General features: G+C 56.9%; 117 protein-coding genes, 4 tRNA genes, 3 pseudogenes and 2 other annotated features (2 of these 126 only partly in view). Of the genes and pseudogenes, 54 read left to right on the top strand and 70 right to left on the bottom strand.

The genetic code is table 11. The annotated features are described in order from the left end of the window. The gene (locus tag AC4ANE_RS08635) for an IS3-like element IS51 family transposase (RefSeq protein WP_095178853.1) occupies positions 1-729 on the top strand (it extends 494 nt beyond the left edge of the window). Within the gene, positions 1-729 belong to an annotated coding region that runs on past the window's edge; the region does not span the whole gene. A 36-nt stretch (positions 730-765) separates the two neighbouring features. Here AC4ANE_RS08635 and AC4ANE_RS08630 read toward each other — a convergent pair. Together AC4ANE_RS08630 and AC4ANE_RS08625 are read right to left on the bottom strand one after the other, a co-directional pair. Further along, complete coding sequence (locus tag AC4ANE_RS08630; RefSeq protein WP_460408834.1) at positions 766-1,413, bottom strand: hypothetical protein; 648 nt, start codon at positions 1,411-1,413, stop codon at positions 766-768. Beyond that, on the bottom strand, positions 1,410-3,482 hold the full coding sequence (locus AC4ANE_RS08625) for a DEAD/DEAH box helicase family protein (protein ID WP_053486577.1): 2,073 nt from the start codon (positions 3,480-3,482) through the stop codon (positions 1,410-1,412). Before AC4ANE_RS08625 ends, AC4ANE_RS08630 begins: the two co-directional genes overlap by 4 nt. 897 nt (positions 3,483-4,379) lie before the next feature. On the opposite strand from AC4ANE_RS08625, the gene AC4ANE_RS08620 reads away from it, so the two are divergent. The 10 genes and pseudogenes from AC4ANE_RS08620 (at position 4,380) to AC4ANE_RS08575 (ending at position 14,436) form a co-directional block, all read left to right on the top strand. Further along, positions 4,380-4,565: a Com family DNA-binding transcriptional regulator gene (locus tag AC4ANE_RS08620; RefSeq protein WP_053486578.1), complete on the top strand. Its 186-nt coding sequence runs from the start codon at positions 4,380-4,382 to the stop codon at positions 4,563-4,565. 11 nt (positions 4,566-4,576) lie between these two features. Next, a pseudogene (locus tag AC4ANE_RS08615) lies at positions 4,577-5,871 on the top strand (glycoside hydrolase family 68 protein). Positions 5,872-6,090: 219 nt separating this feature from the next. Beyond that, a complete protein-coding gene (locus tag AC4ANE_RS08610; RefSeq protein WP_053486539.1) occupies positions 6,091-7,272 on the top strand; it encodes a glycoside hydrolase family 10-like protein in 1,182 nt (393 codons plus the stop codon). Positions 7,273-7,498: 226 nt separating this feature from the next. Beyond that, positions 7,499-8,209 carry a hypothetical protein gene (locus AC4ANE_RS08605; RefSeq protein WP_055003392.1) on the top strand — a complete coding sequence of 237 codons (711 nt, stop codon included), beginning with the start codon at positions 7,499-7,501 and terminating at the stop codon, positions 8,207-8,209. An 8-nt stretch (positions 8,210-8,217) separates the two neighbouring features. Further along, positions 8,218-8,964, top strand: coding sequence for a TIGR03759 family integrating conjugative element protein (locus AC4ANE_RS08600; protein ID WP_122347051.1), 747 nt, complete (start codon positions 8,218-8,220; stop codon positions 8,962-8,964). Further along, the gene (locus AC4ANE_RS08595) at positions 8,949-9,506 is read left to right on the top strand and encodes a lysozyme family protein (RefSeq protein WP_122347052.1); all 558 of its coding nucleotides are present in this window, start codon (positions 8,949-8,951) and stop codon (positions 9,504-9,506) included. Before AC4ANE_RS08600 ends, AC4ANE_RS08595 begins: the two co-directional genes overlap by 16 nt. Further along, positions 9,503-10,009 carry an integrating conjugative element protein gene (locus tag AC4ANE_RS08590; protein ID WP_460408833.1) on the top strand — a complete coding sequence of 169 codons (507 nt, stop codon included), beginning with the start codon at positions 9,503-9,505 and terminating at the stop codon, positions 10,007-10,009. The genes AC4ANE_RS08595 and AC4ANE_RS08590 overlap by 4 nt, the downstream gene beginning before the upstream one ends. An 11-nt stretch (positions 10,010-10,020) precedes the next feature. Beyond that, a complete protein-coding gene (gene traD, locus AC4ANE_RS08585) occupies positions 10,021-12,180 on the top strand; it encodes a type IV conjugative transfer system coupling protein TraD (protein ID WP_460408832.1) in 2,160 nt (719 codons plus the stop codon). Positions 12,181-12,219: 39 nt separating this feature from the next. Beyond that, a complete protein-coding gene (locus AC4ANE_RS08580) occupies positions 12,220-12,969 on the top strand; it encodes a TIGR03747 family integrating conjugative element membrane protein (RefSeq protein ID WP_003425101.1) in 750 nt (249 codons plus the stop codon). 9 nt (positions 12,970-12,978) lie between these two features. Beyond that, a complete protein-coding gene (locus tag AC4ANE_RS08575) occupies positions 12,979-14,436 on the top strand; it encodes a UvrD-helicase domain-containing protein (RefSeq protein ID WP_460408830.1) in 1,458 nt (485 codons plus the stop codon). Positions 14,437-14,459: 23 nt separating this feature from the next. Here AC4ANE_RS08575 and AC4ANE_RS08570 read toward each other — a convergent pair whose 3' ends face one another. Continuing rightward, the gene (locus AC4ANE_RS08570; RefSeq protein WP_003347763.1) at positions 14,460-14,888 is read right to left on the bottom strand and encodes a hypothetical protein; all 429 of its coding nucleotides are present in this window, start codon (positions 14,886-14,888) and stop codon (positions 14,460-14,462) included. A gap of 169 nt (positions 14,889-15,057) precedes the next feature. Between AC4ANE_RS08570 and AC4ANE_RS08565 the strand changes: the two genes are divergently transcribed. The 14 genes and pseudogenes from AC4ANE_RS08565 to AC4ANE_RS08500 all read left to right on the top strand — a co-directional run. Beyond that, positions 15,058-15,390, top strand: coding sequence for a DUF4177 domain-containing protein (locus AC4ANE_RS08565; RefSeq protein ID WP_191867818.1), 333 nt, complete (start codon positions 15,058-15,060; stop codon positions 15,388-15,390). A gap of 79 nt (positions 15,391-15,469) precedes the next feature. Next, entirely contained in the window at positions 15,470-15,835 is a 366-nt protein-coding gene (locus tag AC4ANE_RS08560) for an integrative conjugative element protein, RAQPRD family (RefSeq protein ID WP_191867819.1), read from the top strand. After that, positions 15,832-16,071 carry a TIGR03758 family integrating conjugative element protein gene (locus tag AC4ANE_RS08555; protein WP_044423286.1) on the top strand — a complete coding sequence of 80 codons (240 nt, stop codon included), beginning with the start codon at positions 15,832-15,834 and terminating at the stop codon, positions 16,069-16,071. The genes AC4ANE_RS08560 and AC4ANE_RS08555 overlap by 4 nt, the downstream gene beginning before the upstream one ends. 19 nt (positions 16,072-16,090) lie before the next feature. Further along, complete coding sequence (locus tag AC4ANE_RS08550; RefSeq protein WP_054997569.1) at positions 16,091-16,459, top strand: TIGR03745 family integrating conjugative element membrane protein; 369 nt, start codon at positions 16,091-16,093, stop codon at positions 16,457-16,459. Positions 16,460-16,474: 15 nt separating this feature from the next. Further along, positions 16,475-16,867, top strand: a complete 393-nt coding sequence (locus tag AC4ANE_RS08545) for a TIGR03750 family conjugal transfer protein (protein WP_460408828.1) — start codon at positions 16,475-16,477, stop codon at positions 16,865-16,867. Next, entirely contained in the window at positions 16,864-17,532 is a 669-nt protein-coding gene (locus AC4ANE_RS08540; RefSeq protein WP_054997567.1) for a PFL_4703 family integrating conjugative element protein, read from the top strand. Before AC4ANE_RS08545 ends, AC4ANE_RS08540 begins: the two co-directional genes overlap by 4 nt. Next, positions 17,529-18,452 (top strand): TIGR03749 family integrating conjugative element protein, encoded by a 924-nt coding sequence (locus AC4ANE_RS08535; protein ID WP_054997566.1) that lies wholly within the window; start codon positions 17,529-17,531, stop codon positions 18,450-18,452. The genes AC4ANE_RS08540 and AC4ANE_RS08535 overlap by 4 nt, the downstream gene beginning before the upstream one ends. Next, the gene (locus AC4ANE_RS08530; protein WP_122218188.1) at positions 18,442-19,938 is read left to right on the top strand and encodes a TIGR03752 family integrating conjugative element protein; all 1,497 of its coding nucleotides are present in this window, start codon (positions 18,442-18,444) and stop codon (positions 19,936-19,938) included. Before AC4ANE_RS08535 ends, AC4ANE_RS08530 begins: the two co-directional genes overlap by 11 nt. After that, positions 19,916-20,377: a TIGR03751 family conjugal transfer lipoprotein gene (locus AC4ANE_RS08525; protein WP_460408826.1), complete on the top strand. Its 462-nt coding sequence runs from the start codon at positions 19,916-19,918 to the stop codon at positions 20,375-20,377. The genes AC4ANE_RS08530 and AC4ANE_RS08525 overlap by 23 nt, the downstream gene beginning before the upstream one ends. Beyond that, positions 20,377-23,334 carry a conjugative transfer ATPase gene (locus tag AC4ANE_RS08520; RefSeq protein ID WP_460408825.1) on the top strand — a complete coding sequence of 986 codons (2,958 nt, stop codon included), beginning with the start codon at positions 20,377-20,379 and terminating at the stop codon, positions 23,332-23,334. Before AC4ANE_RS08525 ends, AC4ANE_RS08520 begins: the two co-directional genes overlap by 1 nt. Then, on the top strand, positions 23,331-23,630 hold the full coding sequence (locus tag AC4ANE_RS08515) for a hypothetical protein (protein WP_004662717.1): 300 nt from the start codon (positions 23,331-23,333) through the stop codon (positions 23,628-23,630). Before AC4ANE_RS08520 ends, AC4ANE_RS08515 begins: the two co-directional genes overlap by 4 nt. Further along, the gene (locus AC4ANE_RS08510; RefSeq protein ID WP_460408824.1) at positions 23,627-24,319 is read left to right on the top strand and encodes a DsbA family protein; all 693 of its coding nucleotides are present in this window, start codon (positions 23,627-23,629) and stop codon (positions 24,317-24,319) included. Before AC4ANE_RS08515 ends, AC4ANE_RS08510 begins: the two co-directional genes overlap by 4 nt. Before the next feature lie 713 nt (positions 24,320-25,032). Beyond that, a protein-coding gene (locus AC4ANE_RS08505) for an IS3-like element IS51 family transposase (protein ID WP_095178853.1) occupies positions 25,033-26,255 on the top strand; the annotation gives its coding sequence in 2 pieces (ribosomal slippage) (positions 25,033-25,318 and positions 25,318-26,255; 1,224 coding nt in all). After that, positions 25,311-25,427 (top strand) — a sequence feature (AL1L pseudoknot). It overlaps the preceding gene by 117 nt. Positions 26,256-26,288: 33 nt before the next feature. Then, positions 26,289-27,398, top strand: a pseudogene (locus tag AC4ANE_RS08500) (site-specific integrase); the annotation flags it as partial. Between the two features lie 332 nt (positions 27,399-27,730). Here the strand turns inward: AC4ANE_RS08500 and AC4ANE_RS08495 are convergent. From AC4ANE_RS08495 to AC4ANE_RS08415, 17 genes are all read right to left on the bottom strand, one after another. Beyond that, positions 27,731-27,807: transfer RNA gene (locus tag AC4ANE_RS08495), tRNA-Pro, on the bottom strand. Between the two features lie 95 nt (positions 27,808-27,902). After that, positions 27,903-27,978, bottom strand: a tRNA-Lys gene (locus AC4ANE_RS08490). Between the two features lie 63 nt (positions 27,979-28,041). Then, positions 28,042-28,731, bottom strand: coding sequence for a 7-cyano-7-deazaguanine synthase QueC (gene queC / locus AC4ANE_RS08485; protein WP_002554648.1), 690 nt, complete (start codon positions 28,729-28,731; stop codon positions 28,042-28,044). 1 nt (position 28,732) lies between these two features. Continuing rightward, positions 28,733-29,380 carry a 7-carboxy-7-deazaguanine synthase QueE gene (gene queE, locus AC4ANE_RS08480; protein WP_002554649.1) on the bottom strand — a complete coding sequence of 216 codons (648 nt, stop codon included), beginning with the start codon at positions 29,378-29,380 and terminating at the stop codon, positions 28,733-28,735. 171 nt (positions 29,381-29,551) lie between these two features. Next, positions 29,552-30,370: a tol-pal system protein YbgF gene (ybgF, locus tag AC4ANE_RS08475; RefSeq protein ID WP_002554650.1), complete on the bottom strand. Its 819-nt coding sequence runs from the start codon at positions 30,368-30,370 to the stop codon at positions 29,552-29,554. Between the two features lie 6 nt (positions 30,371-30,376). Then, on the bottom strand, positions 30,377-30,877 hold the full coding sequence (gene pal, locus AC4ANE_RS08470) for a peptidoglycan-associated lipoprotein Pal (protein ID WP_002554651.1): 501 nt from the start codon (positions 30,875-30,877) through the stop codon (positions 30,377-30,379). A gap of 52 nt (positions 30,878-30,929) precedes the next feature. Further along, positions 30,930-32,180, bottom strand: coding sequence for a Tol-Pal system beta propeller repeat protein TolB (tolB, locus tag AC4ANE_RS08465; protein ID WP_216597196.1), 1,251 nt, complete (start codon positions 32,178-32,180; stop codon positions 30,930-30,932). Positions 32,181-32,227: 47 nt separating this feature from the next. Beyond that, on the bottom strand, positions 32,228-33,268 hold the full coding sequence (gene tolA, locus AC4ANE_RS08460) for a cell envelope integrity protein TolA (RefSeq protein ID WP_460408823.1): 1,041 nt from the start codon (positions 33,266-33,268) through the stop codon (positions 32,228-32,230). Next, positions 33,268-33,732, bottom strand: a complete 465-nt coding sequence (gene tolR / locus AC4ANE_RS08455; RefSeq protein ID WP_002554654.1) for a protein TolR — start codon at positions 33,730-33,732, stop codon at positions 33,268-33,270. The genes tolA and tolR overlap by 1 nt, the downstream gene beginning before the upstream one ends. Before the next feature lie 14 nt (positions 33,733-33,746). After that, the gene (gene tolQ / locus AC4ANE_RS08450; RefSeq protein WP_002554655.1) at positions 33,747-34,442 is read right to left on the bottom strand and encodes a protein TolQ; all 696 of its coding nucleotides are present in this window, start codon (positions 34,440-34,442) and stop codon (positions 33,747-33,749) included. Then, a complete protein-coding gene (ybgC, locus tag AC4ANE_RS08445) occupies positions 34,432-34,899 on the bottom strand; it encodes a tol-pal system-associated acyl-CoA thioesterase (protein ID WP_005733346.1) in 468 nt (155 codons plus the stop codon). The genes tolQ and ybgC overlap by 11 nt, the downstream gene beginning before the upstream one ends. A gap of 133 nt (positions 34,900-35,032) precedes the next feature. Beyond that, the gene (gene ruvB, locus AC4ANE_RS08440; RefSeq protein WP_002554657.1) at positions 35,033-36,094 is read right to left on the bottom strand and encodes a Holliday junction branch migration DNA helicase RuvB; all 1,062 of its coding nucleotides are present in this window, start codon (positions 36,092-36,094) and stop codon (positions 35,033-35,035) included. Beyond that, on the bottom strand, positions 36,095-36,703 hold the full coding sequence (gene ruvA / locus AC4ANE_RS08435) for a Holliday junction branch migration protein RuvA (protein ID WP_002554658.1): 609 nt from the start codon (positions 36,701-36,703) through the stop codon (positions 36,095-36,097). Positions 36,704-36,790: 87 nt separating this feature from the next. Further along, positions 36,791-37,315: a crossover junction endodeoxyribonuclease RuvC gene (gene ruvC, locus AC4ANE_RS08430; protein ID WP_002554659.1), complete on the bottom strand. Its 525-nt coding sequence runs from the start codon at positions 37,313-37,315 to the stop codon at positions 36,791-36,793. A 130-nt stretch (positions 37,316-37,445) separates the two neighbouring features. After that, positions 37,446-38,192 carry a YebC/PmpR family DNA-binding transcriptional regulator gene (locus tag AC4ANE_RS08425; RefSeq protein ID WP_002554660.1) on the bottom strand — a complete coding sequence of 249 codons (747 nt, stop codon included), beginning with the start codon at positions 38,190-38,192 and terminating at the stop codon, positions 37,446-37,448. A gap of 116 nt (positions 38,193-38,308) precedes the next feature. Continuing rightward, complete coding sequence (gene aspS / locus AC4ANE_RS08420; protein ID WP_002554661.1) at positions 38,309-40,084, bottom strand: aspartate--tRNA ligase; 1,776 nt, start codon at positions 40,082-40,084, stop codon at positions 38,309-38,311. Between the two features lie 280 nt (positions 40,085-40,364). After that, positions 40,365-40,709: a ribbon-helix-helix domain-containing protein gene (locus AC4ANE_RS08415; protein ID WP_002554662.1), complete on the bottom strand. Its 345-nt coding sequence runs from the start codon at positions 40,707-40,709 to the stop codon at positions 40,365-40,367. 174 nt (positions 40,710-40,883) lie between these two features. Between AC4ANE_RS08415 and AC4ANE_RS08410 the strand changes: the two genes are divergently transcribed. Continuing rightward, positions 40,884-41,018: a hypothetical protein gene (locus AC4ANE_RS08410; protein WP_005733342.1), complete on the top strand. Its 135-nt coding sequence runs from the start codon at positions 40,884-40,886 to the stop codon at positions 41,016-41,018. 40 nt (positions 41,019-41,058) lie between these two features. Here the strand turns inward: AC4ANE_RS08410 and AC4ANE_RS08405 are convergent, their stop codons facing one another. Continuing rightward, positions 41,059-41,532 (bottom strand): Dps family protein, encoded by a 474-nt coding sequence (locus AC4ANE_RS08405; protein ID WP_002554663.1) that lies wholly within the window; start codon positions 41,530-41,532, stop codon positions 41,059-41,061. A 457-nt stretch (positions 41,533-41,989) separates the two neighbouring features. Between AC4ANE_RS08405 and AC4ANE_RS08400 the strand changes: the two genes are divergently transcribed. Beyond that, positions 41,990-42,598, top strand: coding sequence for a cold-shock protein (locus AC4ANE_RS08400; protein WP_002554664.1), 609 nt, complete (start codon positions 41,990-41,992; stop codon positions 42,596-42,598). Between the two features lie 65 nt (positions 42,599-42,663). Here the strand turns inward: AC4ANE_RS08400 and AC4ANE_RS08395 are convergent, their stop codons facing one another. Beyond that, positions 42,664-42,870, bottom strand: coding sequence for a SlyX family protein (locus AC4ANE_RS08395; protein ID WP_002554665.1), 207 nt, complete (start codon positions 42,868-42,870; stop codon positions 42,664-42,666). Then, positions 42,867-43,298 (bottom strand): HIT family protein, encoded by a 432-nt coding sequence (locus AC4ANE_RS08390; RefSeq protein WP_002554666.1) that lies wholly within the window; start codon positions 43,296-43,298, stop codon positions 42,867-42,869. Before AC4ANE_RS08390 ends, AC4ANE_RS08395 begins: the two co-directional genes overlap by 4 nt. 864 nt (positions 43,299-44,162) lie before the next feature. Between AC4ANE_RS08390 and AC4ANE_RS08385 the strand changes: the two genes are divergently transcribed. The 3 genes from AC4ANE_RS08385 (at position 44,163) to AC4ANE_RS08375 (ending at position 48,412) form a co-directional block, all read left to right on the top strand. Continuing rightward, positions 44,163-45,503, top strand: coding sequence for an OprD family porin (locus AC4ANE_RS08385; RefSeq protein ID WP_460408987.1), 1,341 nt, complete (start codon positions 44,163-44,165; stop codon positions 45,501-45,503). A gap of 171 nt (positions 45,504-45,674) precedes the next feature. Then, positions 45,675-47,390 carry a proline--tRNA ligase gene (locus AC4ANE_RS08380; RefSeq protein WP_002554668.1) on the top strand — a complete coding sequence of 572 codons (1,716 nt, stop codon included), beginning with the start codon at positions 45,675-45,677 and terminating at the stop codon, positions 47,388-47,390. Positions 47,391-47,455: 65 nt separating this feature from the next. Then, complete coding sequence (locus AC4ANE_RS08375) at positions 47,456-48,412, top strand: hypothetical protein (RefSeq protein WP_002554669.1); 957 nt, start codon at positions 47,456-47,458, stop codon at positions 48,410-48,412. Positions 48,413-48,452: 40 nt separating this feature from the next. Here the strand turns inward: AC4ANE_RS08375 and dinB are convergent, their stop codons facing one another. After that, the gene (dinB, locus tag AC4ANE_RS08370) at positions 48,453-49,514 is read right to left on the bottom strand and encodes a DNA polymerase IV (RefSeq protein ID WP_002554670.1); all 1,062 of its coding nucleotides are present in this window, start codon (positions 49,512-49,514) and stop codon (positions 48,453-48,455) included. A 260-nt stretch (positions 49,515-49,774) separates the two neighbouring features. Between dinB and AC4ANE_RS08365 the strand changes: the two genes are divergently transcribed. From AC4ANE_RS08365 to AC4ANE_RS08350, 4 genes and pseudogenes are all read left to right on the top strand, one after another. Next, a tRNA-Met gene (locus tag AC4ANE_RS08365) sits at positions 49,775-49,851 on the top strand. Between the two features lie 231 nt (positions 49,852-50,082). Further along, positions 50,083-50,159 (top strand) — tRNA-Met (locus tag AC4ANE_RS08360). 374 nt (positions 50,160-50,533) lie between these two features. After that, positions 50,534-53,151 (top strand): annotated as a pseudogene (gene mprF / locus AC4ANE_RS08355) (bifunctional lysylphosphatidylglycerol flippase/synthetase MprF). Further along, positions 53,151-54,485 carry a virulence factor family protein gene (locus tag AC4ANE_RS08350; protein WP_460408822.1) on the top strand — a complete coding sequence of 445 codons (1,335 nt, stop codon included), beginning with the start codon at positions 53,151-53,153 and terminating at the stop codon, positions 54,483-54,485. Before mprF ends, AC4ANE_RS08350 begins: the two are co-directional and overlap by 1 nt. A gap of 97 nt (positions 54,486-54,582) precedes the next feature. On the opposite strand, the gene AC4ANE_RS08345 is transcribed toward AC4ANE_RS08350, so the two are convergent. Next, positions 54,583-56,478 carry a potassium transporter Kup gene (locus AC4ANE_RS08345; RefSeq protein WP_005733333.1) on the bottom strand — a complete coding sequence of 632 codons (1,896 nt, stop codon included), beginning with the start codon at positions 56,476-56,478 and terminating at the stop codon, positions 54,583-54,585. 319 nt (positions 56,479-56,797) lie between these two features. Between AC4ANE_RS08345 and AC4ANE_RS08340 the strand changes: the two genes are divergently transcribed. The 3 genes from AC4ANE_RS08340 (at position 56,798) to AC4ANE_RS08330 (ending at position 59,104) form a co-directional block, all read left to right on the top strand. Then, complete coding sequence (locus AC4ANE_RS08340; protein WP_460408821.1) at positions 56,798-57,889, top strand: catalase family protein; 1,092 nt, start codon at positions 56,798-56,800, stop codon at positions 57,887-57,889. 613 nt (positions 57,890-58,502) lie between these two features. Next, positions 58,503-58,817 (top strand): hypothetical protein, encoded by a 315-nt coding sequence (locus AC4ANE_RS08335; RefSeq protein ID WP_460408819.1) that lies wholly within the window; start codon positions 58,503-58,505, stop codon positions 58,815-58,817. After that, a complete protein-coding gene (locus AC4ANE_RS08330; protein WP_460408817.1) occupies positions 58,817-59,104 on the top strand; it encodes a helix-turn-helix domain-containing protein in 288 nt (95 codons plus the stop codon). The genes AC4ANE_RS08335 and AC4ANE_RS08330 overlap by 1 nt, the downstream gene beginning before the upstream one ends. 38 nt (positions 59,105-59,142) lie before the next feature. On the opposite strand, the gene AC4ANE_RS08325 is transcribed toward AC4ANE_RS08330, so the two are convergent. Continuing rightward, complete coding sequence (locus AC4ANE_RS08325; RefSeq protein ID WP_460408816.1) at positions 59,143-59,817, bottom strand: hypothetical protein; 675 nt, start codon at positions 59,815-59,817, stop codon at positions 59,143-59,145. A 753-nt stretch (positions 59,818-60,570) separates the two neighbouring features. On the opposite strand from AC4ANE_RS08325, the gene AC4ANE_RS08320 reads away from it, so the two are divergent. Together AC4ANE_RS08320 and AC4ANE_RS08315 are read left to right on the top strand one after the other, a co-directional pair. After that, entirely contained in the window at positions 60,571-61,824 is a 1,254-nt protein-coding gene (locus AC4ANE_RS08320) for a hypothetical protein (protein ID WP_460408815.1), read from the top strand. Between the two features lie 182 nt (positions 61,825-62,006). Further along, a complete protein-coding gene (locus AC4ANE_RS08315) occupies positions 62,007-63,458 on the top strand; it encodes a toll/interleukin-1 receptor domain-containing protein (RefSeq protein WP_460408814.1) in 1,452 nt (483 codons plus the stop codon). A gap of 45 nt (positions 63,459-63,503) precedes the next feature. On the opposite strand, the gene AC4ANE_RS08310 is transcribed toward AC4ANE_RS08315, so the two are convergent. The 24 genes from AC4ANE_RS08310 to AC4ANE_RS08195 form a co-directional block, all read right to left on the bottom strand. After that, the gene (locus tag AC4ANE_RS08310) at positions 63,504-64,475 is read right to left on the bottom strand and encodes a phage baseplate assembly protein V (protein ID WP_460408813.1); all 972 of its coding nucleotides are present in this window, start codon (positions 64,473-64,475) and stop codon (positions 63,504-63,506) included. Then, the gene (locus AC4ANE_RS08305) at positions 64,448-65,158 is read right to left on the bottom strand and encodes a hypothetical protein (protein ID WP_460408812.1); all 711 of its coding nucleotides are present in this window, start codon (positions 65,156-65,158) and stop codon (positions 64,448-64,450) included. The genes AC4ANE_RS08310 and AC4ANE_RS08305 overlap by 28 nt, the downstream gene beginning before the upstream one ends. Next, complete coding sequence (locus AC4ANE_RS08300; RefSeq protein WP_055010898.1) at positions 65,155-65,685, bottom strand: baseplate complex protein; 531 nt, start codon at positions 65,683-65,685, stop codon at positions 65,155-65,157. Before AC4ANE_RS08300 ends, AC4ANE_RS08305 begins: the two co-directional genes overlap by 4 nt. Next, positions 65,682-66,614 carry a hypothetical protein gene (locus AC4ANE_RS08295; RefSeq protein WP_460408811.1) on the bottom strand — a complete coding sequence of 311 codons (933 nt, stop codon included), beginning with the start codon at positions 66,612-66,614 and terminating at the stop codon, positions 65,682-65,684. The genes AC4ANE_RS08300 and AC4ANE_RS08295 overlap by 4 nt, the downstream gene beginning before the upstream one ends. Then, the gene (locus tag AC4ANE_RS08290) at positions 66,604-67,104 is read right to left on the bottom strand and encodes a hypothetical protein (protein ID WP_460408810.1); all 501 of its coding nucleotides are present in this window, start codon (positions 67,102-67,104) and stop codon (positions 66,604-66,606) included. The genes AC4ANE_RS08295 and AC4ANE_RS08290 overlap by 11 nt, the downstream gene beginning before the upstream one ends. Next, entirely contained in the window at positions 67,101-69,443 is a 2,343-nt protein-coding gene (locus tag AC4ANE_RS08285) for a phage tail protein (protein WP_460408808.1), read from the bottom strand. Before AC4ANE_RS08285 ends, AC4ANE_RS08290 begins: the two co-directional genes overlap by 4 nt. A gap of 8 nt (positions 69,444-69,451) precedes the next feature. Continuing rightward, positions 69,452-69,976, bottom strand: a complete 525-nt coding sequence (locus AC4ANE_RS08280; RefSeq protein WP_011169814.1) for a phage tail protein — start codon at positions 69,974-69,976, stop codon at positions 69,452-69,454. Next, entirely contained in the window at positions 69,973-71,142 is a 1,170-nt protein-coding gene (locus AC4ANE_RS08275; protein WP_460408807.1) for a baseplate J/gp47 family protein, read from the bottom strand. Before AC4ANE_RS08275 ends, AC4ANE_RS08280 begins: the two co-directional genes overlap by 4 nt. Continuing rightward, positions 71,139-71,456: a DUF2590 family protein gene (locus AC4ANE_RS08270; protein ID WP_460408806.1), complete on the bottom strand. Its 318-nt coding sequence runs from the start codon at positions 71,454-71,456 to the stop codon at positions 71,139-71,141. The genes AC4ANE_RS08275 and AC4ANE_RS08270 overlap by 4 nt, the downstream gene beginning before the upstream one ends. Continuing rightward, positions 71,456-73,825 (bottom strand): phage tail tape measure protein, encoded by a 2,370-nt coding sequence (locus AC4ANE_RS08265; RefSeq protein ID WP_460408804.1) that lies wholly within the window; start codon positions 73,823-73,825, stop codon positions 71,456-71,458. The genes AC4ANE_RS08270 and AC4ANE_RS08265 overlap by 1 nt, the downstream gene beginning before the upstream one ends. 5 nt (positions 73,826-73,830) lie before the next feature. Continuing rightward, positions 73,831-73,974, bottom strand: coding sequence for a DUF6890 family protein (locus tag AC4ANE_RS08260; protein WP_003342293.1), 144 nt, complete (start codon positions 73,972-73,974; stop codon positions 73,831-73,833). Between the two features lie 20 nt (positions 73,975-73,994). Beyond that, a complete protein-coding gene (locus AC4ANE_RS08255) occupies positions 73,995-74,285 on the bottom strand; it encodes a putative phage tail assembly chaperone (protein WP_003342295.1) in 291 nt (96 codons plus the stop codon). 33 nt (positions 74,286-74,318) lie between these two features. Next, positions 74,319-74,798 carry a lysis system i-spanin subunit Rz gene (locus AC4ANE_RS08250; protein ID WP_460408803.1) on the bottom strand — a complete coding sequence of 160 codons (480 nt, stop codon included), beginning with the start codon at positions 74,796-74,798 and terminating at the stop codon, positions 74,319-74,321. Further along, on the bottom strand, positions 74,795-75,322 hold the full coding sequence (locus tag AC4ANE_RS08245; RefSeq protein ID WP_460408801.1) for a lysozyme: 528 nt from the start codon (positions 75,320-75,322) through the stop codon (positions 74,795-74,797). The genes AC4ANE_RS08250 and AC4ANE_RS08245 overlap by 4 nt, the downstream gene beginning before the upstream one ends. After that, a complete protein-coding gene (locus AC4ANE_RS08240) occupies positions 75,319-75,525 on the bottom strand; it encodes a hypothetical protein (RefSeq protein WP_003342302.1) in 207 nt (68 codons plus the stop codon). The genes AC4ANE_RS08245 and AC4ANE_RS08240 overlap by 4 nt, the downstream gene beginning before the upstream one ends. Further along, the gene (locus AC4ANE_RS08235) at positions 75,525-75,734 is read right to left on the bottom strand and encodes a TraR/DksA family transcriptional regulator (protein ID WP_004407224.1); all 210 of its coding nucleotides are present in this window, start codon (positions 75,732-75,734) and stop codon (positions 75,525-75,527) included. The genes AC4ANE_RS08240 and AC4ANE_RS08235 overlap by 1 nt, the downstream gene beginning before the upstream one ends. After that, positions 75,734-76,186: a phage protein gene (locus tag AC4ANE_RS08230; RefSeq protein WP_003342306.1), complete on the bottom strand. Its 453-nt coding sequence runs from the start codon at positions 76,184-76,186 to the stop codon at positions 75,734-75,736. The genes AC4ANE_RS08235 and AC4ANE_RS08230 overlap by 1 nt, the downstream gene beginning before the upstream one ends. Before the next feature lie 3 nt (positions 76,187-76,189). Next, positions 76,190-77,302, bottom strand: coding sequence for a DUF2586 domain-containing protein (locus AC4ANE_RS08225; protein ID WP_460408800.1), 1,113 nt, complete (start codon positions 77,300-77,302; stop codon positions 76,190-76,192). A gap of 14 nt (positions 77,303-77,316) precedes the next feature. Further along, the gene (locus tag AC4ANE_RS08220) at positions 77,317-77,985 is read right to left on the bottom strand and encodes a phage virion morphogenesis family protein (protein WP_011169820.1); all 669 of its coding nucleotides are present in this window, start codon (positions 77,983-77,985) and stop codon (positions 77,317-77,319) included. Then, on the bottom strand, positions 77,975-78,418 hold the full coding sequence (locus AC4ANE_RS08215) for a phage tail protein (RefSeq protein ID WP_004415364.1): 444 nt from the start codon (positions 78,416-78,418) through the stop codon (positions 77,975-77,977). Before AC4ANE_RS08215 ends, AC4ANE_RS08220 begins: the two co-directional genes overlap by 11 nt. Further along, a complete protein-coding gene (locus AC4ANE_RS08210; protein ID WP_460408799.1) occupies positions 78,415-78,876 on the bottom strand; it encodes a head completion/stabilization protein in 462 nt (153 codons plus the stop codon). Before AC4ANE_RS08210 ends, AC4ANE_RS08215 begins: the two co-directional genes overlap by 4 nt. Before the next feature lie 101 nt (positions 78,877-78,977). Beyond that, a complete protein-coding gene (gpM, locus tag AC4ANE_RS08205; protein ID WP_460408797.1) occupies positions 78,978-79,706 on the bottom strand; it encodes a phage terminase small subunit in 729 nt (242 codons plus the stop codon). After that, a complete protein-coding gene (locus AC4ANE_RS08200; RefSeq protein WP_460408796.1) occupies positions 79,703-80,725 on the bottom strand; it encodes a phage major capsid protein, P2 family in 1,023 nt (340 codons plus the stop codon). The genes gpM and AC4ANE_RS08200 overlap by 4 nt, the downstream gene beginning before the upstream one ends. Before the next feature lies 1 nt (position 80,726). Continuing rightward, a complete protein-coding gene (locus tag AC4ANE_RS08195; protein ID WP_003413628.1) occupies positions 80,727-81,659 on the bottom strand; it encodes a GPO family capsid scaffolding protein in 933 nt (310 codons plus the stop codon). Positions 81,660-81,820: 161 nt separating this feature from the next. Here AC4ANE_RS08195 and AC4ANE_RS08190 point away from each other — a divergent pair, with 161 nt between their 5' ends. The 3 genes from AC4ANE_RS08190 to AC4ANE_RS08180 all read left to right on the top strand — a co-directional run bounded on the left by AC4ANE_RS08190 (position 81,821) and on the right by AC4ANE_RS08180 (position 84,993). Next, on the top strand, positions 81,821-83,875 hold the full coding sequence (locus AC4ANE_RS08190) for a terminase large subunit domain-containing protein (protein WP_460408795.1): 2,055 nt from the start codon (positions 81,821-81,823) through the stop codon (positions 83,873-83,875). Beyond that, the gene (locus tag AC4ANE_RS08185) at positions 83,802-84,656 is read left to right on the top strand and encodes a phage portal protein (protein WP_460408986.1); all 855 of its coding nucleotides are present in this window, start codon (positions 83,802-83,804) and stop codon (positions 84,654-84,656) included. Before AC4ANE_RS08190 ends, AC4ANE_RS08185 begins: the two co-directional genes overlap by 74 nt. 76 nt (positions 84,657-84,732) lie before the next feature. After that, positions 84,733-84,993, top strand: a complete 261-nt coding sequence (locus AC4ANE_RS08180) for an ogr/Delta-like zinc finger family protein (RefSeq protein ID WP_080946548.1) — start codon at positions 84,733-84,735, stop codon at positions 84,991-84,993. Positions 84,994-85,663: 670 nt separating this feature from the next. On the opposite strand, the gene AC4ANE_RS08175 is transcribed toward AC4ANE_RS08180, so the two are convergent. From AC4ANE_RS08175 to AC4ANE_RS08165, 3 genes are all read right to left on the bottom strand, one after another. Beyond that, complete coding sequence (locus AC4ANE_RS08175; protein WP_052746237.1) at positions 85,664-86,377, bottom strand: hypothetical protein; 714 nt, start codon at positions 86,375-86,377, stop codon at positions 85,664-85,666. A gap of 197 nt (positions 86,378-86,574) precedes the next feature. Beyond that, positions 86,575-87,198, bottom strand: coding sequence for a DUF8585 domain-containing protein (locus tag AC4ANE_RS08170; protein ID WP_460408793.1), 624 nt, complete (start codon positions 87,196-87,198; stop codon positions 86,575-86,577). Continuing rightward, positions 87,195-87,425 carry a Cro/CI family transcriptional regulator gene (locus AC4ANE_RS08165; RefSeq protein ID WP_011104826.1) on the bottom strand — a complete coding sequence of 77 codons (231 nt, stop codon included), beginning with the start codon at positions 87,423-87,425 and terminating at the stop codon, positions 87,195-87,197. Before AC4ANE_RS08165 ends, AC4ANE_RS08170 begins: the two co-directional genes overlap by 4 nt. Before the next feature lie 186 nt (positions 87,426-87,611). Between AC4ANE_RS08165 and AC4ANE_RS08160 the strand changes: the two genes are divergently transcribed. Then, the gene (locus AC4ANE_RS08160; protein WP_226992647.1) at positions 87,612-88,280 is read left to right on the top strand and encodes an XRE family transcriptional regulator; all 669 of its coding nucleotides are present in this window, start codon (positions 87,612-87,614) and stop codon (positions 88,278-88,280) included. Positions 88,281-88,350: 70 nt separating this feature from the next. Here AC4ANE_RS08160 and AC4ANE_RS08155 read toward each other — a convergent pair whose 3' ends face one another. From AC4ANE_RS08155 to AC4ANE_RS08120, 8 genes are all read right to left on the bottom strand, one after another. Beyond that, positions 88,351-88,887, bottom strand: coding sequence for a hypothetical protein (locus AC4ANE_RS08155; RefSeq protein ID WP_460408792.1), 537 nt, complete (start codon positions 88,885-88,887; stop codon positions 88,351-88,353). A 2-nt stretch (positions 88,888-88,889) separates the two neighbouring features. Beyond that, complete coding sequence (locus AC4ANE_RS08150; protein WP_460408791.1) at positions 88,890-89,174, bottom strand: hypothetical protein; 285 nt, start codon at positions 89,172-89,174, stop codon at positions 88,890-88,892. 221 nt (positions 89,175-89,395) lie between these two features. Continuing rightward, complete coding sequence (locus AC4ANE_RS08145; protein ID WP_460408790.1) at positions 89,396-90,412, bottom strand: TolC family protein; 1,017 nt, start codon at positions 90,410-90,412, stop codon at positions 89,396-89,398. Beyond that, entirely contained in the window at positions 90,405-90,611 is a 207-nt protein-coding gene (locus AC4ANE_RS08140) for a hypothetical protein (protein ID WP_011104831.1), read from the bottom strand. Before AC4ANE_RS08140 ends, AC4ANE_RS08145 begins: the two co-directional genes overlap by 8 nt. Continuing rightward, a complete protein-coding gene (locus AC4ANE_RS08135) occupies positions 90,608-91,021 on the bottom strand; it encodes a hypothetical protein (RefSeq protein ID WP_460408789.1) in 414 nt (137 codons plus the stop codon). The genes AC4ANE_RS08140 and AC4ANE_RS08135 overlap by 4 nt, the downstream gene beginning before the upstream one ends. Before the next feature lie 135 nt (positions 91,022-91,156). Beyond that, a protein-coding gene (locus AC4ANE_RS08130) for an IS3-like element IS51 family transposase (protein WP_095178853.1) occupies positions 91,157-92,379 on the bottom strand; the annotation gives its coding sequence in 2 pieces (ribosomal slippage) (positions 91,157-92,094 and positions 92,094-92,379; 1,224 coding nt in all). Further along, positions 91,985-92,101, bottom strand: a sequence feature (AL1L pseudoknot). Its footprint overlaps the gene before it by 117 nt. A gap of 199 nt (positions 92,380-92,578) precedes the next feature. After that, a complete protein-coding gene (locus AC4ANE_RS08125; RefSeq protein ID WP_460408788.1) occupies positions 92,579-92,851 on the bottom strand; it encodes a DUF1654 domain-containing protein in 273 nt (90 codons plus the stop codon). Positions 92,852-92,915: 64 nt separating this feature from the next. Further along, on the bottom strand, positions 92,916-94,535 hold the full coding sequence (locus AC4ANE_RS08120) for a recombinase family protein (RefSeq protein ID WP_460408787.1): 1,620 nt from the start codon (positions 94,533-94,535) through the stop codon (positions 92,916-92,918). 34 nt (positions 94,536-94,569) lie between these two features. On the opposite strand from AC4ANE_RS08120, the gene rimO reads away from it, so the two are divergent. The 5 genes from rimO to tsaA all read left to right on the top strand — a co-directional run bounded on the left by rimO (position 94,570) and on the right by tsaA (position 98,495). Next, positions 94,570-95,901: a 30S ribosomal protein S12 methylthiotransferase RimO gene (gene rimO, locus AC4ANE_RS08115; RefSeq protein WP_005743457.1), complete on the top strand. Its 1,332-nt coding sequence runs from the start codon at positions 94,570-94,572 to the stop codon at positions 95,899-95,901. A gap of 102 nt (positions 95,902-96,003) precedes the next feature. Beyond that, positions 96,004-96,444, top strand: coding sequence for a GNAT family N-acetyltransferase (locus AC4ANE_RS08110; RefSeq protein ID WP_002554676.1), 441 nt, complete (start codon positions 96,004-96,006; stop codon positions 96,442-96,444). Positions 96,445-96,536: 92 nt separating this feature from the next. Further along, complete coding sequence (locus tag AC4ANE_RS08105; RefSeq protein WP_002554677.1) at positions 96,537-97,247, top strand: rRNA pseudouridine synthase; 711 nt, start codon at positions 96,537-96,539, stop codon at positions 97,245-97,247. 80 nt (positions 97,248-97,327) lie between these two features. Continuing rightward, positions 97,328-97,789: a YehS family protein gene (locus tag AC4ANE_RS08100; RefSeq protein ID WP_002554678.1), complete on the top strand. Its 462-nt coding sequence runs from the start codon at positions 97,328-97,330 to the stop codon at positions 97,787-97,789. A gap of 13 nt (positions 97,790-97,802) precedes the next feature. Beyond that, positions 97,803-98,495, top strand: coding sequence for a tRNA (N6-threonylcarbamoyladenosine(37)-N6)-methyltransferase TrmO (gene tsaA / locus AC4ANE_RS08095; RefSeq protein ID WP_002554679.1), 693 nt, complete (start codon positions 97,803-97,805; stop codon positions 98,493-98,495). Between the two features lie 79 nt (positions 98,496-98,574). Here the strand turns inward: tsaA and fpr are convergent, their stop codons facing one another. Continuing rightward, a complete protein-coding gene (gene fpr, locus AC4ANE_RS08090) occupies positions 98,575-99,354 on the bottom strand; it encodes a ferredoxin-NADP reductase (RefSeq protein WP_002554680.1) in 780 nt (259 codons plus the stop codon). Positions 99,355-99,477: 123 nt separating this feature from the next. On the opposite strand from fpr, the gene AC4ANE_RS08085 reads away from it, so the two are divergent. After that, positions 99,478-100,404 carry a LysR family transcriptional regulator gene (locus AC4ANE_RS08085; protein ID WP_002554681.1) on the top strand — a complete coding sequence of 309 codons (927 nt, stop codon included), beginning with the start codon at positions 99,478-99,480 and terminating at the stop codon, positions 100,402-100,404. A 7-nt stretch (positions 100,405-100,411) separates the two neighbouring features. Here the strand turns inward: AC4ANE_RS08085 and AC4ANE_RS08080 are convergent, their stop codons facing one another. The 3 genes from AC4ANE_RS08080 to AC4ANE_RS08070 all read right to left on the bottom strand — a co-directional run bounded on the left by AC4ANE_RS08080 (position 100,412) and on the right by AC4ANE_RS08070 (position 102,464). After that, entirely contained in the window at positions 100,412-100,777 is a 366-nt protein-coding gene (locus tag AC4ANE_RS08080; RefSeq protein ID WP_002554682.1) for a diacylglycerol kinase, read from the bottom strand. Between the two features lie 83 nt (positions 100,778-100,860). Then, positions 100,861-101,508, bottom strand: coding sequence for a response regulator transcription factor ErdR (gene erdR, locus AC4ANE_RS08075; protein WP_002554683.1), 648 nt, complete (start codon positions 101,506-101,508; stop codon positions 100,861-100,863). Between the two features lie 245 nt (positions 101,509-101,753). Beyond that, positions 101,754-102,464, bottom strand: coding sequence for a tRNA-uridine aminocarboxypropyltransferase (locus AC4ANE_RS08070; RefSeq protein WP_002554684.1), 711 nt, complete (start codon positions 102,462-102,464; stop codon positions 101,754-101,756). Positions 102,465-102,742: 278 nt separating this feature from the next. On the opposite strand from AC4ANE_RS08070, the gene AC4ANE_RS08065 reads away from it, so the two are divergent. Both AC4ANE_RS08065 and AC4ANE_RS08060 read left to right on the top strand, forming a co-directional pair. Next, complete coding sequence (locus tag AC4ANE_RS08065) at positions 102,743-103,159, top strand: quorum-sensing-regulated virulence factor family protein (RefSeq protein ID WP_002554685.1); 417 nt, start codon at positions 102,743-102,745, stop codon at positions 103,157-103,159. Positions 103,160-103,352: 193 nt separating this feature from the next. Beyond that, positions 103,353-104,474 (top strand): LOG family protein, encoded by a 1,122-nt coding sequence (locus tag AC4ANE_RS08060; RefSeq protein ID WP_002554686.1) that lies wholly within the window; start codon positions 103,353-103,355, stop codon positions 104,472-104,474. A 4-nt stretch (positions 104,475-104,478) separates the two neighbouring features. Here the strand turns inward: AC4ANE_RS08060 and recX are convergent, their stop codons facing one another. The 4 genes from recX to AC4ANE_RS08040 form a co-directional block, all read right to left on the bottom strand. Next, positions 104,479-104,946 (bottom strand): recombination regulator RecX, encoded by a 468-nt coding sequence (gene recX, locus AC4ANE_RS08055; RefSeq protein WP_002554687.1) that lies wholly within the window; start codon positions 104,944-104,946, stop codon positions 104,479-104,481. A 5-nt stretch (positions 104,947-104,951) separates the two neighbouring features. Continuing rightward, entirely contained in the window at positions 104,952-106,016 is a 1,065-nt protein-coding gene (gene recA, locus AC4ANE_RS08050; protein ID WP_002554688.1) for a recombinase RecA, read from the bottom strand. A gap of 93 nt (positions 106,017-106,109) precedes the next feature. Continuing rightward, a complete protein-coding gene (locus tag AC4ANE_RS08045) occupies positions 106,110-106,610 on the bottom strand; it encodes a CinA family protein (protein WP_002554689.1) in 501 nt (166 codons plus the stop codon). Between the two features lie 83 nt (positions 106,611-106,693). Further along, entirely contained in the window at positions 106,694-106,822 is a 129-nt protein-coding gene (locus tag AC4ANE_RS08040) for a hypothetical protein (RefSeq protein WP_255872123.1), read from the bottom strand. Positions 106,823-107,095: 273 nt separating this feature from the next. Here AC4ANE_RS08040 and mutS point away from each other — a divergent pair, with 273 nt between their 5' ends. Both mutS and fdxA read left to right on the top strand, forming a co-directional pair. Next, positions 107,096-109,663: a DNA mismatch repair protein MutS gene (mutS, locus tag AC4ANE_RS08035; protein ID WP_161938535.1), complete on the top strand. Its 2,568-nt coding sequence runs from the start codon at positions 107,096-107,098 to the stop codon at positions 109,661-109,663. Between the two features lie 249 nt (positions 109,664-109,912). Next, entirely contained in the window at positions 109,913-110,236 is a 324-nt protein-coding gene (fdxA, locus tag AC4ANE_RS08030; protein WP_002554692.1) for a ferredoxin FdxA, read from the top strand. 248 nt (positions 110,237-110,484) lie between these two features. Here fdxA and AC4ANE_RS08025 read toward each other — a convergent pair whose 3' ends face one another. Further along, the gene (locus AC4ANE_RS08025) at positions 110,485-110,796 is read right to left on the bottom strand and encodes a putative quinol monooxygenase (protein ID WP_002554693.1); all 312 of its coding nucleotides are present in this window, start codon (positions 110,794-110,796) and stop codon (positions 110,485-110,487) included. A gap of 80 nt (positions 110,797-110,876) precedes the next feature. On the opposite strand from AC4ANE_RS08025, the gene AC4ANE_RS08020 reads away from it, so the two are divergent. Next, positions 110,877-111,152, top strand: partial view of an IS256-like element ISPsy17 family transposase gene (locus AC4ANE_RS08020; RefSeq protein ID WP_460408785.1) — the 5' end (the start) only. The gene runs 984 nt beyond the window's last position; only the first 276 of its 1,260 coding nucleotides appear in the window; it begins with the start codon at positions 110,877-110,879; its stop codon lies off the right edge, out of view.

Here is a 111,152-nt window from a genome sequence, read left to right as displayed (position 1 = left end):
TGGGATGAGCACTTCCAGGTATATGGCGTGCGCAAGGTCTGGCGACAATTGCTGCGTGACGGACTGCAAGTCGCCCGCTGTACGGTGCAACGTCTGATGGGAGAGCTGGGCCTGCAAGGCGTGGTACGCGGCAAGCCCGTCAAGACGACGGTCAGCGACCAAGCCAGGCCGTGCCCGCAGGATCATGTCAACCGTCAGTTTGTGGCTGAGTGCCCGAACGCCCTATGGGTATCGGACTTTACCTACGTCAGTACCTGGCAGGGTTTTGTTTACGTGGCCTTCATCATTGATGTCTTTGCCCGATTCATCGTCGGTTGGAAGGTGTCCAGTTCAGCGCGTACCGATTTTGTACTCGATGCACTGGAGCAAGCCCTTTACGCCCGTCGCCCAGTCAAGCAGGGTGGACTCATTCACCACAGTGACCGTGGCGTGCAGTACGTGTCCATTCGCTATACCGAGCGTCTTGTCGAAGCCGGTATTGAGCCATCGGTCGGGAGTGTCGGTGACTCTTACGACAATGCTTTGGCTGAGACCATCAATGGTCTTTACAAGGCTGAAGTGATTCATCGACGCTCTTGGCCCACACGGGGGGCGGTGGAGCTGGAAACCCTGAAATGGGTGGACTGGTTCAATCACCGCCGCCTGCTGGAGCCAATCGGTCATATTCCACCGGTCGAAGCAGAAGCAATCTATTATCAGCAACTCACCGAGTCTGCCCAGGTGGCATGACTCAAACAAAAGGGTCTCCGAGAAACCCGGGGCGGTTCAGTTCATCGTTGCTTCGTTATCGAACAGACGCTTGACAAGGCTGTCACCAAGCTCCGCTCCACGCTTAGCCCGTGTGAGCATGAGATAGAGCAGCTCTCCTGTACGAGCAAAGAAGCGACGATCGTTGCTCATATTTCCTTTTGCATTGATTGCCAAGTCCTCATAGAGAGCATCGGGGCCGAAAGGAAAAACGAACTTCGAACTCCAGCGCTTGTTACTGCGAGATTCGAATGACGAGGAACGCAGCAATTCGATAGCCTTTGCGAAGTCATCAAAGCTAGTGAATGAGCGGCGCAGATAGGTCATGTCTTCATCACCGTTACCTGTGGCTCCCTGCCTAAAGCGCTCAAACCACTGCTTCCACTTCTCCTCATCAGACGCAGCGTTCTCCGCAATTGATTCGACGTATGGGTTGTTGAACAGCAACCCACGCAAACGGACTTGCCGCTGCGGCTTGAACATAACTGAGCCGCCCTGGTCCTGGTGAGGCCTGAGCGGCTGATCCAAGTTCGAGCCGAGTACGCCCAAGAACTCTAGAACAGTCAGGTGAGGAAGCTGCTCGTCATAAAGGCGATGCCCCCAAATGTTCTCGTCGACGCAAAAATCGACGCTTTTAATCTCAGGCCTCTTGATGATTCCACTCATTCCGAGATCCTCACCGTCACAGGGCGTGAAAAGCCGCGACCACCTGGCTCAATATCGATGAAGTTGAGCGTCAGCATGACGGTCTCACCACCTACTTCATCATCTCCTGCTAGGCTGGCTTTCTTGACGATCTCTGCTTTCCGCAAGAGCTTCGCCTTGAAAGCCAGCAGATCTTCGAGGCACTCATTGGAGAAGCTCGCGGGCAAAGCCCCCTCAGCCACACGTGAGAGAAACTCATGACGGATAGGGGTCAAGTCGAAAGCAACCGAATTGCCCGGGCCTGCAGCGAGCGAAACGTCGAGTCGAGGGCGGCCCGTATCCTCGACAAGCTTGATCGCCATACCTACGCCGCCCTGCCTGCGGGAGAATGTCTCGTGGTCACAAAGCACGCTGACTCGGCTTTGAGTAAAACCGCCCGCACTAGCGATGAAGATGCGATCTTCGTTTTCGAGAAGGAGACCTGTTAATACGCGGTTAAGGCCCTTAGCAAGGCGCCCGCGGACTACCTCGCTAACGGGCTTCTGCGCCTTGAGCGCTTCGATGATTTCCAAGTAGTCCCCAGCAAAGCAGAATGCGGTCATCGACCAATGCGGATAACCTATTTCCCCATCCGGAAGTGTGAAGAAGAGCCTGCGTCGCTGGTCTTCAAGCATCGCAAGGAACTCGGCCGCCTCTCCTTCCAAGCGTGCCCCCTCATACCCTTCCAAATAGGAATTTTGGGCAGCGCGGAAGGCAGTCGTGGCCCCATAGATCGGATCGATCGCGACCAAACGGTCGAAGTCGGCTTGCAGCCGCAAATCATCCTTCCCATAAACCAGCAACCCATCGGCAGCATTGGCGGACTCATCGCCCACGCCAAAGCTGGACATCGCCTTGAAGATGGGACGGTCAGAGGTCCTTCGCTTAAGGAGATTGGCTCCGAAGGCGTTGACATAGACACTAGCCGCCCCAAGATTGCCTCCTTCCTGGATCTTCGCGACATCGGCACAGGTCAGCAGGTTGTCCTTGGCCTGCTTGGCATCGGAGCAACCGAGGATCATATTTGAACAAAGTGCAAGTAAGTCGCGTATAGGTAGATGAAGCCCATTGTGCCTGGCGATTTCAACCAAATCGCCCAAGCGACGAGAGAGCTGTCCACCATCCGCCTCACCCAAAAGCCTGCGGCGATTCTCGTCTATGGGACAAACTTTACCGTCGGCCTGAAGTGCGCAGCGTTTGCAGTTGTCCCACTCGGGATGCCCCGCCACAGCAGTACCCACCTCATCTAACGTTTTGCGGCTAGTCGAGCGACTGAGATCGAACACAGTCAGGCGCTCGGGAGCTGGCCCGGACTGCAAGAAGCGTTCTTGAAGCGGCTTGCGAAGTGGGTGATCACGCTCTTGGCGGCGGCCTAAATCACGTAGACGATCAAGGATTTGGCCATGGTTTGCCGCAAGGATCACAACTTCAGAGTCATCGCCATCTAGCACCGATCGTTCCAGTCGAAGCAATGGCAGATCACTCTCCTCGCCATTTAGCTCGGAAAGATCCTTGATAAAGACAGCCATGCGTCCATCTGACATACGTAACTCTTTCACGTTGCCTTTGACGGCCCAAGCATTGGGATCCCCCCCAATTCGCTCCCACAGGGCACGGCAATGGTACGTCTTACCATCACCCGCGGTTCCAGCGATCAAGATAGACCCTGATGCCTTGGTTTCAATGTGCCGCACCATGTCCTCCAATAGAGGTGTTGAAAGGGTAATCGGCGTGACTCCCGCCTGCGCCAACGCCCTCGACACATACTCGTCGAACATCGCAAGATTGCTCGACGACGGCCCATAGCTACGCAGGAATTGAACCCAAGCGCTTGCCGGTGGAACGTCAACGTCAATACGGCGCACAGAGCCGCCACGACCTTTACCGGCCTGCAGCACCCCTTGTCCAATAAGTGCGTCGCGCGTCTGCCAATAAAACTCGTCTCTCAAATGTGGAAACTGAATCCTGAGTTGCTCTAGCAACGACTGGTTTCCAATACTGGAGCCATCGGAGGGAACGGCGGCCAGCAAGGCCTCACCCATCTCATTCATGCACCAAACCCCCTCTGGCACCAGTCTTGACGGGCACCATCAAAATCAATCAACGACTGTGAATAGTCTGTCGGGGATCAGAGGGGGGGTATACTGTAAGGCTGCGACAGCAGCACATATTGAAAACCATCCCTGCTGTACCGCGACCTTCCATTTACGATTTTCGTTACCTTATCTACTGACCGACCACGGGTAAAGACATGCTCGGTTTTTTTGGCAACCTACTCAGGCCTCGCGTGGCTATGTTTTATCTTCTTCTGAATGAGGAGGCGACTGGGCACTCTTCTGCGTCTAACGGAGCCTTCGGGCTCAGATTAATGGCAAACGGGCTTGCATTCATTAGGGACGCACGTACTTCAACAGACCAATGTCACGGGCATTGATCAGCAACTGATGCGCCGCCAAACCCGACAGGGTCCGTACGTAAAGCATTTGGACACCACACAGCACGCAACTCGAGAGATCACGGTTTAAGAGCTGTTTGCTCATCTGGGCAAAATGGAGTGTTGGCGCTTTGCCAGGTTTCTGCGTCGTCAGCCCCGGTAGACGAAAAACGCCGGTATCATGAATTGATGAGCAGCTTGATACTTAACGTACTTCAAATTCCGTTTTCTGAAGCGCCCCCAATGAAGCGCTGTCTCGTACCGTTTATCCGGATCAATTGCGCAACTGTGGTCGAACTCGTGTTGAACTCCGGCCAAACTCGACCTACCCCGAAACCGCCCCTTTCCAGCCTTTCCGGAGGGGGGTAAAAAGGTACCACGATATGCGATTTGCGCCTCAGGGCAGCCGCCGGATACGGGCTTTCCAACAGCGCCAACCGGTCAATTGCGATCCACCCCAAACCCCGCCTCGGCGGGGTTTTTCATTGGGCGAAGCACAAGGAGATCATTGCAAATGTTGAAAGACTATCGATGCGGGCAGTGCAAGAAGCTGCTGGCCCGCATCGGTTACTACACCGAACTCCAGATCAAGTGCTCCCGCTGCGGGACGTTGAATCATGTGAAGGCCGTGAGCCTTGAGTTATCGCCTTTGAGCGACAGAGGTACAGCTGCGTCGCTGCTGCCTCCCACAACTATTTAAAGGTATCAATTATGTACAATAGCAACTCTGCTGTAAGCCAGCTCCAGAATAGCCCTCTCGTAGATAACATCAAATACCCACCTACTGTCTGGTCTCGCGCCGATGCGCTGAAGGTCAATGAAAATGACCCGACCACAACGCAGCCACTGGTCAGTCCGGACTTTCCGGTCATGAGTGACACGGTATTCATCTGGGACACCATGCCGCTGCGCGAGCTGGATGGCACGGTGGTTTCGGTCAACGGCTGGTCGGTCATCCTGACCCTGACGGCTGACCGTCACCCCAATGATCCGCAATATCTCGATGCCAATGGCCGTTATGACATCAAGCGTGACTGGGAAGATCGTCATGGCCGCGCACGCATGTGCTACTGGTACTCGCGTACCGGTAAGGACTGGATCTTTGGTGGTCGTGTAATGGCCGAGGGGGTATCCCCCACCACTCGAGAGTGGGCGGGCACACCCATACTGTTGAATGACAAAGGCGATATTGATCTCTATTACACCTGCGTCACGCCCGGCGCAGCGATCGCCAAAGTACGTGGCCGTATTGTGACGTCCGATCAGGGCGTGGAGTTGAAAGACTTTACCCAGGTCAAAAAACTGTTCGAGGCCGACGGCACCTATTATCAAACCGAAGCGCAGAACTCGAGCTGGAACTTTCGCGACCCGAGTCCGTTCATTGATCCCAATGACGGCAAGTTGTACATGGTGTTTGAAGGCAATGTCGCCGGTGAACGCGGCTCGCACATAGTAGGGGCTGCCGAACTTGGCCCTGTGCCACCGGGTCACGAAGACGTGGGGGGTGCCAGATTCCAGGTGGGTTGTATCGGTCTGGCGGTCGCAAAGGATCTCAGTGGTGAAGAGTGGGAAATACTCCCACCGTTAGTAACAGCGGTTGGCGTTAACGATCAGACCGAACGTCCGCATTACGTGTTTCAAGACGGCAAGTATTACTTGTTCACCATCAGTCACAAGTTTACGTATGCCGAAGGTCTTACAGGGCCAGACGGTGTCTACGGTTTTGTCGGCGAACATTTGTTCGGTCCGTACCGGCCAATGAACTCTTCCGGCCTGGTGCTCGGCAATCCGCCCGAGCAGCCTTTCCAGACATATTCCCACTGCGTCATGCCGACGGTCTGGTGACTTCGTTCATCGACAGCGTGCCCACCGACGGCGAGGATTATCGTATCGGCGGGACCGAAGCGCCGACGGTGAGAATCCTCTTGAAAGGGGATCGCTCGTTCGTGCAGGAAGAATATGACTACGGTTATATTCCTGCGATGAAGGACGTGACGCTGAGCTGACACGTCGTTCCCATATAATGCCTAAAGAACGCCTGTGCGAGCAGGCGCTCTTCGTGCGTTCAGCCCAGCAGCTCGCTCATCGCGATAATCTGCTCGGCTATGGTTACATACCAGCGCCTTGGCAGGTGTAGCGCTCGTTCATGCATAGGCATTTCAAAATGCCCGTGCATGGACAGCATATTTCGCCCCCTCAGAACCATACTCAAAGGAGAAATCGCAATGGCGACTGCGAACAAAAATCTCAAGGCGACTTGGGTCGCAACCGTTACGAATCTTGACTGGCCGTCCGTCTCATCTCTGGCCATCACTGATGAGGCTGCACGTGTCAGTGCACAGAAAGAAGAGTTGACCGGCATCCTTGATGATATTGCTGCAATGAAAATGAATGCGGTTATATTCCAGGTTGTTCCCTGCGCAGATGCATTCTACGCATCAGACCTGCTTCCATGGTCGAAGTACCTGACGGGGACGCTGGGGAGAAATCCCGGCTTCGACCCACTGGCTTATGCTGTTGAGCAGGCGCACGCTCGTAATATCGAGCTGCACGCATGGGTGAACCCGTACCGCATATCAATGAACACCAGCGATGCCACAATAGAAGAGCTGAATAACTCATCCTCTGACTCGCCGGTCAGTGTGTTTAAACTGCATCCTGAATGGACAGGCACTTCAGCGAAGCGCTTTGTTCTCAATCCCGGTATGCCAGAAGCTCAGGCTTGGGTGAGTAATATTGTTGAAGAAATTGTCACCAAATACGATGTTGATGCCATTCAGTTCGATGATTATTTTTATTATGAATCCGCAGATTCCCTGCTGAGTGATGATGCTACCTACCAGACATACAATACGACCTTTACCACAAAGGCAGACTGGCGACGAAATAACACGTATTCGCTGGTTGATGCATGCCATAAAAAAATAGCCGCAGTTAACACGGATGTCTTGTTTGGTATCAGCCCGGCAGGCGTCTGGCGGAATAAATCTGACGACCCGCTGGGGTCTGATACGCAGGCAGGTGCACCTAATTACGATTTTGCGTATGCAGACACCCGGAAATGGGTAATTGACGGCATCATTGATTATATCGCCCCACAGGTCTACTGGCCGTTTGCCCGGGAGGTTGCCCGTTATGACATCATCACACGGTGGTGGGCGGATACCGTCAGGGGTACCGGCACAGCCTTATATGTTGGTATGGCTCTGTATAAAGTGGGAATGGCATCAGCAGCCGAGCCCGACTGGACTGTTGAGGGAGGCGTGCCTGAAATGACCCGTCAGCTTGACCTGAATGATTCTCTGGCTGAGGTGTCCGGGTGCATGTTTTTTCGACATATGTTTATGCGGGCCTCACAGACTCAGCAGGTGGTTGACTACCTGAAGCTTCGCTGGGCCGACGTTTAAGTAGACGCTGATTTATTCTAAAACCCGGCTGTTGCACCCTGACAAAACAAGGTCTCCAGAGCATCGCCAGGGCGAAAAATCGAGTAAATCAGCGGCTCCTTAGCTTGATAGCAATAAGCCTGGTTACACACTCACTACGTAAACCTTTTCAAATACGATAATGGTTTGCTGCTGCACAGATGGGCCACTTTTGCGAACGTACCTCACATCTTGAGTGAGGTCCTCCATGAAGCTGCCACTGCGCCCTTCTCTTTCCCGCGCCACCGTACTGCAAATCCTGGCCCTGATCGTCCTGATCGGCATGCTGGTCTACCAGCAGTGGCAGATTCTCCACCTGAAAACAGGTTTTGAATCAGCTGCAAACCTGGAAACCGTCAACGCCATCACCCAACGCATCAATGGCGTGGATGACCGGCTCGATGCCGCCAGCCAGTTGAAGTCCGTGACTATCGATGATTTCAGGGCCGGCCAGCAGGCTTTGTCCAACCGCATCAATGCCGTGCAAGCCCTCCTGAAGCAGGTGCAGGAGGCGGCGAAGGACGCTGCCCAGCAGGGTGCCTCGATGCAAGAAGTTGTGGTCATGGGCGCTCGGATCGAGGAGCTGCAGGTGAAACTCCATGACCTGCGTGCGGCTAAACCAGCATCTGTTCAAATCACGGCAGCCAAGCCAAAGACTCCCCCCCCCTCCCGCAAATCAACAGCACAAAGCAAAGTTCCGGAGGCTCCTCCACCGTTTTCGGTCGTGGGTGTGGAGTATCGCGGAGGCGAACGTTTCTTGTCAGTTGCCCCGCCTGGCAGCACTCAACTGAGTCAACTGAACCTGATACGCCCGGGCGACATGGTCGCGGGGAGCGACTGGCAGCTCAACAGCCTGGATGATTCGCGCGCCCTGTTCAGCATCAACGGCTCACCCCGCATTCTGCCCCTGCGCCCTTAGAGGTTTACATGACCGTTTACAACCTGCGAATGTTCACACTGACGGGAGTCATCCTGATCACAGCGGCTGGTATGGCCAATGCTGCAACAAACAGCTCTGCACAGTCCACCAGTAGAGAGCAACAGAGCGCCTTGCTGGACAGTCAGTCGCAATCGAGCGACGAGATCCTGGCACGAGACTGGAACCTCAGTCCTCAGGAATGGCAGCGCTATCAAACGCTGATGCAGAGTTCACGAGGTGTGTATTCCCCCGGGCTGGATCCGCTGACAGCATTGGGTATCGAAGCCCGCAATGATGAAGAGCGCCGGCGGTATGCAGAGCTCCAGGTCAAAGCCGAGGCGCAGCGCACGGCAAAAGAATTAGCGTATCAACGCGCCTATGACGATGCCTTCAAACGCGTCTACCCGAACCTGATGCCCATCGCCAGCTCTGCGCCCCAAGGGACGGCCGCGAGCCCAGCTAACCAGGGCAACGGCCGATTGGCAGTGTTTGTTAAGGACGAATGCCCGGAATGCTCGATACGAGTGAAGGCCCTTCAAGCTCAGAAGCAGCCGTTTGACGTGTACATGGTGGGTAGCCAGAACGACGACGAGCGAATTCGCAACTGGGCGATTGTCTCGGGGATCGACCCTGCGAATGTCAGAACCCGACAAATCACCCTCAACCATGACGGTGGACGTTGGCTTGGCCTGAGCTTGGGTGGCGAGTTACCGGCCGTTGTGCGAGAGGTGAACGGGCAATGGCTGCGTCAGTGACGTGGGCAGGCCTTGCCCTGCTGTGCTTCGCGTTGACAAGCGATGCAGCCGAGCTTCCGCCGCCGGCTTATCAGCTGGCTGCCCAAGCCGCGAGTATTCCGTCGGAAGTGCTCTATTCAGTGGCACTGCAGGAAAGCGGGGCGAAGTTGCGTGGTCAGCTTGTGCCGTGGCCTTGGACGCTGAACGTTGCCGGCGCTAGTTATCGTTTTGCAACACGTGCCGATGCCTGCACAGCACTTATCATCGCACTCGCGCAGGCAGGCCCCAAGCGGGTCGACGTCGGATTAGGTCAGGTCAACATGGGCTGGAACGGCCAGAGATTTAAATCAAGCAATCCGTGCGACGCGCTTAATCCCTACAAGAACCTTGATGTAGCTGCACAGATGCTCGCCGAACTGCGCGCGCTTGGCGGTGACTGGATCACCGTAGCAGGACGCTATCACCGGCCTGCCGGCGGCGCTCCAGCCGCCAATTACCGCAAGGCCTTTGCCAAACATCTCAGCCGGGTAACCGGCATCCAAATGCTGGTGACCAATCCATGACCCGATCAGTGATCCTCGGCGCAGCGCTCTGCCTGCCATTTATAATCTGCCAAGCTGCAGAGCTCACCGTGGTTGAAGACAAAGGTGGTGACTCAGCGTTGCCTTACTACCGATCTCTGAATCCCGAACCCTCCTCTTCTGGCCAAAATGACCTGAGCTCACAACTGGATCCTGTACCAGCCCAGGGATTACCGGTACGCACCACTCGAATGACTCCAGGAGCTGTTCAGGGCCGAATAATCAACGCGCCAGGCCTGCAGCCTTTGTTCCTGATCGGGGACGATGAAATATCACAACGATGGCTACAAGAGCGCGGGTCGGTGCTGAAGCAGATGCAGGCCGTAGGACTGGTGGTCAACGTGACCACACCAGAGCGACTTGCCGTAGTCAGGAGTTGGTTGCCCGACGCGCTCGTATCCCCCGCATCTGGTGATGAGCTTTCTCAGCGCCTCGGCCTGAACCACTATCCGGTGCTGATCACCCCAACCGCCATCGAGCAATAGGAGGTCGGGTTATGGCTCACGATTACGCCATTGAATCACTTCTCAGACCCGCCGTAGAGCTGTACACCGTGTACGTGTGCGCTGCAGGCGCATTCCTATGCGTGTTCGCGCCCTGGGCGTTTGCGCTGACGCCACTATTTGGCATCGTGACCTCTGCGGGCTTTCTGGCTCTAGGTTTAGTTCGGCTGAAGCAGGCATGGCAGGTGCTGCGCTATCGTCGAAACATCCGGCGACTGCCTCATTACACGATGACCAGTAAAGAAGTACCGGTCAGCAATCAACGTCTGTTCATCGGTCTTGGCTTTCGCTGGCAGCAGCGCCATACGCAGCGGCTGATGGACACTTACCTGCCGAAGTATGCCAGCTACGTTGAAGCCACCCCACTGTTCCGCGCAGCGCGTCGGTTTGAGGAAAGAGCGGAGTTCGCTCCATACCCTGTCCGACTTCTGGCCAGAGCCACATCATGGGACGTGCCCATCAACCCTGTGCGACCTCTGCCACCCGTCGGCGGCTTGCCAAGGCTGCACGGCATCGAGCCATACGAGGAGAACGTCTCTCTCCCGTTGGGTGAGCGAGTAGGCCATTCGATTGTTCTGGGCACCACCCGTGTCGGAAAAACGCGCCTGGCTGAATTGTTTATCACTCAGGACATCCGGCGGAAAAAGCACGGTCAGCACGAGGTCGTCATCGTCTTCGATCCGAAGGGCGATGCAGATTTGCTCAAGCGCATGTATCTCGAAGCCAAACGCGCCGGACGCCTGAACGAATTTTATGTGTTCCACCTGGGCTGGCCCGATCACTCGGCACGCTACAACGCCGTCGGGCGTTTTGGGCGGATTTCGGAGGTGGCCACCCGGATCGCGGGCCAGCTCTCAGGCGAAGGTAACTCGGCAGCATTCCGTGAATTCGCCTGGCGTTTCGTGAACATCATCGCCCGAGCTCTTGTCGCTTTGGGCCGTCGACCTGATTATCTGCAGATCCAGCAGCACGTGATCAACATCGAAGGGATCTTTCTGGAGTACGCAAAGAAATATTTTGATGAGTTTGATCCCAAGGCTTGGGAAATGATCGTCGCCATCGAAGGTAAGCTCAACGATAAAAACATACCTTTCAACATGAAGGGCCGCCCGTTTCGCGTGGTGGCCATCGATCAATACCTGTCTCAGACACGGGTGGCAGATCCGGTGATGGATGGACTGCGCAGTGCGGTCCGTTACGACAAGACTTATTTCGACAAGATCGTCGCTTCGCTGCTGCCGCTGCTTGAGAAGCTGACCACAGGCCGCATGGCGGAACTGATCTCGCCTGACTATCAGGACGTGAACGATCCTCGACCGATCTTCGACTGGATACAGGTGGTCCGCAAAAAGGCCGTGGTCTATATCGGCCTGGACGCCTTGTCAGACACGGAGGTCGCCGCTGCCGTCGGCAACTCGATGTTCTCCGATCTGGTCTCGGTCGCAGGCCATATCTACAAGTTCGGCGTCGACGACGGACTACCGGGCGGCGTGCCTGGCACCAAAGTCCCTATCAACCTCCACGCCGATGAGTTCAACGAGCTGATGGGTGAGGAATTCATTCCGATGATCAACAAGGGTGGCGGTGCCGGCATGCAGGTGACTGCCTACACCCAGACCATGAGCGATATCGAAGCGAAGATCGGCAACAAGGCCAAGGCCGGCCAGGTGATCGGTAACTTCAACAACGTGTTCATGCTGCGGGTCCGCGAAACGTCCACCGCCGAGCTGCTGACAAAACAGTTGCCTAAGGTTCAGGTTTTCACATCCACCCCAGCCAGCTCGGCGAATGACAGTGCAACGGGCAATACCGCGTTCACATCCTCCAGTCATGACCAGGTGCAGCAGGTCAGCGTGCCGATGATTGAGCCAGCGCATGTCGTCGGCCTGCCTAAAGGCCAATGCTTTGCGCTCATGGAAGGCGGCAATCTTTGGAAAATCAGAATGCCTTTGCCTGGACATGATCCTGATGAGGTGATGCCGGCAGATCTGCAGGCCTTGGCGGAAAGCATGCGTCAGACCTATCAGGTGGGCAAGGTCGACGACACCGGTTGGTGGTCAGCGTCTGGTTATCAGACGCTCAACGAGTCCCTGCCTGCAGATCTGCTCGACGACTTCAAAAAAATCGCTGTTGCACCTGAGGATGCGGCATGACTCTCGGCGGGTTGAGCGATCGGCAGGGGGGCATCTGATATGGCTGACGTTGCCGATCGCGCGAAACAGCAACAAGACCACGAACAGTCGTTCATAGGATCTCTCTTCACCCTGCCCTTCCGATTCGCGGCAGTGATGTTCCTCTCTCTGGGGGGAGCCATCATCGTCGAATGGATCTGCATGTACTTCTTCTGGCCGGAGGCCGGTTGGCAGCATGCTCGTGCAATGCTCGATCATGAACTCAGCTGGCTCTCCAAGGGGTTCCTGCAGAGTGTGGTTGTTCAAGAGCCGGGCCGAACGGCGACATGGCTGGTTCAAACCACATATGACTGGCTGGTGGTCAAGACTGGGCTTCAGGACTGGGTTCAACACACCTCTGATTATGCTGCGACAGGACAACGATCACGCGGTTTCGATATGCGCTACATGCTCGGCGTGGGAGTCAGCAAGTTTCAGGATTACGGCCTTGCGGCGCTCTACACGACACTGGTGTTTTGCGTGCGTCTGGTGATCCTGACCCTCGCAATCCCGTTATTTGTGATGACGGCGTTTGTTGGTTTTGTAGACGGACTGGTACGCAGAGACTTGCGGCGGTTCGGTGCCGGCCGCGAGTCCAGCTACCTGTATCACAAAGCTCGAGCAACGATGGTGCCGCTGGTGATCATCCCCTGGAGCCTCTACCTGGCTCTGCCATTCAGCGTGAGCCCATTGTTGGTGCTCCTGCCATGCGCGGCACTGCTCGGCCTGGCGGTCAGCATTACGGCGTCCAGCTTCAAAAAATACCTCTAGGTGCCCTCCATGCAATGGACAGAAGAACAACTGCCAGCTATTCACTCCTTCGCAAAGAAGCTACTGGTCCAGGCGTTTGCCGGTACCGGGAAGACAACGACACTCGTCGGTTACGCCACGCATAACTCGTCGGTCAAAATGCTGTACCTCTGCTACAACAAAGCCGTTGAGATCGCGGCAAAGAACCGTTTTCCACGCAATGTGACCTGCAAAACAGCTCACGGCCTCGCCTACGCTGTCTATGGCAGCCAGTACAAACACAAGCAGGCTGGCAATCTGCGTTTGACCGACATCGCGAGGACGATCAATACCCAGGATTGGGAGCTGGCCAAAGATATCGTTTCTACCCTCAATGCCTTCATGGCCAGCAAGGATCTGGAGCTGCTGGAAGACCACTTTGTGCGATTCCAGAGCAACCGCACGCTGACCTCGGTCCAGCAACAGTACATGAGCAAAGCGCTGAATCTGACCAGGGACGTTTGGGACAAGATGGTCGATATCAAGGACCGCTCAGTCTCCATGACGCACGACGGTTATCTGAAGCTCTACCAGATGAGCCAACCGGATCTGAGCCAGCGTTTCGGTGCGATTCTGCTCGACGAAGGGCAGGACGTGAACCCGGTCATCGCGAACCTGGTCCAGATCCAAAAAATCACGCAAGTCACCGTCGGTGATCGACATCAGCAGCTCTATCGGTTCAGAGGCGCTGTGGATGCTTTAAACAGCCCGGCGATGAAGGACGCCGAGAAACACTTCCTGACTCAGAGCTTCAGATTTGGACCGGCTGTTGCCTACGTGGCCAACGTCATCCTTTCCTTCAAGGGTGAAAAGATCCCCCTGCAAGGCCTGGGACAGCCGACGTTGGTGAAACGAGCCTTACCGGACGATCTCCCTCACCGCACCTACCTGCACCGCACGGTGAGTGGTGTCATCGAGAACGCGCTGCGCCTGGTCAACCAAGACCACCGCATGCAGTGGATCGGAGGGATCGACAGCTATTCCTTGCGCGATCTGGAGGACCTGTTCTATTTCAGCCGGCATATGAATCACCAGGTTCAGCAGCGCAAACTGCTGACCGACTATGCCGATTACGACCAGTATGTCGTGATCGCGAAGGCCACGCAGGATCCTGAGATGCTGCGGTCGATCAAAATCATCGAAAACTACCCCGACCTGCCCAAACGAATTGAGCAGCTGCGTGCTGCATCTGTCACGTCGGAGCTCGATGCAACCGTGACCCTTACCACTGCGCACAGAGCCAAAGGTCTGGAGTGGGACTTCGTTGGGCTTTATGACGACTTTTCTGCGGATCCGCTTTCCCCTGACATCGACGCCGGCAAACGCGACGATGAGCTGAACCTTCTGTACGTAGCTGTCACACGAGCCATGAAGATTCTGGCCGTCAACTCGCTGGTGATCGACATCATGCAGCGCTTCAAAGACATGAAGCAGCGCTCGAAACCTTGATGCGCTGCCCCATTTCCAACCAACTACTTCTTATGACGCAAGTCTTCTTCGGTCAGAGCTAAGAAGTCAGGTTCTACACCGCAATGAGCTACAACGCTTTCGAAGCTCGCGTGTGTCCAATCCGGTTTACCTTCAGCGAGGGTAACGATTGCCCACGAACCGTCTGGTGAGATGCCAAGACCGGGGGCATATCGTTCGATCCAAACAGAGCGCTCAAGAATTTTATCCATTGACGAAAGCGCCTTGGGAAGGGCTTTTTCAGAATCAAGACGCTTAACAACACCATACATGATGTCCTCAATGACGTTTGTAACGGACGTGCCGTTGTAGTCACGAAGTTGAGCTATCAGACAGACCAGGGATCCGTCATCCTTGATACGCACACGAACATAACATGCTCCCATAGAGTGAAAGCCTTTGTACTCAAAATTGCGATAGTCCAGCGTCTGCATTCCCTACTTTCCCCTTGAACATAACTGCGTAGACCGGCTCATGACCGGCGTAGTAAATATCTCACTACCTATACCATTTTCCAAATGGAATAGGTTTGTCGCTTAGCCCGGCGCTTAGAAACTGCAAAAATGACCTGGCCCTTCCCCATCTACTTGCAGTAGGTATCCGATGACACTCTATGAATACACCCAGGCCTTCGTCCCCCTTCCCTACAAAACCGTGACCAGCGGCGTGCTGATGTTCAAGTCGACGGACGACACTACCGAACCGGACATCCACAGATATTTGAGCAACCCTGAAACTCTGGCGACATTGAATCGCCACGGCAGAGAAGGATGGGAGCTGGTCAGCGTTCAGCAGATCAATCGTGGCCACGAGCGATTTGGTAATCAAAACGCCCAGGCGTGGGCGGTTGGGTATGCAATCAGTACCGGGTTCCTGTTCTTCTTTAAACGCAGCATTGTCACTCCGACCCGTTTGGATAAACCCTCTCAGACCTAAAAAGGGTTTCGTACTGATTCAAACCGAGCCCTTGGTCATGCTGTGGACATAGATTCCTACAGCTTCCAAGGCCCGCGACGTGAACTTCAATCCCCCCGCGCTCAGATCAACGTCTTCACGTGTGCAGATCTGCTTGACCGCAGTCATGCTGTGCACACCCCTGCTGTTTTCCGCGCATGCTGGAGCAGCCGGCACGGCTTCTGAACAAGCCAATGTGGAAGTGATGATTCGCCAGCTCAACGCGCTCGAGGCCGTCGCGCAGCGCAGTGTCGATCTTCCACAAGACCCGGCTCAACGCTATCACCTGGACTATCCCAGATTGGTCAGCGACATCGCGCGCATCCGCCAAGGTTTGCAGGACTACCTGTCGCCCTCCCGCGTACAGCCTCGTGACCCCGTAGAAATTTCCGGCCACTACAACGTCAGCGGTGATCACACGCCATGACGATGTCCTCCACCCAGATCAGCGCCTTCCAGGCGGCGGCGGGCTTTACGCCTGCCAGCAGCAACACGCTGTGGACCGGAATTGCAGTGGGGATCCTCCTGCTGTGGGGCGTCTGGGTGTTTTCAAGCATTTATCGTGGCTGGGCTACCCGAAACCTGGCAGCCCCGGCGGCGGCCGTTGCTGCTGCTCGCTGGGCGGTGCTGTTCATGATCATGACTTTCATGTTGTTGAGTTGATTTTTCACAGGAGATAAAGATGACGCTGCTTTCATTGTTCACCCAGGCACGTACCTTTTTGAAACATCGGCCTTATCCGGTCCTGCTGATGGCTGCCACCCCCGGTAGTAGTTCTGCAGCGCTACCGGGAGCCCAAGCCCCCACGCGCGGCACAGGAACCAGCTTCCTGCAGACGTTCCAAAACTATGCCTTCGATGGTTTCACGCTGCTCGGCTTATGCCTGTGCGCGTTCGGCATCATTCTGGTGGGCCGACATGCCCTGGGCGTCTATCACGAAATCCACATGGGCAAGGCCAAATGGGCCGATCTAGGCAGCACCGCTGTCGTCGGCGTCTGCTTGATTGGCGTCACGATCTACCTGGTCACCACCGCGTCTAACATCCTTTAAGTCATAGAGGCTTCCATGACTGAGCTTCAGCACGATCAGCATGAAGACGGCACCCTGCGTTTTCTGCCCAGTCGCTTGAACAGCCAGCCCGTGGTGATTGGCGGTCTTACGGCGGACGAGATGTGGGTCACCGTATTTGGGTGTAGCGGGGCAGGCTTTGTGATGGGGCTGCCGTTGGCCTTCGTGATCACTCCATCCATGCCCGTGGTCTGCGCACTCATCGGAGGAACATTGGGGCTGCTCATCGCAGCTCGGGTCTTGCGACGCCTCAAACGCGGCCGACCCGAAACCTGGTTCTACCGCACGTTGCAGCTGCGGCTCGCCACACTCGGCCCTACGTCATACAACAACGCCAATCTGGTCATCCGATCGGGCAACTGGACGTGCCGTCGGAGGGCGCAACAATGAGCCGTTATTTAAAGCTGGCCGACTCGCAGCGAGCACACATCACCAGTTTGAGGATGGCCATCGTCCTGCTGGCGCTCCTGGCCTTGGGGCTGGGTATCGGCTGGTATCGAGCACCGCAGAACATGACCATTCACGTTCCGCCCGACCTGCGTTCCGGCAGCACACGCCTTTGGTGGGACATCCCTCCTCAGTCGGTGTACGCCTTTGGCCTGTACATCTTTCAGCAAATGAACCGCTGGCCGGTCGACGGTGAACAGGATTATCAGACGAACATCACGCGCCTGGACGCCTACATCACACCGGCCTGCAAGCAATACCTGCAGAGCGATTTTGATCTGCGCAAGTCCAGTGGTGAGCTGCGCAAGCGTGTCCGCGGTGTCTACGAGATTCCCGGCCGAGGCTTTGGCGACTCGCCTGAACTGCGGACGGTGACCAACTCCATCGACGACTGGACGGTGACGCTCGACATCTCAGCCGACGAGTATTACGGCGGTCAGCTGGTCAAGCGTGCCCTCGCACGATACCCGCTTCACGTTGTACGCATGGACGTCGACCCTGAAACCAATCCCTTCGGTTTGGCCTGGGATTGCTACAGCGGCGCACCACAACGCATCGAGGGCAATGTTGAAGCTCCAGCAACCCCGTCGAGAGGAGTCTTCAAATGAGTGTTTTGCGTGTACTCACATGCTCGACATTACTGATGGTCTTGGCTGGCAACGCCCAAGTCGCCTCGGCGATGGAGATTCTCCGCTGGGAGCGTTTGCCACTGGCCATTCCACTGCGCATCAATCAGGAACGCATCGTCTTCGTCGATCAGAATGTCCGAGTCGGGCTTCCGAGGTCTTTGACAGACAAGCTGCGGGTGCAGAGTACGGGCGGCGCGATCTACCTGTTTGCCAAGGAAGCGATAGAGCCCACTCGACTTCAGCTGCAGAACGCCAAGACCGGTGAGATCATTCTGGTGGACATCGCTGCTACAGAAGCACCTACGGATCAACCGGCGCTGGAGCCGGTGAAGATTGTGGAAGGTGAAACATCATCCGCACGCTACGCCGGGGCTGCTACAGCACGCTCAGGCAAGCCCTCTACCGCATGCCCAGAGGAAACCAGTCGCTCGAAGGTTGAGGATGATGAACCAGAGGACGTGGTCAAGCGGGAAACGCCTGTCCCAGTGGTTCTGACACGCTATGCGGCGCAAGTGCTGTATGCGCCGCTTCGCACCGTCGAGCCTGTGGGCGGCATTGCCCAGGTGAAGATTGATCGCCGCCTGGATCTGACCACCCTGCTTCCCACCTTACCGGTCACCGCCTCCCCTCTGGGAGCATGGCGTCTGGACGACTTCTGGGTAACTGCTGTCAAACTGCAAAACCAGACGGCGCAGCGCGTCACGCTCGACCCTCGGGAACTGATGGGTGAGTTCGCGACCGCAGCATTTCAGCATCCGTATCTCGGACCTCTTGGTGATGCCAGTGACACTACGACCTTGTACCTGGTCACGCGGGGACACGGGCTGACACAAGCAACCGTGTTCTCCGCCGCCCCAGCAGATCCGCGTGCAACCCGGGGAGCCAAGCATGAAGAGTAACCCGCTGCTCAAGTACCTGGTGGTTCCGCTTCTCCTGCTCACGGTGTTCATCGGCATCAAGATGATGAGAGGTGGACCCGAACAGCAGGCTGACAACGCACCGGCCCCAAAACTCACAGCGGAACAGGCCAAGGCTCTGGGTGTGGAAGGCGACACGCCGAGCGACACGCTGCGCACGGTCGTGGCAGAAGGGCGCGAGCTCAAGCAGCAGATCACCGATGTGATGGCGCAGAACTCAGCCGTCAAGCAGGACAACGAGGCGCTCAAACAACGATTGGCGAACATCGATCAGACGGTAGAGCAGCGTCTGAAGAATGCCCAGGAGCAGTTCAAGCTCGACAGTCAGCAGCAACAGCAGAGCGTGCTGGATGGCTTGCGCAAACAGATGGATGAACTGACCCGATTGGGACAAAACAATAACTCCAACTCGGATTTACCAATTGGTCTGGGTGTTCAATCGGGGGATGGCCAGCAGTTCAAATCCGATGCAAATGGTTCGGATATCGTCTGGGTCAATCCGCAGGACGCGACTGCCGTGGACAGCAATGGCAAACCTATAGGTAACGGCAACAGCGTCGCCGCGAGCGGCTACAGTTTTCCTACGGCCTTCGGGGAGTCCGTAGACCGAGGCCAGAAGGCCCTGACGACAGGCGCACAGTCTGTTCGTGATGACATGGGTGGCCAGCAACAGGAGCGTAAGAAGGTACGTCGAGCCTACACCCTGCCTCAGAACTCGACGCTGATGGGATCAGTGGCCATGTCAGCATTGATTGGCCGGGTTCCCGTGGATGGGACGGTTAATGACCCCTACCCCTTCAAAGTGCTGATCGGCCCGGACAACCTGACGGCCAATGGCATCGATCTCCCAGACGTGGCCGGTGCCGTGGCCAGCGGTACAGCGTCCGGCGACTGGACCCTCTCATGCGTGCGGGGGCAGATCAAAAGCCTGACCTTCGTGTTCAACGATGGGACTGTCCGTACGTTACCCGCCCCAGTCCAGGACGGTAATCAGCAGAATAATAACCAGAACAATCAGAACAACTCTGGAGAGCAACAACCCATCCAGGGTGGTCTGGGCTGGATCAGTGATCCCTACGGCATTCCCTGTATCGCCGGCGAGCGACGCAGCAATGCGCAGCAGTACATCGGCTCACAAGCCCTCATTACCGCAGCAGGTGCTGGAGCAGCCTCGTTGATCAAGACCGAAGGCAGCACCTCCTCTTACGTCTCGAACGCTTCTGGGACGCTTGGTAGCACCGGTTTGTCTGGTAACGAGGCGATGGGCAAAATTCTCACTCAAGGCGTCACGGACGTGTCCAGCTGGGTCAACAAACTGTATGGCCAGGCGTTTGCGGCCATCTACGTCTTACCTGGTGCGCAGGTCTCACTGCACATCGATCAAGAGCTGGAAATTGACTACGAACTCAAAGGCCGCAAGGTCAAGTACGCCTCAGGAGCGAGCCATGCCACTGCCAACCTGGATTGATCTTTCAAGGCCACCCCGTAGCGGACGGCTCGGCCTGTCACTCATTGTCGCCTTGCTCACACTCGCAGGATGCCAGACCAGCAAGGAGGAAATGCTGCCGCATGGCGACAGCACCATGATGGATGTCTGGAACCAGGGCACCACGGGCTCGGGCGGCAGCGCCAGTGGTCGGCAACTGCTCGATGCTCGCGCAGAGCTGCGCCGCCCGATCGATGTGCGGGCCACTCAGCCGCTGCAGGACAGCGCCGCGTACACACGCACGGCTCAAAACGAGATCTACAGTCAGTTCAAGCGCCTGCCCAATCCGGACCTGGTCATGTACGTATTCCCTCACCTGGCGGGCTCAGATCCCGCGCCAGTACCGGGGTATACGACTGTTTTTCCGCTGTATCAACGCGTGCAATACGCGATGCCCGGTGAGCGGGTGGAGGATTATTGATGGGACTTTTGAAGCGTTTGACAAAGCGTCGGGATCGAGGCACTGACACCGTGGTTGATACTCCAGTCGAGACGATCGCCGATCAGCTACGAGAAGAGGCCATCTTCGCGCAGGCCAGAGAGCGTTATCTGGCTCGCCTGGCAGCTGAGGGCATACCAGAGCCTGGCGCGTGGCTAGATCCCAAGCGCAAACCTGCGACGGTCGACGATATCGCAGCCCTGTATGCCGTCAACCCGTCATTCGTCGACATGCTGCCCTGGACGGAGTACCTCCCTCAGGAGCAAGCGATGCTGCTCGAGGACGGCAAGTCACTGGCAGCATTCTATGAACTGACCCCCATCGGCACCGAAGGTCGGGACCCTGAGTGGTTACGCAAAGCGCGCGATGCTCTTGAAAATGCGCTGCAGGACAGTTTTGACGAACTGGATGAGTCGCCTTGGGTGGTGCAGTTCTACGCCAGGGATGAAACCAGTTGGGAAGATTATCTGGAGACGTTGCATGATTACGTCCAGCCTCGCGCTCAGGGTACGGCGTTTACAGAAATGTACCTGCAGCAATTCAAACATCACCTAGAGGCAATCTCCAAGCCGGGAGGTTTATTTGAAGACACCAAAGTGTCTCAACTGCCCTGGCGCGGCCAGCAACGCAGGGTTCGCATGGTCGTCTACCGGCGCTGCACCGGAGATGGACTGGTTCGTGGCCAGACGCCGTCGATGTACTTGAAAAACATTTGCGAGCGCCTGACGGGAGGACTGGCCAACGCGGGCATCAAAACCCGGCGCATGGATCGCCATGACATTCGTCACTGGCTGTTGCACTGGTTCAACCCGCATCCCGAACACTTGGGATCAAAGCGCCAGGACATTGATCGTTTCTTCGAAATCGTCAATAACCGCAAGGTCGAACCACCAGAAGAGGGCACGCTGCCGCTGGCCAGCGGCGATGATTTCTCTCAGTGCCTGTTTTACAGCGAACCGCAATCGGATGCCAAGAAAGGTCTCTGGTACTTCGACTCGCGCCCTCATCGGGTCATCGTCCTCGATCGCTTACGCGATGCGCCAAAGACCGGGCACCTGACGGGTGAAAACCGTAAAGGCGGGGACGCGCTGCATGCCTTGTTCGACAAGTTGCCCGAAGACACGGTACTCAACATCACGCTGGTGATCACTCCCCAGGATGTTCTGGAGGCCCACCTGGAAAAACTGGCACGTAAATCAGTCGGTGACAATCAAGCCTCCGCCCTGACCCGTGAAGCGGTCGACGAAGCCCGGAAACTGATCGGTCGAAAACACAAGCTGTACCGGGGCAACGTGGTTTTTTACTTGACCGGCAAGGATGAGCAACAACTGGAAAGTCGGAGCATGGAGCTTGCCAATGCCATGCTTAGCGCCGGTATGGAACCTGTCTATCCTCGTGATGAAGTCGCCCCTCTCAGCAGTTACCTGCGATGGCTGCCCGCCAGTTTCGATGTGAACAAGAAACATGCTTTGGACTGGTACACGCAGATGATGCTCGCCCAGCATGTCGCGAACCTTTCGCCGGTATGGGGGCGTGCCAGCGGCACGGGCAACCCCGGCATAACCCTGTTCAACAGGGGCGGTGCACCGCTGACGTTCGACCCATTCAACAAGCTTGATCGGCAGATGAATGCCCATCTGCTCCTGTTTGGCCCAACAGGTTCAGGTAAGTCAGCCACGGCCAACAATTTGCTGATGCAGTTAATCGCCATTTACAGGCCGCGCCTGTTCATCATTGAAGCCGGTAATAGTTTCGGCCTACTGGGAGATTTTGCCCAAAAGCTTGGGCTGACGGTCAACCGGCTCAAGTTGGCGCCAGGTTCGGGCGTGAGTCTGGCCCCCTTCACTGATGCCATTCGCCTGGTGTCAACACCTGACAAAGTCACGATCCTGGATGCCGATGACATTGAAGGATCCGATGAGCATCTGCAAACAATGCCTGAACAGGGCGAAGAGGAGCGTGATGTTTTGGGCGAAATGGAGATCGTGGCCAGGCTCATGATCACCGGCGGCGAAGAGAGAGAAGAGGCTCGACTCACTCGCGCAGACCGCAGCGCCATTAGGCACTGCATTCTGACGGCAGCCAGAACATGCTTTGACGCTGAACGAGCAGTCAAGACGGAGGATGTGCGTGATGCGCTGAGTGACGCTGGCAAGGACACCACCCTTCCGGAAAAGCGCCGAGAACGCATGTTTGAGATGGCTGAAGCCATGGACATGTTCTGCATGGGGGCTGACGGTGAGATGTTCAACCGGGAGGGTACGCCTTGGCCTGAGGCCGACATCACAATCCTGGACTTGGCCACCTACGCCCGCGAGGGGTATAACGCCCAACTGTCGGTCGCCTACATCTCGCTGATCAACACCGTGAACAACATTGCAGAACGGGACCAATTCAAGGGGCGTCCGATCGTCAACTTCACTGACGAGGGTCACATCATTACGAAAAACCCCCTTCTCTCGCCCTACGTCATCAAGATCACCAAGATGTGGCGAAAACTCGGTGCCTGGTTCTGGCTTGCCACTCAGAACATCGACGACCTTCCGTCAGCAGCAGCACCGATGCTTAACATGATCGAGTGGTGGATCTGCCTGAACATGCCACCGGATGAAGTGGAGAAAATCACCACGTTCCGTAAGCTGACGCCTGCGCAAAAGTCACTGATGCTGTCAGCCCGTAAAGAGAGCGGAAAGTATACTGAAGGGGTTGTGCTTTCCAAATCGATGGAGGTTTTGTTTCGAGCCGTGCCCCCAAGCCTGCTCCTGGCATTGGCCATGACTGAGCCGGAAGAAAAAAAACAGCGGTACGATCTAATGCAGTCGTTAGGGGTAGACGAGCTGGGAGCCGCAATGGCGATCGCACACGACCTCGACCGCATTCGCGGGATTGAACCGACAACCATTACATTCCCCGCTTCACCCTTGGAGAACCTGGCATGAGAGCCATGGATGCCCTGACTCAAAATCTGATCGACAGCCTGACTCAACTACTCAAAAACCCGCAGGAAGATGCTCTGCTGGCCTTGAAAATCTGCGCACCGGTACTGATTGAGCACTTGGAAGTCGTGAAACATGTGGCGGTTGATCGTCGAGAGATCCAGTCCCAACTGCACAAAGCGCTGGACCAGTGGCTTGAGCATCACCCACAGCCTGAAAGCGCGCAGAAGGCTCTTCTCACGTTGCTGAATCAGGAGTTGCTGGCCAAACAGTTCCTCGATAAAGAGGCCTCCGCATGAAGCGACCCACACGTCGCCAGATCCTGTACGGCATCGGTGCGGTCGCCTTGGCAATTCTGGCTTTTGAATGCCTGCCAGATGTCAGACAGGCCATGCAAATGCTCAACACCGCCGAAAGCGTCAGCAAGACAACCAAACAGACGAAGCATAATGGCGCGTGGGTTTACGGGAGCAGCAGTGCCAGATTCACCATCGTCGAGTATGCAGATCTGGAATGCCCGTACTGCAAGGATTATTTCCCACAGCTCAAAGCATGGGTTGATCAGCATCCAGACGTGAACCTGCAGTGGCACCACCTCCCTCTTCCAATGCACGAGCCGACCGCGAGCTATGAAGCTCGGTGGGCTGAGTGCGCAGGGATCGAGGGAGGCAATGACGTGTTCTGGCTCGCCGTCGAGCTCATTTATCAACGTACTCGGTCGAACGGTGCTGGAACTGCTGGCAATCCGCAGATCCCGGGGCTTGAGGATCGACAGCACTATATTGATAACTGCGCTTCGAGTAACCCGGCTGTCCGACAGACTGTTGTTAGCCAGGCGCACAAGGCCAGCCTGGACGGCATCACTGCCACACCGACGCTGGTCATCAAGGATAAAGTCTCTGGACGATCGATCAAGCTGCAGGGAGCACCTGACGGTAACGTGCTGCTTTCCGCAATCGACTGGCTGGCCAGCACGAAGGATTTATAAATGAACCCAGCCTTTGAACAAGCCTTGCAAGCGCGCTCGCCTCGGCTACAGATCCGTAGTTATGGCTCACTTGGATTTCATCGGATGGCTGGAGAAGCTGCCCACAGTGCGTGAAGGAAAAACGCTGCACATCACTGGCCCGAAAGGGCCTTTGGCAGTAGAAGGGGCACGGCTTTCGTGTCACCACGCTAAACCCGGAAATCTTTTGCTCGGTTCTGGCAGCACTTTTCGCTTACAGCATCTCCAAACATGTGATCGCCATAAGTTTGGGGTGCATCTATAGTCAGCCACGGGCGGAACCAGCGAGCTGAGAGGATAAGACCAGCAATGCTTCGACTCAGCAGTCGAGCCGGGTCGAGCTTGGCGCTAGCTATGTTGGCAGATCGCGGATGACCTGTTAATTACGACCGGTGCCGATCAGGTGATCGGCAGCGCAGGTCGTACAGACATCGAGAGGGTTCGAGGCTTCTGTGGTCGTCTTCCTTAACCTGCTGAACTTGGAAGTCAGCAGTGTTCCGGAACTTCGTGGGCATTAGTAAGTTTTCTTTATGATCAGTCCGTAAAGAGTAACAAAAAGCTCTTTAAAGAGGTTATATGTTGGCATGAGCATGTGCTTCATACTGTCAGTCCAAACCTTCACCGCAAGCATCAGAAAAACGCCACTGAACCGCCCCGGGTTTCTCGGAGACTCCAACCTTTGAGAGGATGGAGCGATGAAAAAACTACCGAAGTATTCCCCAGAGGTCCGTGAGCGGGCCATCAGGATGGTTTTCGAACACCTTCCTGAGTACGAGTCGCAGTGGGCCACCATCAGTGCCATTGCCCCCAAGATCGGCTGCACGCCCGAGACATTACGGCTGTGGGTTCGCCAATCTGAGCGCAACAGCGGCCAGCGTGATGGGCTGAGCACAGTCGAACGTGAGCGAGTCAAGCTCTTGGAGCGTGAGAACCGTCAGTTGCGTCAAGCTAACGAGATCTTGCGTAAGGCCTCAGCCTATTTTGCCCAGGCGGAGCTCGACCGCCCATTCAAACGATGAAGACGTTTATTGATGAAAACCGCCAGTCTTACGGGGTCGAGCCGATTTGCAAGGTGTTGCCAATCGCCCCGTCGACGTACTACCGGTACGCTGCTCAGCAGGCTGACCCCAGCCAGCAGTCAGCGCGTGCGCAGCGTGACCAGGAACTGGGTGAGCACATCCAGCGAGTCTGGGATGAGCACTTCCAGGTATATGGCGTGCGCAAGGTCTGGCGACAATTGCTGCGTGACGGACTGCAAGTCGCCCGCTGTACGGTGCAACGTCTGATGGGAGAGCTGGGCCTGCAAGGCGTGGTACGCGGCAAGCCCGTCAAGACGACGGTCAGCGACCAAGCCAGGCCGTGCCCGCAGGATCATGTCAACCGTCAGTTTGTGGCTGAGTGCCCGAACGCCCTATGGGTATCGGACTTTACCTACGTCAGTACCTGGCAGGGTTTTGTTTACGTGGCCTTCATCATTGATGTCTTTGCCCGATTCATCGTCGGTTGGAAGGTGTCCAGTTCAGCGCGTACCGATTTTGTACTCGATGCACTGGAGCAAGCCCTTTACGCCCGTCGCCCAGTCAAGCAGGGTGGACTCATTCACCACAGTGACCGTGGCGTGCAGTACGTGTCCATTCGCTATACCGAGCGTCTTGTCGAAGCCGGTATTGAGCCATCGGTCGGGAGTGTCGGTGACTCTTACGACAATGCTTTGGCTGAGACCATCAATGGTCTTTACAAGGCTGAAGTGATTCATCGACGCTCTTGGCCCACACGGGGGGCGGTGGAGCTGGAAACCCTGAAATGGGTGGACTGGTTCAATCACCGCCGCCTGCTGGAGCCAATCGGTCATATTCCACCGGTCGAAGCAGAAGCAATCTATTATCAGCAACTCACCGAGTCTGCCCAGGTGGCATGACTCAAACAAAAGGGTCTCCGAGAAACCCGGGGCGGTTCAGCTAGCGTCCGCGCTCGTAATTGGCTCAAGGTGTTGGCAGCAGAAGAGCGCGCCACTGGAAAACGGACAGAAATTACTCCGGCCTGGTTCTGGCTCACCGTGTTCGAAACCTTCTACTACACGGGGCTCAGGCTCAACGCGCTGCTGTGCCTGCGGTATGCGGATGTGTACCTGGGCGACCGGCTGATCAGAGTCAGAGGTGAAACAGAAAAAACTCACCGTGAGTTCCTGATTCCTATTCCGGATGGGCTCATGGCACAGCTGGAAACCATCATGAACGCTGCTAAAGCAGTGGGTTTTCAGCCAGAAGACCAACTGTTCAACGTAAACAGATTTTCTGGTCACTACCGTCGTCAAGAGATGAACTCTAATCAGGTGGAGGCCATGTACAAAAAGCTCACCGCGATGACCGGGGTACGCATGACTCCTCACCGGTTTCGTCACACGATCGCCAGCGAGCTGATGACGCTGCCAGAGCGCAATATCTATTTGACCAAGAAACTGCTGAACCACTCGAATATCGCAACGACGATGGATTACATAGAGCCTGACTACGAGATGATGCGAGCGGTGATGAATGAGCGAGGCACGCGACCGGCCAAGATCAGCTACCTGGCAAAAGCAGATGCGGTGCAGCGAGCTGAAAAACATTACTCTGTAGCTGCTCCAGTGAGGGACTTGAGTTCGGGCTCGTCGATACACGAAAGGACAGCATTTGCCGACAGAGCATCGGGGCACGTCTTGGGCAAAACGCCCGCCCAGACTGTGCAGTTAAAGCGCAAAAAACAAAGTGCCCCTTTGAATTCGCACTCGGGTAAGACAATACAGGTTGCACCAGATATCACGTCAGGAAGTCACGAGTACATACCGTCCCCCTTGAATGAAGGCGACCCTGCTGTTAGGCAACTACCGTTAGGCTGCTCCAGCCCGGAAGATCTGTTGAGAAGCTTGGGCGAACTCACCAAGTGGGTACAACACAACATTGCCGGCGGAGGAACTGGTACTGAACCAGTGATCGAGGACAGACCTGTCCCAAGCCAGGATGCTCGGCATCTACGCCCTGAAATGCTGGAAATGACCGGAAGGATAGGCAGGTCATGGTGATCCAGCTGCCATAGAGACAGTTGTAAAAATACTCAATCTGCCATTATCAGCAGATGCTTCGCACTGCAGATTATTTAGTTATGAGGCTTAATGACTGCTTCAGGCGGGCCTACGCCAGCACAGCACAGCACAGCAATTTTTTCCAAAAAAAAGCCCCGACCACAAGCTTTAGCTTGGAACGGGGCGCTCTAATTTGACATCACCGGATGCTGGCGCTATCTTTCGCTACAGACGGCTGCTTGCCTGGTTAAACGCACCAAGACGCTTGTCCGCTTTTTTGCAATGACCGACTACCTAAAAATCTAAAGATCGAACTCTGTAACAACAGTATTTGGTCGGGGTAAGGGGATTCGAACTCCTGACATCCTGCTCCCAAAGCAGGCGCGCTACCGGACTGCGCTATACCCCGGTAAATCAAGGCACCTCAACCAGCTGCCTGCGACCTGATACGAGTGGCATCAGATCTTTAAGATTCGGCTCCAAGGTGGACCTTGGAACCAAAAATGGTGGGTCGTGTGGGATTCGAACCTACGACCAATTGGTTAAAAGCCAACTGCTCTACCAACTGAGCTAACGACCCTCTGTTGTGTGGCGCGTATATTACTGATTTTTATCAGTAATTCAACACCTTTTTCAAAAAACTTTAAAAATAACGTGTCGGGTCTGCCATGCCGGCGGCTGTGAAGCCCTCGGCGCGTAGGCGACAGCTGTCGCATTTGCCACAGGCTCGGCCCTGGTCATCAGCCTGATAGCAGGAAACCGTCAGTGAGTAATCGACCCCCAAAGCAGCGCCTGCCTTGACGATGTCCGACTTGCTCAGGTTCTGCAGCGGCGCTCTGATTGTGAACCCCTGCCCTTCCACACCAGCCTTGGTCGCAAGGTTGGCCATGCGCTCGAACGACTCGACAAACTCGGGACGGCAGTCGGGATAGCCTGAATAGTCCACGGCATTGACGCCGATGAAGATATCCCGTGCACCCAGCACCTCTGCCCAGCCCAGCGCCAGCGATAGGAACACCGTGTTGCGTGCCGGTACGTAAGTTATCGGAATGCCTTCAGAGGGCGACTCCGGCACGGCGATGGAGCTATCGGTCAATGCCGAGCCGCCAATGCCGTTGAGGTTCAGGCCAATGACCTTGTGCTCGACTGCACCCAGATCGCGGGCAACGCGCGCTGCGGCATCCAGTTCGGCGCGATGACGCTGGCCGTAGTCGAAGCTCATGGTGTAGCAGGCGTAGCCTTCTGCGCGGGCCATGGCGACGACGGTTGCAGAATCCAGCCCACCGGACAGCAGGATCACGGCTCTTTTTTCGGTATTGGTCAATTCACTCATGTCAGCGCCCCGGCTCGTCATCCCAAAGAATTTTATGCAACTGCATCTGCAACCGTACCGGCAGATTGTCGGCAACGATCCAGTCCGCCAGATCACGACCTTTAAGCTCGTGGTGACTGGCAGAGAACAGGACTTCGCCCGCACGGCGTTCAAGACCGTACTGAATCAGCTTGGAGACGGCCCAGTCATAATCTTCGCGCGAGCAAATCACGAATTTTACCTGGTCATTTCTCGTCAGCAGCTCGATGTTCTCGTAACGGTTACGCGAGACTTCCTTTGACCCAGGGGTCTTGAGGTCCACAACGCGACTTACACGAGGATCGACTGCCGAGATATCCAGCGCGCCGCTGGTCTCCAGTGAGACCTCATAGCCAGCATCACAAAGACGCTTGAGCAACGGGATGGCATTGGGCTGAGCGAGCGGCTCACCGCCGGTCACACAGACATAGCGAGGACGATAGGCCGCCACTTGCCCAACGATGTCATCCAGCGTCTGGATGGTCCCACCGCTGAATGCGTAGGCACTGTCGCAATACTGACAGCGCAATGGGCAGCCGGTCAGGCGGACGAATACGGTAGGCAGGCCAGCCGTACGGGTTTCACCCTGCAACGAGTGAAAGATTTCGGTGATGCGTAATGTGTCTTGCATATCAGCCACGGGCGTAACAGCTAAACAGGCCGTCCGCCTCCGTCAGGCACTTCAAAGGACCCTGCAATCGCAGAATCCGGAAAAGCGTAGGGTGTACCGGAATTTCGGGTGCGAGATTCTAACGAAAAAAGCCGCGACTAGCGCGGCTTTCTTGATCAGCGGGTCAGAACATCAAAGACGCTGAAGATCTCGTTGCGCCAATTGTGCAGCTGAGGTGCCCGGATACTGGGCGACTACTTGCTGCAATATGCCTTTTACCTTGTCGGTGTGACCGAGACGACGCTCGACGTCAGCCAGCTTGTACAGCGAGTCAGGCACCTTGGCATGCTTCGGATACTGCTGACTGACCTTGGCGAACGCCTGACCGGCACCCTGAAGGTCACCTTTGGCCAGATTCACTTCACCCAGCCAGTATTGGGCGTTGCCCGCGTACGAGCTGTTCGGGTATTTGCGCAGGAAAGCGGTAAAGGCCTGACTGGCCTTGTCGAAATCTTTTGCCTTGATCAAATCGAAGGCCGCTTCGTAATAAAGCTTTTCCTTCGTCGGGTCAGGAGGCTCGGTGCCTGCTGCCGGTGCCTGCTGAGCCGCTGAGGCCGAAGGCGTCCCACTGGCGTCGATAGCGCCACCAGAAGGTTGAGAATTATTGGTAGCCGGAGCGGCTGCGCCACTGGCTATGCGTTGATCGAGTTCCTGATAACGCTCCAGAGCTTCCTGCTTCATGCGCTGGATATCATTCTGCTGGACCTCGACAACACCGCGCAAACGCGCGATTTCGTCCTGCATTTGCTGCAATTGCATGAACAGCTGACCTTGTGCCGAGGCAGGGGCAGTAACCCCTCCCCCGGCATAGGCGCCGGACGTGCCATAACCCGCTGGCGGATAACTGCTGCTGCCAGAGCCAGAATTGTTATCGACCACAGGTGCCGCACCCAACGCTGAAAGCGGAAGGGCGAGGGCCAAAACGGTTAGAGCACGTCGGCACGTTCGCATGTCAAATTACTTACGCAGTTCGACGCGACGGTTTTGAGCCCAGGACTGCTCGTCGTTGCCGGTAGCAACTGGACGCTCTTCGCCGTAGGAAACCAGTTCCAGCTGAGCTGGGGAAACACCTTGCAGAACCAGGTAGCGTTGAACGGCTTTCGCACGACGCTCGCCCAGTGCCATGTTGTACTCGCGAGTACCACGTTCGTCGGTGTTGCCTTCCAGAACAACGCGAGCGCCGTTAGCTTTCAGGTCTTTTGCGTGCACGTCCAGGGAGCGCATGGCTTCTGGCTTCAGGTCCGAACTGTCGTATTCGAAGTAGAAGGTAGTGATTGCGCGCAGAGCAGCTTCTTCGCTCAGGGAGCCGTCAACTGCACCAGTGTTGGCGCCGTAACCAGCGTTAGGGTCAACAGCACCGCCTGCACCGGCATTGTCGCCGCCTTTGGAAGAGCAACCTACAGCTACAGCCATGGCCAGAGCCAGCGCAGCAAATTTACCAAACTTCAGCATTTCCATCTTGAAACTCCTAATGAACCCCAGTGTGTTAAGCAAATCGTGTAGCGCCGCGTCAGTTCAGGTAAGGGGACCAGGAAGGTTCTCTGACTTCGCCTTGAGCGGTAGGAAGCGGGAGCCTTACGCGTCCATTAATGGACACGAGCATCAAGACTCCCCGGCCCTGCTGGCGGGTGGCGTAGATTACCATGGTGCCGTTGGGCGCAACAGTAGGCGACTCATCAAGGTTGCTATCTGTGAGGATTTTTACGCTACCGCGGGCCAAATCCTGCACTGCCACCTTGAAATTAGTGAAGCCGTCCTGCCGGTGAATCATTACCAGCGTCTTTTCATCCGCTGACAATTTCGGGTTGGCGTTGTAGTTACCCACGAACGTTACACGTTCGGCACCGCCGCCATTAATGTTTGTCTTGTAGATCTGTGGCTTGCCGCCACGGTCCGACGTGAAGTATAGCGTAGACCCGTCCTTTCCGAAGAAAGGTTCAGTATCAATCGAAGAATCGTTGGTGACGCGGCTCAATTGACGCGAAGCCAGATTGATCACATAGATCTCCGGATTACCGTCCTTGGACAGAACGAATGCCAGCTTGCTGCCATCCGGCGACCATGCAGGCGCGCCATTCAGGCCTTCAAAATTGGTGATCTGCTCACGGCGACCGGTATCAATGTGCTGAACAAAAATGCGCGGGCGCTTCTGTTCGAACGATACATAGGCAATACGCTTGCCGTCCGGCGCGAAACGTGGCGACAGGATTGGCTCACGCGATTGCAGCAGGGTTACTGCCCGAGCACCGTCGTAATCCGAACGCTGCAAGGTGTAACGCGTGTTGTTCTCGGAGAAACGCTCGGCCGTCACGTAAAGCATGCGGGTAGAAAACGCGCCCTTGATGCCGGTGAGCTTCTCGAACGACTGGTCGGCAATGTAATGCGCCATGTCCCGAAGCTGGTCATTGGTGCCTGACACGTTACCGGTCAGAACCTGCTGCTCGGTGGCTACGTTGAACAGCGCGTACTGGATCTGCAGACGTCCGCCGGCAGGCGTGATGTTGCCGACCATGACGTACTGGGCACCCAGCGCTTTCCAGTCACGGAAAATGACTTCACTGGCCTGGGTCGGCAAGCTGATCATGTTCTGCTTTGGAATCGGCGCGTAATAGCCGGAGTTGCGCAGATCGTTGCTGACGATTTCCGCCATGTCTTCCGGCAGTACGTTACCGCCCTGCCATCCGAATGGCACAACAGCAATCGGTGCTGCACGGTCACTGCCGCTGGTGACCAGAATGTTCTTTTCTTCTGCCGACACCATTGCGGATGCGAAACAGAGAACGACCAGCAGTCCTCGAAAAAGGTTGATCACAAGGCTAGATCTCCAGGTGTGAATGTCATCTTGAATGAACGATAGGGAGCGAAGTCAGCCGGCTTCAGACCCTGCATTTCTGTCAAACGTCCAATGTTCTTCACCGCAGCAACCGCAGAGCTGTCGAACGGCCCGTCACCACTGGACTTGGCAATCGATACTGAAGCAATCGTACCGTCCGGCAACATGCCGATCTGCAACGTTACCGACATGTTGTTACGTGCCGATGGTGGACGACTCCAGCCTTCGGAAGCCCTGACACGAATCAGGTCATCGAAACTGCCAGCCGTTTCATCGCCCCGCTCGTCAGCCAAAGCCTGTTGCCGTTCCGGTTTATCGGACAGCAAATCGGCCAGTGCCTGCGCCTTCTTGTCTTCAGCGGATTTGCGAGCTGCTTCCTGCGCCTTCTTGGCGGAATCTGCAGCAGCTTTTTTCTTCGCGTCCTCGGCAGCCTTTTTCTTGGCGTCTTCTGCGGCCTTTTTCTTGGCCTCATCAGCAGCCTGTTTCTTGGCTTCCTCGGCAGCAGCTTTCTTGGCGTCTTCCTCGGCTTTTTTCTTCGCCTCTTCTTCGGCCTTTTTCTTGGCTATATCAGCCTGCTGCTTCTCTTCAAGCTTTTTGGCGTCGGCAACCTTCTTGGCTTCATCGGCTTTCTTGGCATCGTCAGCCTTTTTGGCTTCGTCGGCAGCTTTCTGCTCTTCGGCTTTTTGAGCAGCCTCTTCTTTCTTTTGTTCCGCAGCTTTTACAGCTTCCTGTTTGAGCTGCTCGATCTTTTTCTGCTCCAGCTGTTCGACTTCAGTTTGTCGCGCAGCGGTTTTCTTCGCCTCACCGGCAATCTTCTGGTTGGTCTGGGTAGTGGCCTGGCTCTTGGACTTGAGCTGATAGAGCGTTGCCTGAACGATAGGCTTGGCTTCGGGCAGATCCGGAGTCATGGCAAAGCTGACGAACAGCATGCCAAAGATCAGAATATGCAATGCCACGGCCCAGACACTGGGCCAGAAGTAGCTTTCCGAGGCGGACGGCTCTCGAATCGGCTGCATCAGGGTGCCTCGGTAATCAAGCCAACATTCCCGACCCCAGCCTTCTGCAGCCCGCCCATCGTGCCCATGACCGAGCCGTAATCGACGGTCTTGTCACCACGAATGAAAACCTGCGTCTGCTTGCCTGCGTCACGACCGGCAGCGACGATCTTGGTCACTGCGGCAGTCAGTTGCGGCAGGGTCATTGCCTTGTCCATCTGTTTGTCGGTATCGACTTCGCTGCCAAGGTTCCAGTAATAGGTCTTGTCAGCCTTGATCGAAATGGTCAGGACCTGATTGTTGTTGTCTTGCGGCAAAGCCTCGCTGGAGACCTTGGGCAAGTCGACTTTCACGCCCTGGTTGATCATGGGAGCCGTCACCATGAAAATCACGAGCAACACCAGCATCACGTCGATGTAGGGCACTACGTTCATTTCGGCGACCGGCTTGCGTTTTCTGCGACGATCTCGAGCGATTAAAGCCATGGGGAATTACCTGCTCACTCTTCGCTGGTGTGCACTTTACGGTGCAGGATGGCCTGAAACTCGTCAGCGAACGTGTAGTAACGGCTGATCAAGGTCTCACTGCGCGCGGCGAAACGGTTGTAGGCAATAACGGCCGGGATGGCTGCGAACAGGCCGATGGCCGTTGCAATCAGTGCCTCGGCAATACCCGGTGCCACGGTAGCCAGCGTTGCCTGCTGGGCAGTTGCCAGACCGCGGAAGGAGTTCATGATCCCCCAGACAGTACCGAACAGACCGACATACGGGCTGGTGGAGCCCACGGTCGCCAGATACGGCAGACCTGCTTCGAGCTTTTCTTCCTCACGGGAAATAGCTACACGCATGGCGCGCGCCACACCTTCCATGACCGCATCGGGATCGACACCGGACTGCTGACGCAGGCGGGAGAATTCCTTGAAACCAGCACGAAAGATCTGCTCTACGCCAGAGTCCGGATCGGGATTGCTGCCCGCCTGACGGTACAGCTTGGACAGATCGATACCCGACCAGAAACGCTCTTCAAAGCTATCCAGTGCGCGCCGACCTGCGCGCAGCATATTGCTGCGCTGAAAAATCACGATCCACGAAGTGACCGAAGCGGCCACCAGAATCAGCATTACCAACTGAACAACAATGCTGGCATTGCTGACCAAACTCCACATGGAGGAATGGTCGACGACGTTAGCTTCCACGCTTTATCTCCTGCTCTGAATGTATGCCCGCGCCGCCCTGGTCGGCAAAGGCCGCTCGCAGAGCTTCGGGAATGGCCCGGGGTTTAAAACTATCGGCGCGTACACACGCCACCAGGAACTGCCCTTCACAGAGCAGCGTTGCATCCGACGCCCGCCTGATCTGCTGTTGAAAGCGCAGGCTGACACGGTTCAATTCGGTTACTTCTGCACTGACAAGCAACTCGTCATCCAGCCGCGCGGGCTTGTGATAACGCGCGTCACTGGAGTGCACGACAAATAAAAGGTTTTCCTGCGCCAGTTCGGACTGGGCAAAGCCCAATTCCCGCAGCCGCTCGGTACGAGCCCGCTCCATGAATTTCAGATAATTGACGTAGTAGACGATGCCGCCAGCATCGGTGTCCTCGTAATAAACGCGACAGCGATGTGCGAACGACTGAACCCCGTTTTGCGCGCGCATACTCTAGAGCTTACTCCTCAGGTTGCCAATCGGGTCAGGCAACTGTTTTTCAACGTTTTGCCACTTATTACCGGTATCGGCGGCAGGACTGGCAATGTGACCACGCCGACCGCAAATAAATTGCAAAACATTGCTATAAATCCGCCGGATCATCGACCACATCGTCCGCCACCGGCATCTCCCCCATCCTGGAGGGAATATTCAGCCCGAAATGCAGGTACGCATGACGGGTGACCACACGTCCACGCGGCGTGCGCATGATATAGCCTTGCTGGATCAAATAGGGCTCGAGCACATCCTCAATTGTGTGACGCTCCTCGCTGATGGCCGCCGCAAGGCTGTCGACACCGACAGGCCCGCCATCGAACTTCTCGATCATGGTCAGCAGCAGACGCCGGTCCTGATGATCGAAGCCATGCTCGTCGACGTCCAGCAGGTTCAGGGCCTTGTCGGCGGTCTGCCGGGTGATCTGCCCATTGCCGCGCACCTCGGCGAAATCCCGTACTCGACGCAACAAACGGTTGGCGATCCGTGGCGTACCACGGGCGCGCCTGGCGATCTCGAAAGCGCCTTGCGGCTCGATGACCAGCCCCAGAATGCCCGCCGAGCGCGACACGATCGTCGACAAGTCGGCAATATTATAAAACTCGAGCCGCTGAACGATCCCGAAACGATCACGTAACGGATTGGTCAGCATGCCCGCGCGCGTAGTCGCACCGACCAGCGTGAACGGTGGCAGATCAAGTTTGATAGAGCGCGCGGCGGGACCCTCACCGATCATGATGTCGAGCTGGAAGTCTTCCATTGCCGGATACAACACTTCTTCGACAATCGGCGACAAACGATGGATCTCATCGATGAACAACACATCGTTGGGCTCAAGGTTGGTCAGGATTGCGGCCAGATCACCGGGCCGCTCGAGCACCGGCCCGGAGGTGCTCTTGATCGAGACACCCATTTCCTGAGCGATAATATTGGCCAGCGTGGTCTTGCCCAGACCGGGCGGCCCAAAGATCAATGTGTGATCCAGCGCCTCATTGCGGCCACGGGCAGCCTGGATGAACAGTTCCATCTGCTCGCGTACGGTCGGCTGGCCGATGTAGTCCGCAAGGCTCAGTGGCCGAATCGCACGGTCCATCTGTTCATCACGATCACGGCCGCCAGCGGCGGTTATCAGACGGTCGGCGTCTATCACTTAACCCATCCCCTTCAACGCACGGCGAATCAGATCCGCACTGCTCAAATCTTTTTCCTTGATGGCGGAGACAGCCTTGCTCGCCTCCTGCGGCTTGTAACCCAGCGAAATCAGCGCGCTGACTGCGTCGGATTCGGCCGACGCCACAGGCTCGGCCTGATTCGGACCATTGGAAACCAGCGTAAAGGTGCCTGGCAAGGACTCCCAGGCCTTGAACCGATCCTTGAGCTCGACCAGCAGACGCTCGGCGGTTTTCTTGCCTACACCGGGAATACGAGTCAGCGCCGATGCGTCCTGCGCCTGAACGCAACGCACCAGCTCATCGACCTCCAGGCCCGACATCAACGCCAGCGCCAGCTTGGGGCCGACCCCGTTCAGTCGGATCAATTCACGGAACAGCTCGCGCTCGCGTTTTTCATAGAAGCCATACAGCAGATGCGCGTCCTCGCGGACCACCAAATGGGTGTGCAATGTCACTGTTTCGCCGACATGCGGCAACCGATACAGCGTCGTCATCGGCACTTCCAGCTCATAGCCGACACCATTGACATCCAACACCAGATGCGGAGGCTGTTTTTCGGCGAGAGAGCCGCGTAAACGTCCAATCACGTTTCAGATCCTTTCGTGTTGCCTGTCGCTTGCGCGAAGAAGAAATTGAACACAGTCATCGTAAAGACACAGGTCCTCGTGATTCAGTCACAGACGCAAACGGCCGCCGCGGCTGCGCGCGGTACTCAACCCGTGAGGAATCAGGCTGGAGCGCGTGTGCGCATGACACAGCGCGATAGCCAGGGCGTCGGAGGCGTCAATCTGAGGCTTCTGGGTCAGTTTGAGCAAATGCATGACCATCATCATCACCTGCTCTTTATTGGCACCGCCAGTCCCTGCCACTGCCTGCTTGACCTGAGTGGCAGTGTACTCGGCAATTTCCAGCGCCTCCTCGGCACCCGCCACAATGGCCGCGCCTCTGGCCTGCCCCAGCTTCAGGGCTGAATCGGCATTGCGCGCCATGAAAACCTTTTCGATGCCCATCGTCACCGGTCCGTAGGTCTTGATGACCTCCCGCACCCCGCGATAAACGATCTGCAAACGTTCGTGCAATTCACCACTGCCGGTACGAATGCACCCGGAAGCGACGTAGATACAACCACGCCCGGTGTCACGTACCACGCCATAGCCGGTAATTCGCGAACCGGGGTCGATACCAAGAATAAGAGTCATAACGCCTGCAGCTTGAGAAGGTGACGCAAAACAATAGGTGCAGCATAAAGGCAGAAGCCGGAGGCCGATAGCTGCGTAATGCTCACAGCTTCGCTCCCCCGGCTTCTGACTCGGTGTTACCTGTCGGCGATCAGCCCAGTTGCTCCATGACGTCGTCCGGAATTTCCGCGTTTGAATAGACGTTCTGCACGTCATCCAGGTCTTCAAGCATGTCGATCAGCTTGAGGACCTTCTCGGCGGTCTCCAGATCAAGCACTGCGCTGGTTGTCGGCAACATGACGATTTCTGCGTCGGAAGCCTTGAAACCTGCGGCCTCAAGAGCGTTACGCACGGCATAGAACCCGGAGAACGACGTAAACACATCGATCGAGCCATCGTCGTTGGTCACGACATCATCGGCGTCAGCTTCCATGGCAGCCTCGATCAGGGAATCCTCATCGACGCCGGCAGCAAAGGAAATCTGACCCTTGCGATCGAACAGATAAGCCACGGAGCCATCAGTACCGAGGTTGCCGCCACACTTGGCGAACGCATGGCGAACGGCCGCGGCGGTACGATTACGGTTGTCAGTCATGGTTTCGACCATGATTGCCACACCGCCCGGGCCGTAGCCCTCGTAACCCAGCTCCTCGACATCGTCACCGTCGGACGCGCCCACGCCTCGCGCGACCGCACGATCAATGGTGTCACGGGTCATGTTTGCACCAAGCGCCTTGTCCAGCGCCAAACGCAGACGCGGGTTGGAGCCAGGATCGCCGCCGCCCTGACGCGCAGCAACGGTCAGTTCACGAATCCACTTGGTGAAAATCTTGCCTTTCTTGGCATCCTGACGCTCTTTGCGGTGCTTGATGTTCGCCCACTTAGAATGACCTGCCATTTTTCGCTCCAGATTCTTTTTGAAACACCTTCACCTTTCGCCCTGAACAACGAGGCAAAAAGCTTCACTCAATAAGGGCAGATACAGGGCGTATCGACGATACGCCCTGCCCGGCATCACTCAGCCTTCGGCTGCTCGCGCAGACGGATATGCAGCTCGCGCAACGCTTTGGCATCGACAACGCCAGGCGCCTGGGTCATGACGTCGGCGGCGCTCTGGGTTTTCGGGAACGCAATCACTTCACGAATCGATTGCGCGCCGGTCATCAGCATCACCAGACGGTCCAGACCAAACGCCAGACCACCGTGCGGCGGAGCGCCGTATTTCAAGGCGTCGAGCAGGAAGCCGAACTTCTCCTGCTGCTCGTCTTCGGCGATACCCAGCAGACGGAAGACCGCCTGTTGCATTTCCTTGCGGTGGATACGAATCGAACCGCCGCCCAGCTCGGTACCGTTAAGCACCATGTCGTAGGCACGCGACAGCGCCGTCGCCGGATTGGCTTCCAGCTCTTCGGGCGTGCACTTGGGTGCCGTGAAGGGATGGTGCAACGCTGTGAAGCTGCCGTCGTCGTTTTCTTCGAACATCGGGAAGTCGACGACCCACATCGGTGCCCACTCGCACGTGTGCAGCTTGAGGTCGTTACCGATCTTGATACGCAGCGCGCCAAGGGCTTCGCTGACGATCTTGAACTTGTCCGCGCCGAAGAAAACGATATCGCCATCGACCGCACCCACGCGATCAAGGATGACGTTCAGGTTGTCTTCCGGGATGAACTTGACGATCGGCGACTGCAAGCCTTCCGGCCCCTTCGCGCGCTCGTTGACCTTGATGTAGGCCAGGCCCTTGGCACCATAGATGCTGACGAATTTTGTGTAGTCGTCGATCTGGCTGCGCGCCATGCTGGCAGCGCCCGGCACACGCAGTGCGGCAACACGCCCCTTCGGGTCGTTGGCCGGACCGCTGAACACCTTGAACTCGACGCCGGTAAGCTGGTCGGCAACATCCACCAGTTCCAGCGGGTTACGCAGGTCTGGCTTGTCGGAGCCGTAGCGGCGCATGGCTTCTTCGAAGGTCATGTGCGGGAAATCACCGAACTCCAGGTCCAGCACTTCCTTGAACAGCTGACGAACCATCTTCTCGGTCAGACCGATGATGTCCTCTTCATTGAGGAAACTGGTCTCGATGTCGATCTGGGTGAATTCCGGCTGACGGTCGGCACGCAGGTCTTCGTCGCGGAAGCACTTGGCGATCTGATAGTAGCGGTCAAAGCCAGCCACCATCAGCAATTGCTTGAACAACTGAGGCGACTGCGGCAGGGCGAAAAAGCTGCCCGGGTGTGTGCGACTTGGAACCAGATAGTCGCGAGCACCTTCCGGTGTGGCGCGGGTCAGGATCGGCGTCTCGACGTCGAGAAAGCCGTTGTCATCCAGATAGCGGCGGATGCTGGTGGTGATGCGCGAACGCAGACGCAGCTTCTCGGCCATTTCCGGACGGCGCAGGTCGATAAAGCGATAACGCAGGCGTGTTTCCTCGCCGACGTCGGAATATTCATTCAGCGGGAATGGCGGAGTCTCGGACTCGTTCAGCACTTCGAGTTCGTAACCCAGAACCTCGATGGCACCCGACGCCATGTTCGCGTTCACGGCACCTGCCGGACGAGCACGAACCTTGCCCACGACCTTGACCACGTACTCGCTGCGCACGCGGTCAGCGGCGGCGAAGCTGTCGGCACGATCAGGGTCGAACACGACTTGAGCCATGCCTTCACGGTCGCGGATATCGAGGAAGATAACGCCTCCGTGGTCACGACGACGGTGGACCCATCCGCAAAGGGTAATTTCCTGGCCTTCCAGACTCTCGTTCAGTTGGCCGCAATAATGGCTGCGCATCATGATGGTGTTTTCACTTCTCGTAATTCGAATTCGGTGGCGCTTTCGCTCCTGGCTTGCGCTCAGTGGTACACGGCACCGGCACAAGACTAAAGCCAGCCCTGGCCCACGCAGAGTCACGCCCGCTAGCAAGACGGAGGATTATATAGAGTTAATTGGCACCGTGCAGCCGAACGAACCTATCACGGCCGGATAAGTTCGTGACCGCCCCCAGCTCGGTCGCGCTACGAGGGAAACGCAGGCACGCCGAAGCGGGCCTGCAGGAATGAGGGTGAAGACCACTCTAAACGTGGGTATTTTCCACGTGAGCATCCTTCAGCAGATGCGCAACACAGACAACGCGAATCAGACCGCTGAAGTTTTTTACACCTCCATGACGTAAGTGAACCTCTCGATCAATGTAGGACAATACCGCATTAACAGAACACTCATTGGAACTTGCAATGCCTGACAGAATGTTCCAATACACGTTCTCCAGGCGCAGGCAGGTGGCCAGACCATTTAGCCGAACGGATTTGGAATGAGGCTGCGCCAGGGTCATGTTGAAATTTTCGACAAAGGGGTCATGGCGTATCTCCACCTCCCGATGTAAAAACTTAAGCTCTCGCTCAGCACTTCGTAACATCATAACGATCACCTTCGAATCATAAACTTTAAACATTAAAAGAAATATTCAAAAACAAATAAATACCCTGATGTATAAAACATGATTCGAGATTTTATATCCAGCCGCTCTAATACTTTATCACTGTAGGAGATGGCTACAGAAATCAGCGGAATATCGTTTAACCCTGAAGGCATAATGAAGAAGAGCAAGGAATATGGCTGGATGATATGCGTGACAACGGGCGACGACCAAGCCTTCATGTGCCTGAGCGCTCAAGCAGCGGAGGCCAAAAAGGCGAAGATCAGGCGCTGCCTGCAAGGCAACATATGAAGAACAGGCGAGTGACGCTTAGCGTCACTCGCCCCGGTCGTTATTTCGACTCAAACATCGAGCGCAACATCCAGGCAGTTTTCTCATGAACCTGCATACGCTGCGTCAACAGATCAGCCGTCGGCTCGTCGCTGACCTTGTCGAGAAGAGGAAAGATACTACGCGCAGTACGGACAACGGCCTCTTGACCCTGAACCAGACTTTTGATCATATCTTCGGCACTTGGCACGCCCTCTTCTTCCTTGATGGAAGACAGGCGAGCATACGTCGAATAAGTGCCAGGAGCAGGGAAGCCCAACGCACGAATACGCTCAGCGATAGAGTCAACTGCCAGTGCCAGTTCGTTATACTGTTCTTCAAACATCAAATGCAGCGTGCGAAACATCGGCCCGCTGACATTCCAGTGAAAGTTGTGAGTCTTGAGGTAAAGCACATAAGTATCCGACAGCAGATGCGACAGACCGTCCACGATCGATTTACGATCCTCTTCACTGATACCAATATCGATTGCCATGTTTCATGCCCTTTTAGTGAGGATTGAAAAGCAGTAAAGACCACTACTCTATCAAGAGAACCCGAATGGCGCAGCTTTCCGTTGGTCGATGCCACAAACCTGCAACGATTCATGGACGTACCAGGGTGCTTTGCGACGCGTCACCACAGGTGCCACGGACAGAAAATTCCTGCACTTCCTCAATAGTCATCAGCAAAACCAGCCTGAACGCTCTGTTTCAACCCCTGTAGCGGCACGGGCTATCAAAGCAGGGCAGGCAGGAGGGCCGTTATTGATTGCTGATTTGAGTAGCATCAGGCTTTGCTGTTAAATACACGACGTGTCGCCAACGAGTTGCCATTCAGCGCTGGCGCATAGGCTGGCCCTGCGCCCGTGCATCACGCCTCATCTTGTTCAGAAGCGTACCGGGCGTTACCAGCTATTTCTTGTAATCCTTCTTGCATGTGAGCTTTTTAAAATGTTGAAAATCGTCCATCTGGTAACGGGAGCAGCAGCCCTGTTGCTCTCTTTCATACCTAGCCTGCGTAGTGAAGCGGTCTCTCTCTACCTGCAAAACCCTGACGCCATCTGCCTGGCATTTCTCGGGCTGCTTAACCTGATACTCGCTCCGGTAATCCCTTACTGGAATCGAGGCCCACGTCATAATCTGCAAAATCTGGTCAGTGCCCTGCTTGTCATTGCGGTAATCGTACAAACGCTGACCTTGCTCGTTCCTCTGCCCGGCATCGCAGGCCAACCGGCAATTCTGGTTAGCCTGAGCATCGCCATCGTGGCCGTCGCCTTGCACTTGGGCGTCAGCTTTTACAGGTCTTACACTCCATCCTCCGCACCTCAAAACCACGACATGGGAAATCGTGATACTGGCACCGTAAAGTGGTTCAACACCTCCAAGGGCTTCGGCTTTATCTCCCGGGATTCCGGCGACGATATTTTTGTGCATTTTCGTGCCATTCGCGGTGAAGGCCATCGCGTACTGGTCGAAGGCCAACGCGTCGAGTTTTCCGTGATGAACCGCGACAAAGGCCTGCAGGCCGAAGACGTTATTGCAGCCCTGCCCCGCCGCTGATTTTTTTCGGGCAACAAAAAACCGCGACCCTCCAAAGGAAGTCGCGGTTTTTTTATGGCAACAGATCAATAGTGAGGTGGCGGCGCTTCTTCCTCGAAGGTATCGAACTGACTGCCCATCTCCTCCTGACGCTTGATCATTGCTGCCATCTGCTGCTGTAGATGATCAAACTCGCGCCGCTGCTTTACCAGCACATCATTGAGTGCCTGAATTGTATCGTCCTGAAAGGCCATGCGGCTTTCCAGCTCCATGACTCGCTCTTCAAGGCTCATGACTGCTCCTCCTCAAATCGAAAATCATTCGTCAATACCGGCCTGAGCTGCCGGCAGATTGCCGAGAGCTGCTCGTCGGTGTAAGCAACTGCAGCATGCTTGCCCCACACGGGCGCAGGCCAGGCCGCATCGTCACGATTGCGCACAATTACGTGCATGTGCAACTGACTGACCACATTGCCCAAGGCAGCAATGTTGATTTTATCCGCATCGAACAGCTCTTTCAGCACCTTGGCCAGAACACTGGTCTCCTGCCATAGCTGCAACTGATCTGCAGCGCTCAACTGAAACACCTCAGTGATATCAGCCCGACGCGGTACCAGAATGAACCACGGGTAATGACTGTCATTGGAGAGCAGTAACCGGCACAGCGGAAAGTCGCCAATGGGCAAGGTGTCTTGTTGAAGACGAGAATCCAGAACGAACACGATAAAAAACTCCTGACTGCCAGGTGAATGTACCTGCCCTGTCGGTAACAGGGTGCTGCGAGGCCCGCAGGATACTAGGGTTCGCACGGCGCTTCACCTGCCCGCCCCCATGCGCACCAGAATGAGTCCGGCATAACGGTGACCGCACCGATTTGACGCTCGCTAAGGTTGTAGAACCGCCAACCATGAATTCTTTCATTGAAACGCCGCCTGACAATTGCCTGCTTCAGGTACATGAAAATGAAACAGCCCTGGCCTCACCATAGTGACCAACCAGAGCATTGCTCCAGGTTCAGGCGAACCGGGCACGCACTGCACCAAAATCACACACTGCTGTTGCGACAACAACACAACGCATTCGTTTTCTACTCAAAGGGAGCTGATTCGGGTAACGCTTTTGCGAGAAAGAACCGCCCCCAACCATGACACGTAAAATCCATCGATATTTTTACAAAATTGAAATATTCATAAAAATCATATGGATAAATCAAAAAGGCGATGCTGATTCTGATTTTTCACAAAATTTTTTCATTTTCGGAAATTTTGTGCACGCTTGTTGCTTTATGACCCATATGATCACGCCACCCCCGGCGGAAAACGAGGGTGACAGCATCAAGGGAAACAAGGCTCGCGACCTTGGGGGACGTGTTTGGCAGACTGCGTATTGATCCATTCGATCAAGCACAGATGCCACTACGGGCTAGCCTGGTGCCATGTCGTAAAGAATATGAAAGGATAGAGCTGTACCTATAGCAACCAGCGTCAGCGTGATATAGATTCCGCCGACCAAAAATAGAAAGAGCCGCCCAGATAAAAAAACAGGTGGACGGCAAAAATCTTCTAAAAACCAAAGGAGCAATCACGATGAGAGTGATGAAGTGGAGCGCAATCGCACTGGCCGTTACGGCAGCCAGCACCCAACTGGCAACAGCGGCACCTTTCGTTAGCGATCAGGCTGATGCCAAGGGCTTTGTGGAAGGCAGCACGCTTGACCTGAAGTTGCGCAATTACTATTTCAACCGTGACAACAAAAACGGCAGTAGTGATTTGAGGGACTGGACCCAAGCTCTCTGGGCGAATTTCAGTACCGGTTACACTCAAGGCACGGTCGGTGTTGGAGCTGAAGCTTTTGGCTATTTCGGCATGCAGCTCTGGGCTCCGGACGCATACTCGGGTTCCACTAACCTGGCATTCAACCGCACTACCGGCGAAAACGAAAACTCTCTTGGCAAGCTCGGCGGCGCCGTCAAGTTCCGCATCTCGAAAACAGAGCTGAAAATTGGCGACATGCAGCCCACTAGTCCTGTATTCGCAGTTGGCGGCTCTCGCTTGCTTCCGCAAACAGCAAGTGGTTTGAGCTTGCAAAGTAGTGAAATCGCTGGCCTCGATCTTGAAGCTGGCCACTTCTACTCCGGCACCAGCCAGAACGACACAAGCCATGACGGCGGGATTTTTGCCAACTATGCTGGCGTTGAGTCCAATAGCGCGGACTTCGCTGGCGGCAAATATGCAATCACCGACAGTTTGGGCGTTGCATTCTATGCGGCCAAGCTGGAAGACATCTGGGATCAATACTACGGTAACGTGAACTACGCCCTGCCACTGGGTGGAGATCAGTCTCTGGCATTTGATGCGAACATCTATCGCACCGTTGACGAAGGCAGCGCCAAAGCCGGCTCGATCAGCAACACCGCATTCTCCGGTTCCGCAGCTTACTCGTTCCTTGCTGCCCACACCGTAACTCTGGCGTTCCAGAAAATCAACGGTGACACCCCGTTCGACTACATCGGTATAGGTGACAACAACCGCGGTGGCGACTCGATCTTCCTGAACAATTCGATCCAGTACTCCGACTTCAACGGTCCAGGCGAAAAATCCTGGCAGGTCCGCTATGACCTGAACATGACTCCGTACGGCGTTCCAGGCCTGAGCTTCATGACCCGCTACATCAAGGGTACTGATATCGACGGCACCAATATTTCCGCAAATTCGGCTTATCGCAAAAACGACGGCTCACCTCTCTACGGAGCGGACGGCAAGCACCACGAAACCAACCTCGAAGCCAAATACGTAGTGCAAACCGGCCCGGCTAAGGACTTGTCCTTCCGCGTCCGTCAAGCATGGCACCGCGCCAACGCCGATCAGGGCGAAGGCGACGTCAACGAGTTCCGCCTGATTGTCGATTACCCGATCTCGATCCTGTAATCGCAGCTCAGCACTCGTTAATAGAAGAAGCCCGGCTCATGCCGGGCTTTTTCATTTGGCTCTGAAAGAACTCCCCTACCCTCTGCAAGCCTGCCCCGCCCTGTACGCGACCGGAACACCGCCGTACAATGCCAGGTCATATCCAGTCTCAGCAACCGACAACGGCCAACCATGCGCACCAGTCAATTTTTGCTCGCCACACAGAAAGAAACCCCTTCCGATGCGGTCGTGGTCAGCCATCAGCTGATGCTGCGCGCTGGCATGATCCGCAAGCTGGCATCCGGTCTTTACACCTGGCTGCCCATGGGCCTGCGCGTGCTGCGCAAGGTCGAAGCGATTGTTCGTGAAGAAATGGACGCCGCTGGCGCACTCGAAATTCTAATGCCCGGCATTCAGCCTGCAGAACTCTGGCAGGAATCCGGTCGCTGGGAACAATACGGCCCGGAGCTGATGCGCCTGGTCGACCGCCACAACCGTGAGTTCTGCCTGGGCCCGACCCACGAAGAAGTCATCACCGATCTGGCACGCAATGAGCTCAACAGCTATAAACAGCTGCCGATCAACATGTACCAGATCCAGACCAAATTCCGTGATGAGATTCGTCCACGCTTCGGCCTGATGCGCGGACGCGAATTCGTCATGAAAGACGCCTACTCGTTCCACGCTGACCACGCGTCGCTGCAGGTCACCTACGACCGCATGCACCTGGCATACAGCAACATCTTCACCCGCCTGGGCCTCAAATTCCGCCCGGTCGAAGCTGACAACGGCTCGATTGGCGGCGCAGGCTCGCACGAGTTCCATGTGCTGGCCGAATCCGGCGAAGACGATATCGTGTTCAGCGATGGCTCCGATTACGCAGCCAACATCGAAAAAGCCGAAGCAGTACCTCGTGAGAAAGCTCGTCCGGCCGCTACTGAAGAATTGCGTCTGATCGATACTCCGAACGCCAAGACCATCGCCCAACTGGTCGAAGGTTTCGATTTGCCGATCGAGAAAACCGTCAAGACGCTGGTGGTGCATGCTGCCGAAGAAGGCAAGCTGATTGCCCTGATCATCCGTGGCGATCACGAGCTCAACGAAATCAAGGCCAGCCAGCTTGAACAGGTTGCCAGCCCGTTGGTGATGGCATCCGAAGCCGAACTGCGTGATGCCATCGGTGCAGGCGCAGGCTCGCTGGGTCCGTTGAATCTGCCGCTGCCGTGCATCATCGACCGCTCGGTCGAGCTGATGAGCGACTTCAGCGTCGGCGCCAATATCGATGACAAGCACTATTTCGGCGTCAACTGGGAACGCGACCTGCCGGTTCCGACCGTCGCAGACCTGCGTAATGTTGTTGCGGGCGACCCAAGCCCGGACGGCAAAGGCACGCTGGAAATCAAGCGCGGCATCGAAGTGGGCCACATCTTCCAGCTGGGCACCAAGTACAGCGAAGCGATGAAGTGCCAGGTGCTGGGGGAAAACGGCAAGCCGGTCAATCTGGCGATGGGTTGCTACGGCATCGGCGTTTCCCGCGTGGTTGCCGCCGCAATCGAACAGAACAGCGACGAAAACGGCATTATCTGGAACGACACTCTGGCGCCTTTCCAGATCGCCTTGATCCCTCTGCGCTACGAAACAGACGCGGTTCGTGAAGCGACAGACAAACTGTACGCCGAGCTGACTGCCGCCGGCTTTGAGGTATTGCTCGATGACCGCGACAAGAAAACCAGCCCCGGCATCAAGTTCGCTGACATGGAACTGATCGGTATTCCGCATCGCATCGTAGTCAGCGACCGTGGTCTGGCCGAAGGCAATCTGGAATACAAGAGCCGTACCGAGTCGCAACCGCAAGCCATTGCAGTCGCGGATGTGCTGTCGTTCATCCAGGGCAAAGTGAACCGCTGAGTCAAAAGGCGCACCTGTTCGAAGGTGCGCCGCTCGTCACTCGCCCAATCCGCATCAGAGATCCCATGCTCAAACGAAGCACCTTAAGCCTCGGCAGCGCCGTCCTGTGCGGCTCGTTTCTCGTCGGCGGCTGTGCCAATCAGCTATCACAACGCAGTGAGCACGAGGAGCGCGTCGAACGCAAACTGCTCGAACACACACTGCAAGTCGATATCGGTGAACCCAAAACGCTGGAGTTACCGCAACGCCGCGTGCGGATTCACGAGCACAAATCGTTCGAAGTTACCGATTTTGAAGTCACCCGCCACTATGACCGCTATACGCCTTACCAGCCCTGGCGGGAGATCTACGAGATCCCCCTCGGCGCGGTCGCTGTTGTAGCAGGCGTCGGGGCGAATGTGGTCAACGTCTTTGCACTGGGCAATTTGCCGGAAAGCATGACCCGGGACTGGATTCACTACGGTGTGGCAGGTCTGAACCCGTTCATGAACGCTCCCTCTCACGGGCGCGCCCAGCAGAATCTGGCGAGCATTGACGAAGTCCAGAAAGACAAACGGATCGAGAACTCCACGCTGCCGTGGAATGAACGCCCGGTGATGGTCAAGGCCGGTAACGAAACTCATGAAATGAGCACCGACCGCAACGGCATTCTGCGCCTGAACCTGCTGGACAGTCCTTTTGCCGAACAGGACCTGAGCCGTATCACGCGCATTTATATCAACGTCGAAGACGACCAGGACAGCGCTCACGCGAATGCCAGCTTGCCGATCAGCCACTCTCTGCGCGGCAAGCTGCTGGAAGCCCACGCACTGATCTACGACGATCTGGAAGATGACGAGGTCAGCCAATGGGTGCATCGCGTCAAACGCCTTTCTGACCTGGGGCTGGAAGAAGAAGCCAGCGAGCTCGAACAGAGCCTGATTGAACTGACACGCAACGATCCGCAGTTGCAGGGTGAATTTCTCAAATCACTCGCCAGGGACGCTGGCCGTCTGGTCGCCGTTCCCGCCCAGAGCCAGTAATGTGAAAGGCTGCGGTATGTAACCGCAGCCGATCATTTCATTATTGCGAGAACAACTCCAATTGTTCATGAGCTGCGCGCAGGTCGTGCAGACGCACACCTATACCCAGAAGCCGAACAGGCTTGGCACCCCGGGCAAACGCCTGCGCCAGCAACTGTTCGTAACTGCCCAGATCCCTTCCGGCTCCGGACTGCTCCAGAGTTGTCTGAGTGAAGTCGTGAAACTTCACTTTGACGAAGGGCTTGCCGGGCCGGTACTGCCCTTCCATTCTCGCCATCCGGTTACCGAGGGTTTCCAGCAGGGCCGGCAGCTTTTCCAGGCAGGCAGCCAGATCAGGCAGATCCGTGTCGTAGGTATTTTCTACGCTGACTGACTGACGCCGACTGTCGTTCTGCACCGGACGGTCATCTATTCCGTGCGCCAGACTCCAGAGACGCTCACCGAAGCTGCCAAACTCACGGACAAGCGCAAGCTTGCTGCGGCCTCGCAGGTCGGCACAGTCGACAATGCCCAGCCGCCCCAGCTTGTCTGCAGTGACTTTCCCGACGCCGTGGAGTTTGGTAACGGGCAAAGAGGCGACGAAATCCTCGACCTGATCCGGAGTAATGACGAACAAACCGTTGGGCTTTTTCCAGTCGCTGGCGATCTTGGCCAGAAATTTGTTCGGCGCGACGCCAGCCGAAACGGTGATATGCAGCTGATTCGAGACCCGGCGCCGGATGTCCTGGGCGATGCGCGTGGCGCTGCCCGAAAAGTGCCCGGCATCCGATACGTCGAGGAACGCCTCATCCAGAGACAAAGGCTCTATAAGGTCGGTGTAATCCCGGAATATCGTATGGATTTCCCGTGACGCCTCCTTATAAGCCTCCATGCGCGGCTTGACGATGGTCAGGTCCGGGCAGAGTTTGAGTGCATGCCGGGATGACATGGCTGAACGCACCCCATACGCGCGCGCCTCATAATTACAGGTCGCAATCACCCCGCGCCGCTCTGCAGAGCCCCCCACCGCCAGCGGCTTGCCAGCGAGTTCGGGCTCGTCACGCATTTCAATGGCTGCATAAAAGCAGTCACAGTCGATATGGATGATTTTGCGCTGCGTCATGACCTGATGGGATTTTGCAATCAATGGCTGAGCAGTATCTCATTCGTACCGGCAAGTAACATCCAGTGATGCGAAAGGTCGCCGTGAAAAACAGTGAAAAGTCCCTGACGCGTGGTCGAAAAAGCTGCGCAGCCCCGCCATACAGGCGTCAGAGCCGAACAAACTCATAAGCGGCGACGCTAACCAATTGAAGAAAAAGCACTTTTTTAAAACTAACCATTGACACCTCGCCATCTCTCTGTAGAATGCCGCCACACAGACGCGGGATGGAGCAGTCTGGTAGCTCGTCGGGCTCATAACCCGAAGGTCGTCGGTTCAAATCCGGCTCCCGCAACCAAACATCAAAAAAGGCTACTCGAAAGAGTGGCCTTTTTTGTGCCTGCGTTAAAAGTACCTTCTCATGCCCTGCCACTGACACCCCTTCATTGCAGCCTGATCAGCGCTTTCACATTGAGGCGCAAAAAAGGCAGCATCATTGGCAAAGGTGCACAATCTGCTACTCATTTGCCTGCTTTCAGGATTAAGGGTTGACACTTCAGCGTTCGGCTGTAGAATGCCGCCACACAGACGCGGGATGGAGCAGTCTGGTAGCTCGTCGGGCTCATAACCCGAAGGTCGTCGGTTCAAATCCGGCTCCCGCAACCAAACATCAAGAAAGGCTACTCGAAAGAGTGGCCTTTTTTGTTTCCGGTGAAAAAACATTTCAGGCGACCGCTAACTGCCTGAGAAAAAAGACTATTTTCCAAGCCCTTTGAAACCCTATCATCACATCTGTAACGTAATGCTTTCATTGACGACAGTTTTTGCATGCGCTGCCGATAGGTGTTACTAAGCTGAATCACGACTGAACCTCGGCTGAACAGCATCGCCTGGCCGGATTCGCTATTCGCTCGTTAGACGTTGACGCGCTAACATCCTGAAATATTTTCTGCGTAGGGATTGGTAACTTGGCTGCATACCTCCATCCTGTCGCGCACGATCCAAGGAGTGATTGATGCGCGACAACATGTCCGATTCCAATGAAACCGTTGATGCAGAGCAACCCGGCAGCCCACCACGCCAGAACTGGCGGGAGCTGCTAAGCAAATACCGGCAGCCTATCGGGCTGGCGGTGATGCTGCTGTTGTTCAGCCTGGCCCTTATTGCCTGCCGCCACATGCTGGTCGAAATGGACTGGTATGCGCTGCACGACTCACTGTTCGCAGTGCCCCTGCCCGCTCTGGGCGGCGCGCTGCTCGCGGCAATCGTCGGCTATATCATCCTGATGGGCTACGAACTGTCCGCCAGTCGCTATGCCAATGTCGATCTGCCCATCAAGACGCTGCTTCTCGGCGGCTTCACCTCGTTTGCCATCGGCAATGCGGTCGGCCTGTCGATGCTGTCCGGTGGCTCGGTACGCTACAGGCTTTATTCACGCCATGGCGTAGGCGCAATCGAAATCGCCCGCATGACCGTATTCGCCAGCCTTTCGCTAGGCTGTGCGTTGCCGCCACTGGCGGCACTGGCCACGCTGAGCAACCTGTCCGGCGCGTCACTGGCGCTCAAGCTTCCAGTAGACGTACTGGCCGTCGTTGCCACGGCGGTACTGGTGGGTAGCCTGCTGCTGGCGGTCTTTGTCTACCGTCGCCGCCTGCCGGAACAGGACATCCCGCACAATATTCTGGTTCGTCTCGGTCGTCGTACCTTGCGCCTTCCAGACTTGAAGCTGACGCTGATCCAACTGGTGATTACCGCGCTGGACGTCGCTGCGGCGGCGATGGTGTTGTACCTGCTGCTGCCGCACGCGCCGCCTCTCGGTGCGTTCATCCTTATTTACCTGCTGGCTCTTGCTGCAGGCGTGCTCAGCCATGTTCCTGGCGGCGTCGGCGTGTTCGAGGCCATTCTGCTCGCAGCCTTTGCCAACGAACTGGGTGCCGCCCCGCTAGCCGCCGCGCTGCTACTTTACCGCTTGATCTACGTGATCCTGCCGCTGCTGCTGGCCTGCCTTACCCTACTGTTTACCGAAGCCCAGCGCCTGCTGCCGACCAAGCAAGCCATGCGCGTTGCCTCGGGGCTGGCGGCACCGATTCTGGCCCTACTGGTTTTCTTGTCGGGGGTGGTGCTGCTCTTCTCTGGCGCCACCCCTGAAATCGATACCCGACTGGAAAACGTCGGCTTCATGATCCCGCATCGGCTGATCGACGCGTCGCACTTCGGAGCAAGTCTTGTGGGCGTGCTGTGCCTGCTGCTTGCCCAGGGCCTGCGTCGTCGGCTGTCTGCGGCCTGGATGCTGACCTCTATTTTGCTGCTGGTCGGTGCAGTGCTGTCGATACTCAAGGGCTTCGACTGGGAAGAGGCCAGCATGCTGCTGCTGACCGCCTGCCTGCTGCTCACGTTCCGCCGTTCGTTCTACCGCCCAAGCCGCCTGCTGGAGCTGCCGTTCTCGCCGGTCTACCTGATTGCCAGCATTTGTGTAGTCGGTGCCTCGATCTGGCTGCTGCTGTTCGCCTATCAGGACGTGCCTTACAGCCATCAGTTGTGGTGGCAGTTCACACTGGATGCAGATGCCCCACGCGGCCTGCGCTCGGCCCTTGGTAGCGCGGTGCTGTTGGTGGTGGTCTCGCTGACCTGGTTGCTGCGTACTGCCAGACCGGTCATCAAACTGCCCGACGCGGCAGATCTGGACAAGGCAGCCGAGATCCTCAAGGCATCCAAACAGCCGGATGGCGGTCTGGTGCTGACCGGCGATAAGGCGATCCTGTTCCATCCGGCTGGCAATGCGTTCCTGATGTACTCGCATCGCGGCCGCAGTCTGGTAGCGCTTTACGACCCGATTGGCCCGACCCAGCAGCGTGCCGAGCTGATCTGGCAGTTCCGCGACCTGTGCGACGTGCACCATGCTCGCCCGGTGTTCTATCAGGTGCGCGCGGAAAACCTGCCGTTCTACATGGACATCGGCCTCACCGCCATCAAGCTGGGCGAGGAAGCGCGCGTTGACCTGCGACGCTTCGATATCGACGCCAAAGGCAAGGAAATGAAAGACCTGCGTTACACCTGGAACCGAGGTGGCCGCGATGGGCTTTCGCTGGAAATCTACGAGCCGGGCCAAGCGCCTATCGATGAGCTGAAAGTGATTTCCGATGCCTGGCTAACCGGCAAGAATGTCCGCGAAAAAGGCTTCTCGCTGGGCCGCTTCAGCACTGAGTACCTCAAGTACTTCCGCATTGCCATCGTGCACTTCCAGGGCAAACCAGTCGCGTTTTCCAACCTGCTGGAAACCACCAGCCCGGAACTGGCCAGCCTGGACCTGATGCGATCTCACCCGGACGCCCCCAAGCTGACCATGGAATTCATGATGGTCGGCCTGATTCTGCATTATAAAGCCCAGGGTTATGCGCGATTCAGCCTGGGAATGGTGCCTTTGTCGGGGCTGCAGCCACGACGTGGCGCGCCGATCACTCAGCGCCTGGGTTCGATGATCTTTCGTCGTGGCGAGCAACTGTACAACTTCCAGGGGCTGCGTCGCTTCAAGGACAAGTTCCAGCCCGACTGGGAACCTCGTTATATGGCCGTGCCTGCCGGACTTGATCCGCTCGTGGCACTGGCTGACACCGCCGCCCTGATTGCGGGCGGCCTGACTGGATTGGTGAAACGCTGATGATTCGACGCTCCTGGCGCCTTTTGCTTGCAGCTCTGGTAATTGTTCTTTTAGTCGTAGCACTGGGAATATGGATCTGGAACCGCCCTGCCCCGCCCGCATCGCAGGAACACTTGAACCTTGACGGTGGCGCGCCACTGACCAGCGTGACACCGGCCACCAGCATCAAGACCCGCATTGCGCTGGCCGTCACCGCTGAAGAAATGCTCACCGACAAGCAGTTGCTGGCGATCAGCAAGGACGCTTCGGCACGCATCATTCAGGTGGTATTGCCCAAGGACGACTGCGTCCTGCAACAGAAAACCTTTCAGGAAGCCCTGGCGAAGCTTGACGGCCCCGCGAAGGTTGTCGGTGGCATAGGCCCTGGCGCAACTCTGGCGTGGCGCTGGCTGGCCGAGCAGACCGACGACAAGGCGCAGGCCATTTCCGTCGGGTTTGCGCTGGAGCATGTTTCGAATCCGCCGCCTGTTCTGGAGGAAGACGAGAAACCGCCGCAGATCTGCGACGTGCCGCTGCCGCAAAAAGCTCCGCACGGACACTGGCTGGCCGCCTGGAACGACGCCCCGGATGATCCGAGTGCAGCGTTCGTGCGTGACCAGACCAATGCCGACACCAGCATCAGCGACTACGACATTCCGCTGCCTCAGGTGCTCAACACCGAGCTGCGCCACCTGTTACTCGGTGAAAACGACAGTGGCGGCCTGGGCATCCCGGTCGTCGAAGTCCCGGCCAGCCAGCCTTCCGATACCGTGACACTGTTCATGTCCGGTGACGGCGGCTGGCGCGATCTGGACAAGGTCGTGGCAGGCGACATGGCCAAGATGGGCTATCCGGTGGTGGGCATCGACGTGTTGCGCTACTACTGGGAACACAAGACACCGGAGCAGACCGCTGTCGATCTCACCGACCTGATGAACCACTACCGTCAGAAATGGGGCACCAAGCGCTTCATCCTGGCTGGCTACTCGTTCGGCGCGGACGTGATGCCCGCGATCTACAACCGCCTGGCTGCGGATGATCAGAATCGGGTCGACGCGATCATTCTGCTGGCCTTCGCCCGTACTGGCAGCTTCGAGATTCACGTCGACGGCTGGCTCGGCAACGCAGGCAAGGAAGCCACCACCGGACAGGAGATGGCCAAGCTGCCAGCCGCCAAGGTGTTCTGTGTTTATGGTGTCGAAGAGAAGAAAGACAGCGGTTGCACCGACACTACCGCAGTCGGCGAGGCCGTTCAGTTGCCTGGAGGTCACCACTTCGATGAAGACTATCCGGCACTGGCCAAGCGCCTGATCGACGCCATCAACAAGCGTCAGGGCAAGGCTACCGCTCAGTAAGCGCCGCCAGATAGAAGTCTGAACGGCATAAAAAATCCCGGCACCGTGAGGTCGCCGGGATTTTTTTATCCACGCTGCCAGCCTTGCCAGCGAACGCTTACATCTCTACTTGCGTACCCAGCTCGATCACCCGATTGAACGGCAGCTTGAAGAAGCGCAGGTTGCCGTTGGCATTCTTGAGCATGAACGCGAACAGCGCCTCACGCCAGCGCGCCATGCCATCCATCTTCGACGGAATCACCGTTTCGCGGCTGAGGAAGTACGTGGTGCGCATTGGACTGAAATCCAGCTCCGGCAGATCACACAAGGCCAGCGCAGCAGGCACATCGGGCTCATCAATAAATCCGAAGTGCAGGATCACCCGGTAAAAGCCTTCGCCATAGGATTCCACTTCAACGCGCTGAGCGGCAGGCACACGCGGTGAGTCCTCATACACCACCGTCAACAGCACCACTTGCTCGTGCAGTACCTGGTTGTGCAGCATGTTATGCAGTAGCGCATGAGGCACGGCATCCGAACGTGCGGTCAGGAACACCGCCGTGCCCTGCACGCGATGCGGCGGCTGAACGCGAATACTGCCGATGAAGATCGGCAACGGCAGGCCGCCCTCGTCAATCCGCTCCGCCAATAGTTGCTTACCGCGCTTCCAGGTGGTCATGAGGATGAACAGCACTGCACCTGCCAGAACCGGGAAGGCACCGCCCTGGAAGATCTTCGGTACGTTGGCCGCAAAGAACAGGCCATCCACCAGCAGCAGGCAGATCAGCAACGGAACAGCCAGCAACGGCGGCCATTTCCAGAGCATCAGCATCACCGTCGACACCAGAATGGTGGTGCAGAGCATGGTCCCGGTCACTGCCACGCCGTACGCAGATGCGAGCGCGCCAGACGATTCGAAGCCGATCACCAGCAGAATGACACCCGCCATCAGCGCCCAGTTGACGGCACCGATGTATATCTGGCCCTGCGCATCACTGGAGGTGTGCTGGATATGCATGCGCGGAATGTAGCCCAGCTGGATCGCCTGCAGCGTCATCGAGAACGCGCCGGAGATTACCGCCTGCGAGGCAATGATGGTCGCCATCGTCGACAGGCCAATCAATGGCAGCAACGCCCAGCCCGGTGCCAGCAAATAGAAAGGGTTGCGAACCGTTTCAGGGTTGCCCAGCACCAGCGCACCCTGGCCAAAATAGTTGAGCAGCAGTGCTGGCAGCACAAGGATGAACCAGGCACGCGAAATCGGCTTGCGACCGAAGTGCCCCATGTCGGCATACAGTGCCTCGGCACCGGTCAGGGCCAGCACCACAGCACCAAGAATGGCAACGCCAATACCCGGATGGATGATGAAGAAATTCACACCCCAGGCCGGATTGACCGCTTTGAGCACTTCCGGCGACTGCATGATGCCGTAAACGCCCAGCGCGCCGAGCACCAGAAACCAGGTCACCATCACCGGGCCGAACAGCACGCCGATGCGTGCCGTGCCGTGGCGCTGAATCAGAAACAGCCCCACCAGCACAATCAGCGCCATGGGCACGATCCAGTGATCGAGGCCATCGAAGGCCAGTTCCAGCCCTTCCATCGCCGACAATACCGAGACTGCCGGGGTAATCATGCTGTCACCGTAGAACAGCGCAGCACCGAACAACCCGAACACCACCATCATCATTTGCAGTTTGGGGTGTTTGGCCGATGCTCGACGCGCCAGCGCCATCAACGCCATGATGCCGCCCTCGCCCTGGTTGTCAGCACGCAGAACAAACGCCATGTACTTGAACGAAACAACCCAGATCAGCGACCAGAAGATCAGTGACAACACCCCGAGTATCGCGTCATGCGTGACTTCCACGCCGTAACCGCCCTGAAACACTTCCTTGAGGGTGTACAGCGGGCTTGTTCCGATATCGCCATAAACCACCCCCACTGCCGCGATCAGCAACCCGATAGGCTTGGCAGTGCCTGCGGCCTCCCCATGACTGTTTGTTTGACTCATCCACTACTCCCGGAAACCAGACATGAGGTTCAACACTGAGAACATCACAACGCGTAACAATTCAGATTCAGCCAGACATTGACATGCCTCGGCGCGATGGCGCGAAGCATAACGCAGCACTCGTTGTAATTCTTGGTGAAACGCAAACGGCGAAAATGATCAGGCCAGCGCGCCCCGTCTTTCAGGCAGTTTACGGGGAGATATTTCTCATTGAACGACGCAAATACCGGCCGGTCATTACTTAAGCCTGCCGCCTGAAAGTTCATCAAGAACCGCATCGACGTCCGGGTACCCTGATCCCTCTGACCGAGATGCCCTGATGACTACAAAAAATCTGACTGTTCACCCATTACGCTTCCAGCCCTCATTTGAAGTCGTCCCCGACGATGAAGCGCAAACCAGCAAAGAGCTGGTGGAAGCCATGCATTCCATTCTTGAAACCACTCTGCGAGACACCGGGCACGCCATTCGCAGTGTGCATGCCAAGGCACACGGGTTACTTCGCGGGCAGATTCAGGTCTATGACGACCTGCCCGAGCCGCTGGCTCAAGGCGCGTTTGCGAAACCTGGAAATTTCCCGCTCTTCATGCGGTTCTCAACCAACCCGGGGGATATTCTTGACGACAAGGTCTCAACGCCCAGGGGGCTGGCGATCAAACTTGTGGGTATCGAAGGCACGCGCTTGCCCGGCAGCGCCGACGCATCGACCCAGGATTTCGTCATGCAGAACGCCAAGGCCTTTACTGCCAGGGACCCCAAGGCTTTTTTGAAAACCTTGAAGTTATTGGCCAAAACAACTGACAAAGCGCCGGGCATTAAGAAGGCACTGTCTGCAGTCCTTCGCGGTATCGAGTCCGCTATCGAGTCTGCCGGGGGCGAGAGTGGCACACTGAGAAGTCTCGGCGGGCACCCGATGACTCATATTCTCGGCGAGACGTTCTACACCGTCGTACCTTTTCTGTACGGGCCCTACTACGCCAAGCTGAGCGTAGTCCCCATTTCCCCAGAGTTGATGGCGCTGACCGACAAGGCTGTGGACCTGAAAGACAAGCCGGATGGCCTGCGTGAGGCAGTCAAAGCGTTTTTCCTCGAAAACGATGCCAGCTGGGAGGTTCGTATCCAACTGGCCACGGACCTGGAGAAGATGCCGGTAGAGGATGCGTCGGCGATCTGGCCGGAAGACCTCAGCCCCTACGTGGCAGTCGCTCGAATCGATGTCCCCCGCCAATCCTCGTGGTCAGAGCAAAGCATTCAGGAAATCGATGAAGGCATGTCATTCAGCCCATGGCATGGTCTTGAGGCGCACCGTCCGCTGGGCGGAGTGATGCGAGTGCGCAAACCTGCCTACGAACACTCGGCGGGCTTTCGCAGTCAGCACAATGGGTGCCCGATGCACGAGCCACGGGGTTAACAGGTCAATCGGCCCGAGGTTAGATCCTTATGGCGATGGCTCCCGTTTCATCAGTGCGCATCTGATGAAACGGAACAGCCTTCAGGCAAATACGACTTCAACTCGCGGCCGAGAGCGTAGCCAGATACGTCCTGCATATCCTGAAGGTCTCAACCAATGCGCCTCCCTCCCGAACCTGACAATTGCGCACACAAAGTATGCAGGCTCGCGCAACAGCCAAGCGCTCTTTGAGCATAAATCCTCTCCTCGCCTGACATACGTCGCAATTCTCATCCAAACGCTGGTCATCGCGCCCGCTCACCGCTAGAATTGCGCACTTTTTGATCAGAGGCGCAGCAAGCGCCCAGTCAGCGCCTGCGCTTCGCGTTCGGGTGCCCTTCACGCCGAGGTTTGCCATGTCCACCGTCACCACGCCGTCCGCCCCAAAGGTCGGATTCGTTTCACTGGGTTGTCCCAACGATGCTCTATCTATATATTTTCGTTTCCGTGACTCGCTTAGCTACCACTCGTCCCCTCGATAAGAAAAAACGCAAGCTGACACCAGTGTCACCTTGTGCAAAAAAGATCAACGCCCTATGATCCACCTACGCCAATGACGCATAGCAGGGATTGCATGATCTTCATCGAAACTCCGATTTTTACCTACGACGTTAAGGAGTATCTGGACGATGAAGAATACCGAGCTCTGCAGGTCTATTTGGCTGAGTATCCCGAGGCGGGCTCTCTTCTCGAAGGCACAGGCGGCCTCAGAAAAATCCGCTGGGCGGCCAAGGGAAAAGGTAAGCGGGGAGGCGTTCGAGCGATCTACTATTACGTAGTCGCAGCTCAACAAATCCGGATGATTCTGATCTACAAGAAGGGAATCATGGATACGCTGACCGATAGACAGAAAGCGCAACTTTGCGAAATCAATAAAGGGTGGAAATAATGGAACAGGGTCTCTTCGATCGTCTTGTGGAAAGCATGACTCAGATGGATGAGATTGACCGCGGTGAGCGTCAGCCATCGCGTGAATTCCACATAGATGCGGTTCAGGTGAAAAAAATTCGCCAAGCGACTGGTCTCTCGCAGGTCAAATTTGCCAAGCGTATAGATGTGGCCGTAGGGACGCTGCAGAACTGGGAGCAAGGTCGTCGTGAGCCTGAAGGTCCTGCTCGTGCTTTGCTTCGTGCGATTCACAAAGATCCAGAGCACGTACTTGCTGCATTAAACTAAAGAATTTGCTTTGCATGAAATCAAGAAAGCCAACAACTTCAATGATTCCATAACGTGTCTGTGTATATATGCTGAATACAAAACTGCGTGGATTGGACGGGCGTTGGACGACCAGAAGCTGTTCCATTTAGTGAGTAGAATGCTAACGCATGCACACTGATCAAACCCAGTAGTGTTATGCCTGAGAGCATAATAACCCTGAAAGCGCTTGACGTTAAATAGCGAACGTTAGCGTGTTTTTTCAGGTCTTGTACAAGGTTATCTGCCTTCAACTGGTTGTCTACGATGAGCTGCGTGCAGCTTCCCAACAGATGGCTGCTCCAGAGGTGGTCACGCATCGTGTGATGTTTAGAAAGAATTTGGAACGACGTTCGGAAAGCTCTTATCCGATCGTAGGTGAACGCTACGCCGCCAGCTAGATCGACCCCTAACAAACCGATTCTTTCGGCGTTTGCCTCGAAAATCGGGCTGGACTGATCGGGCATTTCAGCCAATGGCATTGGCTTCCCCTCGTCCAGGAGTGCTTTCATTGCCTTTAGTCCGGATTGCAGATCCGTTAGCGACGATAGTATTGAACCCAGTTCACCAGCCAATGCAGCTGCCATAGCCTTGCTGTCTCTGAATCTACGGTAATCCTCGACAACAAAATGCCCACAAAACCCCACCAGAACAGCCGAGGTGAACGCAATAAGTGCCGGCGCAATATTGTCCATAGGCCCAGATCCTTTTTGTTTAGTTTTGTGAAATTCAAAGAATTGAGTGCAGCCCTTGTGTTTCGTGGCTTTCAGGACGTTCAACCTGGATCCGCGAACACCCAACTTTGTCTTCACGCAATCTCATCATTTTTTGAAAAAGCCCTGAAAATCATGGTTTTCTAGATTTTTTATCAATGAAACCAGCACCGCGGGTAGCGCGTGTCTGCTGATCATTTTGCACCTTGTCGAGTCACAACGCTGCATTTTCCTGCAAATCTTTGCACAGGATGAAAATGCGATAAGCCTACCGAAGCGTGCGCCCTGCTTAAGCTGCTAGCCCGTTTGCATCACCTTCGGTATTGCACAAAAAAAGGATAGAGACCCCGTCGGCGGGAGGGGGATAAGTGCATTTTAAGAAGATTTTTTTTCAGCTAATTTTTTTTGCTAGCTCACGCTAAGCTACCCTTGGATGGACGAATCCGCGCTGGACTGATTGGTAAGGCGGTCAAAGACAGCTTCAGAAGGTACCTCTACGCACCTGCGGCCTTCCTGCTTAGTCCAAGAACTTGACAAACCATCTGTCGCGCTTAGCCACCGCAGCTGACCCTGTCAAAATAGCGGAGTTTCCGAAGAGCTCACGTCAGATTAGAAATAAATAAATTTTCTAAGACTGATCGATTGAAAAAAATGCAGATTAAAAGATGAATTTATGCCGTAAATTTATAACACTACAACAGGACCATTAAATATTTTATCGAAAAGGCTTATATAGTGAAAATAACGCTAATTGAAAATGGCTTAGACTCCCTTAGAAAAGGATATCAATTCTTAGGCGAGCATGAAAAGCTAATAAGTAACGGGGCTGACGACTCCGATTTATTTTCCGTATTAAAGGATGCTATATTAAACATCCAGCACGGCGTGGAAATACTATTTAAACATTTACTTCTCCAGAAAAATGAGTTCTTGGTTTACACAGACATAAGCAAATTAAAAGAGGCTTACCGAAGCAAAGCAAAAGGAGAAATTTCGGAGCTTTACGAAGCTGAAGGAGTTCATACTGTAACCTTTAAAGAATCTATAGATCGACTACGCGATATATGCGGAATTCCAATCAGCGAGTCACTAAAAAAGAAACTTTTAAAAGTAGAGTCTTGGCGAAACAAAATCACACATAGCGCTGCGATAATAACAGATGACGATGTTCCAAAGGTACTTCTAGAACACTTACTCGATCTAGATAAACTATTAGCACCTGTAATAGGTGAGCCCTACCTCAAAGGACAAGGTCGAGTCGATCTAGATCGAGCGTATACGCTTACCATGAATACTTATGGCGAACTAGCAAACAAACTAAAAGCACAGAGTATCGAGGCGTTGATTTCAGCCTTACGGTCTGTGAATATGAGCAATGTTCGTGCTCCAGGCGTCTTCAGAATTAAAGACATTAACAAAGCACACGCCCTACTGGTACATTTGCAAAACACAGGAAATCTTAATTTTTCATGTGACATTGTAAACGGCCATTGCTCAGGGCACGCTATAGTTACTGAAGAGTTAAGCAATAGAATTATGACAGTCTATACAACAGATAACGAGGTTGGCTATCAATTTCAGTTTTCAGATCTCGTTATCTATATCCCCGAAATCAACAATAACTTGTCCCCGCTAGTTTTTTTATACTCTTCTAAACTCAGGCCAACCGGGTTGAATCCTGTTGTTGAGGCTGATGGAGCATGGGAGGTTCAGCACGGCCTTATGCTTGATGAAGTCGGAACCGAGCTTTGGAGCCGTGACGATTATGAAAAATCTATAGAAGAGGTCTACAGTGAGCGGCCACCTACACTGCCTGCACACAAAGATATAATAAGAATTCTGTCTAATGGCCTGGCAGTCTTTATGAATGTAAGGAAGCTAAACTATCCCGGCAATACCGTCTTTAATACAGAGTCTTTTTCCTCAGCAGAAAAGATTATTCAACGTTTGACCCATAAAATCGAGCGTAGAGAAGCAGCCAAAGATTAAAGCTCATGATAGCCATGATGATTTCGCTATCTTCGAGGACTCTAAAAACACTATGTTCATTTGCATCAAGTCATCGATCGAAAAAATTTGATAGCCTCTTTGAGGTAGCGGCTGTAGCCTTAGAGAATGAGTGCAGTAGCCTTATATTAGACAGCCCCCCTATCAAGCAAGGAAAAGCTTATATGAAGAATCCAAAAGTTTTCATTTCTTATAGCTGGTCAACGCCAGAACATGAGGAATGGGTACTAGAGCTTGCTGAACAATTAATGCAGTCAGGCATAGAAACGATTTTGGATAAATGGGACCTTCAGATAGGTCACAATGCATATCACTTCATGGAGAAAATGGTAAACGATGAAACTATTGATAAAGTCCTGATAGTATGCGATGAGACCTATGTCCTGAAAGCAAACTCTATGAATAGCAGCGGCGTTTCAACAGAAACACAGATCATCTCTCCGGCAGTCTACGCCAACAATAATCAAGAGAAATTTGTTGCCTTGGTTACTCAAAGAGATGAGAAAGGCAAAGCTTATTTACCTACGTATTACTCTACAAGAATGTATATAGATTTTAGCAATTCGCAGAGTAGCGAAAGCTTTGAGAAACTTGTCAGATTTATATTTGGGAAGCCATTACATAAACGACCCGATCTAGGCGCACCGCCGGCCTATATCACAAATGAATCATCGCCATCTTTAGGAACGACTGCAGCTTTCAACAGAGCTTATGCTGCTTTGAGAAATGGGAAAAGCCAAGCCGAGGGAGCTGTGGAAGAGTACTTCTCTACATTCATCACCAACCTTGAAAAATTTAAAGTTTGCCTTGTGAATGAAAATGCTGACGACAAAGCAAATAAAGTTTATGAAAGTGTAAATTCTCTTCTGGAATATAGAAATGAAGCAGTAATATTGTTCTCTGCTATCTCTCAGTACTCCCCCTCTAGTACAATGATAAAACGCATTCATAGCTTCTTCGACCGTCTAGTCGTTTTCCTCTTCCCTAGTGGTGAAGGTAGATATACTGACTGGGATTTTGACAACTTTAAGTTCCTTAGCAGAGAACTATACCTATGCATGATAGCGGCTTTTATAAAACAGGAAAGATTTCAAGAGATTAATCATATCCTAACGTCTAACTATTTTATAAAAAACTCATCAATAACATATAAAGGCGTCTTGTGTGATCACTCAGTTTTCTCTTGGCACCTACCATCACTTGGGCACAAGAACAAGTCTCAAAAGCTGGGCAAAACGAGTTTGCCGGCGACCATGCTAAAAGAGCGCGCTGGCGCTGCAGGTGTGTCATTCGAAGATATGATGCAAGCTGATTTCTTACTTTATCTACGCGCAAAAATCAATTTAGCAGATGGGTTGGACGACGTACTAGTTCATTGGTGGCCTGATACGGCTGTATATGTCTCGCATCATGCAGACACATTCGAAATATTCGTTCGAGCAGCGTCGTCTAGATATTACGAAAGAATAAAACCAATACTTAATGATTGGCCGGAAGACCGCCTGCTTGATATGGTGAACGACCTTATTGCCGATGGTCGTCTGCCGAAATTTGGATGGGACACGCTACAAATTCGCACACTGATGGGTGCGGACAAGCTTTGCACGAGACCCTGATCCTCTCGAAATAATCCTTTGGCCTATGACGACGCCTCATCTGCTTTACAACGTGACGGTCGCAAGCAGGCCAGACAATTTTTTTGCGCGCACTGCATCTGCAGTAAACGTGGAAGCATTGCTTGGCACAGGCGTCGGCCCATGAGTATGGTCGGCGAGCCGTGTGTTCATGTCTTGGACAAGATCGAGCAGATCACACACCACCTGAAAGATGTTCACACCGTCCGACCCAACCCAGTTTTTAGGAGCCTGCAGCCGCTGGCTCTTGCTGGTAATGCTCTCTCGTAACCCCTGAATACGCTCGTGCATGTCGCCACCCACCGTGGCGTTGTGCTTCTGCCCGACCACCAGGTTCAGATCCCGACCGGTAGCCTGGTGCAGGTCATCCACCGCTGCCAGGCTCGCGGATCCACCTGACAACAGCTTGAGCGCGCCCAAAGCCTCGATCTTCTTCACCCCACCCACTGACTCGGTCGAATGGTCATCCACCGTCCTGGTATGACTCTGGAAGTGCTCGGCGTTGGTCATGGCGTCGACCTCGCGCTCGATCGCCTGGTCCTGGATCTTGCCGTCAGTCTTGCGTAGCCAGTTACCGTCCGCGTCGACGCGCTGCTGCACTGCGTCACTGTGCTGCCATACCTGGTCGCCCTTGGGCACCTTCGGCAGTGTCAGGCCGTGCGGCAGGATGGTCTGGATGTAGGGCTTGTGTGGCAGGCCATAGGCAAAACATACGACGACTTGAGTGCCCTCCTCCGGAAAGGCAAAGAATCCCATCTCATCGCCACCCACCGGCATGGGTAGCGGCACGCCGGCCAGTACCGGCAATTGTGTATCGATCTCGCCGTCCGGCCCCATCACCTGCAGGTCGACCGAGAAGCGCGGGCGAAAGTCGTCACACAGCCCGGCGCTGGCCGGCGCATCCGCCACGGCCACCACCTTGGCGAAGCGCGGCAAGTGATAGCCGCCGGTGAGTTCAGGGAATTGTCGTTCTACGCTGCGCTTGATTGCGTCGTCCATTTGATAGCCATCTGCGTGCCGGCCAGCGTCACGTTCGTGATGCGCTCGCCCTGATTGATTGATACGCCTGGTCGCAAGCCCGGTAGGGCCGCGATCATAGCGCTCTGGCTGCCCTGGTAACCGTCGAAAAGGTTAACCGGCAACTGCAACGGCGACCGAGCGCCGTAGAAACTGTCAGCCCAGGCACCGACGTAGATCTCGCCGTCGCCCTGTTGCTGCCAGATAAAGTCCTTGATGCCAAATACCCGCTCCATGCTGTCCAGTGCCTGATATCCAGCGGCCAGGTTGTAGAAGAACGGTGTCTTGGTGCGTGTATAAGCCTGATCCGGTACCCGAAAGCGCAGCCCGGTCTTGCCGCCGATATCGGCCAGCACAGCGCGCAGATCCACGTGGCGTAGGTTCATGGGCAACGGGTTGGCCAGCACCGCGGCTAACTCGCGGCACAGCACCACCTGCTCGATGCCGTTGGTGGCAGTGCAACGCTCGACATAGCCAATGAAATGACGCTGCAGGACCGCTTCGTTGTAGCCGATATCGAAGGTGACCAAACCTTTGACGGTGGCACCTGCCTTGATCGTGAACGTGGCACGGCCCGGACTCTTGAGGTCCAGACGAACGTCGTCATTGATCAGCGGCATGGTCACGCCGCCGATCGTCAGCACCTTGTGCAGCTTCATGCTCATGGCGTGCCGCCCAGGTAGGTGTCCACCTTCTTGAGCACTGCCTCAAAGCCGGTTAGCTCTTCGGGCGTGCCCGATCCGCTGCCCGCAACACCATCACCTGGTGCTGACTGCGACGTGACGCCGTTGCCGGCGCGCCGGTTCTCGACCTTCTCCGGGTTGGATAGCTTCTCGCTCAGGGTGAACTGGACGATCCATTGGGCCAGTGTGTCGTCCTCGCGGGCGCTGACCCCGTCAGAGAACGTCACCTGCCGGATGCCAAAGGCCTTGGCCGTGTCGTTCACGATGCGGTAGGTCTGGAGCTGGCCACCGCCTGCAGTCGCCTCGGCCAGGCGCATGATAGTGCGCAGGTCCTCAAGGGCCTTGTAGGGGATTGTCAGCGCGACGGTCAGCGTCTTGGGTTTGAACCCCTTGTGCGATTTGTCGGTAGCCGATGTCTGGCCGCCCAGCTCGTCGGCCTCGATCTTGAGGTTGGCCGTCAGCTTCATGCGGTGGCCGACGATCTGCTCGCCATTGAGTAGCAGCGTCATAGGCCCACCAGTTCCTGGACAAAGCTCAGACTCTCCGCAGATCCGACCAACAATGCGCCGGCACACAGCGGCCATTCGTGACCAGGTGCTTCGCCTTCGAGCAGTTCGCGGCGCAGCTGGCCCAGGTCACCCGGTCCCAGCATCCTGGACTGTATCGATACGTCGTCGGCACTGTTGGTGAACTGGGCTTTCAGATCGGCCAGCTGCTGCTCGCGCTCTTGTACCTGCGCCTTCTTTCGCGCCTGCAGATCTGCGAGGTCCGCCATGGGCGAGCTGTCGGCGGCATAGCCTTCGAGTACCGCCAGTTGTCCGGCCATGGACTGGCTGGCCAGCTTGGTGATCGGGCAGCGCTGCAGCGGCAACTGGCTCCAGAGCGGCATTTGCCCCGCGATCGGCATGATCCATTTTTCCACTTCCAGCTTGGCCAGGTGTTCGGCACGGCGCTCGGCGCGCACCAGGTCAGGCATAGGCAACACCACATTGAACCGCCCCAGCGTCGCGGCGAGCTGGTCAAGGCGCGTGGCGAGGAATATCAGTACCAGGGCGCTCTGCTGACCTTGCGGACGGACTGCGTCGGTCGTGTCAGTCAACTTGTCGGCCAGCAGCTGCAGCAGGTTGGGCGCAGACAGAAAGCGTTGGTGACCACCGCTGCCCTGCCCTACACCGTACTGAAACGGCGTCACCACAATGCATGACGGAATGTTTTCGAACTGCGCGACCAACGCATCACGTCCGGCACTGATGGCGGACTTCGCGGCCCCTGCGATCAGACCAGGACTGGTGGTGGCGATATCGGCCAGCGTCGATACGCGCTGGCCGGTGATGACCATTTCACTCTGGATCAACTCCCGAGCGTCCGCCATTTGGTCCATCCACTGCGTGGCCTGCACCGGCCACTGCAGCTTGATCGGTGACCACTCATTCGCCATCGAGCACGACCGCTTCGATCCAGTCCGGTTTAACCGGCTGCGTGGTTCCCTTTGGGTAGCCAGGCACCTGCGGCCATTCACGCACTGCCTGCCGCCAGGTCAGCAACTGGGTGAACTGCTCGGGTGTGATCGGCAGTTCACCGCCCAGATCGCGAGCATCGCGGTACTGCGATACCAAGTTGTCCGAGACTTTCAAACGCAGCTCCACCCAGAGCTTGGCCAGCAACGCCGGGTCGGCCTGGACAACGATGTCCTCGGCGTACTCGGTAGCGTGGCCACCGGCGTCCAGATAGTCGACAACAGCCTGGTAAAGCGGCGGGTTGTAGTCCTGGGTAACATGACAACGGTTGCCAGCAACGGTTATCACGAACGAGCCATCGTTTTTAGTGGCCACCTCGGAGAAGGACACGCCCAAAGCCACTGGCTCTTCGGGAGCCGCGAAAATCGGCGGCATGACCTCTTCAGGGATTTCAAGTATCACGTCTGTCATGCTGCGTACCTCCAGGCGAAACCGTAAATGGTGCTTCCGCCGCTGAATGAAATAACTGTCCCGCCAGCTGCCTGGCCACTTCGACCAATCACGCCGGCACCGCCCGAGTAGTAATGCATCAGCGAATAGCACCAGGTGCCGCCAGCGGGCAGTCTCACTTCAGTCGCGGTGACAGAGACCGCCAGGAAGTTGTTGTTGTCGGGCCGGTAAAAGTTTTGCTCGCCCCACAAGAGGCCGAGGTCAGTGTTATCCACTTGCGCCCGAACACCTGTTCCGTTGGCTGCCCATCCCAGTCGCAACTGATTGCCTGCCTGGTTCGCACCGCCGCCCTGTTGAACGGGCGTGTAGTCGAGGCGTTTTTGCAGGTAGTGAACGGCACCGTTTGAGGCACGTCGAAAGTACGGATAATCCGGGTTATCACTGGCAAAACCCGCTGTGGTAATTGAGTCGGCGGCGACCCTTGCGGCTACCAGCGTGTTGACCTGAGCAGCGGTGTAACAGTCAGTGATGCCGTAGCCGGCGATGGAATTGGCCTTGTTAGCTTTATCGTTGGGGTTGAACGACTGCTCAGTCCAGATTCGGCCCATATCTGTGGCGTCTACCGTCAATTTCAGACCGACGTCTGACCAACCGATAAACACCTTGTTGGTCTTCTGGCCTGCACCGCCACCCTGCTGCAAGGGCGTGTAGCCAATCTGCGGCTGTAGGTAGTAGACCTTGTCATCAGAGATGCGACGGAAGTACGGATAGTCGGTGTTGTTGCTGGCAAAACCGGCGTGAACAATGGAGTCGGCCAGTACCCGTCTGCCCACCAGGTCGTTGACCTGAGTGGTGGTGTAGGCATCGGAGATACCGTAGCCGGCCAGCGTATTAGCCTTGTTGGCCTTGTCATTGGGGTTGAATGACGTTTCCGTCCAGATCCTGCCCATGTCGGTGCCGTCAACGCTCACTTTCAGCATCGCGCCGGTCCAGCCGATGTTGATCTGATTGCCCTTCTGGTCAGGCCCACCGCCTTGCTTCACGAAACTTTTGTTCGCGTCATCCTTGCTGTACGCATCGGTGATGCCGTAGCCAGCAAGCGTTGTCGGGTTACTGCCGCTGGTGATCAGGCCTTTCAGGTTGACGGCTACTTTTGTGTACGTGCCTGCCGGCACGCCGCTATCAGCCAGCGTCAGGGTGATATTGGTATCACTCGCGCCGTCATAGGTCCCGATGCCGCTGGCTGCACCGTTGAATCGAAAGGCTCGCGGCGTAACCAGGCGCACTGCCCTGCCGACGGTGGTCGAGCCATCAACGATCGCAGCAATGGCCTGGAAGATCGCCGTGCGCACGGCATTGACCATCCTGGTGGTCGCCAGCACAGCGCTGCTGCTGTTGGCAGGATCATCGCTGATCGCGTTCGGCACATTGCTCAGCCCGACGTCTTCCTTGGTCGTGGCACGGGCGCGCAGATCTGGATAGTCACCAACCCGCGCCGCGAAGTGCTTCACCAGCTCGCTGTCGATCGCCTCGATCGGACGCAGGTCGACCAGGCTGCTGGTGCCGGTGATGTCGGCCAACGGCACCAGGTAGTGCCTGGCCGAGGCGCTGTCGGTGTAGTCGACCTTCGCTTCCTGGCCGAACACCACTTTGAACGAGGCCACGACGTCGCTCAGCTCGCGCTGCAGCACCACATCCAGCCACGCTTTGGTCGGCACTGCCGGCACGGTCACAGGCAACACAGCATCGAGCTGCAGACGAACGCCTTCGACATAAGCCACGCCCGGATTGAGCTGGTAGGCATTGCCCACCTTCTGCAGCTGCAGGCCTGCGCCGAAAAAGCATGCGCGCCCGAACATGTCCCGGTTGCTGATGCGCTCACGCTCATCGATGCCTTTCATTCGCGCGGTGTAATCGAACTGCCAGGTACTGGCGTCGATCTTGATGCCAGTCAGCTGCTGGGCACCGTCGAACACCAACAGGAAGTTGCGCGTGACGTTGTTGCCGATCTGGTCGGGCAGGATGTTCTTGCGCTTCTGTTGCACAGGCACGTAGGCGACCGACAGCAGCACGTCGTCGCTGGTCTCCATGCCGATCCAGTTCCAGTCGAAGTCGCCGATATCGGTGCCCATCAGCAGGCTGTACACCACTTGGTTAGGGTTCACGTAACCCTGCTGGGTGATGCTTGCGGTGTAGACGATCTGGGCCGCTGGCGGCTTCACGCCGGCGCGATTGACCGGGCCGCTCACGTTGAGGCCTGGCACGTTGGCCAGCACGAAGCGGGCCACGGTCAGCGGCAGGTTGGCCGCTTGTTTCTGGGCGATCAGTTTCTCGCCGGCGAGGGTGATACTTGCAGCCATGAGGGCTCCTAAAGGCTGGCGACCAGCGTTTGCTGATCGTCATTGAAATCCACCAGGGCAACAGCAAGACGCACCGGGGTGATGGTTACGAAGTCATACCGGCGGCAGGTGCGTCCGTACTGACGGATCAGCACACGCAACAGGTCGGGGTTCTCGGACAGTTGGGAATCGCTCAGGGTGAGCAGCACGACGTCCCAGTCGCGTTCGGGCATGCGTTCCTGGATCTCGACGTAGCCGACGCCCAAGCGCTCCAGGATGCGTTTCAAACCGGCAGTGCTGCCGGCGTCCACGGAGTTGATAAAGGCGTACTTGACCCGCAACCGGAACAGACTTTCAGGTTCGGCGGGAAACCGCGTGACGTCCCGCTGCCAAGCCCACAGCTCCAGAATCGACAGGTGGCAGGTGTCCGCGTCGAACTGCAGGTACGGCCAGCGCAGCCATTCGGTGGCCTGTTCCCACCAGAGCTGGGCGGTGGTCACCAGCTTGGTCAGCTCCAGCCCTTCGAGCCAGAACGGCAGCTTGAGCTTGATCATTGCAGGACCACCGCCAGGGTGCTGATGCGCGGGATGTCCAAGGCCGAGACGATGTCGCTGTTGGCGAACCGCAACGAACTGATATCCGGAAACTGGACGTGCAGCTCTTCGGTCAGGCGGCTGAAACTGAAACGCGACTGGGGGAACGTGCGGGTCGGTGCGTAGTCGCTCTGGGTGCTTTCACGAAAAGCGGCGCGGATGAACAACCCGATCTCGGCCTGCAGCGTCTGCAGCTGCAGCACGGTGAGGTTGGCCACCGGCCAGACGTTGACGCTGATCGCGTGCAGGGTTTCGGGCATGGCCATGGCCAGCAGATCGTCGCCGTGGCCATGGTTGCCGCCATCCCGGATATGCGTGTTGATCTGCTCGAGGAAGGTATCGGCGGGCACGCCGGCGTCGAACAGCACGAAGGCATTGGCGCTGCCTGGACCACGCGGCGCGCCGTGTTCGAAGTACACACCGTCCGCTGCCACGCCTGGAAACCCGGTGATGATCGCCCGGTACACCGCGTCGGTGTGCCACTGGTTGACCGCCGAAAACTGGTTGCGCACGCGCAGGCGTAACTGGTCGTCATGCTCGGAATCCGCGCCAGGCGTCTGCAGCCAGTCGGTGTTGTTTACCACTTGGACAACGCCCGGTACCGACTGAGGCAGCACCGCGTAATAACCGGGTGCCAGGTTGTAGCCGCTGCCAGCTCCCACGGCCTTGACCGGTACCACCAGCTGACTCTGGCCCTCTTCAAAGCTGCGCGGCTCGGTGGTTACCAACTGGTAGATATGACCATTGAGCGTCGGTGACTGAACGACAGTGCCGATCGGCACTTCCAGCTCGCCACCGGTATTGGCGCGGGTAAAGAGCAGCTCACCAACGGCCACCGTCGCGGCCTTGCGCTCGATGTTCACCGCCCAGGCCAGCATGTCCAGCCACTGCGCACCGGCAGTCTTGACGAAGAAATTCGGCAGCACCGTGCCGCTGACGAACTCCAGCAGCCACAGCACCGGCTTGGTGACCAGCGCCGTGATGATCCGCCAGAACGGACTGTAAGCGCTGGTGTTGCTCAGCGTGCTGCCCTGCTCAACGGCCAGTTTTTCCCAGGCCTGCTTGAGCTGCGCATCGGTGGTGGGCACGCCGGAATCACTGAGGGCCTTTTTAAAATCGACGGTCACAGGGTGATCTCCAGCAGGCCGAACTTCACGGTCGTGGCGGTCACCAGGTACACACCCGGCTGGGTCTGCTCGATCTGCGCAGTGCCTGGTACCAGACGTTCGTCATCCTCGACGAGCAGTTCCATCTGCTGAATGCAGTCACGCTGACGCAACCGGTCGCGCTCGGCCACCAGGGTGATCAGCAGGCCGCTTTCGCGGATCAGGTGCGCGATGTCCTGGGCGATCGAGGCGCGGTCATCCACCAGCAGAGGCTGGCGGGCCGGATCGAGTACCAGGTCGTTGTTCATGATCAACAGATCAACGTATTCACTCATCAGCCGCCCACCGCCATGGCCATCATGTTTTCCATTTCCAGCTGGGTCATGGGTTTGGACGTGTGGATCTCGACCTTTTCCACGCGGATGCCTTGGCGCTCATGCGGGTTCAGGGCGTTGTTCTGGTTCTGGAACGTTTGCATCAGTCCTCCTTTCGGGACGGCTGTGGGTTTGGTGGGACTGATCGAGGTACTGGCCGAAACTGCCTTGCGGGCTTCGATGCCCTTATCTGCCTGGGCAGGCAGTTGAATCACCTTCTCGACACGCGCCGACAACGCGGTGGTGGGTGGCGTCGGAAATGCCGGGCCGGCCGGTGCTGGCGGCAGCTTGATCGGCTCGCCCTGCTGGATCTGCGGGACCGGCATCTGCAGCGGCTTGAACGGCAGCACGTTGGGTTGCGGCAGGCTGATGGGCTGTGCCGGTTGGACCTGAACTGCAGGTGCGGGAACCTGCACACGCGCAGGCTGAGCGACGGCAGCCGGTACCAAGGCCAAGGGCTTGGGTGCCTGACTCGCGGGAGTCTGCGCAGCCGAGGCGACTTTCGCCCCCGGCACTGTGCCCGCCGGCGGTGTGGTCACCACTGCCGGCAGTTGTGGACCCGGTACAGGCGCGCCCACTTGACCAGGCAGGTCGGGCACCTTCGGCGGCTCTGGCAAATCGCCAAACGTGGTCTCGATGTTGATACCGGGGATCTTGTTGGCCATCTCGATCAGGCCATTGATTGCGCCCTTCACTGTGGACAGGATGCTGTCCCAGGCAGTTTTGGCGATGCCGGACCAGCCGCCCATCGAGTCGAACCAGCTGGACAGTTTGGCCATCTGATCGCTGATCCACTGAAACGCGGTGGTGTTCATCAGCGCCGTGCACAGATCGTCCCAGTACACGACCGCCGCAACCACGGCAGCGGCCAACAGGACAATGCCGGCCACGATCAGCAGCACCGGGTTGGCCAGCATGGCGGCGTTGACCAGCCAGATCGCGCCCTGCCACAGCAACATGCCGACGCGCACAATCGACATCCAGGTGTACAGCCCGATCAGGCCGACCACGAAAGCCGCAACCATGACCGTGTGGAACAGGAACATGGCGATCGATTTGAAGCCCTGCCAGGTGAGCAGCTTCCACACGGTGAGCATGCCCAGCCACACCATTTTGCTGACACCGACTACCAAGGTCAGCAGCGACATCGCAGCAATGAAGCCAAAGACCACCAGTGTGGTGATACCGATGATGCGGGTGATGTTCGGGAACAGCTGCGTCCAGCGGGTCAAGGTCTTGGCAATGCCCACCAGGCGATCCATCAGCGGGGTCAGCGTCGGAATCAGGGACTGGCCGAAGGCGATGCGCAACGCTTCGACGGCTTTGCCAAACTGCTCCCAGGGGTCGACCATGGCCTTGGCCATCTTCTCGGCGTTCTCCAGGCCCCGGACCTTGCCCAGTTCGGCAATGCCGTTGCGCAGGCGATCGGTGTCCTTGGCCAGCGCGCCGATCACCTGGGCACCTTCACCGCCGAACACTTCCATCAGCTTGGTGCCGGCAGCCGCGCTGGTCAGGTCGCCGTACTTGCCCTGCAGCTTGTCCATGATCTGCAGCATGGGCAGTGCATTGCCAGCGGCGTCCGTGAAGCTCAGGCCGGTTTTCTCGGCAGCCGCACTGAGGTTTTCAAAAAACGCCTTGTAGCGCCCGCCGGCGTCGCCGCCTTCCATGGTGCTGGACAGCGTACCGACCACAGCCATTTGTTCGGCAAAGCTAACGCCGGCCTGGGTCGCGATCGCCCCTACTTCCTTGAAGGCGTCTTTCAACTGGGCACCATCGGTACGGAACAGCTTCACCGCCAGCGCGGTCTGGCCGGTCAGTTGCTCGGCCCATTGCACCCGGCCCATCTTGTCTGCCTGGGACTTGAACAGGTTGTACATGGTGCCCAGATACGCGCCGGTCGTTTCGGCGTCGGATTTGGTGACCTTGGCCAACAGGTTGCTGGCACTGGTGATGGTGGCCAGCTGGCCGCCGACCAGGCCCTTGATCGCGCCATCGATGACGCGTGACGACGCCACGAACTCGGCTGCACTGGTGGCGTAGGTGATCGAGAATTCGAGGGCCGTCCGGTTCAGCGACGCCAGCGCGTCTTCAGTGGTGCCCAAGGCGCGCATGTCGCCCAGCGCCCGGTTCACTTCCAGCGCCGGTTCCAGTGATTCGGTGATGGCCTTGCCCGCCCCCACCATGCCGGCCAGGCCTGCACCCATCTGAATGATGTTCTGCTGGCTCTTGGCGGCGAGGTCGCTAAAGCTGGTTTTCACCTTGCCCAACGGGGCACTGACCTTGTCGGTCAGTTTCAGGATGAAAGCCAGGCGGGCGGAACGGTCGGCCATCAGGGTTATCCGTTAAAGGCAGTGGAAATGCCGTTGGCGACGGCAATTTCCATGCGTCTCCAGTGTTCGTCTTCAAGCCACTTGGCGGTGCCCATGCTTTCGATCGTGGGCTCAGCGCCAGGCAGCCAGCGTTGGGTCAGGGCCAGCAACTGGCCCAGCCCGTCCTGGGTCAGGCCTTCGGCATGTTCGAGGGCTTTTTTACGATCACTTCAACGTCCGGCGAATACTCTTCAAGCAACGCACCGGCCAGGGTCATGGTGGTGATCGGGTTTTCCAGCAGCGCTTTCAGTGCGGCCTTGTCTTCGTCCTTGACGGTGCCCATCAGCAGGTTGTGGGCCGGCGCGACCTTGTTGGCCTGTGTGGTGGCGTTGAAGTACTTGGTGATCACCTGCGGTGTCAGGTTGAAGGTGAATTCCTTGTCGCCACGTTCCAGGGTGATGCTGCGGTTTACTTCGCTCATGTCGGTGTTTCCGTAAGGTTGAGTTGCAAAGGGTCAGGGTTGTGCCGGCGTGCGTTGCACGACCTGGCGGATGTAGTCCTGCAGGCCGAGGATCATTTGCCGACTTAAGGCGAGCTGATCTCGGAGGGTGAAATAATCAGGTCGAGCGTCTGCTGCGAGTTCGGCGCTGCCTGCATCAGCCAGGCCGGCGGTGCCGGGGGCACCGGGCATTGCGGGGCAGACGGCTTTGATGCGCAGCCGGTAACTGCCATCAGCAACAGCAAGCTGCAGAGTGTTGATTTGAGCGCGGGCACGGTTCAGTTCCTCGGTGTGGTGGGTGTCGAGCTGGTCCCGCGCTTCCAGCTGATCGCGGGCCAGGCGCGCCGCCTCTCGCTCGGTGTGCAGTTCTGCAGTGGCGTCGACCAGCTCAGCGCGGGCAGCGACGAGCTGGTTGCCCTGGTACTCAAAAGCGCCCCAGGTCAGCAGACCGACCACCAGCAAAAACAGGGCAAGGCGCAGCGGGCTGATGGTCATTGCAGGCACAGCCTCATTTCGGCCAGCCGGCGGTTGTGCAGGCCACGAACGAAGGTCTTACGGCCATCGGCACCGGTCACATAGGCCCACACCGGCGTCGTGCCGTCGGAAGCCCAGGCCAACGCTTTGCAGCCCTCGGCAATGCGGCCCGCATTTATCAGGCCCACGGCACGGCTCGCGCACGTCGTCGGCACGCCGAAGTTGTGGCCATGGCTGCTCAAGGCGTCGAACGTGTTCTGCCCGATCGCCTGATTGGTCAGGCAGTCGGCCAGGCTCAACTGCCCCTTGGCGATGACCAGGCCTTCCACCTCGGCGCAGCGCGCATCCGACCAATATTCACCGACCACCACTGGATCCGGGCTGGTGTGCCTGGTGATGCCTTTGCAGACCGTGGGCAAACCACTGGCCAGCTTGTCGGCGTACACCACGTTCTGGCCGTTGCCTTCCCAAGTGCCCAGGAAGGCGGTCAACGAGGCGCTGCAGAGCAGCAGCACCCCTGCGGTGATCTTGACCCGCAGGCTCATGGCTTGACCCTCCAGTCCCGCAGCATCTGGCGGTACTTGGGGATCAGCAGCAGGATCTGCAGCACCATGTAAAACGCAGTCAGCATGTAGGCCACGGCGGACCAGTCAACGGCACCGGTCGCACCGGTGGCGGCGACGCCGATAGCGGGCGACGCCTTCACCAACGCAATGGCGGTGTCCTGAGCAGCTTGATTGGTGCTCATCAGCGAAGTCCTTTTTCGGTCAGGGTTTGGCAAGGCACGCAACGGGTCATGCCGCCTAACGCCTGGCGCGCCGGCGGGATCTCCTTGTCGCAGTCCTGGCAATGAGTGAGGCTCGGCCCGCTCGCTCGCGGCTTGGCCAACTGGGCCGCAATGGCCTGGTCGCGTTGTCGCTGCTCCAGAGCCTGCGCACGATCGAACGGGCAGACCATTACGTCAGGCCCTCGATCTCAGCAGCAGCCAGGTACGGCACGCCGTTGATCTTGATAAAGTCCGGACTGGTGACGTCGAACGGCACCTTGTGGGTGTTCTTCGCGCCGCCTTTGGGATCGATGCTCAGCAGGCTGGACACGCGAACCTTGCAGCCGAACGCCTCGATGCGCAGTTCCTCTTCGCCGGCCTTGGCGAAGAACACGATGTCGAACGGCTCCAGCTCGCGGAAACTGCCCGCAGTCTTGGCCTGCTCGATCAGCAGATTGAAGTTGGTTGTGTCCAGCTCCAGTTCGCCGGCTGCAGCGACATCGCCGTCGACGTGCCCGTTGGGCACGCCCTTGGTCTGGGCCACGGTGCTGTTATCCGTGATGTCGATGGTGCCGGCCTCGACGTGAACGAGCAGATCGCCCAGGTTCACGTCGAAGTTCTTACCGCCAATTTTTGCGGCCATGGGTTACTCCGAATCCGTAACGGAAAGGTCCAGCGCGATGTTCGCGGTCAGGTCTTTCGGGCAGTTGAGGGGGCGCAGCTTGATGTGAGCCACGACAGATTTTTTGCTCGTCCAGGTCAGCACGATGTTGTCGTCCTTGGGCTGCTCGATCTCGCCTGGAAACACCTGGCCGGCGAATTTGGTGGACTTGGCCATCGCGCGCAGCGGGGCCATCAGCTTGGAAGTAGTGGTCGCCATGCTGTTGGCCGAGCTGTTCAGGGTCCGATCGCCCACGTAGCGGATCAGCAGAGCGCGCACGCGGCGGGCTGCCTTGTCGACGACCCGCAGGTTCTCGATCACCTGAAAGTCACTGCCGGGGGTGTCCAGCATGTTGCCGTCGCCCCAGTAGGTGCCCGGATAGTCCGGGTACGTCTGCGGCACAGAAAGACGCGCTGCGTCGAGCTGCGAAAGCACCGCGGTGCTCAGCGGGATGCCGTCCATGTCTTTGGGTTCAGCGCCCAGACCCAGGACTGCGCCGGTGGCAACGCGCATCGGCGTGTCGGCAATGCTCACGGCGGCATTGGCCAGTCGACCGGCCAGCACGCCCAGGTTATTGCCGTGCAGTTGCGGTACCGGCAGAACCCGAGGCGCAACCAGGCCGTCGACGATGGCTTTCTGCTCGACAACGTAAGCGCTCCAGCTCAACTGCGGAGCAACGCCGGCAGTAGCGGCCATGACGAAGACGCGGCGGCCCAGCTTGTTGCTCAGGTCATTGGCTGCAACGTGCATCGCTGACAGCTCGGTCTGAGTAGTCACCGGATTGACGATCACCACCGCTTCGAAGGAATAACTGCGGGTCGCGCTCTCAAGCGCCTGTTGCCAGGTGGTTTCGCCTGCGATCGGAGCGGCGATGCAGGCCCAGCGATCGCCGCCGTTGCTGCGCGCCGCCAGGATCTGGCTTTTCAGGTCGCTGTCCGCAACGCCCAGCTGGACGTCCAGATCACTTTGGGTGTCCAACGGGACCAGCTTGCCGACGTTCTTGGCAGCGGGACCGATGAACAGGAAATAGCGTTCGATCTCGCTCACGGCACCCTGGCCGAGGTTGAGATTGTTAACGCTGACTTTGCCGAGTGCCATAAAGCGGTGCCTCGTTAGCGGGGTGAATTAAGGATTTGTTGCAGCACCAGGTTCACCAGTTGGCTGGTTTCGCTGTCGCTGGCACCGAGGAACTGACGCGCAGGCAGCTGGATGTTCCAGCTTTGCGCACCGGTGGATTCGGCTCGTTCGTCGTCCAGGACGCGGATCAGCAATCCCGCTCTGGCGTAGTTCAGGTGTTGCTGGATCCACGCCACAGATGGGCGGGTCAGGGTCTTTTTGCCTTCCTGACGGGTCTTGAAACCCAGACGGCGCAGGCTCTTGGCCTGTTTTTCGGTAGCGGCAGTGCCCGGCGGAACCTTGTTCCACTGGCGCATCTGTGCGGCGGTGCGCCGCTCGGACACGCCGTTGTGTTGCTGCGAGGCAACCCAGCGGGTCAGCGTGTTGCGCCAGCCCAGTTCGGCTTCAGTACCGGTCAGGCGAGTGACATCGAGCAGCTTGCCCAGGCCGGTTTCCATCTTCTTCTTGCCCTTGGACGTGTCCTTGCGGGCAGCGAACGGGGTTCCATTCAGGTTCTGCTGGTTGCGGATCCGCTGCCGGCTCAGACTGCGCACGCGCTTGGCCACGTTGTTCAACAGACGTCTGCGCTTGGGCGTCGGAAGCTCCATCAAAGCCAGCAGGTCCTGTGCTTCGAGCATGCCGCGAATGTCCAGATCAAAGGCCATGACCGGTCACCTCGCCGCTCTCAGCTACCCACAGTTCGAACGGCACGAACGACCAGGTATTGCCGAACGCCTCGATCTCGCCGGCAGGGTCCTCGGCCAGGTACTGCGCTTCGGTGAACTGCAGCTTGATGTCGACGTCGGCCAGGTCGTTGTCGAGCATGACCACGTCGAACACCACGTTTGGCAGACCGTCGCGGTCCTGGTCGTGGGTTTCCAGCCAGCTGCCTACCAGGGCAAACAGGCGCGCCGGGTGATCCGCGAACCGCTCGATCGAGATGGTCGCGCCGTAATTCATGTCACCCATGTGCATGCCTTGGGTGTCAGGTTTCCAGACCAGCTCGACCTGCACCTGGTCGGTCCAGCTGTCGAGCTGCTCAGGGGCGACCAATTGGCGCTCGAGCAGGTAGGCGGTCAACGCCTTGAGCTTGATCACAGGAGCGCCGCCGTGATGCGGCCACGGCCCTGGAGCGAGCGCACCGCAGCCTGGCTGAAAGCGAGGAAGGTTTCGGAACGCTCTGGGAGCTCTTTGCCGATGTTCTCGGCACTCTCGCGGCGATTGACCGTGGCAAACTGGGTCAGCAAGCTGGCTTTGGCGCGGCTGTAGACGGCGCGCTTATAGGTCGCCGCTTGAAAGGTGCGCTCTGGCAGGATGGTGGTGTCTGCGGATTCAACGTTGGACACGCCAGCGCCCTGCCAGCGCGCTTTTAACTTGGCCAGGTCGGTATTGACCTCGACCATGGCCGTGGTCAGGTCGGCAGCCAGCATCTCTACCAGGTACTCCGCCGGCAGGCGGTAACCTTTCTGGAACTCGGTCACAGAGAGGTCGGGCCAAAAGCCGTCGTTCTCGATCACTTGTTCCACAAAGGTGGTGGGCTTCCCGGAAAAGCTCATTGCTGGCCGCTCAAATAGGGGCGGGAAAACTGTTTCAGTGGGTCAGGGCCATAAATGGTTGGCTCACATCCACAGTTTCTCGCCGGGGGGGGGGGGTCGGTTTATTCGTTGCCGTTGCCGGCGTTTTCGTTGGCTTGGGCTTGCGCCTTGGCCAGTGCCTTGCGGCAGTCAGAAAGACGTGTCCCTACGCCGATGCTTTCGTAGAGCTGTTCGGCCCGTTCGAAGTGGTGGATCGCTACAGGCCAGTCCTTGCGATGCAGCGCGATCATTCCCAACAACTTGTGGTAGCGCGCCGGAATGCGCTCATACAGCTGCCATTCGCCATCCACACGGGGCAGCAAGTTGGAGACGTAAGGTTCAGGGCTGCGCCTGGCCTTGAATTCCGCCTCGGCCCAATCGATCACCTCGTCTGCAACAAAGGTCGGAATGTCACGGTTGAAGCGCTCAGGCAGTGCCTGCCCTTGAGACATGGCGAAATCGGCCAGCTCCAGGCCCTGGGTAAACTGCTCGGTGTCGAACAGCCAAATCAGGACGTACACCAACACAGAGTTCGGGAAATTCAATTCCGAATCGCGATACCGCTGTACGTACTCCAGGTATTTGGGCAGCAGCTCGTCACGCTTGAGCAACTGGCGCAGCGAGTGGCTGTTGATCGCGCTGATGCGCTCCAGATCGCCCGCCAGCGCGTCTTCCATCAACTTCAAGTGCTTGCGTGCATTGGCAGGGCTGGACATCGCGGTGTCCGCCGAATAAGCCACTGGGGCACTGGCGATCGCAGCCGCTGGGCCTTCTGCGATCAAGCGGCGTTTATGCGCCAGTGCCAGGCTCATGCTTTCACCAGTTCGACGTTTTCGGTCATGGAGAACTTTTCCAGCTGCTCGATCACATAGCCTTCGTTACGGCTGTTGTAATCCTCAACGCGGGAGCGCTTCGGGTTATCAACGGTCTGCTTTCGCCAGCTGGAGTCCTGGAAGTAGATCGACAGGTTGTCGAAGCTGGTAACCACCACGGCGTTGACCGGGAAGAACGGCGCGGCGAAGCTCGGCAGACCGCCGTAGGTCGCGATGACCTGCGCAAGTTCGATGCGCTCTTTCTCGGTAGGCACGTCACCCTGCTTGGAATAAAGCTTGGCCTTGTCGTGAGCCAGCAGGTCACTGCCGATGATCGCAATCAGGTCGCCGCCGTCACGAACGCGCTCGTCCACCATCTGCTTGGTGTCATGCACCAGAGCATCAAGGTTGGCGTAGTCGCCACCTTCGCCCAGGGTAATTTTGCCGGCTGCCAAGCCCTGGCTAAGCACCTGCTCAGGGATCTGCTCGCGAGCAATTTGCAGCCAGCCCTTGTTCACGTCCTGCAGCATCGGGAAAGCGTCAATGTCGGTCTGCGCAGCGGCATGGGTGCCGTGGAAGCCGATCATCAAACGGTCCAGTGCGATCTGCTTTTGCACGGCAGCTGCATAGCGCTGCTGGAAGTCCGGGAACTTGGCCCAGGCGTCGATCTTCGCGTAAGGCAGGCTGACGTCGGACTCGGTGGAGAACAGCTCATAGCTGTCGTCATCCAGCGCCGAAGCATCCTTGGCTTCGCGATCCTTGGTCTTGGTGTTGGTGCGGCCCGTCACAGGACCCGACACGCCGAGGAACACCTTCTCACCTTTGATCTCGGTCACGGGGATGACGTTGATGCGCTGCAGGAAATCGGACTTGTGGGTGATCGCCTCGTTGAGTTCCTGGGCAATCGAGGGCTCGACGCTAAACGTCTTGCTAACCAGCTCGACACCATAGGACTCAGCCAGGGAAACCTGCAGGGCCGCGAACATTTTTGCGCCGAAGGCGCTCAGAGACCTGGCCATGTCAGAGTACCCGCTTCGGTTTAGGGTCAGCGGCACCGGTGGTGCGTGACAGGTGGCGGCCTTCCGGCTTGTCCAGCAACGCGCTGAATTGCGCCTGCAGCTTGTTCATGCCGGCCAGCACTGCAGCGTTGGACGAGCCCTTGCGGCTCAACTGCTTTTCGTCTTCGGCGGTGGCCACGATGTCATCGACCGCCGTCTGTACGTCGTCGATCGGGGCCTGGTCGGGTGCCGGCGGTGCCTCTGCAAAACTGTCAATCAGCGCCTGAATGCCGGCAGTGACGATCAGTTGCTGTTCGATCAAGGCCTGCAGCGCTTTGGCTGTAGCTTCATCCATTGGGGGTTTGCTCTCGGTAGGGGTTTGCGGGGTGGTTTCGGCTGGCACCTCTTCAATGCCAAAGCGCTTGAACAGGCCGGTGAACATGCTGAACAGCTTGGCCACCTCGCCCTGCGGTTCGTCTTCACCAATCGAACCCAGCGGGACGGCAGCCGCGTAATGCACGCGCTTGCCGGGGTTGCCGGGGTTGCGGGAGAAGTAGAGTTCTTGAGTGCCCAGGCTCGCCGGCTCGTCGGTGACAGCTAGGCCGGTCAGGTAAGCCCTGCCAGTGCCAGCGAAGTCGGGCATGATCTCGATGCTGGTGAAGAGCTTTTCGCCTTGGTCGTTGAGCCACAGCAGCTTTTGGTTGGGCTTCAATTGCGCTTCCAGCGCGACTTGGCCGGGGGCCAGACCCTCGACGTCCTCGATCAGGCGCACGGCAAACACGGTGCCGTAAGAGCCTGGCCAGCGGTCATGTTCGGACCAGATGGTGGCCGTGTAAGTAGTAGTGCTGTACGTCTCGGCGATGTCGCGCAGTTCCTGGGGGGTGATGACGCGCCCATCGACGGTAGGACCGCTGGTGGCGACGCGTTTCCAGAAGCTGACAAGGGAACGGGGCATGGTAGGAACTGCGCTCATCGGTGAGTTGAGGCCCCAAGATAGGGAGCCGCAGCGCCTCCAACAAACGGTTTACTTTCGCGCTTCTCCTATATTTGATTTATAGGAGAAACACGGATTTTAACTGCACGTTTTCCGCGTTTTCGCCGCATAGACTGCGGCCCATGTACTACTCAACCGAAGTCAAAGAAGCCGCCAAACGCCTGTTTCTACGCCGTCACAAGGCCAAGGAAATTCAGGCGCAGTTGAACCTGCCCAACATCCGGATCGTGTACCACTGGATCCGCGTTGGTGGCTGGGAAGACATGCTGACGGATGAAGAACCGCTGACCGCCGTCAGCCGGCGTATCACCTTGCTTCTAGAGAAAGCCGACTCACTGAGCAAGGGCGAGCTGGACGAACTGGACCGGTTGACGACCGTTCGCGAACGCCTGGTTAAGCAGTGTGTAAAGCCGGTGGTTGCGCCGGTTCGTGATGACCAGGGCGACGATGGCCATCGCCGCGATGATCAACGCGGTGAGCGTCGGGAGCGTGGCAAGCGCGACGGCAAGAAGCGGGAAAAGAAGGTCAAGAACGACGTAAGCGAGCTGCGCGAAGTGGACTTTCTCGACAAGTTCATCAGCAAAATGTACGGCTACCAGAAAGAGCTGTTCGCCGCGAAACAGAACCCGCTGACCGCCAGGATCCGGAACATCCTCAAAAGCCGCCAGGTGGGCCTGACCTACTACTTCGCCGGCGAAGCTTTCATGGACGCGGTGCTGACCGGCGATAACCAGGTGTTCCTGTCGGCCAGCCGCGCCCAGTCCGAGATTTTCCGCAGCTACATCATCGCCTTTGCCCAGGCGTGGTTTGGCCTGGAGCTGACCGGCAACCCGATCGTACTCAGCAAGGACGGCAAGCCTTGGGCCGAGCTGCGCTTTCTCAGTACCAACAGCAGTACTGCGCAGGGTCACCATGGCCATGTGTACGTTGACGAATATTTCTGGATCCGCGACTTCGAGAAACTGAACACCGTGGCGAGCGCCATGGCGACCCATAAGAAGTGGCGCAAAACCTATTTCTCCACGCCCAGCGCCGTATCGCACCAGGCGTACCCGTTCTGGCAGGGTGAGAAATTCCGCAACAGCAAACGCAAGGCGGCTAAAGATCCCTGGCCGAGCGACAAACAGATCTCTGCCGGCGCGCTGTGTCCGGACGGTCAGTGGCGCAAGGTCATCACCATCCTGGACGCCATCGCCGGCGGCTGCGATCTGTTCGACCTCGAGCAGCTGCAGCTGGAGTACGACGACGACAAGTTCCAGCAGCTGTTCATGTGCAAATTCATCGACAGCAGCCAGAGCGCTTTTTCCCTGGCAGATCTGGAACGCTGCTATTCGGACTTGTCTTTGTGGGCAGACTTCGACCCGGACGATCCGCGCCCGTATGGCAATAGCCCGGTCTGGATCGGTTACGACCCGAGCCGGACACGCGACGATGCGACGTGTGTGGTCATCGCACCGCCACTGGAGAACGGCGGCAAGTTCCGGATCCTGGAGAAGCACAGCTGGCGTGGTCACTCATTCAAGTACCAGGCCGAGCAGGTCAAGAAGCTGACCGAGCGATTCAACGTTCAGCACATCGGGATCGACACGACAGGCATCGGCTACGGAGTCTTCGACCTGGTCCGCGACTTCTACCCGCGTGCGACCTCGATCCACTACAGCCTGGAAACCAAGAACCTATTGGTACTCAAGGCGCAGGACACCATCCAGGGCAGCCGCATCGAATGGGACGCCGGCTGGAACGATATCGCCCAGGCCTTCCTGACAATCAAGCGCGGCACAACCGCCAGCGGCCAGGTGACCTACAGCGCGTCGCGAACCGACGCGACCGGTCACGCGGACGTGGCCTGGGCGGTCATGCACGCCCTGCAGTACGAACCCCTCAACACGGACAAAAAGCGGCGCAGTCGCTACGCACTCACTGGATCAACTTCCCATGGCAAAACCCAAAACCCTGCAGCAGGAAAAACCGGCGCAACGGCCCATGCGTGCATTCACATTTGGTGCGCCGGAATCCGTACTGACCGACAACATCGCGCAGTACCTGGGCGTGTTCGCCAGCGACGACGGTCGCATCTTCACGCCGCCAGTCTCACGCAGGGGGCTGGCCAAGCTGCTCAAGGCCAACGCACACCACGGCGCGATACCAGGGTTCAAACGCAATCTGCTGCTGCGTGAGTTCATCCCTTCAGCCGGCCTTTCAGTGGCCGATATGAGTCGGGCTGCGCTGGACTTCATGGTGTTTGGCGAAGCGTACTTCTACCGGGTACCCAATATGCTCGGCCAGATCTTGGAGCTGCGACACCTGCCTGCCATCAACATGCGGGTGAAGGTCGACGGTGGGTTCATCCAGTTGGAGCAGAACGGGCGGGAAACGGAGTTCGACGCGGAAGAGATCGAGCACGTCCTCAACTACGACGTCGAACAGAACATTTACGGCGTGCCTGAGTACCTGGGCGGTCTGCAGGCACTGCTGCTCAACGAGGCAGCAACACTGTTTCGCCGGCGTTACTACAGCAACGGCGCGCATGCGGGATACATCTTCTACACCAACGACCCGAACCTGACCGAAGAGGACGAAGACGAGCTACGTGCCCAGATCACGGCCAGCAAAGGCGTGGGCAACTTCCGATCGATGTTCGTCAACATTCCGGGCGGTTCCGAGAAGGCCATCCAGATCATCCCGGTGGGTGACTTCCAGGCCAAGGACGAACTGGAGAAGGTGAAGAACATCACGCGCAATGACGTGATCGCGGCCTGGCGAATGAACCCTGCCCTGGCCGGGATAATCCCGGAAAACAGCGGCGGATTCGGCGACATCGAGAAGATTGATCGCGTTTACACCAGCAACGAGATCAGGCCGATCTGTCAGCTGTTTGACCAGGCAAATGAGACGCTGCGCGAGGACAGGCGGTTTGCATGGAAGCCCATCGAACCCGCATTAGAAACCACTGTATAAAACATCAACACGCTGACTAAAAAACACCAAAACATGGCACAATGACGCCATTGGAAAATCGCCCTGGGAGGGACTCATGAGGATCTATTGCACATCGTGCGGACACAAGGGGCGGATCGGCTCCCGAGAAGAGGTTACAACGCAATACGTAAAGCTCTACTGCCAGTGTCTCGACGCAACGTGCGGACATACGTGGGTCGCTAACTTGACGTTTTCGCACACACTGCGAGAGTCGGCTCGCAAGATTGATTCGTTGTTGCTTGAACGACTGAGAGGCCTGCCGATTGCACAGCAAAAAGAGCTGTTCGACCAGCTGGGACAACAAGCAGGAATCTAAACCCTCCCCTGCCTTTCCCAGGGCATACACGTAACTTGATCCACCCCCCCCACCATGCCTGCTCCGCAGGCATATAAGCCGCCAACACAATCTGAAGTGAAACCTCACAACCCTGCGCGGCGGAACCCGCGCAGCGGCCGGTAGTCCGACAAATCCGAACCCAGAAATCTCAGCAGCGCCGCCCGATCGCGCCCGCGACCCCCGCTCGCAAATTTCGATTGCACCTCGGCGCGCCCGATTACCGCTTTTGACGCCCGCTGGATCCACGGCACTGTGTGCCGGGTATCCAGCATTGGGTGCAGGGCACTGCCCTGCCGCTGGTGCGGGCGCGCAGCCCGCGACTCTCTGGAGAATTGAGCGAAGCGAGCTGAGCCCTTGGGCGAAGGCATCATCAAGTACCCAACATGGAAGGCTTGTGGACACCTCGGAAGCCTCTTTTTATACCCATCGGGGGGGCTGAGGGGGGTATAAAATTCCATTTAATTCAAAGGCCTTCCGGTTGCCCCGCTCTCGCGCCGGCGGCGCAGAAAAATCGCGCTGTAAACCGGACGTACGCATGGCGGATTGCCGCTATGGTGATGCGCGGCTGAAGGTTGGGTGCTGAGGTAGGGGGGTTTTTCGACTGCCAGACGTAGCCTGGCCTCGCAGGGGTTGCGATCGCTTCTGGGGGTTAGGTGTCTTTCTTGACCTGGACATTGCGCAGTAAGCGCGCCATGGATTCGTTCACTCCACCAGGCCTGCTGTCGGGCTCCTGGGGAGCCTTGGCGCGACTAGGTGAGTCGCCCTGCTCTGGCGTCTCGCCCTGGCTGTGAGCCACCTTGCGTGCCTCACTACGTTCCCAGTTGGTACGTGACTGCTCGCGCCGCAAGGCCTCCAGGGAGGCCTTCTCTTGGCGCGCCAGGCGAAGCCCGCTGATGTCGCGCAGCTCCTTTTCACGCTTCTTCAGAGCTGCCTTCTTCGCCCTGAACCATAGGTACCGCACGCCGAGGTCAGCAAAAAACTTCTCAGTGAATCGCACTAGAACACGTGTACGCACCAGGTTAAGTCCGGCTTCGTCCTTTTCGTCCAAGCGGATCTTCTCGACACGCCGGTACACATAGTCAGCCAGCTCCATGCTGTGCAGCAGACGGTTGAAGGACGCTGCAGAGACGCCGCTGTCCTCTGCGACACCGCATTGGGTGTTGAGGAAGAACTGCCCACGTTCGACGTCGAGCCACCCCATAACGCCTGTAGCCAGATCCAGACGCAACAACATCTGCTCGGCAACCTTGGCCAGCGCATCGAATTTTTCGGAGCGTGTGCGGCGGCCACCATGGATGGTGTCCAGATCGCGCAGGTATGTGCCGCGCAGGTCACCGATTTGGCTTAGGCGCTTGAATGCCATACGCAGTAGGGGGTTTTTGAGCTGCTGGCCAGTAAGCCGGCGCGGGGCAGAATACCGTGGTGCTCGGGCCGGCGATCGCAGAGCCGCGTGGGGATCTTTCTTGTCGCGATGCACAGCAGTAGGCCGACCCTTTTTAGGGCCGACCTTTCGGTCGCTCGTTCGCGAGTTGATGTCCTTATCCGGCTGAGTCACAGGCGCTAGTTCACCTGTTGCAGGATGGGTTTCTGGTACTGCTCAAGCAGCACATCCTCGGCACGCGAGCGTAGTTCGCAGCACCGCGCTTCGACCGATCGGAGCTTATCGACGAAGCTAGGAAGCTTCTCGACGTCTTGGAAGTCGATGTTACCGTCTGCAAGGATCTCGCTGCCCAGGGCAACAGTGTCGCCCAGTCGCGCCACTAGCTGGCCGAACGCTCCCAGCGAGTTGCCTTCATTGTCCTGCTCACGCGCACCAGTCAGGCCGTGACGGCTGGCCAGTTCGTTGATGCAATCGTCTTTGAAGTCGCCATCAAGAGCCTCTACCCAAGCCTCTTCCAGCCAGCACGGTAGATCTACCTCACCATTGAGCCAGCGGCCAACTCGACGCAACCAGGCCCCTGATGCTCTCAGAAACGCGGGGGCGTCGTTGCTCTTGGCCAACTCGTCGAAATCCGGCACGTCCTTGCTGACAGCCTTGTCTGGAACGATGCGATGCAGATTGCTGCTCAGCACCTGGGCAAAGTCGTCCTGGCTGAAACCGGTGCGCGCGATCATCTCGGCAGCATGGGCAACCAGCACCTGGTCACGGGAGGTGGACATCTGTCCTGAACTGGACGTGTTCATGCAAGGCTACTGCTTTTAGCCTGCTGAAGCTCCAGATCATCTGGAGCTATCGAAGGGAACGGACGCACCTCTTGAGCTATGCATGAACCGTCAGTATCCACGGACACTTCGATGTTCCTGCGAGCTTTAAGCGCCTTAGCAATGGATGCAGGTTTGCAGCCCAAAGCGCGAGCAACCCGGGCTTGCCCAATCTTCGTGACAAAGTCACTCAACGAAATTCTTTCCACGGCATATACCTAAAGGAGCAATGAACGCACAGATATTAGCCTATGGCTCTTACATACACAACATAAATATGCCATAGGCTTACTCATTAAACGCATTATGAGAGCCAACGGCTTGTCTACAATCGTTAGCCTACGGCTTATAATTTGTTAATGGCATACATAAAAAAACCCTTGTCCGACACCCTCATGGCCGAAAGCAAAGCAGCAAATGCTTTGTTCCTTTCGAAGAAGAACGCGCTGAAACTCACTCAGCGAAAGCTTGCAGAGGCAGCAGGAATCACTCCCGCGTCGGTCAACCAGTACCTAAGGGGTATAAATCCACTGAATGCTCGATTTGCTGCTGTCTTGGCAAAAATGCTGGAGGAGCCGATCGAGAGTTTCAGCCCACGGCTCGCGACTGAAATTTCCGAGATGGCGAACGTAGGCCCTATGACCCAGCCTCGTAGAGAGGCCACCGAGTACCCTCTGATAACTTGGGTTGATGCTGGTCAGGGGATAGAATCGTCTGCCAGCTACCCTACTGGCATCTCTGACGAGTGGCTCAGCTCCACCGAGAGCGCTGGCCCAAAGGGCTACTGGCTGAGGGTCAAGGGCAAGTCGATGACCTCCGATACCCCACCTACATTTCCAGAGGGAACCCCGATATTGATCCGCCCGGAGGGCTTCGATCTCATCAGTGGCAAATTCTATGTCGCCCGCAACACCGTCAGCGGGGAGACTACATTCAAACAGTTTGTGATGGACGCGGGTGTTGGTTACCTGGTGCCGCTTAACCCCAGCTATCAACCAGTTGTGTTGGATGACGGCTGGGAAATTATCGGTCGAGCAATCGACGCAAAGATAACAGGCATGTGAGAGTAATAATCTGATGTTGATCTCCCAGGTACCACGTCATGACTCACCTCACGTACTGGATTTCTGCAGTTCAATAGTCAAGGGCCAGCCCCCCATCGTCGTCCCTCATGAACCGTTGGACGGCGAGCCAATCGGTGAAAGTTTCGACACTGTCCCAAAGCATATCGTTGCTCATAACGGAAAACAGCTTAATGGCTGGGCCATCTGGCAAGTCGCTGATCTTTACATCGAAGCTGAGTTTCACGCTGTTTGGCAAGATACTGATGGGGCATTGATCGACCTCACACCCCACTGGACGACACATGAGTCCATCTTGTTCCTCCCTGAGCCTGGCCGTGAATATGGAAGAAGAAACATTGATGGCGTGAGACGCGCCCTCACGGATGACCTGGACGTGATTAGGTTTCTTCATCTCGCCAAAAAGCGGTTTGATATAATGAACGAGGGAGACTTGGCCTATCAGTTCGGGGATATCGAACTTCCCGCTCGCTCGCTTAGGGAGGTTCGGAAAGTATATAAGGAGATGATGCAGCTTCAGCACAGACTGACAATCCGCTACACGTAGCGTTGGCCCAACAGACCTAGCTTTGTATATAAACGTCTTCACAATCAGTCTCCTTCTCGAACATGGCTTGCATTTACCACTGCCCTTCCTGGAGGGGCGCTGTGTACCACAATGTGGCCCTGTCCGATCTTGAAGTTCTTGATCACCGCGACGCACACGTTCCAGGCTTCACGTGCCACCGCATCGCCAGATTCCACCACGTTGCCCTGGTCGTCGATGATTGCCAGGCGCGCAGGTCGACCATCCGCTGTAGTGAATTTGTAGCCGCTGGTGACATTGGCAGCGATACGGCCGTTTTCCAGGGTGCCTGTCTCTGGGATACCAATCATGGCCGTGTTCCTTGTTCAAGTGGGTCTGTGTATTTGTTTACGATCAGCGCGATGGTGTTTGCGTGCGATGACCGATCAATCTGGGCGCTGTCGATTGCTGACCAGTTTTCGGACCGAATCGCAGCATCGATTTCCACGTTTGCGTTTCTCCAACCAGACACGCTGCGGGAAAGCATCCGTATGTCTTGCTCTGAAAATTCGAGAGTCATAGTCATGCTTCCTCAAGCGGTCACGTAGCCGGCGGTAGTTTTTCGCAGTTCGCCCAGAGCAAGCGCTGCACGAAATAGCTTCATCGCTCGTCGATTCCCGACCCGAGCTGCAGCAGTGAAGTCACGCAGCGATATCGGCGTGCCTGGCTGAGCTTTTCGTGTGATGTCGAGCAACGTCTTCATCAACGCCCCGTCCGGTGATCCGAATAGATCCTGCTGCTCGCCAGATGCTGGATGTTCTGGATCTGTTGTCGTTGTTGTCGTAATCGTTGTCGGTGTCGTCGTCATAGTTGCCGGTGTTGTCGAGGCCGTCCTCTCTGCAGACGAGGGCTCGGACAGGCCGCCAACCCGAAGTGCAGATCCAATCAGAGCGGGCACCGCTTCCAGGGCGATCGCAAATCCGGCGCACAGCAATATCGCTAGAACCTCAGGCAGCCCAACGGATGCAGTCGGCCTAGCACGCAGCTCTGTCAGTTCTACCGACGCACGATCGAGCCGATGTAGCACCTGCTCCCGCTGACCGTCGATCCGTGCCAAGGCAGACGATTCAAGTTCTTGCGCCTTGCTGATGATGCCTCGCTCGCGCAGTTTCCGCGCCTGATCCCCGATTGAGCGAGCGTCTTTGTCCAAGGAATCGAGCTGTCGCAGCCCATCAGACCTTACCGTCTGAAGATCAACTATCCGTTGTTCAGCGAAAGCGGCGTACCGCGCCTGGCCCGAAACGATGGACGTCAGTAGTCGGTCATAGGTAGCCCATGCTGATACCGCTGCCAGTATTAGGGCCGATATGATCATCAGAATGGCATAGCTACGCTTACCGGCTGCCAGCATGCCCAGTGCGATCGGCCAGGCCAGGTACTTGTAGAGATCCAGAAGCACTGCTGCAGTAGCAAAAACTGCAGCCAGAAGTGGGTCAGCAATGAGCGTCGACATAGCGATGCCAACAGACAGAGCAGTGACACTGGAAAGCGCGATAGCAATCGCCAGCAGCAGCCAGCGAATCCGCTGGCAGATGAGGTGCTTAGGCATAGTTCATCCCCTGTTTGATCTGGCGGATCTGGGCATGTGCTGAGCACAACTCATCTCTCAGTCGTCGATTCTCGCTTTGAAGCGATGCGGCGGCAGCTGTCTGGCCTGACCTCCACCCCATCCAGTAAGGCAGAGCCATGGCGATCACCTGGCAAACAGTCAAGCCGCCCAATATCAAGAGGAGCTGAGCAGTCGTCATTGCCACTCCTTGATTTCGCGGACGAACGTGGAGAGCAGTTCATAGGCTTTATGAGGATCCGCGGGCATGAACATCGGAGCAGAGATCCCAGCACCACCCAGCAGGAACCTAAAATACGTCTGCTCTGAATTATCGTTGGCGGCTGTCAGTAAAAGCCGGAGGTCGTGCATTCCCGACTGGGGCAACAGATAGAGTCCACGGTGACTCGTTGCAGCATTACGCAACAGAAACTCAAGATCCCGATCAAAAACAGGCTGGGCCATCCGTTCGTAATGAGCGTTGGCCAACTCTTCAACGAAACCCTCCACTCTTTGAGCCGTGTCGTTCAGGAGCCCAACGGTGAGCGTGTTAACCGTCTCACCCAGCCTGACCTGTACAGCAACGTCAGAGCCGCATTGCTCAATGGTCAAATGGGCAAGGAGAACGCTCGGCGCATAGTTACAGACGAGAGATAGAGGGAAGATGCCGTTTTGTTTGACGTGCTCGGCCAGCTGCGCTCTGGCATCTGAACCGCCCCGGGTTTCTCGGAGACCCTTTTGTTTGAGTCATGCCACCTGGGCAGACTCGGTGAGTTGCTGATAATAGATTGCTTCTGCTTCGACCGGTGGAATATGACCGATTGGCTCCAGCAGGCGGCGGTGATTGAACCAGTCCACCCATTTCAGGGTTTCCAGCTCCACCGCCCCCCGTGTGGGCCAAGAGCGTCGATGAATCACTTCAGCCTTGTAAAGACCATTGATGGTCTCAGCCAAAGCATTGTCGTAAGAGTCACCGACACTCCCGACCGATGGCTCAATACCGGCTTCGACAAGACGCTCGGTATAGCGAATGGACACGTACTGCACGCCACGGTCACTGTGGTGAATGAGTCCACCCTGCTTGACTGGGCGACGGGCGTAAAGGGCTTGCTCCAGTGCATCGAGTACAAAATCGGTACGCGCTGAACTGGACACCTTCCAACCGACGATGAATCGGGCAAAGACATCAATGATGAAGGCCACGTAAACAAAACCCTGCCAGGTACTGACGTAGGTAAAGTCCGATACCCATAGGGCGTTCGGGCACTCAGCCACAAACTGACGGTTGACATGATCCTGCGGGCACGGCCTGGCTTGGTCGCTGACCGTCGTCTTGACGGGCTTGCCGCGTACCACGCCTTGCAGGCCCAGCTCTCCCATCAGACGTTGCACCGTACAGCGGGCGACTTGCAGTCCGTCACGCAGCAATTGTCGCCAGACCTTGCGCACGCCATATACCTGGAAGTGCTCATCCCAGACTCGCTGGATGTGCTCACCCAGTTCCTGGTCACGCTGCGCACGCGCTGACTGCTGGCTGGGGTCAGCCTGCTGAGCAGCGTACCGGTAGTACGTCGACGGGGCGATTGGCAACACCTTGCAAATCGGCTCGACCCCGTAAGACTGGCGGTTTTCATCAATAAACGTCTTCATCGTTTGAATGGGCGGTCGAGCTCCGCCTGGGCAAAATAGGCTGAGGCCTTACGCAAGATCTCGTTAGCTTGACGCAACTGACGGTTCTCACGCTCCAAGAGCTTGACTCGCTCACGTTCGACTGTGCTCAGCCCATCACGCTGGCCGCTGTTGCGCTCAGATTGGCGAACCCACAGCCGTAATGTCTCGGGCGTGCAGCCGATCTTGGGGGCAATGGCACTGATGGTGGCCCACTGCGACTCGTACTCAGGAAGGTGTTCGAAAACCATCCTGATGGCCCGCTCACGGACCTCTGGGGAATACTTCGGTAGTTTTTTCATCGCTCCATCCTCTCAAAGGTTGGAGTCTCCGAGAAACCCGGGGCGGTTCAATCAAACGAAAGGCTGAAAGTTGGGCGAATCATGCGGTAGACCTCCATGGCGATCAGGACAACACAAGAGCTGTCCAAAACTGATGGAGGGTACGTTAGCCTAAGGCTTATTATTCATCAAGCCTAAGGCTAACTAATTTTGCAAATAATTAGGCGGAGGCTGTCTGGCTGGCATGCTGGTTTGTCCATGCCAATCCTACGGAACCACATTCCAGCCGTGTCACCCGCACACTATCCTCAGTGTCCAGCTGGTCAAGCAAGCAATCCCAGTCGTCCAGCTTTTCACTTGATAGCCTGGAGATAATCGTCCGCCTTCGCGCCTGCGCTGCCGAGCTGTTCACCTGGCGATGAATGCGGCGTGCAAGTTGCTGAAATGTTGTATGCGATGGTTGAAGACCGCCGGTATAGACGCTACGAGACATAAAACCTCCTTGCTTATACTGTATATTAAAACAGTATATTGCAGCGACTCGCCAACCTACAAGATCAGTCCCAATCTTCGCTGGCCACCCACTCTCCTGATCGCCTGTTTATCTGCAGCAATCTGTGCTGACCCGTGCGGGAGATCAGTTGCACGTCGATAAACTTGCTCTTGCGGTCTTCGTCCCCCATGCCACGCATGTAAACGACGATCCGCTGAAAGGTGTCCATGACCAACTGGCGCACTTTTTCTCTGGCACTGTAGTCACCAGCGTTGACCAAAGCAGCCAGCTCGCCCCATTGTTCCTGCTGCTCTGGCTTGCCAGATCTTGAAGCTGCCGCCAATTCGTATTCAATGTTGATCACGTTTTTTTCAGCATCGAGCTTCTGGGCTTCCAGCTCGCGAGCTTTGCGTAAGAATGAGATTGGCGCTGGGCCGTCATCATCAGCCATCAGCGCGGCTGTTACTCTTTCAAGCTGCTCCGAAATTTTCTGCACTGTTGCCTGGGCACCTACCAGTTGATGGCGAAGACCTTGGCCCTCGTCACCCACCTGCATCAGCCGTTGCAGGTTGAGTCGGTCAGAACAGAAGTTCAGCAGTGCTTTCTCAATTGGTACGACACTGCAAGACCCACCTGAACCGCAGCCATCATTTTTACTGTAAGACACACACTGCAGGCGCCGGTGGCCATCAGCAAGTGTGCCGTCGGCACGAACGCGGCTCATATAGTTCTGGCCAATCACAGCAGTGCCACAATAGCCGCAATAGGTAAGACCTATACCTGTGATAATCCCAGGGATTTCACCTTTCATTCGACGCCGTAATCTTTGGCCGCTCATGTGCTGCAACTCTGCCCACTCTGTCTCCGACAGGAGGCGCGGGTAGTAACCCTCCAAAACAAACTCTTCGCCATTAATGGTAAGGCTCTTGGCTCCTCGCAGGGCCTTCAGCTTTATCAGGCGATAAATTTGTAGCGCAGTGATACCCACATCGCTATAGCTGAGCCCTTCATCGTGCAGGACACGAATCGCCCTAGCGGCACCCATCCCCTCCAGATACAGCTGCAGGGCTCGACGCACAGTGGCAACCCGCTTAGGAATGAACTCCCAGTCGGTGCCCGTCCATTTGAGCCACTGAGGATCCTTGCCGTTGCGGATCTGCCCCCGATAGGTGCCGGCCTGCCAGGCTTCGCACAATCGCCGGATCGAGGCCTTAACTCGCTTGCTCTTCGTGTCCGATTCTTCGTGAGCGCGAATCATGACCAGGAGTGAATAAACCAGGTCCATCGGTTGAGCCTTCAAACCGGCGCGGTTGTACTCACGGCCATCACTGGCGGTTACAACGGTAATGCCGGCATTGATAATCTGCGCAAGCTGGGCTTGGGCCTGGATCGGTTCTGCACGGCTCAAACGATCCAGGCCTTCTACGACCAGGACAGAACCGGATGCAATACGTCCTTCCTCGATCGCAACTAGGAAAACTCCCAGCGCACCCTGAGTGATGTGGCGTTGGTGATATGCGGACAAACCCTCGTCACGCATGGATAGCGATTCATCGAGAATCAGGCCTTTTTCAGCAGCCCACTTCTGAGCGTACTGTAACTGACGATCGGCACTACTGCCGGTGGACTGTCGAGGGTCTGAGAACCGCAAATAGCTGTATACTCGCGCACCGTTTTTAGCCATTAAAAATAGAAGCCCTGATGAGGATCATCCTATGATGACAGCAAAAGCCCCACGTGTAGGAATGATATCGTTAGGGTGCCCGAAGGCACTCGTTGATTCCGAACGCATCCTGACCCAGCTGCGCATGGAAGGTTACGAAGTCGTTGCGACCTACGAGGATGCCGACGTGGTCGTGGTCAATACCTGCGGCTTCATCGACACCGCCAAGGCCGAGTCGCTGGAAGTGATCGGCGAAGCAATCAAGGAAAACGGCAAGGTCATCGTGACCGGCTGCATGGGCGTTGACGCAAATGTCATTCGCGATGTGCACCCCAGCGTGCTGTCGGTGACCGGCCCGCAGCAGTACGAACAAGTGGTCAACGCAGTGCACGATGTCGTGCCGCCCCGCAAGGACCACAATCCGCTGATCGACCTGGTGCCACCGCAAGGAGTCAAGCTGACCCCGCGCCACTACGCGTATCTGAAAATTTCCGAAGGCTGCAACCATAGCTGCAGCTTCTGCATCATCCCGTCGATGCGCGGCAAGCTGGTCAGCCGTCCGGTTGGCGATGTACTGGATGAGGCCAAGCGTCTGGTCAAATCCGGCGTGAAGGAGCTGCTGGTTATTTCCCAGGACACCAGCGCCTATGGCGTTGACGTCAAATACCGCACCGGGTTCTGGGACGGCCAGCCGGTCAAGACCCGCATGACCGAGCTGTGCCAGGCGCTGGGTTCGATGGGCGTCTGGGTTCGCCTGCATTACGTTTACCCGTACCCGCACGTCGACGAACTGATTCCGCTGATGGCGGCCGGCAAGATCCTGCCGTACCTGGACATCCCGTTCCAGCACGCCAGCCCGAAAATCCTCAAGCTGATGAAGCGGCCAGCCTTTGAAGACAAGACACTGGCACGCATCAAGAACTGGCGCGAGCAGTGTCCTGATCTGATTATCCGCTCGACATTCATCGTCGGCTTTCCCGGTGAGACCGAAGAAGACTTCCAGTACCTGCTGGACTGGCTGACCGAAGCCCAACTGGACCGCGTCGGCTGCTTCCAGTATTCGCCGGTTGAAGGTGCTCCTGCCAATCTGCTGGATGCGGCCATCGTGCCGGATGACGTCAAGCAGGACCGCTGGGATCGCTTCATGGCTCATCAACAGGCAATCAGCGCTGCGCGCCTGCAAATGAAGATCGGCAAGGAAATCGAAGTACTGATCGACGAAGTCGATGATCGTGGCGCCGTAGGCCGCTGCTTCTTCGATGCTCCGGAAATCGACGGCAACGTGTTCATCGGTCTGGAAGAGGGCAGCACCGTTCAGCCAGGCGACAAGATCATGTGCCGCGTTACCGATGCTGACGAATACGACCTGTGGGCCGAGATGCTGTAAGCACAGCCCCTTGCCGTAACCGAAAGCCCTGCCCTTGAACCGGCAGGGCTTTTTCGTCTCTGGCCGTTGTCTATGCAAGACTGGCCGAAAGGAGAACGCGAGATGCGGTTATATACCCCGGACACCAACGATTACCCGGAGATGAGCGAGGTGTGGGAGCGCTCGGTGCGCGCCACCCATGACTTTCTACCGGACGCCTACATCATCAGGCTCAAGGGGTTGCTGACACAGTATCTGGACAGCGTGACGCTGTTCTGCACCCGGGATGAGCAGCTCAACATCACGGGCTTCGCGGGCGTGAACAAAAACCGACTGGATATTCTGTTCATCGACCCGAACCATCGCGGGAAAAAGCTGGGCACGCAGCTGCTGACCCACGCAATCGAGCACTTCGACATCCGTGAACTGGACGTCAACGAGCAGAACACTCAGGCACTGGGGTTTTACCTCCGGCATGGTTTCGACGTTGTCAGCCGTTCTGAAGTCGACGGCTTGGGTCAGCCTTATCCGATGCTCAGAATGCGCCTGACCCGTCGTAACTGACATCGATTACAGCGCAAATGCAATGTTGCCGCGATTAACCAGCGTGAGGCGGTTACAATGGCGCCTTTCCCATCAGTAAACGGCTTTTCTTCATGACAGACCCCATTCGCCTTTCCAAACGCCTTATCGAGCTGGTCGGTTGCTCCCGCCGGGAGGCCGAACTGTTTATCGAGGGTGGCTGGGTTACTGTGGACGGCGTGGTCATCGAAGAGCCGCACTTCAAGGTCAGCACCCAGAAAATCGAGCTCAGCCCGGATGCCAAGGCCGACTCCCCTGAACCGGTCACGATAATCCTGCACAAACCTGCCTCGGCAAGCGCCGAAGAGGCTTTGCAGATGATCACGCCGGGCACGCTCTCGGTCGAGCACAGCTACAGCAAGCGTCCGCTCAAGGGCCACTTCATGCGCCTTGAGGCGATTTCAAGCCTGCAAGCCAATGCCAGCGGCTTGATGGTGTTCAGCCAGGACTGGAAAATCCTGCGCAAGCTCACCGATGACCGCAGCAAGATCGAGCAGGAATACGTGGTGGAAATCTCGGGCGAAATGGTTGCTCATGGCCTGAACCGGCTGAATCACGGCCTGACCTACAAAGGCAAGGAACTGCCCGCCGTAAAGGCCAGCTGGCAGAACGAGAACCGCCTGCGCTTTGCAATGAAAAACCCGCAGCCCGGCATCATTGCCCTGTTGTGTGAAGCCGTTGGCCTGAAGATCGTCGCCATTCGTCGCATCCGCATCGGCGGCGTGTCCATGGGCAAACTGCCCGAAGGCCAGTGGCGCTACATGACGACCAAGGAAAAGTTTTAACTCCCTCGGCACCCGACCTTATTACCGCGCGCATGACCATCGTCACGCGCCGCCATACGACTTATCAGGAAACACGCCTCATGATGAACAACGACGTACTGCGTAGCGTGCGCTACATGCTCGATATCAGCGACAGCAAGGTTGTCGAAATCATCGGTCTGACCGGTTTTGAAGTGTCCAAAAGCGATGTCATCGCTTTCATGAAGAAAGAGGAAGAAGAGGGCTATCTGGATTGCAGCGATGAAATCATGGCGCATTTTCTCGATGGCCTGGTTTACTTCAAACGTGGCAAGGACGAAAGCCGTCCGCCGCAGCCGATTGATCTGCCGATTACCAACAACATTGTTCTGAAGAAACTGCGCGTGGCCTTCGAACTGAAAGAAGACGACATGCATGCCATCCTGAAATCCGCAGAATTTCCGGTTTCCAAGCCAGAGCTGAGCGCACTGTTCCGCAAGGTCGGACACACCAACTACCGCGCCTGTGGCGATCAACTGCTACGCAATTTCCTCAAGGGTCTGACCCTGCGCGTGCGTGGCTGAACCGGTCGGCACCATGAGTTACAACGTCTCCCCTGTCGGCTTCGTACGCTCCTGTTTCAAGGAGAAATTCGCCATCCCCCGCCAGCCACAGCTGGCCCCGGCAGCACGTGGAGTGCTGGAGCTGGTGGCGCCTTTCGATCAGGGTGAGGCTGTTCAAGGGCTGGAAGAGGTCAGTCATGTCTGGCTGCTGTTTCTGTTCCATATGGCGCTGGAAGACAAGCCGCGCCTGAAGGTTCGCCCTCCGCGTCTGGGCGGCAACCAGTCGATGGGGGTATTTGCCACGCGCGCGACGCACCGCCCCAATGGCATCGGCCAGTCGGTGGTCAGGCTGGACAAAGTCGAAGCCGGTCGCCTGTGGCTGTCCGGCATCGACTTGCTGGATGGCACACCAGTGCTGGACATCAAGCCATACGTACCCTACGCCGATGCAATCGCCGAGGCGACCAACCACATCGCCAGCGCTGCGCCGGCCCTGATACCGGTGCAGTGGCAGGACGCCGCCCTGCTGCAGGCTCGCGAACACGCACTACGCCTGAGTGAGCCGCTGGTCGAGCTGATCGAGCAATGCCTGGCGCAGGACCCGCGCCCGGCCTATCAGCTACCGACGCCGGAACGCCGCTACGGCGCTCAATTCTGGGATCTGGACGTACGCTGGCACTACCCGCAGGCCGGTGTGATTTGCGTGCTTGAAGTCCTGCTGGCCTGAAGGGATGCCAGCGACAAATCCCGAGCAATAAAAACCCGCCTGATCCCTTCAGGGACGAGGCGGGTTTTGTAAGGCCAACTTACTTCTCGACGAATGCACGCTCGATCAGATAGTCGCCGGGCTCACGCATGCGTGGCGAAACGGTCAGACCAAAGCTGTTGAGCACTTCGCTGGTCTCGTCGAGCATGCTCGGGCTACCGCACAACATGGCGCGGTCGTCCTGTGGGTTGATCGGTGGCAAGCCGATATCGCTGAACAGTTTGCCACTGCGCATCAGATCGGTCAGGCGACCTTCGTTCTCGAACGGCTCGCGGGTGACAGTCGGGTAGTAGATCAGCTTGTCACGCAGCGCTTCACCAAAGAACTCGTTCTGCGGCAGATGCTCGGTGATGAATTCGCGATAGGCGACTTCGTTCACGTAACGCACGCCGTGGCACAGGATGACTTTCTCAAAACGCTCGTAGGTTTCAGGGTCCTGAATCACGCTCATGAACGGCGCCAGGCCAGTACCCGTGCTCAACAGGTAAAGATGTTTGCCCGGCTTGAGGTCGTCCAGCACCAGCGTACCCGTAGGCTTTTTGCTGATGATGATTTCATCGCCTTCCTTGAGGTGCTGCAACTGCGAGGTCAGGGGACCGTCCGGCACCTTGATGCTGAAAAATTCCAGATGCTCTTCCCAGTTCGGGCTGGCAATCGAGTAGGCGCGCATGAGCGGACGACCGTTTGGCTGCTGCAGACCGATCATGACGAACTGACCGTTCTCGAAACGCAAACCAGGGTCGCGGGTGCACTTGAAACTGAAGAGGGTGTCGTTCCAATGGTGGACGCTGAGGACACGCTCGTGGTTCATGTTGCTCATGTACGTGAAGACTCCTGAAAAAATAGTGCGCGCAGAAGCATTGCGCTATTGCGCGACATTCTAGTGGCAGACACAATATCTGTTAAATGAATTATCAAGATATAGGTTATCGGTTATATAGATATGCGATTTACTCTCCGCCAGCTCCAAGTGTTCGTTGCCGTCGCCCGGCAGGAAAGCGTCTCCAAAGCAGCCGTGCTGCTTTCGCTTTCGCAGTCGGCTGCCAGCACCTCCATCACCGAGCTGGAGCGCCAATCGAGCTGCCAGCTGTTTGACCGCGCCGGCAAGCGGCTAAGCCTTAATGCCACGGGCAGGCAATTACTGCCGCAGGCCGTCGCTCTGCTGGATCAGGCAAAGGAAATCGAAGACCTGCTGAACGGTAAATCAGGCTTTGGCTCGCTGGCAGTCGGGGCCACACTGACGATTGGCAATTATCTGGCGACCCTGCTGATCGGCGGCTACATGCAGCGTCACCCGGAAAGCCAGGTCAAACTGCACGTCCAGAACACCGCGCATATCGTGCAACAGGTTGCCCACTACGAGATTGATCTGGGCTTGATCGAAGGCGATTGCAGCCACCCGGACATCGAAGTGCAGTCCTGGGTCGAAGACGAACTTGTGGTGTTCTGTGCTCCACAGCATCCACTGGCCAAACGCGCCCATGTAACGCTGGAAGAACTGACCCATGAAGCCTGGATACTGCGAGAACAAGGTTCAGGCACGCGTTTGACGTTCGATCAGGCCATGCGTCACCACCGCAACGGGCTGAATGTCCGACTGGAGCTGGAACACACCGAAGCCATCAAGCGGGCAGTGGAATCCGGACTGGGCATTGGCTGCATTTCCAGACTGGCGCTACGCGACTCGTTTCGTCGCGGCAACCTGGTGGAATTGGCCACGCCTGAGCTGGATCTGGCGCGTCAGTTCTATTTCATCTGGCACAAACAGAAATATCAGACGTCAGCCATGCGCGAATTCCTCGAACTGTGCCGCGCGTTCACCGCCGGAGTGAAGCGCAGCGACGAGATCGTGCTGCCAAGCCTGTATTGAACAAGCCCTAACCCAGCAGCACAATGCCCCACACCAGAGCGATCATGCTCAAGGCGATGAACTGGGCAGCGCTGCCCATGTCCTTGGCGTTCTTGGACAACGGGTGCAGGTCCAGAGAGATTCGGTCGATGGCAGCCTCTACAGCTGAGTTGAGCAATTCTACAATCAGGGCCAGCAGGCAAACGGCGACCAGCAAGGCATGCTCGGCCTTGCTGACGTGCAGGAAAAACGATAGCGGGACCAACACTACGTTAAGCAGTACCAGCTGGCGGAAAGCGGCTTCACCTTTGAAAGCAGCTGACAGACCGTCCAGAGAATAGCCTGCGGCATTGAGGATACGTTTTAGACCGGTTTGGCCTTTGAAGGGCGACATAGAGAGGCTGCTGTGTAAAAAAGATGAGGAAAGCTAAGGCACTAAAGGTCAAAAAAGCGTGAATGCTCGCAACCTGAACACCGTTAACTGGACGAGATGGACTCAAGCTGCTGTAACAACAACGCTGCCTGAGTTCGCGTGCGCACGCCAAGCTTGCGGAAAATCGCCGTGACGTGCGCCTTGATAGTGGCTTCGGAGACGCTGAGTTCTGAGGCAATCTGCTTGTTCAGCAGCCCCTCACAGACCATCGTCAATACTCGAAACTGCTGGGGCGTGAGGCTGGCAAGGCCAGCGCTTGCAGCCTTCGCTTCATCCGAAACACTGATCACTTCATTGACCTGCGGCGGCCACCAGACGTCGCCATCGAGCACGGTGCGCACCGCCTGCTGAATGACTTCAAGGGGGCTGGATTTAGGAATGAACCCGCTGGCACCAAACTCTCTGGAACGCACCACTATCGACGCCTCTTCCTGAGCCGAAACCATCACCACCGGTATCTGCGGATATTGGCCGCGCAACAGGACCAGCCCGGAGAAGCCATAAGCCCCTGGCATGTTCAGGTCCAGCAGAACCAGATCCCAATCAGCCTTCTCTCCCAGACGGGATTCAAGCTGGGCAATGCTTTCTGCCTCGACGAGCCGCGCTTCAGGCCCCAGGCCAATGCTCAGCGCCTGATGCAGCGCACTGCGAAACAGGGGATGATCATCAGCGATCAGGATGTCGTAGGTCATGTAGTGATCCTGTTTTTATAGTGAGGGCCGACAGAATCGGCCACCCAGCAAGACTGGCGAATGCGCATCGCGACAACCCGAAAAGAGCGTCGGTGCCACACCAGACAAGATGAATCGGCTTCCAGGCGGCGCCAAGCATGCCCAGCAAGACCATGACGGTCAAGCGCGAAGCGTCATTGCCCGAGAACATGGATGGCAATTAGCCCATACAGGGCAGATCCGCAACACTGCGTGATAGAAAGCCTTCAAATAAAAGCCTTCAAATGAGTGTGGGCCGCGTCGTCAGGGTCTATCGGCTTGAGGTACTTGGCACCCAGATAATGAGCGCTGAAGACATCCAGATAAGCATCCAGTACACCACTGGCGCAGGTATCCCCGGCCAGCTCCAGACAAAGCGCGGCGACTTCGGCAGTACAGAAGTGATCGTCTCGCCTTGATCGGCGCAAACGGTAACGCGAGATCTGCTCGGGCTCCAGCGTCAACACCGGAAACCTTTCCAGATACGGGCTTTTGCGGAACATCTTGCGCGCTTCGGTCCAGGTGGCATCCAGCAGAATGAACAGCGGACGCTTGCCATCCATGCGCGACACCTTATTGACCACACGCTCCTCGGCAACGAATTCACCGGGAAAAACGATATACGGCTGCCACTGCGGATCGTCCAGCAAGGCGAGCAATTGCTCGTCGACATCTATTCGCGACCAGCCGAAGGCGTGGGTGTCCTTGATGACATCGGCGATCAGCCAGCCGGTGTTGGTCGGCTTCAAAGGCTCGGTGTCGTACATCAGCAGGCACATGCCTGACTCGGCAGTCACGGCAGGTCGCCACGCGCACAGGCAATAACTGGAGATAACCCGGCAATCCGGACAGCGCGGCGCGCGCGAACCGCGAGCAATAAAGGGCTTGGTACTGCGGGCCAGACGCTCGTCGCGCAGACGGGAAACGGCATGACTCATTACAGGACACGCCTGCGGGGGGAATACATCGACACCACAAAGACTCGGCAGGATTAAAGTGCGCGCAGTTTATCAGAGCCCCGGCACTTCAACCCGCTTTCGGTCCTCGAGCTGTTCCCGCTTCAGAGAGACCGTGTTGAAACGGGTACAGCCCCTAGGCCCGATGAAGACTCCTGCTCTATACTGCTGCGCCATTGCAACCCGCGTTATCGGCGGGCTGCCCGGAACGCACTTTGAAGTCGCTGGTCCAACGGCCAGCCACTTAATCAGGAGAGTTTATGCTGCGCCTTATCGTACCCACCCTTACGCTTTTGCTCGTTGCTCCGCTATGCGCCCAGGCGGCGTCGAAACAGGAGTTCGAACTCAGCAAGATGCTGGAAAAAGTGGCTAAGGAAAGCAGTGTCGGCACGCCAAGAGCGATCAACGAAGACATCCTCGATCAGGGCTATACCGTCAGTGGCAACGAATTGATCAACCACTTGAGCGTACGCGAAGGTCAGGCCCAGCAAATGCGCGCCAACCCGGACGTGATGCGCAACCAGTTGGGCAACAGCGTTTGCCACAACAACGGTTTCCGCCAGTTGATGACCAAGGGGGCCGTCCTCAAGTATCAGTTCACCGAGTACAAGACCAACCGCCCGGTTGCGACCCAGACCTTTCAGGCGTCGGATTGCACTGTAAAGCCGAAAAAGTAAGCCACCCCGGCACGTAGCCCCCTCCCCGCGCGCCTGTCCCTCAGGCGCGTCAGTTCAGCAACGCTCAAGACATCCTGCAATGAATCCGCCCTGGCAATGAACAGGGAATGGGTAGCCTTTCTCTGCAAACCGGGACATCATCGATTCAACACGCCCCACCGGGCCATTGATTCTGCAGGAGGATAAACCCCGAATGCCGTATGTACCTGACGATCTTCTATCCCGACACTTTCAAAGCAACGGGCTCGACCTGACCAGCAAAATTGAAGAGCACATCAACGAGGTTGCTCCTGGTACCAGAAACCTGCCGCTGTATCGCGACATGATGCTCACGGTGCTACGCATGGCCCAGGACGACCGCAATCGCTGGGACGTCAAGATAACGCTGCAAACCCTGCGCGAACTGGACAAAGCCTTTCGGGTGCTCGAGCGCTTCAAGGGCCGCCGCAAAGTCACCGTATTCGGCTCTGCTCGCACCCCTCAAGAGCACCCCCTTTACGCACAGGCCAGAGAGCTGGGCGAAAAGCTTGCCCGCTCGGACATGATGGTCATCACCGGCGCAGGTGGCGGCATCATGGCGGCAGCCCACGCAGGTGCAGGTCTGAAACACAGCCTGGGGTTCAACATTACCCTGCCCTTCGAGCAGCACGCCAACCCTACGGTGGAGGGCACGGAAAACCTGCTGCCTTTCCACTTCTTCTTCACACGCAAGTTGTTCTTCGTCAAGGAAGCCGACGCGCTGGTGCTGTGTCCAGGCGGGTTTGGAACCCTGGACGAAGCGCTGGAAGTGCTTACATTGATACAGACCGGCAAAAGCCCTCTGGTGCCCGTCGTGTTACTGGACACCCCTGGCGGCAGCTTCTGGCAAGGTGCACTGGACTTCATCAAAAACCAGTTGCAGGACAACCACTACATTCTGCCAGCCGATATGAAACTGATGAGACTGGTCTACAGCGCCGATGACGCCGTGGAAGAGATCAACCAGTTTTATGGCAACTTCCACTCCAGCCGCTGGCTGAAGAACAAGTTTGTGATCCGCATGCGCCACGCGCTCAGCGCGAAGGCTCTGGAGCACATGCAGGAAGCTTTCGCCGATCTGTGTATCAATGAAAACTTTCATCAGCACAGCTATCAGGGCGAGGAGCACGATGAAGTTCAATTCAGTCACCTGACACGACTTGCGTTTACCTTCACAGGACGCAATCAGGGCAGGCTTCGTGAACTGGTGGACTACATCAATCAACAGGAAAACTGGGAGGACGCCTCAGCGACAAGAGATGGCGCGCAGGATCAAGCGCCACAGAAAACGCTCTGATACCTCAGTCATCCCCGCCACGGCCGCTTAACAAGCGGCCGATCATATCCAGCGGATAGCCGCGATAACTCAGAAACCTTCCCTGCCTGGCTCGCTCACGAGCATCAACAGGCAAAGCACCGGCAAACTTGCGCTGCCAGAGCTCGTGAAGCTTCTCCTGCCAATCAATGCCGCACTCCCTGAGCGCCTGCTCAATGTCGGCACGTTGCAAGCCACGCTGATTCAGCTCTTCTCGAATACGAACAGGACCGTAGCCCGAACGTGCCCGGTAAGAAACGAAGCTTTCAAGGTAACGGGATTCAGAGAGCAGGCCTTCCTCGACCAGACGGTCGAGTGCTGCATCGATAAGCTCAGGGGGAGCGCCGCGCTGACGCAGTTTACGCGTCAACTCGACTCGACCGTGCTCGCGACGTGCGAGCAGGTCCATTGCAGTGCGCCTTACGGCGACGGGTGTATCGAGTACGGCAGGCATGGCTATCAGATATCGACATCTGCTTCAGACATATCATCGGCAGCCACTGCTTCACGTGAGCCAACAGCTTTGGTGTCGACGCCAGGGGTGAGCAACTTGTCGCGAATCTGCTTCTCGAGCGCTTTGCAGATTTCCGGATTGTCTGCCAGGAATTTGGCCGAGTTGGCTTTACCCTGACCGATCTTGCTGCCCTGGTAGCTGTACCAGGCGCCGGACTTCTCGACAAAACCATGCAGAACGGCCAGATCGACGATTTCACCGTTCAGGTAGATACCCTTGCCGTAAAGAATCTGGAACTCGGCCTGACGGAATGGCGGAGCCACCTTGTTCTTCACGACCTTGACGCGGGTTTCGCTGCCGACAACCTCGTCGCCTTCTTTCACTGCGCCTGTACGGCGGATGTCCAGACGTACCGAAGCGTAGAACTTCAGGGCGTTACCACCGGTAGTGGTTTCCGGGCTACCGAACATCACGCCGATCTTCATGCGGATCTGGTTGATGAAGATCACCAGGCAATTGGCGTTCTTGATGTTACCGGTGATCTTGCGCAGCGCCTGCGACATCAGACGTGCCTGCAGACCCACGTGCATATCACCCATTTCGCCTTCGATCTCTGCCTTAGGCACCAGCGCAGCAACGGAGTCGACAACGATGACGTCGATGGCGTTGGAACGTACCAGCATGTCGGTGATTTCAAGCGCCTGCTCACCGGTGTCCGGCTGCGAAACCAGCAGGTCGTCGACATTGACGCCCAGTTTGCCGGCGTATTCCGGATCAAGCGCGTGCTCGGCGTCGACAAACGCACAGGTAGCACCCATTTTCTGGGCTTGCGCGATGACCGACAACGTCAGCGTGGTTTTACCGGAAGACTCTGGACCGTAGATTTCCACGATCCGGCCTTTCGGCAGACCGCCGATGCCCAGTGCGATATCCAGACCCAGCGAGCCGGTGGAGATGGCAGGAATAGCCTGGCGATCATGGTCGCCCATGCGCATCACGGCACCTTTACCGAACTGACGCTCGATCTGACCCAAGGCCGCAGCCAAGGCTTTCTTCTTGTTGTCGTCCATTGAAGTCCTCACGTAATCAAATTCAATTAGGGCCTTGATGGCCACAACACCTGTATAAGTAGACAGTATTATTCCACAGCGATGAGCGCGCGCCTACCCCTGTTTTGGCATTTCTCCACGCGCAAGCTGTATAAGCCCTTGCAGCGCGGCTTCGACCGTCTGTCGACGGACCTGATCCCGGTCGCCATCGAACTGGCGACGCTGTGCGACAAGCGCATCATCCTTGCCCCAACACAGCCATACGGTACCGACCGGTTTATCCGGCGAACCACCGCCAGGCCCTGCAACACCGCTGACTGCGACGGCGAATCGCGCGCCGCTTTCACGCTGCGCACCTCGCACCATGGCTTCGACAACAGGCTGGCTGACCGCCCCGGCCTCTACGAACAGTGCCTCGGGCACGCCCAATTGCCGGGTCTTCTGGGCATTTGAATAAGTCACATAACCCGCTTCGAACCACGCCGAGCTGCCAGCGATGCGTGTGATCGCTTCGGCGATTCCGCCTCCCGTGCAGGATTCGGCGGTGGTCACTTGAGCGTTCATTGCGTCGAGAAGCCTGCCAAGTGTATCGGCCAGCCCGGTTATCTCGTCCACGGTGTCCTCGTTCATGCTGGAAGCCTGTAAAAGTGATTCCTGAGACAAGGCAGCCACCTTGAAGCGGGTCTGCCATTGCCGGTTTATCGCGCATCTTTCCTGCGTTCCGGCTTTTTGACCGTTTCGACCGTCGTTTCTCTCGGCCTTTTTCTGGCTTCTTCCAGCGGGATGAAGCGACCGTTGACGGAATCCCTTGCTCGTTTGTTTTTCATATAAAAGTCCTTTTTTATAGCGTGCCGCCCGGTTATCGAGTAGCAGCGATGAAAGTCTATACGCCAAATCGAGGTTGATGGCTGTCAGGAAACGCCCGGTCACCAATAAGCGGAAGGTACGCTCTAACTGCACCGCATGATTGAGCGTGATAACCTTGCGACCATCGCACATACCCGGCAGACGCCCCTCGATTCAAGGAGGGACCACCCGTCATGCCTCAAGGTTGCCTCACTCCTCTCAAGAACTTGCCTAAGCCACTGATGAATAAAGCAATTTCCGACCTGTCCTCACATACTCCGATGATGCAGCAGTACTGGAAACTCAAAAACCAGCACCTGGATCAACTGATGTTTTATCGCATGGGCGATTTCTACGAGATCTTCTACGAAGATGCGAAGAAAGCCGCCAAGTTGCTGGACATCACCCTGACCGCGCGCGGTCAGTCGGCAGGCCAGAGCATCCCCATGTGCGGGATTCCTTATCACGCCGCCGAAGGCTATCTGGCCAAACTGGTTAAGCTGGGCGAATCGGTCGTGATCTGTGAGCAGATCGGCGACCCGGCCACCAGCAAGGGCCCGGTGGATCGTCAGGTGGTCCGCATCATTACGCCCGGAACCATCAGCGACGAGGCCTTGCTCGATGAGCGCAGGGATAACCTGATTGCCGCCGTACTGGGTGACGAACGCCTGTTCGGCCTTGCCGTGCTGGACATTACCAGCGGCAACTTCAGTGTGCTGGAGATCAAGGGCTGGGAGAATCTGCTGGCCGAGCTTGAACGCATCAACCCGGTCGAGCTGTTGATTCCGGACGACTGGCCGCAAGGTCTGCCTGCCGAAAAACGCCGTGGTGCGCGACGTCGTGCGCCGTGGGATTTCGAGCGCGACTCAGCCCATAAAAGTCTGTGTCAGCAGTTTTCAACCCAGGACCTGAAGGGTTTTGGTTGCGAAAACCTGACACTCGCCATCGGTGCTGCGGGCTGCCTGCTCAGCTACGCCAAGGAAACCCAGCGTACCGCCCTGCCCCACTTGCGCAGCCTGCGCCACGAACGCCTCGACGATACGGTAATCCTCGACGCAGCCAGTCGGCGTAACCTTGAGCTGGACACCAACCTCTCCGGTGGCCGCGACAATACGCTGCAATCGGTCATGGACCGCTGCCAGACGGCGATGGGAACGCGGCTGCTGACCCGCTGGCTGAACCGGCCGTTGCGCGACCTGACAATTCTTCAGGCACGCCAGACGTCCATTACCTGCTTTCTGGAGCGCTACCGCTTCGAGAACCTGCAACCGCAGCTCAAGGAAATCGGCGATATCGAGCGGATTCTGGCGCGTATCGGCCTGCGTAATGCGCGACCACGAGACCTTGCGCGTCTGCGCGACGCCCTGAGCGCCCTGCCCGAACTGCAGCAGGCGATGACCGACCTAGAGGCCCCGCATCTGCAGCAACTTGCGCAGACCGCCAGCACCTATCCGGAACTCGCCGATCTGCTGCAGCGCGCAATCATCGACAATCCGCCTGCCGTGATCCGCGACGGCGGTGTTCTGAAAACCGGCTACGACGCGGAGCTGGATGATCTGCAATCGCTGAGTGAAAACGCCGGTCAGTTCCTGATCGATCTGGAGGCCCGCGAAAAGGCCCGTACCGGTCTTGCCAACCTGAAAGTCGGTTACAACCGCGTGCACGGCTACTTCATCGAGCTGCCGAGCAAACAGGCCGAGCAGGCCCCGGCTGATTACATACGCCGCCAGACCCTCAAGGGCGCCGAGCGCTTTATCACGCCTGAACTCAAGGAATTCGAAGACAAGGCGTTGTCGGCCAAAAGCCGTGCACTGGCACGTGAAAAGATGCTCTACGAAGCGCTGCTTGAAGACCTGATCGGCCATCTAGCGCCGCTGCAGGACACGGCAGCGGCGCTGGCTGAACTGGACGTGCTGAGCAACCTTGCGGAGCGCGCGCTGAATCTGGACCTCAACTGCCCACGCTTCGTTGCCGAGCCTTGCATGCGCATTGAGCAGGGCCGTCACCCGGTCGTAGAACAGGTACTAAGCACTCCGTTTGTCGCCAACGACCTGGCGCTGGACGACAGCACGCGCATGCTGGTCATAACCGGCCCGAACATGGGCGGTAAATCGACCTATATGCGTCAGACGGCGCTGATCGTACTGCTGGCGCATATCGGCAGTTTCGTGCCCGCTGGCAGCTGCGAACTGTCGTTGGTCGACCGGATCTTCACCCGTATCGGCTCCAGCGACGACCTGGCCGGCGGGCGCTCGACGTTCATGGTGGAAATGAGCGAAACGGCAAACATCCTGCACAACGCTACCGACAAAAGCCTGGTGCTGATGGACGAAGTCGGACGCGGTACCAGCACCTTCGACGGCCTTTCTCTGGCTTGGGCAGCGGCGGAATGTCTGGCGCAACTGCGTGCTTATACACTGTTCGCGACGCACTATTTCGAGCTGACAGTGCTGCCGGAAAGCGAACCGCTGGTGACCAACGTGCACCTGAATGCTACCGAGCATAACGAGCGGATCGTCTTCCTGCACCGCGTACTGCCAGGACCAGCCAGCCAGAGCTATGGCCTGGCCGTGGCCCAGCTTGCGGGCGTTCCGGGCAAGGTAATCACGCGCGCCAAAGAGCATCTGCAGCGCCTGGAAACCACCAGCCTGCCGCACGAACAGCCTAAAGCCAAGCCCGGCAAACCCGCGGTCCCGCAGCAGAGCGATATGTTTGCAAGCCTGCCTCATCCGGTGCTCGACGAACTGTCCAAGATCAAAGTCGACGATATGACTCCGCGGCAGGCGCTGGATTTGCTATACACATTGCAAACTCGCCTGTGACGCGAAGCGTTACATACTGTTAGAATCCCGCGCGGTTTGGGACGCTCTCGGCTTTTAGCCTGGCCGAGGCGTTTTTCGAGCCGCGTGAAAATGCAGCGAACCACTGGTAGGTAGCAGGCGACGCAGTCCCACTGCCTCAAGGCCACCCACCAAAAGCACGTATTTTCATAGGGCCGGGAAACCTCCCGAACCTGGCAACCCTGTCTGGAAGGGCTCTGCCACAGCAGCCGCCTGAGGAGAAAATTAGAAATGACCTTCGTCGTCACCGACAACTGCATCAAGTGCAAGTACACCGACTGCGTAGAAGTCTGTCCGGTGGACTGCTTTTACGAAGGCCCGAATTTCCTGGTGATCCACCCGGACGAGTGCATCGACTGCGCGCTCTGCGAGCCTGAGTGCCCTGCCGTGGCCATTTACTCGGAAGACGAGATTCCTGCTGGCATGGAAAATTTCATCGAGCTCAACGCTGAGCTTGCCGAGGTCTGGCCCAACATCACCGAAAAGAAAGATGCGATGCCGGATGCGGCAGAGTGGGATGGCAAAACCGGCAAGATCGCTGATCTGGAACGCTAGATTCCAGACAGACAAAAGGCCCTCGATAGGGCCTTTTTTGTATGCGTCCGCTGAACACATGTTGCGTGATTAGGAGGATGCCCATCCAAGCTTAAGACATGCGCCTGTCAACTACGAGCTGTCTTTTTTGACAGGTGATTGTCACATCCGTTTATCTGAAAGCCTACTTCTCAAAACCCGCAATGATGAGATTGACATAGACCAGCAACAGCTCCCTTGGGCACTGTGCCCAAGGGAGCGAATTTCTATCAGCCAACTGTCTGATAGAAATTTACTCTGGCCTCGTCAAGGTAGTCGAGGATTTTGGACGGCAAACGTTCAGTCGGCTTAGCCGGACCGAAGGCTTTGTAGAGAGTCTCGAAATGGGCATGCAGATCTTCGACGCTTTCCCATTGCTCATTCAGGAAAAAGCGATTTGCATTCTCTTCGTCCCGATGCCATTGGTAGACCACTGCCTTATCATGCTGAAGGGTGAGTTTTTGCGATACGGCTGCGATGTCGCGGTAAAACTCTTCGGTTTTGCCGTCTTTGATAGTGCCGCTGAAAACCATATAAAGCATGTCGTGTCCTCGTAAGTAGGTGTTTGCGAGACTGTCAGAAATTTTGTGTTCGGGCATAACATGTAGCTAGAGGTGCATGTATGCCGACCAAAAAGAAGTCCGCCAATGCAACAGCGAGGGAGTTGCCCTCGATTCCCCAAGAGCTGATCGAGCAGTTTGTTAAAGGCCCGATGAGCGCCGAAGCCATTCAAGACGCGTCCATGGCGTTCAAGAAGGCTCTGATCGAGCGTGCGCTAGGCGCCGAGCTGGGTCACCACCTTGGTTACCCTCAGGGCGCGGAGCGCCCTGAGGAGTCGACCAATCAGCGTAATGGCAAAAGCAGCAAGACGGTTCTGACCGACGACGGGCCGCTTCGC

The sequence above is a fragment of the Pseudomonas sp. Pme6b genome (genome assembly GCF_058129925.1).
Note: the sequence above shows the minus strand (reverse complement) of the source record. Positions and strands in the feature narration are given on the sequence as shown.

Coding starts and splice junctions, on each gene's coding strand:
- AC4ANE_RS08630 (WP_460408834.1), bottom strand. CDS start 1,413: ATGAGTGGAATCATCAAGAGGCCTGAGATTAAAAGCGTCGATTTTTGC.
- AC4ANE_RS08625 (WP_053486577.1), bottom strand. CDS start 3,482: ATGAATGAGATGGGTGAGGCCTTGCTGGCCGCCGTTCCCTCCGATGGC.
- AC4ANE_RS08620 (WP_053486578.1), top strand. CDS start 4,380: ATGTTGAAAGACTATCGATGCGGGCAGTGCAAGAAGCTGCTGGCCCGC.
- AC4ANE_RS08610 (WP_053486539.1), top strand. CDS start 6,091: ATGGCGACTGCGAACAAAAATCTCAAGGCGACTTGGGTCGCAACCGTT.
- AC4ANE_RS08605 (WP_055003392.1), top strand. CDS start 7,499: ATGAAGCTGCCACTGCGCCCTTCTCTTTCCCGCGCCACCGTACTGCAA.
- AC4ANE_RS08600 (WP_122347051.1), top strand. CDS start 8,218: ATGACCGTTTACAACCTGCGAATGTTCACACTGACGGGAGTCATCCTG.
- AC4ANE_RS08595 (WP_122347052.1), top strand. CDS start 8,949: ATGGCTGCGTCAGTGACGTGGGCAGGCCTTGCCCTGCTGTGCTTCGCG.
- AC4ANE_RS08590 (WP_460408833.1), top strand. CDS start 9,503: ATGACCCGATCAGTGATCCTCGGCGCAGCGCTCTGCCTGCCATTTATA.
- traD (WP_460408832.1), top strand. CDS start 10,021: ATGGCTCACGATTACGCCATTGAATCACTTCTCAGACCCGCCGTAGAG.
- AC4ANE_RS08580 (WP_003425101.1), top strand. CDS start 12,220: ATGGCTGACGTTGCCGATCGCGCGAAACAGCAACAAGACCACGAACAG.
- AC4ANE_RS08575 (WP_460408830.1), top strand. CDS start 12,979: ATGCAATGGACAGAAGAACAACTGCCAGCTATTCACTCCTTCGCAAAG.
- AC4ANE_RS08570 (WP_003347763.1), bottom strand. CDS start 14,888: ATGCAGACGCTGGACTATCGCAATTTTGAGTACAAAGGCTTTCACTCT.
- AC4ANE_RS08565 (WP_191867818.1), top strand. CDS start 15,058: ATGACACTCTATGAATACACCCAGGCCTTCGTCCCCCTTCCCTACAAA.
- AC4ANE_RS08555 (WP_044423286.1), top strand. CDS start 15,832: ATGACGATGTCCTCCACCCAGATCAGCGCCTTCCAGGCGGCGGCGGGC.
- AC4ANE_RS08550 (WP_054997569.1), top strand. CDS start 16,091: ATGACGCTGCTTTCATTGTTCACCCAGGCACGTACCTTTTTGAAACAT.
- AC4ANE_RS08545 (WP_460408828.1), top strand. CDS start 16,475: ATGACTGAGCTTCAGCACGATCAGCATGAAGACGGCACCCTGCGTTTT.
- AC4ANE_RS08540 (WP_054997567.1), top strand. CDS start 16,864: ATGAGCCGTTATTTAAAGCTGGCCGACTCGCAGCGAGCACACATCACC.
- AC4ANE_RS08535 (WP_054997566.1), top strand. CDS start 17,529: ATGAGTGTTTTGCGTGTACTCACATGCTCGACATTACTGATGGTCTTG.
- AC4ANE_RS08530 (WP_122218188.1), top strand. CDS start 18,442: ATGAAGAGTAACCCGCTGCTCAAGTACCTGGTGGTTCCGCTTCTCCTG.
- AC4ANE_RS08525 (WP_460408826.1), top strand. CDS start 19,916: ATGCCACTGCCAACCTGGATTGATCTTTCAAGGCCACCCCGTAGCGGA.
- AC4ANE_RS08520 (WP_460408825.1), top strand. CDS start 20,377: ATGGGACTTTTGAAGCGTTTGACAAAGCGTCGGGATCGAGGCACTGAC.
- AC4ANE_RS08515 (WP_004662717.1), top strand. CDS start 23,331: ATGAGAGCCATGGATGCCCTGACTCAAAATCTGATCGACAGCCTGACT.
- AC4ANE_RS08510 (WP_460408824.1), top strand. CDS start 23,627: ATGAAGCGACCCACACGTCGCCAGATCCTGTACGGCATCGGTGCGGTC.
- queC (WP_002554648.1), bottom strand. CDS start 28,731: ATGAGTGAATTGACCAATACCGAAAAAAGAGCCGTGATCCTGCTGTCC.
- queE (WP_002554649.1), bottom strand. CDS start 29,380: ATGCAAGACACATTACGCATCACCGAAATCTTTCACTCGTTGCAGGGT.
- ybgF (WP_002554650.1), bottom strand. CDS start 30,370: ATGCGAACGTGCCGACGTGCTCTAACCGTTTTGGCCCTCGCCCTTCCG.
- pal (WP_002554651.1), bottom strand. CDS start 30,877: ATGGAAATGCTGAAGTTTGGTAAATTTGCTGCGCTGGCTCTGGCCATG.
- tolB (WP_216597196.1), bottom strand. CDS start 32,180: ATGGTGTCGGCAGAAGAAAAGAACATTCTGGTCACCAGCGGCAGTGAC.
- tolA (WP_460408823.1), bottom strand. CDS start 33,268: ATGCAGCCGATTCGAGAGCCGTCCGCCTCGGAAAGCTACTTCTGGCCC.
- tolR (WP_002554654.1), bottom strand. CDS start 33,732: ATGGCTTTAATCGCTCGAGATCGTCGCAGAAAACGCAAGCCGGTCGCC.
- ybgC (WP_005733346.1), bottom strand. CDS start 34,899: ATGCGCGCGCAAAACGGGGTTCAGTCGTTCGCACATCGCTGTCGCGTT.
- ruvC (WP_002554659.1), bottom strand. CDS start 37,315: ATGACTCTTATTCTTGGTATCGACCCCGGTTCGCGAATTACCGGCTAT.
- AC4ANE_RS08425 (WP_002554660.1), bottom strand. CDS start 38,192: ATGGCAGGTCATTCTAAGTGGGCGAACATCAAGCACCGCAAAGAGCGT.
- aspS (WP_002554661.1), bottom strand. CDS start 40,084: ATGATGCGCAGCCATTATTGCGGCCAACTGAACGAGAGTCTGGAAGGC.
- AC4ANE_RS08415 (WP_002554662.1), bottom strand. CDS start 40,709: ATGATGTTACGAAGTGCTGAGCGAGAGCTTAAGTTTTTACATCGGGAG.
- AC4ANE_RS08410 (WP_005733342.1), top strand. CDS start 40,884: ATGAAGAAGAGCAAGGAATATGGCTGGATGATATGCGTGACAACGGGC.
- AC4ANE_RS08405 (WP_002554663.1), bottom strand. CDS start 41,532: ATGGCAATCGATATTGGTATCAGTGAAGAGGATCGTAAATCGATCGTG.
- AC4ANE_RS08400 (WP_002554664.1), top strand. CDS start 41,990: ATGTTGAAAATCGTCCATCTGGTAACGGGAGCAGCAGCCCTGTTGCTC.
- AC4ANE_RS08395 (WP_002554665.1), bottom strand. CDS start 42,870: ATGAGCCTTGAAGAGCGAGTCATGGAGCTGGAAAGCCGCATGGCCTTT.
- AC4ANE_RS08385 (WP_460408987.1), top strand. CDS start 44,163: ATGAGAGTGATGAAGTGGAGCGCAATCGCACTGGCCGTTACGGCAGCC.
- AC4ANE_RS08380 (WP_002554668.1), top strand. CDS start 45,675: ATGCGCACCAGTCAATTTTTGCTCGCCACACAGAAAGAAACCCCTTCC.
- AC4ANE_RS08375 (WP_002554669.1), top strand. CDS start 47,456: ATGCTCAAACGAAGCACCTTAAGCCTCGGCAGCGCCGTCCTGTGCGGC.
- dinB (WP_002554670.1), bottom strand. CDS start 49,514: ATGACGCAGCGCAAAATCATCCATATCGACTGTGACTGCTTTTATGCA.
- AC4ANE_RS08350 (WP_460408822.1), top strand. CDS start 53,151: ATGATTCGACGCTCCTGGCGCCTTTTGCTTGCAGCTCTGGTAATTGTT.
- AC4ANE_RS08345 (WP_005733333.1), bottom strand. CDS start 56,478: ATGAGTCAAACAAACAGTCATGGGGAGGCCGCAGGCACTGCCAAGCCT.
- AC4ANE_RS08340 (WP_460408821.1), top strand. CDS start 56,798: ATGACTACAAAAAATCTGACTGTTCACCCATTACGCTTCCAGCCCTCA.
- AC4ANE_RS08335 (WP_460408819.1), top strand. CDS start 58,503: ATGATCTTCATCGAAACTCCGATTTTTACCTACGACGTTAAGGAGTAT.
- AC4ANE_RS08330 (WP_460408817.1), top strand. CDS start 58,817: ATGGAACAGGGTCTCTTCGATCGTCTTGTGGAAAGCATGACTCAGATG.
- AC4ANE_RS08325 (WP_460408816.1), bottom strand. CDS start 59,817: ATGGACAATATTGCGCCGGCACTTATTGCGTTCACCTCGGCTGTTCTG.
- AC4ANE_RS08315 (WP_460408814.1), top strand. CDS start 62,007: ATGAAGAATCCAAAAGTTTTCATTTCTTATAGCTGGTCAACGCCAGAA.
- AC4ANE_RS08310 (WP_460408813.1), bottom strand. CDS start 64,475: ATGGACGACGCAATCAAGCGCAGCGTAGAACGACAATTCCCTGAACTC.
- AC4ANE_RS08305 (WP_460408812.1), bottom strand. CDS start 65,158: ATGAGCATGAAGCTGCACAAGGTGCTGACGATCGGCGGCGTGACCATG.
- AC4ANE_RS08300 (WP_055010898.1), bottom strand. CDS start 65,685: ATGACGCTGCTACTCAATGGCGAGCAGATCGTCGGCCACCGCATGAAG.
- AC4ANE_RS08295 (WP_460408811.1), bottom strand. CDS start 66,614: ATGGCGAATGAGTGGTCACCGATCAAGCTGCAGTGGCCGGTGCAGGCC.
- AC4ANE_RS08290 (WP_460408810.1), bottom strand. CDS start 67,104: ATGACAGACGTGATACTTGAAATCCCTGAAGAGGTCATGCCGCCGATT.
- AC4ANE_RS08285 (WP_460408808.1), bottom strand. CDS start 69,443: ATGGCTGCAAGTATCACCCTCGCCGGCGAGAAACTGATCGCCCAGAAA.
- AC4ANE_RS08280 (WP_011169814.1), bottom strand. CDS start 69,976: ATGATCAAGCTCAAGCTGCCGTTCTGGCTCGAAGGGCTGGAGCTGACC.
- AC4ANE_RS08270 (WP_460408806.1), bottom strand. CDS start 71,456: ATGAGTGAATACGTTGATCTGTTGATCATGAACAACGACCTGGTACTC.
- AC4ANE_RS08265 (WP_460408804.1), bottom strand. CDS start 73,825: ATGGCCGACCGTTCCGCCCGCCTGGCTTTCATCCTGAAACTGACCGAC.
- AC4ANE_RS08255 (WP_003342295.1), bottom strand. CDS start 74,285: ATGAGCGAAGTAAACCGCAGCATCACCCTGGAACGTGGCGACAAGGAA.
- AC4ANE_RS08250 (WP_460408803.1), bottom strand. CDS start 74,798: ATGACCATCAGCCCGCTGCGCCTTGCCCTGTTTTTGCTGGTGGTCGGT.
- AC4ANE_RS08245 (WP_460408801.1), bottom strand. CDS start 75,322: ATGAGCCTGCGGGTCAAGATCACCGCAGGGGTGCTGCTGCTCTGCAGC.
- AC4ANE_RS08240 (WP_003342302.1), bottom strand. CDS start 75,525: ATGAGCACCAATCAAGCTGCTCAGGACACCGCCATTGCGTTGGTGAAG.
- AC4ANE_RS08235 (WP_004407224.1), bottom strand. CDS start 75,734: ATGGTCTGCCCGTTCGATCGTGCGCAGGCTCTGGAGCAGCGACAACGC.
- AC4ANE_RS08230 (WP_003342306.1), bottom strand. CDS start 76,186: ATGGCCGCAAAAATTGGCGGTAAGAACTTCGACGTGAACCTGGGCGAT.
- AC4ANE_RS08225 (WP_460408800.1), bottom strand. CDS start 77,302: ATGGCACTCGGCAAAGTCAGCGTTAACAATCTCAACCTCGGCCAGGGT.
- AC4ANE_RS08220 (WP_011169820.1), bottom strand. CDS start 77,985: ATGGCCTTTGATCTGGACATTCGCGGCATGCTCGAAGCACAGGACCTG.
- AC4ANE_RS08210 (WP_460408799.1), bottom strand. CDS start 78,876: ATGAGCTTTTCCGGGAAGCCCACCACCTTTGTGGAACAAGTGATCGAG.
- gpM (WP_460408797.1), bottom strand. CDS start 79,706: ATGAGCCTGGCACTGGCGCATAAACGCCGCTTGATCGCAGAAGGCCCA.
- AC4ANE_RS08200 (WP_460408796.1), bottom strand. CDS start 80,725: ATGGCCAGGTCTCTGAGCGCCTTCGGCGCAAAAATGTTCGCGGCCCTG.
- AC4ANE_RS08195 (WP_003413628.1), bottom strand. CDS start 81,659: ATGCCCCGTTCCCTTGTCAGCTTCTGGAAACGCGTCGCCACCAGCGGT.
- AC4ANE_RS08190 (WP_460408795.1), top strand. CDS start 81,821: ATGTACTACTCAACCGAAGTCAAAGAAGCCGCCAAACGCCTGTTTCTA.
- AC4ANE_RS08180 (WP_080946548.1), top strand. CDS start 84,733: ATGAGGATCTATTGCACATCGTGCGGACACAAGGGGCGGATCGGCTCC.
- AC4ANE_RS08175 (WP_052746237.1), bottom strand. CDS start 86,377: ATGGCATTCAAGCGCCTAAGCCAAATCGGTGACCTGCGCGGCACATAC.
- AC4ANE_RS08170 (WP_460408793.1), bottom strand. CDS start 87,198: ATGAACACGTCCAGTTCAGGACAGATGTCCACCTCCCGTGACCAGGTG.
- AC4ANE_RS08160 (WP_226992647.1), top strand. CDS start 87,612: ATGGCCGAAAGCAAAGCAGCAAATGCTTTGTTCCTTTCGAAGAAGAAC.
- AC4ANE_RS08150 (WP_460408791.1), bottom strand. CDS start 89,174: ATGATTGGTATCCCAGAGACAGGCACCCTGGAAAACGGCCGTATCGCT.
- AC4ANE_RS08145 (WP_460408790.1), bottom strand. CDS start 90,412: ATGCCTAAGCACCTCATCTGCCAGCGGATTCGCTGGCTGCTGCTGGCG.
- AC4ANE_RS08140 (WP_011104831.1), bottom strand. CDS start 90,611: ATGACGACTGCTCAGCTCCTCTTGATATTGGGCGGCTTGACTGTTTGC.
- AC4ANE_RS08125 (WP_460408788.1), bottom strand. CDS start 92,851: ATGTCTCGTAGCGTCTATACCGGCGGTCTTCAACCATCGCATACAACA.
- AC4ANE_RS08120 (WP_460408787.1), bottom strand. CDS start 94,535: ATGGCTAAAAACGGTGCGCGAGTATACAGCTATTTGCGGTTCTCAGAC.
- rimO (WP_005743457.1), top strand. CDS start 94,570: ATGACAGCAAAAGCCCCACGTGTAGGAATGATATCGTTAGGGTGCCCG.
- AC4ANE_RS08110 (WP_002554676.1), top strand. CDS start 96,004: ATGCGGTTATATACCCCGGACACCAACGATTACCCGGAGATGAGCGAG.
- AC4ANE_RS08105 (WP_002554677.1), top strand. CDS start 96,537: ATGACAGACCCCATTCGCCTTTCCAAACGCCTTATCGAGCTGGTCGGT.
- AC4ANE_RS08100 (WP_002554678.1), top strand. CDS start 97,328: ATGATGAACAACGACGTACTGCGTAGCGTGCGCTACATGCTCGATATC.
- tsaA (WP_002554679.1), top strand. CDS start 97,803: ATGAGTTACAACGTCTCCCCTGTCGGCTTCGTACGCTCCTGTTTCAAG.
- fpr (WP_002554680.1), bottom strand. CDS start 99,354: ATGAGCAACATGAACCACGAGCGTGTCCTCAGCGTCCACCATTGGAAC.
- AC4ANE_RS08085 (WP_002554681.1), top strand. CDS start 99,478: ATGCGATTTACTCTCCGCCAGCTCCAAGTGTTCGTTGCCGTCGCCCGG.
- AC4ANE_RS08080 (WP_002554682.1), bottom strand. CDS start 100,777: ATGTCGCCCTTCAAAGGCCAAACCGGTCTAAAACGTATCCTCAATGCC.
- erdR (WP_002554683.1), bottom strand. CDS start 101,508: ATGACCTACGACATCCTGATCGCTGATGATCATCCCCTGTTTCGCAGT.
- AC4ANE_RS08070 (WP_002554684.1), bottom strand. CDS start 102,464: ATGAGTCATGCCGTTTCCCGTCTGCGCGACGAGCGTCTGGCCCGCAGT.
- AC4ANE_RS08065 (WP_002554685.1), top strand. CDS start 102,743: ATGCTGCGCCTTATCGTACCCACCCTTACGCTTTTGCTCGTTGCTCCG.
- AC4ANE_RS08060 (WP_002554686.1), top strand. CDS start 103,353: ATGCCGTATGTACCTGACGATCTTCTATCCCGACACTTTCAAAGCAAC.
- recX (WP_002554687.1), bottom strand. CDS start 104,946: ATGCCTGCCGTACTCGATACACCCGTCGCCGTAAGGCGCACTGCAATG.
- recA (WP_002554688.1), bottom strand. CDS start 106,016: ATGGACGACAACAAGAAGAAAGCCTTGGCTGCGGCCTTGGGTCAGATC.
- AC4ANE_RS08040 (WP_255872123.1), bottom strand. CDS start 106,822: ATGAAAAACAAACGAGCAAGGGATTCCGTCAACGGTCGCTTCATCCCG.
- fdxA (WP_002554692.1), top strand. CDS start 109,913: ATGACCTTCGTCGTCACCGACAACTGCATCAAGTGCAAGTACACCGAC.
- AC4ANE_RS08025 (WP_002554693.1), bottom strand. CDS start 110,796: ATGCTTTATATGGTTTTCAGCGGCACTATCAAAGACGGCAAAACCGAA.